The organism is Glaciecola sp. KUL10 (assembly GCF_003203515.1).
In the GTDB taxonomy this organism is placed as follows: domain Bacteria; phylum Pseudomonadota; class Gammaproteobacteria; order Enterobacterales; family Alteromonadaceae; genus Glaciecola.
This window is the reverse complement of sequence record NZ_BGNG01000006.1, coordinates 230,687-321,509: the sequence shown is the minus strand read 5'-3', so window position 1 is coordinate 321,509 and position 90,823 is coordinate 230,687. Positions and strand designations below refer to the sequence as shown.

Annotated in this window: 71 protein-coding genes, 1 pseudogene and 1 CRISPR repeat array (1 of these 73 only partly in view); of the genes and pseudogenes, 26 read left to right on the top strand and 46 right to left on the bottom strand. The window is 41.7% G+C overall.

The annotated features are described in order from the left end of the window. Positions 1-18: 18 nt before the first annotated feature. Positions 19-346: a CRISPR direct-repeat array (repeat unit 28 nt; unit sequence TTTCTAAGCCGCCTATGCGGCGGTGAAC). Positions 347-475: 129 nt separating this feature from the next. The 8 genes from cas6f to KUL10_RS12490 form a co-directional block, all read right to left on the bottom strand. Next, entirely contained in the window at positions 476-1,114 is a 639-nt protein-coding gene (gene cas6f, locus KUL10_RS12525; protein ID WP_110429268.1) for a type I-F CRISPR-associated endoribonuclease Cas6/Csy4, read from the bottom strand. Between the two features lie 5 nt (positions 1,115-1,119). Further along, positions 1,120-2,148 (bottom strand): type I-F CRISPR-associated protein Csy3, encoded by a 1,029-nt coding sequence (gene csy3 / locus KUL10_RS12520; RefSeq protein ID WP_110429267.1) that lies wholly within the window; start codon positions 2,146-2,148, stop codon positions 1,120-1,122. 12 nt (positions 2,149-2,160) lie between these two features. Beyond that, the gene (csy2, locus tag KUL10_RS12515; RefSeq protein ID WP_110429266.1) at positions 2,161-3,057 is read right to left on the bottom strand and encodes a type I-F CRISPR-associated protein Csy2; all 897 of its coding nucleotides are present in this window, start codon (positions 3,055-3,057) and stop codon (positions 2,161-2,163) included. Next, complete coding sequence (csy1, locus tag KUL10_RS12510) at positions 3,054-4,319, bottom strand: type I-F CRISPR-associated protein Csy1 (protein ID WP_110429265.1); 1,266 nt, start codon at positions 4,317-4,319, stop codon at positions 3,054-3,056. The genes csy2 and csy1 overlap by 4 nt, the downstream gene beginning before the upstream one ends. Positions 4,320-4,356: 37 nt before the next feature. Then, the gene (gene cas3f / locus KUL10_RS12505) at positions 4,357-7,746 is read right to left on the bottom strand and encodes a type I-F CRISPR-associated helicase Cas3f (RefSeq protein WP_110429264.1); all 3,390 of its coding nucleotides are present in this window, start codon (positions 7,744-7,746) and stop codon (positions 4,357-4,359) included. 2 nt (positions 7,747-7,748) lie between these two features. Continuing rightward, the gene (gene cas1f, locus KUL10_RS12500; protein ID WP_110429263.1) at positions 7,749-8,759 is read right to left on the bottom strand and encodes a type I-F CRISPR-associated endonuclease Cas1f; all 1,011 of its coding nucleotides are present in this window, start codon (positions 8,757-8,759) and stop codon (positions 7,749-7,751) included. After that, positions 8,760-9,170, bottom strand: a complete 411-nt coding sequence (locus KUL10_RS12495) for an HIRAN domain-containing protein (protein ID WP_110429262.1) — start codon at positions 9,168-9,170, stop codon at positions 8,760-8,762. Positions 9,171-9,335: 165 nt separating this feature from the next. Further along, positions 9,336-10,166, bottom strand: coding sequence for a WYL domain-containing protein (locus KUL10_RS12490; protein WP_110429261.1), 831 nt, complete (start codon positions 10,164-10,166; stop codon positions 9,336-9,338). 175 nt (positions 10,167-10,341) lie between these two features. Between KUL10_RS12490 and KUL10_RS12485 the strand changes: the two genes are divergently transcribed. Then, positions 10,342-11,502 (top strand): methyltransferase, encoded by a 1,161-nt coding sequence (locus KUL10_RS12485; protein ID WP_110429260.1) that lies wholly within the window; start codon positions 10,342-10,344, stop codon positions 11,500-11,502. A 296-nt stretch (positions 11,503-11,798) separates the two neighbouring features. Beyond that, entirely contained in the window at positions 11,799-14,663 is a 2,865-nt protein-coding gene (locus KUL10_RS12480) for a pitrilysin family protein (RefSeq protein WP_110429259.1), read from the top strand. 180 nt (positions 14,664-14,843) lie between these two features. On the opposite strand, the gene KUL10_RS12475 is transcribed toward KUL10_RS12480, so the two are convergent. Both KUL10_RS12475 and yjjG read right to left on the bottom strand, forming a co-directional pair. Then, complete coding sequence (locus KUL10_RS12475; RefSeq protein ID WP_110429258.1) at positions 14,844-15,782, bottom strand: PD40 domain-containing protein; 939 nt, start codon at positions 15,780-15,782, stop codon at positions 14,844-14,846. Positions 15,783-15,944: 162 nt separating this feature from the next. Then, the gene (yjjG, locus tag KUL10_RS12470) at positions 15,945-16,619 is read right to left on the bottom strand and encodes a pyrimidine 5'-nucleotidase (protein WP_110429257.1); all 675 of its coding nucleotides are present in this window, start codon (positions 16,617-16,619) and stop codon (positions 15,945-15,947) included. Positions 16,620-17,009: 390 nt separating this feature from the next. Here yjjG and KUL10_RS12465 point away from each other — a divergent pair, with 390 nt between their 5' ends. The 3 genes from KUL10_RS12465 to KUL10_RS12455 all read left to right on the top strand — a co-directional run bounded on the left by KUL10_RS12465 (position 17,010) and on the right by KUL10_RS12455 (position 20,793). Beyond that, positions 17,010-17,627 carry a peptidylprolyl isomerase gene (locus KUL10_RS12465; protein ID WP_110429256.1) on the top strand — a complete coding sequence of 206 codons (618 nt, stop codon included), beginning with the start codon at positions 17,010-17,012 and terminating at the stop codon, positions 17,625-17,627. Positions 17,628-17,709: 82 nt separating this feature from the next. Then, positions 17,710-19,350, top strand: a complete 1,641-nt coding sequence (locus tag KUL10_RS12460; protein ID WP_110429255.1) for an acetolactate synthase large subunit — start codon at positions 17,710-17,712, stop codon at positions 19,348-19,350. Positions 19,351-19,359: 9 nt separating this feature from the next. Further along, the gene (locus tag KUL10_RS12455) at positions 19,360-20,793 is read left to right on the top strand and encodes an aldehyde dehydrogenase family protein (RefSeq protein ID WP_110429254.1); all 1,434 of its coding nucleotides are present in this window, start codon (positions 19,360-19,362) and stop codon (positions 20,791-20,793) included. Positions 20,794-20,809: 16 nt separating this feature from the next. On the opposite strand, the gene KUL10_RS12450 is transcribed toward KUL10_RS12455, so the two are convergent. The 4 genes from KUL10_RS12450 to efp form a co-directional block, all read right to left on the bottom strand. After that, positions 20,810-21,961 (bottom strand): GGDEF domain-containing protein, encoded by a 1,152-nt coding sequence (locus KUL10_RS12450; protein ID WP_110429253.1) that lies wholly within the window; start codon positions 21,959-21,961, stop codon positions 20,810-20,812. Positions 21,962-22,121: 160 nt separating this feature from the next. Beyond that, positions 22,122-22,856, bottom strand: a complete 735-nt coding sequence (locus KUL10_RS12445) for a peptidylprolyl isomerase (protein ID WP_233499809.1) — start codon at positions 22,854-22,856, stop codon at positions 22,122-22,124. Positions 22,857-23,040: 184 nt separating this feature from the next. Continuing rightward, the gene (gene epmA / locus KUL10_RS12440) at positions 23,041-24,033 is read right to left on the bottom strand and encodes an elongation factor P--(R)-beta-lysine ligase (RefSeq protein WP_110429251.1); all 993 of its coding nucleotides are present in this window, start codon (positions 24,031-24,033) and stop codon (positions 23,041-23,043) included. Positions 24,034-24,113: 80 nt separating this feature from the next. Beyond that, a complete protein-coding gene (efp, locus tag KUL10_RS12435; RefSeq protein WP_110429250.1) occupies positions 24,114-24,683 on the bottom strand; it encodes an elongation factor P in 570 nt (189 codons plus the stop codon). A 34-nt stretch (positions 24,684-24,717) separates the two neighbouring features. On the opposite strand from efp, the pseudogene epmB reads away from it, so the two are divergent. Beyond that, positions 24,718-25,772, top strand: a pseudogene (gene epmB / locus KUL10_RS12430) (EF-P beta-lysylation protein EpmB). Here epmB and KUL10_RS12425 read toward each other — a convergent pair. Further along, positions 25,749-25,928, bottom strand: coding sequence for a hypothetical protein (locus KUL10_RS12425; RefSeq protein WP_110429249.1), 180 nt, complete (start codon positions 25,926-25,928; stop codon positions 25,749-25,751). The pseudogene epmB and the gene KUL10_RS12425 sit on opposite strands and share 24 nt — an antisense overlap. A gap of 113 nt (positions 25,929-26,041) precedes the next feature. On the opposite strand from KUL10_RS12425, the gene KUL10_RS12420 reads away from it, so the two are divergent. Beyond that, the gene (locus KUL10_RS12420) at positions 26,042-26,347 is read left to right on the top strand and encodes a hypothetical protein (protein ID WP_110429248.1); all 306 of its coding nucleotides are present in this window, start codon (positions 26,042-26,044) and stop codon (positions 26,345-26,347) included. Between the two features lie 14 nt (positions 26,348-26,361). Here the strand turns inward: KUL10_RS12420 and KUL10_RS12415 are convergent, their stop codons facing one another. The 7 genes from KUL10_RS12415 to nudF form a co-directional block, all read right to left on the bottom strand. Then, a complete protein-coding gene (locus tag KUL10_RS12415) occupies positions 26,362-27,651 on the bottom strand; it encodes a hypothetical protein (protein ID WP_110429247.1) in 1,290 nt (429 codons plus the stop codon). A gap of 97 nt (positions 27,652-27,748) precedes the next feature. Beyond that, positions 27,749-29,887 carry a S9 family peptidase gene (locus tag KUL10_RS12410; protein WP_110429246.1) on the bottom strand — a complete coding sequence of 713 codons (2,139 nt, stop codon included), beginning with the start codon at positions 29,885-29,887 and terminating at the stop codon, positions 27,749-27,751. Between the two features lie 85 nt (positions 29,888-29,972). Beyond that, a complete protein-coding gene (locus tag KUL10_RS12405; protein ID WP_110429245.1) occupies positions 29,973-30,128 on the bottom strand; it encodes a DUF2283 domain-containing protein in 156 nt (51 codons plus the stop codon). A gap of 260 nt (positions 30,129-30,388) precedes the next feature. Then, positions 30,389-32,281 carry a DNA topoisomerase IV subunit B gene (gene parE / locus KUL10_RS12395; RefSeq protein ID WP_110429244.1) on the bottom strand — a complete coding sequence of 631 codons (1,893 nt, stop codon included), beginning with the start codon at positions 32,279-32,281 and terminating at the stop codon, positions 30,389-30,391. 151 nt (positions 32,282-32,432) lie between these two features. Continuing rightward, positions 32,433-33,008, bottom strand: a complete 576-nt coding sequence (locus tag KUL10_RS12390; protein ID WP_110429243.1) for a YqiA/YcfP family alpha/beta fold hydrolase — start codon at positions 33,006-33,008, stop codon at positions 32,433-32,435. Between the two features lie 17 nt (positions 33,009-33,025). Next, positions 33,026-33,457 (bottom strand): DUF1249 domain-containing protein, encoded by a 432-nt coding sequence (locus tag KUL10_RS12385; RefSeq protein ID WP_233499808.1) that lies wholly within the window; start codon positions 33,455-33,457, stop codon positions 33,026-33,028. Between the two features lie 36 nt (positions 33,458-33,493). Then, the gene (gene nudF, locus KUL10_RS12380) at positions 33,494-34,132 is read right to left on the bottom strand and encodes an ADP-ribose diphosphatase (protein WP_233499807.1); all 639 of its coding nucleotides are present in this window, start codon (positions 34,130-34,132) and stop codon (positions 33,494-33,496) included. Positions 34,133-34,431: 299 nt separating this feature from the next. Here nudF and tolC point away from each other — a divergent pair, with 299 nt between their 5' ends. Then, positions 34,432-35,763 (top strand): outer membrane channel protein TolC, encoded by a 1,332-nt coding sequence (tolC, locus tag KUL10_RS12375; RefSeq protein ID WP_110429241.1) that lies wholly within the window; start codon positions 34,432-34,434, stop codon positions 35,761-35,763. A gap of 220 nt (positions 35,764-35,983) precedes the next feature. Here the strand turns inward: tolC and KUL10_RS12370 are convergent, their stop codons facing one another. The 3 genes from KUL10_RS12370 to prsT form a co-directional block, all read right to left on the bottom strand. Then, the gene (locus KUL10_RS12370; protein ID WP_110429240.1) at positions 35,984-38,581 is read right to left on the bottom strand and encodes a TonB-dependent siderophore receptor; all 2,598 of its coding nucleotides are present in this window, start codon (positions 38,579-38,581) and stop codon (positions 35,984-35,986) included. A 367-nt stretch (positions 38,582-38,948) separates the two neighbouring features. Next, on the bottom strand, positions 38,949-39,758 hold the full coding sequence (locus tag KUL10_RS12365; protein ID WP_110429239.1) for an ion transporter: 810 nt from the start codon (positions 39,756-39,758) through the stop codon (positions 38,949-38,951). A gap of 36 nt (positions 39,759-39,794) precedes the next feature. Further along, positions 39,795-42,608: an XrtA/PEP-CTERM system TPR-repeat protein PrsT gene (prsT, locus tag KUL10_RS12360; protein WP_158525382.1), complete on the bottom strand. Its 2,814-nt coding sequence runs from the start codon at positions 42,606-42,608 to the stop codon at positions 39,795-39,797. A gap of 188 nt (positions 42,609-42,796) precedes the next feature. Here prsT and KUL10_RS12355 point away from each other — a divergent pair, with 188 nt between their 5' ends. The 5 genes from KUL10_RS12355 to KUL10_RS12335 all read left to right on the top strand — a co-directional run bounded on the left by KUL10_RS12355 (position 42,797) and on the right by KUL10_RS12335 (position 51,597). Further along, a complete protein-coding gene (locus KUL10_RS12355; protein ID WP_110429237.1) occupies positions 42,797-44,530 on the top strand; it encodes a DEAD/DEAH box helicase in 1,734 nt (577 codons plus the stop codon). A gap of 194 nt (positions 44,531-44,724) precedes the next feature. Beyond that, a complete protein-coding gene (gene cysG / locus KUL10_RS12350) occupies positions 44,725-46,113 on the top strand; it encodes a siroheme synthase CysG (protein ID WP_110429236.1) in 1,389 nt (462 codons plus the stop codon). Between the two features lie 149 nt (positions 46,114-46,262). Beyond that, positions 46,263-47,141, top strand: coding sequence for a hypothetical protein (locus tag KUL10_RS12345; protein ID WP_146216782.1), 879 nt, complete (start codon positions 46,263-46,265; stop codon positions 47,139-47,141). Positions 47,142-47,350: 209 nt separating this feature from the next. After that, a complete protein-coding gene (locus tag KUL10_RS12340; RefSeq protein ID WP_110429234.1) occupies positions 47,351-50,698 on the top strand; it encodes an amidohydrolase family protein in 3,348 nt (1,115 codons plus the stop codon). Positions 50,699-50,895: 197 nt separating this feature from the next. Then, complete coding sequence (locus KUL10_RS12335) at positions 50,896-51,597, top strand: cupin domain-containing protein (protein ID WP_110429233.1); 702 nt, start codon at positions 50,896-50,898, stop codon at positions 51,595-51,597. Here the strand turns inward: KUL10_RS12335 and KUL10_RS12330 are convergent. Further along, on the bottom strand, positions 51,575-52,117 hold the full coding sequence (locus KUL10_RS12330) for a TetR/AcrR family transcriptional regulator (RefSeq protein WP_110429232.1): 543 nt from the start codon (positions 52,115-52,117) through the stop codon (positions 51,575-51,577). The two genes, KUL10_RS12335 and KUL10_RS12330, sit on opposite strands and share 23 nt — an antisense overlap. 205 nt (positions 52,118-52,322) lie before the next feature. Here KUL10_RS12330 and KUL10_RS12325 point away from each other — a divergent pair, with 205 nt between their 5' ends. From KUL10_RS12325 to KUL10_RS12310, 4 genes are all read left to right on the top strand, one after another. Continuing rightward, positions 52,323-52,700 carry a VOC family protein gene (locus tag KUL10_RS12325; protein WP_110429231.1) on the top strand — a complete coding sequence of 126 codons (378 nt, stop codon included), beginning with the start codon at positions 52,323-52,325 and terminating at the stop codon, positions 52,698-52,700. A 273-nt stretch (positions 52,701-52,973) separates the two neighbouring features. After that, positions 52,974-54,233 carry an HlyD family secretion protein gene (locus KUL10_RS12320; protein WP_110429230.1) on the top strand — a complete coding sequence of 420 codons (1,260 nt, stop codon included), beginning with the start codon at positions 52,974-52,976 and terminating at the stop codon, positions 54,231-54,233. Between the two features lies 1 nt (position 54,234). Continuing rightward, a complete protein-coding gene (locus tag KUL10_RS12315) occupies positions 54,235-56,388 on the top strand; it encodes a peptidase domain-containing ABC transporter (protein ID WP_110429229.1) in 2,154 nt (717 codons plus the stop codon). Between the two features lie 28 nt (positions 56,389-56,416). Continuing rightward, complete coding sequence (locus KUL10_RS12310) at positions 56,417-56,671, top strand: response regulator transcription factor (protein ID WP_110429228.1); 255 nt, start codon at positions 56,417-56,419, stop codon at positions 56,669-56,671. A gap of 91 nt (positions 56,672-56,762) precedes the next feature. Here KUL10_RS12310 and KUL10_RS12305 read toward each other — a convergent pair whose 3' ends face one another. The 4 genes from KUL10_RS12305 to KUL10_RS18640 are packed head-to-tail and all read right to left on the bottom strand — an operon-like array spanning position 56,763 to position 62,432. Continuing rightward, a complete protein-coding gene (locus KUL10_RS12305) occupies positions 56,763-56,903 on the bottom strand; it encodes a DUF2780 domain-containing protein (RefSeq protein WP_255417694.1) in 141 nt (46 codons plus the stop codon). After that, on the bottom strand, positions 56,900-60,670 hold the full coding sequence (locus KUL10_RS12300) for a translocation/assembly module TamB domain-containing protein (RefSeq protein WP_110429226.1): 3,771 nt from the start codon (positions 60,668-60,670) through the stop codon (positions 56,900-56,902). The genes KUL10_RS12305 and KUL10_RS12300 overlap by 4 nt, the downstream gene beginning before the upstream one ends. Then, a complete protein-coding gene (locus KUL10_RS12295; RefSeq protein ID WP_158525381.1) occupies positions 60,667-61,350 on the bottom strand; it encodes an autotransporter assembly complex family protein in 684 nt (227 codons plus the stop codon). The genes KUL10_RS12300 and KUL10_RS12295 overlap by 4 nt, the downstream gene beginning before the upstream one ends. Beyond that, on the bottom strand, positions 61,245-62,432 hold the full coding sequence (locus KUL10_RS18640; protein ID WP_158525380.1) for an autotransporter assembly complex family protein: 1,188 nt from the start codon (positions 62,430-62,432) through the stop codon (positions 61,245-61,247). Before KUL10_RS18640 ends, KUL10_RS12295 begins: the two co-directional genes overlap by 106 nt. Before the next feature lie 287 nt (positions 62,433-62,719). On the opposite strand from KUL10_RS18640, the gene KUL10_RS12290 reads away from it, so the two are divergent. Next, positions 62,720-62,920: a hypothetical protein gene (locus KUL10_RS12290; RefSeq protein WP_110429224.1), complete on the top strand. Its 201-nt coding sequence runs from the start codon at positions 62,720-62,722 to the stop codon at positions 62,918-62,920. A 108-nt stretch (positions 62,921-63,028) separates the two neighbouring features. Further along, entirely contained in the window at positions 63,029-63,961 is a 933-nt protein-coding gene (locus KUL10_RS12285; RefSeq protein WP_110429223.1) for a RimK family alpha-L-glutamate ligase, read from the top strand. Between the two features lie 52 nt (positions 63,962-64,013). Here KUL10_RS12285 and hslU read toward each other — a convergent pair whose 3' ends face one another. From hslU to priA, 4 genes are all read right to left on the bottom strand, one after another. Beyond that, on the bottom strand, positions 64,014-65,342 hold the full coding sequence (gene hslU, locus KUL10_RS12280) for an HslU--HslV peptidase ATPase subunit (RefSeq protein WP_110429222.1): 1,329 nt from the start codon (positions 65,340-65,342) through the stop codon (positions 64,014-64,016). A gap of 46 nt (positions 65,343-65,388) precedes the next feature. Then, positions 65,389-65,913, bottom strand: coding sequence for an ATP-dependent protease subunit HslV (hslV, locus tag KUL10_RS12275; protein ID WP_110429221.1), 525 nt, complete (start codon positions 65,911-65,913; stop codon positions 65,389-65,391). Positions 65,914-66,065: 152 nt separating this feature from the next. After that, positions 66,066-66,587: an SPOR domain-containing protein gene (locus KUL10_RS12270; protein ID WP_233499806.1), complete on the bottom strand. Its 522-nt coding sequence runs from the start codon at positions 66,585-66,587 to the stop codon at positions 66,066-66,068. A gap of 130 nt (positions 66,588-66,717) precedes the next feature. Continuing rightward, complete coding sequence (priA, locus tag KUL10_RS12265; protein ID WP_233499805.1) at positions 66,718-68,910, bottom strand: primosomal protein N'; 2,193 nt, start codon at positions 68,908-68,910, stop codon at positions 66,718-66,720. A gap of 278 nt (positions 68,911-69,188) precedes the next feature. Here priA and rpmE point away from each other — a divergent pair, with 278 nt between their 5' ends. The 3 genes from rpmE to KUL10_RS12250 all read left to right on the top strand — a co-directional run bounded on the left by rpmE (position 69,189) and on the right by KUL10_RS12250 (position 75,427). Then, a complete protein-coding gene (gene rpmE / locus KUL10_RS12260) occupies positions 69,189-69,401 on the top strand; it encodes a 50S ribosomal protein L31 (RefSeq protein ID WP_110429220.1) in 213 nt (70 codons plus the stop codon). Between the two features lie 400 nt (positions 69,402-69,801). Next, on the top strand, positions 69,802-73,767 hold the full coding sequence (locus tag KUL10_RS12255; protein WP_110429219.1) for a S8 family serine peptidase: 3,966 nt from the start codon (positions 69,802-69,804) through the stop codon (positions 73,765-73,767). A gap of 409 nt (positions 73,768-74,176) precedes the next feature. Beyond that, positions 74,177-75,427 carry a malic enzyme-like NAD(P)-binding protein gene (locus tag KUL10_RS12250; protein ID WP_110429218.1) on the top strand — a complete coding sequence of 417 codons (1,251 nt, stop codon included), beginning with the start codon at positions 74,177-74,179 and terminating at the stop codon, positions 75,425-75,427. Between the two features lie 94 nt (positions 75,428-75,521). On the opposite strand, the gene KUL10_RS12245 is transcribed toward KUL10_RS12250, so the two are convergent. The 4 genes from KUL10_RS12245 to KUL10_RS12230 all read right to left on the bottom strand — a co-directional run bounded on the left by KUL10_RS12245 (position 75,522) and on the right by KUL10_RS12230 (position 78,586). Next, a complete protein-coding gene (locus KUL10_RS12245; RefSeq protein WP_233499804.1) occupies positions 75,522-76,307 on the bottom strand; it encodes a GlyGly-CTERM sorting domain-containing protein in 786 nt (261 codons plus the stop codon). 71 nt (positions 76,308-76,378) lie between these two features. Then, the gene (locus tag KUL10_RS12240; protein WP_110429216.1) at positions 76,379-77,731 is read right to left on the bottom strand and encodes a M36 family metallopeptidase; all 1,353 of its coding nucleotides are present in this window, start codon (positions 77,729-77,731) and stop codon (positions 76,379-76,381) included. Between the two features lie 110 nt (positions 77,732-77,841). Beyond that, positions 77,842-78,339 (bottom strand): hypothetical protein, encoded by a 498-nt coding sequence (locus KUL10_RS12235; RefSeq protein WP_110429215.1) that lies wholly within the window; start codon positions 78,337-78,339, stop codon positions 77,842-77,844. A gap of 49 nt (positions 78,340-78,388) precedes the next feature. Continuing rightward, the gene (locus KUL10_RS12230) at positions 78,389-78,586 is read right to left on the bottom strand and encodes a hypothetical protein (RefSeq protein WP_110429214.1); all 198 of its coding nucleotides are present in this window, start codon (positions 78,584-78,586) and stop codon (positions 78,389-78,391) included. 247 nt (positions 78,587-78,833) lie between these two features. Between KUL10_RS12230 and KUL10_RS12225 the strand changes: the two genes are divergently transcribed. Then, entirely contained in the window at positions 78,834-79,379 is a 546-nt protein-coding gene (locus KUL10_RS12225) for a hypothetical protein (protein ID WP_110429213.1), read from the top strand. A 63-nt stretch (positions 79,380-79,442) separates the two neighbouring features. Here KUL10_RS12225 and ahpF read toward each other — a convergent pair whose 3' ends face one another. Together ahpF and ahpC are read right to left on the bottom strand one after the other, a co-directional pair. Further along, positions 79,443-81,047: an alkyl hydroperoxide reductase subunit F gene (gene ahpF, locus KUL10_RS12220; RefSeq protein ID WP_110429212.1), complete on the bottom strand. Its 1,605-nt coding sequence runs from the start codon at positions 81,045-81,047 to the stop codon at positions 79,443-79,445. Between the two features lie 234 nt (positions 81,048-81,281). Then, a complete protein-coding gene (ahpC, locus tag KUL10_RS12215; protein ID WP_110429211.1) occupies positions 81,282-81,845 on the bottom strand; it encodes an alkyl hydroperoxide reductase subunit C in 564 nt (187 codons plus the stop codon). A 433-nt stretch (positions 81,846-82,278) separates the two neighbouring features. Here ahpC and KUL10_RS12210 point away from each other — a divergent pair, with 433 nt between their 5' ends. Then, complete coding sequence (locus KUL10_RS12210) at positions 82,279-84,321, top strand: bifunctional diguanylate cyclase/phosphodiesterase (protein ID WP_158525379.1); 2,043 nt, start codon at positions 82,279-82,281, stop codon at positions 84,319-84,321. Here the strand turns inward: KUL10_RS12210 and KUL10_RS12205 are convergent. From KUL10_RS12205 to KUL10_RS12195, 3 genes are read right to left on the bottom strand one after another with little or no spacing between them, the layout of a single operon-like run. Then, the gene (locus KUL10_RS12205) at positions 84,318-84,872 is read right to left on the bottom strand and encodes a YceI family protein (RefSeq protein WP_110429209.1); all 555 of its coding nucleotides are present in this window, start codon (positions 84,870-84,872) and stop codon (positions 84,318-84,320) included. The two genes, KUL10_RS12210 and KUL10_RS12205, sit on opposite strands and share 4 nt — an antisense overlap. Further along, positions 84,862-85,440: a cytochrome b gene (locus tag KUL10_RS12200; protein WP_110429208.1), complete on the bottom strand. Its 579-nt coding sequence runs from the start codon at positions 85,438-85,440 to the stop codon at positions 84,862-84,864. The genes KUL10_RS12205 and KUL10_RS12200 overlap by 11 nt, the downstream gene beginning before the upstream one ends. Before the next feature lie 41 nt (positions 85,441-85,481). After that, a complete protein-coding gene (locus KUL10_RS12195; protein WP_233499803.1) occupies positions 85,482-86,114 on the bottom strand; it encodes a YceI family protein in 633 nt (210 codons plus the stop codon). 245 nt (positions 86,115-86,359) lie between these two features. Between KUL10_RS12195 and KUL10_RS12190 the strand changes: the two genes are divergently transcribed. Further along, a complete protein-coding gene (locus tag KUL10_RS12190; protein WP_110429207.1) occupies positions 86,360-86,614 on the top strand; it encodes a hypothetical protein in 255 nt (84 codons plus the stop codon). 31 nt (positions 86,615-86,645) lie between these two features. Here KUL10_RS12190 and KUL10_RS12185 read toward each other — a convergent pair whose 3' ends face one another. After that, positions 86,646-88,136: an inorganic triphosphatase gene (locus tag KUL10_RS12185; protein ID WP_110429206.1), complete on the bottom strand. Its 1,491-nt coding sequence runs from the start codon at positions 88,134-88,136 to the stop codon at positions 86,646-86,648. A gap of 148 nt (positions 88,137-88,284) precedes the next feature. On the opposite strand from KUL10_RS12185, the gene KUL10_RS12180 reads away from it, so the two are divergent. Further along, positions 88,285-88,899, top strand: coding sequence for a TIGR04211 family SH3 domain-containing protein (locus KUL10_RS12180; RefSeq protein ID WP_110429205.1), 615 nt, complete (start codon positions 88,285-88,287; stop codon positions 88,897-88,899). A 36-nt stretch (positions 88,900-88,935) separates the two neighbouring features. Here the strand turns inward: KUL10_RS12180 and KUL10_RS12175 are convergent, their stop codons facing one another. Both KUL10_RS12175 and KUL10_RS12170 read right to left on the bottom strand, forming a co-directional pair. Next, positions 88,936-89,622 carry a response regulator transcription factor gene (locus KUL10_RS12175; RefSeq protein WP_110429204.1) on the bottom strand — a complete coding sequence of 229 codons (687 nt, stop codon included), beginning with the start codon at positions 89,620-89,622 and terminating at the stop codon, positions 88,936-88,938. Next, a protein-coding gene (locus KUL10_RS12170) for an ATP-binding protein (RefSeq protein WP_110429203.1) crosses the window boundary here: on the bottom strand, positions 89,619-90,823 show its 3' portion. It continues 511 nt past the right edge of the window; 1,205 of the gene's 1,716 nt are visible here — the last part of the coding sequence; the start codon falls outside the window, past its right edge; it ends in the stop codon at positions 89,619-89,621. Before KUL10_RS12170 ends, KUL10_RS12175 begins: the two co-directional genes overlap by 4 nt.

Genomic DNA, 90,823 nt, shown 5'->3' with positions numbered 1-90,823 from the left:
GGCGTATTGCGTCCAGACTTTCTAAGCCGCCTATGCGGCGGTGAACCCCCGTCAAATGTACCGCCTGTGGGGGTGGCTTTTCTAAGCCGCCTATGCGGCGGTGAACTATCTTACATTAGATACCAAGCTAATAACTTTTTTCTAAGCCGCCTATGCGGCGGTGAACAATCGTTTTAAGGCTCGTGAAGCGCTTGCTAATTTCTAAGCCGCCTATGCGGCGGTGAACGGTATTCAAACAATGAACAAAGGCACTATTAATTTCTAAGCCGCCTATGCGGCGGTGAACGAATCGGCAAGGTGTGACATTTGAAGTCGTTGTTTCTAAGCCGCCTATGCGGCGGTGAACAATACAATAACAAAAATAAAATAAGCTACAACTTGAACTTAGGTCATTTTTATCGAAATAACCTAATTTTTCACAAGTTTTGTAGCTTATTGAAATATTTACTAATTTTTAAAGAACACAAGTATAGGGTTAAAACATGGGTACCGTTGCGTAAGTTCCCTTTGGATTGCGTTTTGCACTTAAACCGTAACAATCAAAAACACCGTTTGATTTCGTTATCTTGGTGATTTGTTCAATAAAAATTGGGAACTTACCGTTTGAGGTATTATCCCGCTTTTTAGTTTCTTGACTGTACATATAAACAAACGGCAATCTTGACGACGCAGTTGGCTTGCTCTTCTCAAGATGCTCTAAAGCTTCGTCAATACCAATTCCAGATTTCGAAGCCCAGAGTCTTGCTTTTTGATGCATCTCTTGTTCAATTCTATGTGCGGTTTTTACATGCTTTCTACTAAAACAAACGTATTCTGAAACTTCTGGAACAACTTGAACAGACTTAATATGCGTGTAATCTGAAAGCTTGTTTAGCCATTTGGAAATATCCAAACAGTCAAGCTTTTCGTGGGAATCCGCAAATAAGCGCAACTTCTTTCCAAGCGGAAACCCTTTCGTAGAGTACTCTGGAAATCCGACCGCAATCTCTGATAAATTTTCATCCGTTTTGTTATCGACGAGCGCAATGTGAACTTGTTGATATACCTTTTGCCATAAAAAACCCAATGAAATGTCACTATCGGGTAAAAGAGTAATTTCTTGATAGTAGTTCATTCTACCTACCCCTTATCACTCTCTCCGAAAACACCACCTCTGACCAAAACTGCCATCACGTAATGCTCGTCTTCTGCTCTATCAAGCAATTCGCCTCTCGCCCATTTGTCAAAGTGTGTATAAAAATCCTGTTTTTCTTTTGGTGTTCGGTAGGCTTTTCCCATATTGGTCACAGCTCCGTAAGGCTCAATCGCAATTGGACCTGTACCTGAAACGGGATCATCAAATTCGGGATACCATGTATCAATTGAGCGAAGTGCATTACCCACTTTTTGTGAGTGCATAGCTGCTTGACCATTAACTTCATAGAGTATTTTACTTTTTTTACCTGCTCCCTTATCAAGGACAAGCTCCTCCGATGGGTAGACTTCTTGTCCCTGCCCAATTAGTGCATAACAGTCTATTGTAAGTAACAAATTCCCGTCTTCACTTGCCAACGTATTGGCTATCAATAAGGTCAATTCATCGATACGAGCATCAGTTGAATCAAAATGTTTTGTACTAAATTCAAAGGCATCAAACGAGAATTTTGAGTCTTTTCCGTCATGTCTTGCCGTTATCTCAACCAGTATTTTTTCCGCTCCAACTCTGTTTCTCCACAAAAAGCGTGCATTCGCAAGATTTAGCGCGTACCTTCTCGCTAACTCGGTAAAAGCATATTTATCGATATAAGTTTGGACCGCCTGCTGATATGTCTGTTTGAAAAGCGCATTGTTGCATGCGGAGGGCTCTGCAATGTTACCTAAAACCTTAAGCGTAAAACTAACACGCAGAGTATCGTGCTCTATTCCCAAAGAGCACGAATCAACCGTTTGAAGGTTAGGTTTTTCTACCTCTGCATTTAACTTTGCCGGATCCTTTTCTAGTGCAGGCTTTAAGCGATTTGAAATCGTTCCCCTAACAGATTTTTCAAACAGTTGTAATTGAGATGAATCATTTTTCTTTTCCCAACTTGTTCCGTAAAACTGCGCATCTGAAGGGACAAGTTTCTTTTCAAACGCCAATACAGACGCGATGTTTTCTTTTTTAGCCATAATTATATGCTCCTATAAACTCTCTACTTTTAAAACGGGCTCACAAATGTACAAATTATCAATTGGTTCAGTTGAATAACGCCATAACACCTTGTCTAATGACTTTACGCGGTGGGCCATCACAAACTCACCGAGCGTAACGATCGACTCAACAAAGCGGTGAGGATATCGCTCATCTCTTTGGTTTTTAGCTTTTCCTAAGTCAGAAACAGCGTGAAAGCCTGTCGAGATAGGAACAATCCAACCTTTGTTCAACTTATTACTTGTCCAATTGACCTCTTCAGTGTCACTGTCTTTGACACACCTATTGTGAATAGCTGTGTTTTCTATCAAAGCATCCAACGCATCTGCACCATCGGCCATCGATTTCTGCATAAGATCTCTTCTTTCAATCAAAAAATACGCTGGCATACATTTTCTGAGCAGTTTTTTAACTTCAAGGTCATCTTCTAAGTCAACATCCAGTAATTCAGGCTTTTCATAGTTCAAAATGTCACCGCCTGCTAATTTAAGTCTTGGTAAAACGTCATCTAAAAGTTCAGCTACGTAATTGTCGTTCAACTGCTCGGTTTCATCTTCTAATTCTATCAATAGCGTTACGGTAAGGTGGCAACGTGCCTCTTCAATAAATGCAGGACGTTTACCATCTTTATCTAAGGGGTTCGCCGTTCCAATTATTGAATTAACGTAGTCGCCGACTCCTCGGTGAACCTGTAGGTCAAACTTGTGATTTGCAACGGCGATGCTATTCAGCAAAATCTTATCGTATCCCTTTGCGTGTATTTTTAACTCGAGCGCACGCATAAAACCTAGCCAACTAGTCATAGCAGGAAAACCGATTGTGAGCGGACTGCTTAGGGCGTTCGCGTTTTGAATTTGGATTCGTGGAATTTTTAGTATTGACGTCATAGGAGAAGCTCCTTGTTCTCATTTACCCATTCGATAACAGCACTTAGTTCAAAATCACTCATCGTGACAGCCTCTTTTGCTAAAACCTTTTTATAACTAGTAAAAAAGTATCGTGCTAATTGCTTTATAACTTCGTCGATTACTGCTTTTTCTAGCTCTGAGTCATCAGTTGTTTTTTGTAACCACTTTTTTTGATTGCTTTCTAGGTTTGAAATATCAAAATTTGGATGTTCCGCTAATGACAGTCTGACTTTCCACATTTGTTCAATAACGAAATCTACAAACTCCGCGACACGTCGTTTTATCGCCGATCGAATAGTTTGATTTGTGTAATCTTGCCGAAACAACTGGTGCAGTTTCAAAAAGCTTTCTTTAAATTGATAAGGATTAATGCACTCTGTAAAAAAGTCGCTTTTGGGAAGGCGCTGCCTTTGTCCACTGAGTGTTGGTGGAATTGATGGCAGTAAATAAGCTTTTCCTGCGAATTTATTATTTAAGGTGCTTATATTTTGAGGCTTTGTACCGCCGTAACCGATCATTGTAAGATTTGGAAGTTCAAGAAAGCTAGTAGCGCTATAAGTATTGTCTTTTTTTGCTTTTCTAGCATCTTTCGATTCATCTGAGTATCTAATATGATCAATACGCTCACGCAGTTTGTAGATGATTCCTGATGGTGTAAGCACCGACAATAAATGGTAGTCATCGTTATCAAGAGAAATAGGAAAATAGACTTGTTTTACTTTTGAACTAGTTATTTGCTGTTCGCTTGTTTCTAGCATTTCTAAAAATTGAGACCTACTATCTTCATAACCAATTTCAGAGTGAGTAAGCAAACTTTTAGCGGCATCAGAGTTACTTTCGATATGCTCAATTAAAGTTCTACCGTCACTCATGCAAAGTGTTAAAAACCGATACACATCTAACGCTGCGGCATTTCCTAGTGCATCCAAATCAACTTCAACATTGCCTGTTCGCACAAAACCATCAGTACCTCTGTTAGCTTTAGCAATTACTGCAGACACCTTTCCATTTTTGTTTTTGTTTGCGCTCGGGTGAGAAAACGTACACGGGTGACTGGATATTTTTATTTGACCTGCACGTTTTGAAGCATTAGGTAACCAGTCTTTCAAGTCAAAAATCTGCTCACACTGAATTTCCAGCGTGCGAATGTCAGATTCATCCATGTTTGGCTTGATTTTACCTTTGAGCCACTTTTCTTTTTGCCCTTCAAAAAAAGCATTAATTTCTGGTTCGTTAAACATTTTTATTTCCACCTTTACTGCTATACAAGCAGCTTAATTAATCTTTAGGTTCTCTAAACAAGCCCAATTGGTCGTTATAAAACAATCGACCACCATTTGAGCTTGAGGGAATAAAACTTACTTCACCAAATTTGATTGAATTTAGCGTTGTTGAATTGTGTTTTAGTTTTTCATTTTTGAGCGTACTTACGTAATCACGCTTCAACCAAAGACGTCGTAGCTCATGTTCGTTCAGTTCTATATGTTGTAGTTGATGAAGTCCCTCGATCGGAATAAGTTGTGATTTATCCAGAGCATCGCAAAAAACTAGATCTCCATCCTGATATCTTAGGTAAATTAGCGTGTTAGCTTGCCCTGTTCGGAAAGACTTAAAGTGCTGAGGTAGCCCTGTTAACAACCAAAAATTGTTAATGTGACCAACTAAACTAGAACTCCAATTATCTGACGAAGCGCGTGACCGCCCTCGCACAGGTCGCTCAGCTGTAGTGACTATTTGTTCAAAAATGTTTAGTTTATCGATACCGAGTGTTTTGCCGATTGAATAGTGTTCCAAATGCACCAAGTTGATTTTGTGCTTTAATTCTTGAACTATTTCTATTCTTGGTGTTGCATCGATTTTTTGCGTTACAAGGCTTTCATCGATTATCTTCGTTAAATCGTGATCGATTAATGTTGTATCTTCATTAACTTCATAGCCCGGTCGACAAAATACTTTTCCTTCTTTGCCCTCGAAACCGAGCCAGTTGTATTGCATTAACGCTATATTTGGCTGTCTAACGGCTTCGTCTCTATGCCGTCTTACACGCCCCGCCATTTGAACTATCGAACGAAATGAAGACGGCTCTATAACCGACCAATCAAAATCGTGATCACGCCCCACTTCTTCAACAGGCGTCGCCACCAAGATGAAAATAAGGTTTGTTTTTTCGCTTTTCCCAATATGATCAGCGATTGTTGATTGCTCAAAGGCTGCGGGTGGCTCACCTACTCCTTCTTTCCTTTTTAAAACAGCGTCGAGGTGCAATTCCTGAATCTGACGAAGCAATAGGGTTTGTTGGCTATGATAAGCCATGCATCTAATGTCAGTTTCACTTGGCAAACAGCAGTTAAGTAAGTATCGAGTCAACTCAACACATATTGAGATATTTGCAACACGCACTACACCAAACGAAATTAACCTGGACTGATACTCAATATTGTTGTCTTTGTGCAAACTGAAACACGCTTCGACCACATTTTCAAAATAGCTTTGCTTATTTCTTGTTACAGCATCTAAAGGCAAATGATGGATCTTTCCTTTTCGCTTGACTACTTGCTTATCAAGTTTTTTGACTCTGTTTTTTAAGAACAAATCTTGTAGTGATATGAACTTCTTCACCCCACTCTCACTTCGTGAAATGTTTTCCACTGGAGATGAAAATTCGTCGATAAATGCCACATTTACGGAGTCTTCTCTGTCTCGGCTTGCAGCGAACAAGGCCCAGCCTTTTTGATATGCGTAAAAGTAACCTTGAGCTAATGACGGTGGAATGGTCGCAGATGAAATCATTACTTTTCGACCTAACATACCGCATAAGTGGACCAAACGTCCTATAGCAATAAGATCGTCTCCACTGAAATCATCTATTTCATCTATGACTAAGTCTGACGATAAAAGTCGTAAAGCGGGCAGTATATATCGACCTCCGCGCTTTGTTTCAGTGGCAGTTATAATGTGCTCGATCGTGCATACAAGTAGTGGAGCGTAAAGCAGTTGTCTATTTTTTTGGTTATGATTTCCTTCGACGGTGCCCAAAATAGTTGAAAGCTCATCGTCTGGAAGCTCTCCTTCCCATTCCACATGATCCATTTCGTCTAAAAGGGGTAAATCAGACTCAGAACCGAATAGTTCACTTTGTTCATCACTTGAGCTAGTAGCACTTTCAATTGAATGAAGCTCGCGCACTGAACTGGAACCCACTAAAACAGCAATATCTTGTTTGCTAAGCGTTAATCGTGACCGATATTCATCACCAGTTTGCAAGGTCAATGACCGCAGCCCTAAGGCAAGAATGTAACGAAGGCTTTGACTGTCATCTGATAAAGCTTGCATAAATTTTGCGTTTGCAAGCGTTTTTCCTTTGCCTGTGCTTGCCATATTTACTATGAAATATCCTTCACTCATTCTTTGATTGGAATGATGAAACTGTTGTAGGGCTTTTGCAGACTTGTCTTGCCATTTAAACTGACTAGGGGTGTTTGCTTTTGGTTGAAGTGCCTTTTGTGCGTCAACCGTGGCTAAGTTTGATTCAATTTCAGGTAGTAAGCGCACGACTTTGTTTGCGTAATTAGCAACACCTACCAAATGTTCATCAAGTTTTTGCTTGAGCTGATTAGTGTTTCGGTCACTGTTTGCAAACAACACACTACCAGATTCCCACGAGGCATTTGCTGGCAACGAGGAATACTTGTGATCACCAAGCATAAGTGATAAGCGCGAATGATGGAGGATAACTTGCCAACTGCCATTTTCGATACACTCATTAAAAGCCGAGAGTTGCTTGATTAGCATGTTTGCCCGTTGTTTGAGCTGATTAGCCCATTGCTTTCGTTCAAACATAAGTCCTTTGCTAAAGCTAAAACATTTGTTTACAAACTTTTCATACTCATCGTATTTGTTTTCATAGCTCCACGATTGATTTATTCGTCGACACAACTGTGCAAAATCAATGTTTCTTTTGGTTCGAAGACCATTGCAATCAATTTCATTGTTTGGGAGTGGTAAGCGATGATGTGAAACGATTAGATACGCAATCATCATTGCAAGCTTCGGAAGGCCATCAAACGGTGTTTCATTTTCGCTAATATGTAGGCCGCTAGAATGTGAGTCCGATAGTTTTGATAGCTCCTCGAGCCAAGAAATATCAGTTACTAGCTCTGTTGTTGCAGCGCTACTTTTTACAAGCTTGCTGAATAGAAGAAGTGAAATCCATTCATGACGAATAGGATCGCCTTTATGTTTAGTTTTTACTGTAGGATTAAGCTTATCTTGAAAAAGTTCTGACGCTTTACCCCAATCATGAAGTAAAGCCGCCATAGTAGTGATCGACTGAATTAAAGGTAAGTATCTCCAATCGTTTTCGAGCTGGTTATTCATTAAGTCCTTTTCTGTCCAGTTTACTGCAACAATCCCTTGCTCGTTAAACTTACGCTTATTTCCAACGATCCACAATAGTTGTGTTCGTGATCTCGAACGAATCCAATGACAACTTACTGCGGTGCTTCTACTTGCGCTTTGCCTGAGCATTTTCTTGACGGTTAGCAGTCCGTCTTCAGTAATGATCGTTTGCCATGTGTTGTCTCCAATCCGATTTGCAAAAGCATCGAGGACACGACGTGTTTTCTTAAGAGCATTTTTTTTACATTGGCTTATAAAAGTGACGATCATGATTATTCACCGTTTTCAATTTTGGCTTTTTCTTCGTCTGAATAGTCTTGCAACGCAATGACTTTTACTTGCTCAAACATAAATCCTAAAGCCTTATGATCGGTGAATTTTTGCAGTATTTGTTGCCTAAACTCTTGCTCTGTTGCATTTTCGCTTGCGCTTACAAATGCCCATGGTAGGACAATCGCATCCTTGATTAAGTCAGCAACATCAAAAACTAATGCACCACGTCTAGTCTTTCCGTGCATCACAGCAAAACCATGTGGAATCCCCAACACCCAAAGCGTTGTTGCGGCCAAGCCATAAGCAAGATAATTCCCATGATTGAGAAAATCATTTGCTTTGGAAATATAGTCTTTTTGTTGTGACTTACTTTTTGAATTATGGTCGCGTTTGAAGTCAGATAAACCTGTTTGAGTTGCGCAGTATTTGTAGAGAGTCTTTGTTAGTTGTGCCTCTGTTAGCAGTAAATCACTTGGTTTACTTGCTTGATTTGTGCGCTCTTCGAAAACCTGAAACGCTTTTTTCAGTAACTCTTCATTTGTATTGAAACCAAATGGTTTCAATTCGTTGTCTTTTCCCCAGATTCTCGTTACATAGTCAAGCCTTGCCTTTTGAAACACTTTTGCCGCGTCAAGTCGTCTATTTTCATCAAACCAAAATCCCATCCAACCTTGAACATATTCAGTTGGGCGATATTCGCTTTGTGGACTTAACCACTCAATCTCACACGCAGAATACAATGGTGTGCTGCCGCCACCGCAAAACCCCACAAGTACGCCCGCTTGAGTGAGCATGCGCATCGCCGCTTGAGTGATAGATGTGCCATTGCCGAGCAGAATTGCCGTAGTATTTGCAATGGGGATGTTGTAATACAAATTCTCTTTGCTGCTTTCAGTCAAATACAACACGCGACCGTCTTTTTGCATTACGCGGCAGTATTCTAGGTAGAATAGATTTGCGCGTTTAGAGTGCAAAATCGCCTTCATATCAGAGGGTGACAACTGTTCCATTTAACCCTCCAGCAAATAAACAGCGAATTTGACTTCTCGATAATAGGTGCTGTTATCAGCATCTATAATAAAAGCGCTGAGTTCGCGTTTGTCATCAAGCAACTTCGCTGATGCAACATTGTTGACTTTGGGCACATAGCCAAGTTTTGTGTTTTTGTAGAAGATCTCTATTGCATTTTTATCGTGTGGATTACTTGCTTCTCGTCTAAGGGAAATTGAAGCTTCGTTTACTAGTTCATCAACAACCTCATTGGATTGATAATAAGGCAAACCTGCAATGTAGCTTTCTAGGATATTGGTTTGTTGCTCAAGCTTTAGCTTGTGGTGTTGCGCTGACTCTGCAAGCGCCTTACCTGTAACCAACCAAGGGAGGCTATTCGCCAAAAGCTTGAGTACTTTTCTTCGTTCCATTTACCACTCCGATTTGATACAAGTGGCACGAAGATCGCCTATTTATCAACCATCAACAATACGGTAAATAACACCAGTGAACTTTGTTTACTGGTATCAACAATAGCTGAGTGACAAAACACCTAGGCTAAACCTATCCGATTTAGTCTCTGTGCTTATTCTCAACTAAAACAACAACGCTTTAACTTCATCATAGTTTTTGAGTATAAGTTGCTGCCCCTCGGGAGACATATGGACGGTATTTGGATTTATCTGCATTTCTTGTAGCACATACTGCACTAATGCTTGGTTTGTTTTTATAATGAGTTGTCCATTTTGCATAGAGTAATCACTTTCAATCACCCTTTTTTTGTCATCTGATAAACGAGAGTCTGGCTCGAAAATCAAAACCTGCTCGGTACACCATCTTTCATCATCACTGGGCGACACTGTTTGTTTGTCCATTAACTCTGGCCTGCCTTTAAACCGACTCAATACAAAGTCACGAAATTCTTGATTCTTCTCATCAAATGCTCTTAGATGCCATCGCACACCGGTTTTTACCATGCACAAAGGTTGAATGACCCTTCCTTCGGTATTTGGATTGGATAGTGAAACGTAGTCAACATCCAAACGCAGTTTCTTTTGAATGGCCGTCACTATTCCTTGTATCACTAAATGAGAAACATCACGTTGTGGAGCATCGACAATATGAGACCGGATTGGCGACTGATGGTTGATAAAAAGAGAATTTGGATGATGAAGCCAATCGAGATATTCATTCGCATTTTTTGATAAATAATTGAGTGAATATGACTGACTAAGCACAAACTTTTTCAACGATGCGTCATATTTGATGTTTTGATTGTGCTTGGATTTGTATTCGCTAATCTTGTCTTTCGCATACTTTGCAGAAATATCAAATTGTCGAACAAGTTCAGTAGAGTTTACACCGCCCTGCCAATAAGCTAATAACTCAATAAATTTAAAGTATAGATTTTGCTTGTCAGTGTCCATTTGCTTTACCTTCCATGATCTAAAGCAGAGCTATTCCAAATGCTCATAGCACCAAACTAGCGACAAAACACACTCAAAGCAAGGTAAAGCTTGAATAGCTTCAAAAAATAACATAGTTTGCACGCGATCATATCAAGAACCAACGCATCGGCGAAGCAAATAACGGGGCAATACCATGAATACAGTTTTAAACCTACTCGATCGAAAACTATATTTAGAGCGCTATCCCGTTAAGCATCAGCACAAAAGCCTGCAAGCTTGGGATGCGGCGGATGAGTATGCGATGAAGTACCTTGACGAGCTTATTTCAAATGATGAAATCAAAGCGCTTGAAGGACGAACCCTAGTTTTAAATGACGACTTTGGTGCTTTAAGTATATGGTTGCATGAATACAAACCCTACAGTCTATCGGATTCTTGGGTGTCACATAAAAGTGCGAAGGTAAATTTAAAACACAACGAATTAAGCATTGATGATGTAACCTTTGTCACGAGTACCGATGAATTAAGCACACTTGTCAATCAGCCTTTGAAGCTAGTGGTGCTCAAGCTGCCACGCTCAATGGCATATTTACAACATCAATTGATTCAACTTCAGCAAGTGATTGACTCGGATACGACCATTATTGCCTGCGGCAAAGTAAAATCAGTGACCAGTTCGGTCATTAAATTATTTGAAAAACACTTGGGCCCAGTAAAAACATCCCTAGCTCAAAAGAAAGCACGACTGATGTTTTGCCAATATCAGGGCTTAAAAGAGTCGCTGCCTGATCCTACGCTTATTGAAGATTCTGCGGTTAGTTTTAAGCTACTCAACCTTGCCAACGTATTCAGTCGAGAGCAAGTTGATGTGGGCGCTCGCTTACTTTTAAAGCAGCTACCAGATTGTAATCAACAACAGGTTATCGATTTAGGGTGTGGTAACGGGATTCTGGGTATTCAGACCTTATTGAACAATCCAGAAGCGCATCTCACTTTTGTCGATGAGTCTTACATGGCGGTAGAATCAGCTCGACAAAATTTAATGAACGCACAAGGCCACACTGATAATGCAAGTTTCGTGGTCAGTAATTGTCTTGATGAAGTGCTAATGAAACAACGAAGCTTTGCTGATCATATTCTTTGCAACCCACCTTTTCATCAGCAAAATGTGATCACTGATCACATTGCATATCAAATGTTTAACGACAGCAAAAAAGCACTAAAACCTGGCGGGCAGGTTCGCATTGTTGCTAACAGACACCTTGATTACCCGCACAAGTTAAATAGACTTTTCGACGGTCACGATGTTTTAGCTAGCAATAGTAAGTTTAGCGTGATGGCTTGTATTAACTAAATTCAAAATTGAGTTTTGGTTTGTAAATTAAGCGGAAGTTGCATATCAAGAAACGAGAATATTTACTTCGAAGAATCGTCATCGTGGCGAACGTCACGACCTCCTTGGAATGTATCAAAACGAGTCATTGGAGTACTTATGCTCGGAAATGAACCCACACACTTTGGTAATTAACAACTACTGCCTAATTTTCGCACTCACCTACACATTCAGTGACATTTTAAACGAGTGCGATTATCGACATAAAGACCGCAATACATTACCTTATTAAATAATCAAATCAAAAGGATCTTTGAATGTTTCCCTTGCGCAAAACCCTTACATTTCCGGTCATTGTTGGTCTGTCTATTTTCGCCCTTGCTTCATGCAGTAAGAATGGTGGCGAATCTGTTACAGAAAAAGTACCTGAACAAGCCCAATCAGCAACACTGCCCTCTTTAGATTTTGAAAAAATAACCTTAGACAACGGCTTAGAAGTGGTGCTTCATATTGACCGTTCTGATCCCTTAGTTGCTATTAATCTCGCGGTTCACGTGGGATCAGGAAGAGAAAATGTTGGCAAAACCGGCTTTGCGCATTTATTCGAACACTTATTGTTTATGGACTCTGAAAATTTGGGTTACGGCGGCCTTGACGAAATGAACACACGTATTGGTGGAGAAGGTACCAACGGCTTTACCACCAACGACATGACACAGTATTTTCAGGCGGTACCCAAAGATGCGCTTGAAAAAGTTATATGGGCTGAGGCTGACAAGCTTGGCTACTTCATCAAAACGGTCAATCAAAACATTATTGACCGTGAAAAGCAGGTGGTTAAAAACGAAAAGCGTCAGCGGGTTGATAACCGTCCTTATGGCCACAATTTTTATGTGATTGGGCAAGCAATTTACCCTGAAGGACATCCCTATCATCATCAAGTCATTGGCTCGCTTGAAGATTTAGAGAATGCCACATTGGAAGATACAAAAGCGTTCTTCAATCAATGGTATCGCCCTGATAATGTCACAGTGACGTTAGCAGGTGATTTTGAATTAGAAGAAGCCAAAACCCTGATTAAAAAGTATTTTGGTGAAATCCCAAGCGGTGAAAAACCGACGCCAGCAACAAAGGCACAGCCAGTTACATTAAGTGAAACTAAGCATTTTGTGCATGAAGATAACTTTGCCACACTACCACAACTCACATTAACTTGGCCGGCGGTACCCGAGTACCACCCAGATTCTTATGCATTGAACGTACTTATGTCCTACTTGGTTGACGGCAAAGAAGCGCCAATGAATCAAGTATTGATAGATGAAAAGCAGCTTACTACAAGTGTTTCAGGCTTTAATTACACCAAAGAACTGGCGGGTGAAGTGTATTTATTCATCAATCCAAAACCAAACGAAGACATTGATAACTTGCTACCCGCTGTATGGGAAGCCTTTGCTCGCTTTGAAAAAGACGGTATTCCAGAAGAAGCCTTAACACGCATTAAAACAGAGTCTGAAGTGGGTATTTTTGACAGTATCCAAAGCGCATTGGGCAAAGCTATTGCCATGGGTGAATACAACATATTCACCGGTGACCCCGGTTTTCTCACCACTGACATTAAAAACTTGCAAGCCGTTAGCGCAGAAGATGTCATGAATGTGTACAACAAATATATCAAAGACCAACATTACGTCTCTACTAGCTTTACACCCAAAGGCCAAAAAGACTTGGCATTAGACGGTGCGCAAATAGCTAAAGTGGTTGAGGAAGTTGTTATTCAAGGCGCAGAGAAAGACGTGCCGTACGACCCGACTGCGCGCGTTTTTGAACCTACTGCTTCGTCATTCGACCGCAGTGTCGAGCCACCTTTCGGAGATTCATTTGTGTTACCAAGCCCGACTCTTTGGGACGCCCAAGGTAGCAACGGTCTGAAAATGCTTGGTATTCAGTCTGATGAAGTGCCATTGATTGAATTCTCATTGGAGTTTGATGCAGGAAAAATGCGTTCACCTCTCGATAAGCCTGGCCTCGCATCAATAACCGGTAATATGCTAACTAAAGGTGCTGGCGACTTGGATGTTGCTGCGTTTGAGAAAGCGCTAGGCGCATTAGGCTCAAGCTTGACGACGCAAACAAGAGACCAATACACGCTTATCCGTGGCAAAACCTTGGCTCGTAACCTTGATGAGACTGTCACGCTGCTACAAACTATGATCAAGGCGCCACGATTTGATGAAAATGAATTCAAGCTCATGCAAGAAAGCTATAGCCAAAATGCGGTTTCTCAGTTGGCGAACCCTGATTTTATCGCCGCGCGTGAAATGGCTAATATTAAATATGCAGAGCCCACGCCATTAGCAACCGCTGGCGCAGGCAGTGAAGCACAAATTAAAGCAATTGAATTGGATGATGTAAAAGCCTTCCATAAGAAGCATTATGCAATTTCATCGGCCAAATTGAATATTGTAGGTAACTTTGATGAAGAGCAAACGCTGAACCTATTCTCTTCACTTGAGGGGCCTGCTAAAGAAGCATTAGCCGCATTATCAGTACCAAAATTAGCCACTGTTGAGCAGACTCAAGTTTACTTCTATGACGTGCCTGAGTCTAAGCAGTCGGTGCTGCAAATGCGTCGCCCTGCATTACCTGTCAACAACGAAGACTTTGCAAAACTAGAGGCGCTTAACTTCCCCCTAGGGAGCATCTATACATCGAAGCTGATGACCGAGCTTCGCGTTAACAAGGGATATACCTATGGTATTCGGTCGTTTGCTACTGGTAACGCTGAACAGGGAGAATTTGGCGTAGGTACGTCAGTAAGGACTAACGTAACCTTAGAAAGCTTAAGTTTAATCAGCGAAATTTTGGGGCGTTACAGCGAAGAAATGACGGAAGCAGAACTGGCGCAAACCAAAGATGCCTTGCTTCGAGGCCAGGCGCTTAAAAACGAAACCTTGAGTGACAAGCTAGGCTTGGTTCAGGAAATTACTCGCTTTAACTTACCCTATGATGCGAAAAGCAAAAACATGGATATTGTTCAAGCGATGACCTTGGAAGAGGCAAAAACAGTCTTAAATAGCCACGTGCGTCCTGATGCCATGAATATTGTCGTGGTGGGAGACGCAGCAACGCAACTAGAGAGGCTTGAAAAGCTCGGTTTTGGAAAGCCTATACGACTCAATTAAGAGTATTAGAGGGATAAACGATACTTACCACGCTGTGATGCTGTAAATTTTGCTCCTACATTGTCCGGGCGATAGAGCGAGTGCAGCAAGCTTACCAATGGAGTCAAGCTGAAACTCGCCTATGCTAAAGGGGAAGTGAATTATGCTTCTCTTAGTAACGCAAGTTTTAGCTCTGACTGCCTAGTTTGTATAAATCGCCTTATCAAACGGTGCTACCCATACTTGTAAAATCCCTTCAGATTGCCCTTTGATAGGCCGATTTGAGGAAAACACAATTTGCGTTTCATCTGGGCTTAATTTAGCGCCAAAATCCGAATAAGGTGAGTTAACCGATGCGCCGACGTTTTTTGGCGTTTGCCACTGTTCGTCAATAAACTGCGAAACAAAAATATCAGCCGAACCCTCACCGCCTCTATTTTCGTAAGTGAGCAACATAAGTGTACTCGTAGGGTTTACCCATACGCCATCATCTCGCTGCGCAGAATTCACTGGCGCATTCAAGGGGAATGCTGTTTGCAAGATTCCGTCTGCGTTAGCAGGTGCTACATATATGTCTCGCTCGCCTATGCCATCTAGGCGCTCAGTCATAAAATAAAGATCACCACTGCTGGTAAAGCTTGGATATCCTTCATTGTGAACATAGCGCAACGTCTTAAACGCGCCGGATCGCGGCCGATTAATATCATTGCCTTGAATGGGAACTGGCTGCGCATTAGCATCTGTTAAATCAAGCGTGTACAAATCAAAATTCTCACGGATATCCAAGTTTTTATAATCGCTTCGCGGCGCCGACCAAGAGAATACCAAGGTATTTCCATCTGGGCTTACCGATGGCCAATCCACTCTCGCATCGATTGGTAGCTCAACTAAGGACGGCGTTGTCCAGCCATCAACAGTGCGTTTTGAGATTTTGAGTCTTTGAGGGCATTGCCATATGGGCGAACATTCAGATTGCGCAAAATAAATAGTATTACCATCTGGTGTAAAACCTGGAGTTAAGGTGATTTTGCCGTCTTGTTGCAATGCTATGGGTGCAAATCGAACCGCTTCTGCAAACGCTACGGGGTGATAGATTACTACTAGACAACAGAATGAAATAATTTTGATTGGGATATTCATGGTCAAATGCTAAATCATTTTTAGTGGTGTTTATTAATAGTCTGGTTAGCGAATAAAAAGACCATTAATTACACAAAGTTAATTGTGTAAGTGCATCTTCTTAAATTGCAGCGTTCTTTTTAAGCTATAGCACCGCGCATCACATTGTAGCGAGGCAGTTGATTATTCCGACAACAAACTTTGCAGTTCATTGAGGTGTGTAATGTTATAAGTCGGCCTAATATTTGGATCAGCACTCACCCCAGGGTGTTGAAGCCAACAGGTGTCGATTCCTGCATTGATTCCGCCTAAGACATCGCTGCTTAGAGTGTCACCAACCATTAAAATTTGGTTTTTTGGAGGCTTGCCGAGCAGTTCAAAGGTATATTCAAAAATGGCAGGGCTGGGTTTCGCTTGCCCAAACTCTTCAGAAATCACTAAACAAGCAAACCGCCCCTCTAGGCCCGTATGTTTAATTCGCTTATGTTGCAATCGAGCTAAGCCGTTGGTAATGATACCAAGGGTTGCCTTGCCTTTAAGTGCATTTAACAATTCGATAGCACCGGGTAGTGGTTCGCATATCGCCGCCATTGCGTCTAAAAATTCATCGTTAAGTGTTTGCGGGCTTACCTTGACTTGTTTTGCGAGTTCAGCAAAGCGCTCGGTTTGCAGATATTGTGCATCAATTTTGTGGTTTTGATATTGCAGCCACAGTTGTTTGTTGTATTTTTGATAAATATCAAAATCGGCTTGGGTAAAGGTTTTTCCATACTTTTGGAGTGCTTTCTTAATACCCGCAAAATTATCAAAGGTGAACAACGTTTCGTCGGCATCAAAGAGGATGGTTTTATACTTCATATAATATGTGGGCACTCAAAAACAAAGGTTGGACAAAGGGATACTTTTAAGCACTTTAAAAGTAGCACCCTAACTAAACGAATCAGCAGTATAAGTCTTAAACTTGAGATAGCGAAACAATAGTGTTGAAAATATAGTTTTACATTGTATGACGAAAACACCCGCATAAACCTACAATTACTCTGCGAACAAACAATACTCCGGATACGCGTTGTGCGAAGCATCAAATTTATATATTAAAACAAAAAGACATTGTGTTAGCGGTGTAAACCATTTTGCATAAAAAAGCGCACACTCAAATTTGCAAATAGTGCCGCTATTTACTAGCCTTAAATGCTCAAAAGTCACAACAATTCAAATAACTAGAAGTGTTAACTTAAAAGGATTCCAATGAAAGCTGTTCTTCCTTCCCTTATTTTCATTTTGTCTTTATCGCTTTTCAGCGGCCTAGCAAACGCGAATAAAAAACCGAGTATGCCGGGCGAAAACATCCAAAAAGACAATTTTTATCCGCGCGTGAAATTTGAAACGACGATGGGAAATATCGTCATCGAACTTGAAAGACGGCGCGCCCCTATCACCGTGAACAACTTCTTAAGTTACGTAGTAAGAGGTGAATACGACAACACCGTTTTTCATCGCATTGTGCCCAATTACATCGTGCAAGGTGGGGGATACGATGCAGATTACAAAGAGCGTAAATCCAAGCGTACCATTTACAACGAGTCGGGCAATGGCCTGAAAAATGATGCCTACACTATTTCAATGGCACGTAAAGGCGACCCGCATTCGGCAATCAGGCAGTTCTTTTTTAATGCAAAAGACAATGATAATTTAAACCCAGGTAGAGATTGGGGGTACACTGTGTTTGGTAGCGTAATTGAGGGCACTGAAGTAATTGATGCCATGTCGATGGTCGAGACTGAATACAAAGCGGTGGTGGGATTTAGAGATGCACCGGTAGAAAACATCATGTTAAAAAAAGCCAGCTTGTTACCAGAAGCTTAATGTTACAAAGAAATCTTGAGGAACGTTTCACTTTAACTAAAAAAATTAACCAATAGAAAATCAACCAAAGAGCAGGAGTGTTATGAAAGCATCAGATTTGATGGTCAAGGCATTAGAAGCAGAAGGCGTGGAGTACATTTTTGGTATTCCTGGTGAAGAGAACTTAGACTTACTCGAATCACTGCGGCATTCCTCAATCAAGTTGATTTTGACCCGTCATGAACAAGGCGCAGGCTTTATGGCCGCCACTTATGGTCGACTCACAGGTAAAGTCGGCGTTTGCCTGTCCACTTTAGGGCCCGGTGCAACTAACTTAGTTACTCCAGCTGCTTACGCTCAACTTGGTGCGATGCCGATGTTGATGATTACTGGGCAAAAACCAATCAAAACCAGTAAGCAAGGGCGTTTTCAGGTGATTGACGTGGTTGATATGATGCGACCTATCACCAAATATACATCTCAAATAGTCAGCGGAGATCGCATTCCTTCGGTTGTTCGCGAAGCCTTTAGACTGGCCTCGGAAGAACGCCCCGGCGCTTCGCATATCGAACTTCCCGAAGATATCGCAGCTGAGAACACCTCTGCCCCACTGATAAAATCCAGCTCAAGTCGAAGACCGATCGCAGAATACAAATCGATCAAAGCAGCTGTTGAAATGATACAGGCAGCCAATTCTCCTATTTTGTTAATCGGAGCGGGCGCGAATCGCAAGCTCACGGCCAAAATGTTAAAGGAGTTTGTTGATAAAACCCAAATTCCTTATGTCACCACCCAAATGGGCAAAGGCGTACTTGATGAGAATGGCGAGTTGTTTATGGGCAACACAGCTTTATCATCTGGCGATTTTGTGCACCGAGCAATTGCTAGAGCCGACTTGATTATAAACGTTGGCCATGACGTCGTCGAAAAGCCACCTTTCTTTATGGAAGACGGCGGTCAACAGGTTATTCATATCAATTTTGAAACAGCCGCGGTTGACCCTGTTTATTTTCCGCAGCTTGAAGTCATCGGTGATATCGCTAACAGTATCTGGCAGATAAAAGAGCAAATCAGCGCCAAAGTTGAATGGCAATCGGGCTTTCATCAAGATGTTCATAATGCTTATATTGAACACAGAGAAGCCTCGGAAGATGATGATCGCTTTCCTATATTACCCGAGCGTTTTGTGCGTGAAATCAGAAAAGCGATGCCCGAAGATGGCATCGTTACGCTTGATAATGGTGTATATAAAATTTGGTTTGCTCGCAATTATCCCGCTTTTCACCCTAACACGCTTTTACTGGACAACGCACTGGCCACAATGGGCGCGGGCTTGCCATCTGCTATGGCTGCAAAACTAGTTTATCCCGAGCGCAAAGTCATTACAGTGTGCGGTGATGGTGGCTTTATGATGAACAGTCAAGAAATAGAAACCGCTGTGCGCCTTAATCTAAACATAGTTGTGATTATTTTACGTGACGATGCCTATGGCATGATCAAGTGGAAGCAAGCGAACATGGAATTTGAAAACTACGGGCTTGATTATTCAAACCCCGATTTTGTGATGTACGCGCAAAGTTATGGTGCTAAGGGTTGGCGTGTCAGTAACAGCGAAGAATTATTGCCGATGGTCGAAAACTGTTTAAATGATCCTGCCGTTCATATCATTGATGTGCCGGTTGATTACAGTTTGAACGACGAAACGCTCAATAAAACTATTCGTGAACTAAGCGCAAAGCTTTAAGGATTGAACATGCTAGCCAAACAATACCCCTATTTTTTAGCGAATGAAGCGGTCTTTGCCAATCAAGACTTAACGGTCACCAATAAATATACTGGCGAAGCAGCCACTCAGGTCGCGCTTGCTGATGCTAAGGTGATTGACCAAGCAATTGCGGCAGCCGAAGCATCTCAACCAACGCTCAACAAAATGCCAGCTTATGAGCGACAAGCGATATTAGAACATTGTGTAAAGCGCTTTAGAGAGCGCTTTGACGAACTCGCATATGCGCTTTGTATCGAAGCGGGCAAACCGATTAAAGATGCAAAAGGTGAAGTCACTCGCCTCATAGATACATTTAAAATAGCGGCTGAAGAATCCGTCAGAATTAACGGCGAGGTGATGAATTTAGAAATCACTGAACGCGCCAAGGGATACCAAGGCATGTATAAAAAGGTACCAATTGGTCCTTGCTCGTTTATCTCACCGTTCAACTTTCCACTGAACCTAGCGGCGCATAAAGTCGCCCCCGCGATTGCAGCAGGTTGTACATTTGTTTTAAAGCCAGCGAGCAGAACACCTATTGGTGCATTGATCATAGGCGAAGTACTAGCCGAAACAAATTTACCAAAAGGTGCATTTTCGATATTGCCCTGTTCTCGCGATGGTGCCGATTTATTTACAACCGATGAGCGTTTTAAATTACTCAGTTTTACGGGTTCGCCTGATGTGGGTTGGCAACTCAAAGCAAAAGCGGGTAAAAAACCCGTCATACTTGAGCTAGGCGGAAACGCAGGCTGTATTGTTGATGCAGACGCTGATATTGAAGACGCAATCGAACGTATTGTATTTGGTGCATATTACCAATCAGGCCAAAGCTGTATAAGCGTTCAACGAATATTTATCCACGATGCCATCTATGACGAGTTCAAAACGAAATACGTTGAAAAAGTCAGTCAACTAGTACATGGCGACCCTCTAAATGAAGACACCTTTATTGGGCCAATGATTTCTGAAAGCGAAGCGAAACGATTGGCTTCTTGGATAGCGTCGGCAGAAAAAGGCGGTGCCGAAATCTTGTGCGGAGGTCAACGAGATGGTGCAATGTTACAAGCCACTATTCTCGAAAACGTCAATGATGAGAGCGAAGTCAATGCTGAAGAAGCATTTGGGCCAGTTTCGATTATTGCTTCGTTTAGCGACTTTGACGATGCATTAACAATGGTCAACGACAGTCAATTCGGCCTTCAAGCAGGCATATTCACACGCGATATCTACAAAGCCCATAAAGCATGGGACGAGTTAGATGTAGGTGGTGTCGTGATTGGCGATGTGCCTAGCTGGCGTGTTGATAATATGCCCTACGGCGGCGTTAAAGAGTCGGGCTTGGGCAGAGAAGGGATTAAGTTTGCCATTGAAGACATGACTGAACTAAGGTTGATGGTATTAAGAACACCGAGCGTGTAAACAGAAGCTCCAAATACTAAGCCAAATAAATAGACTTATCTCTTCCTGTTTGTTTGGCTTGATAAAGTGCTTTGTCAGCTCTATTCAAAACTGACTCCCACGTTGAATCCACAGCTGAACTAGTCGCAACGCCAACACTCACCGTCATTGACAGAGTTCCATTTTCAGTTTCAATTTGCTGCGCTTTGACAAGCAGTCTTATCCGTTCAGCGATTTGTTGGATCGCATGCTCTGAAGTGTCGCTAACCAGTAAAGCAAATTCCTCACCTCCGAGTCTAAACTCGTAATCATACTGACGGTTCACTTCCTCTATTGTTCGACAAAAATGCACTAATGCATTATCACCGGCCTTGTGGCCAAAGTTATCATTAATCTGTTTAAAGTGGTCTATATCTAACAACACAAAACCAAATACATTACTGTTGCGTTTAGCGCGTTCGAATTCTTTTGATGCGTGAATATCTAGCGCTCTGCGATTGCTCCAATTAGTCAAGCTGTCAGTCATTGTGATTTTCTTCAATTTCACTTCTTTCTTCCAATTGACAATGACTGTCATACTCAAGGTAATGAGAAAAATAAAAGCAATCAGTGATAAAGTGCCCGAAAATTTAACTACATCAGGACTTACTAATGGCAATTGAGCGTCAGGGAATAAGGATGCAACGCCTCTTATAAGGTTTTGAATGACGAACAGGCTTATCGCTGCGCCAAGTAAAATGAATGACTTTGAATAATCCAAATGGCGAGCGTCCCATAGTTTTTTAATTACTAATAAATTGAAGAAAGTGATCAGAGGATAAAAAATAAGGATGCGAGCCTGAATCGACTCTTTTAAGACCGGTAAATGTTGAACTAACAAGATCAGAAGAAACAACAATGCAACCATTCGCAGCTTGTGCTTACTCTGCGATAACTTACTAGCACCGGTGTAGAGTAAAGCGTGTGCGCACAAATAAAATGCATTATTCATACTGGGAAATATCAAACTAGAAAGCTCAAAAATTGTCCCGTATAGCCCCAAAAAGCTTGAGATAAAGAAAAAGAAGCTAGCAAGCACCCAATCTAATAAAAAAGACTCTTCTTTACTCGTGACAAATAAAGCACTCATAAATAAGGCCATTATCCCGCTGACTAATGCAGAACAAATTAAGAGGGTGACAACATCCATGGATACACACTATGGTCAAAAAATCGACCGATAGAATACAGTAATGAAGGGAATAAATCTTATACTTAAGTATTATAAAAATACGCTACTTAATCCGATTTAACACTAAAAGGCTGGTTAACCAGCCTTTTAGCATAAGGTAACTTAATGATATGAAGCGCTATTTAGCAATTTTTCTTCTAAACACAATTGCCATCATCACCAACGCAGCAAATCCTAGCGAGCCACCTGAACTACCTTGCTCTGAAGGTGGTGTAGTAGGCGTCGCATCGATTCTTGTATTAGGGACAGGGTTGAGACCTGGGTTGGTCACAACTGCGCTATCAATCACAACAATGTCAGTGATCAACACAACATTATCACGCGTTATTTCCACGCCACTTTGAGCATCTGTAGCTGTATAGTTTTGCAGTGGGATTTCATTAAAAGGACTGGCAAAGCCAAAACGATCAAGGGCAGCTATTTGATTAACGACTGCCATACCATCACCAATAACTTGTCCAAACACCGAAAATCCGCTGTTTGAGGTATCCAAGTTTTGAGAATTATCTGATAGGTTGATAAAAAATTGTGATGTTGCGGAGTCAGGCTGGTTACTTAATTTAGCCATCGCAACGGTAGCAATAACATTTGAAAGCTCTGGCTCATTTTGAACTGGTGATGCTGTGGCAATTGCGTCAGGTGGAAAACTATCATTAAATTGAAAACCACCCATTTGTACGACAAATCCTGGAACCGAACGATGCACAACATTGTTAGCGTAAGCACCGGCGTTTACATACGATAAGAAGTTTTCAACGGTTCTAGGTGTATCTTCATCGAATAAATTAATCTGGAAGTTACCAACATTGGTTCTTACTTCTACCACAGTTGCTGATGCGTGATGGGAAATCATTGCAAGTGCGCAAAGACAAACTGCAAATTTTTGTTTTAAGGTCTTAAAAAACATAATCTCGAATACATAAAATATCTGTTAAAACGCTAGTTTAGCAGGCAAATATCCCAATCTCATCACAAAACTTTATTTCTTGAGTCATTGAGGTCATAAAATTAACGCATTGAAAGCACGCCAACAGTTTTTAAGCATTTTCAATAGAGAAACTGATAACTTTTCGGATATCGGTGAAACCGAGTTTAAGCATGAGCAGACGATCGACTCCTAATGCTACTCCTGAACATTTAGGAAGACCGATCATCAATGCATCTAGAAACAAATCATCTATTGGCTTTTTTTCTCTTCCTATCGCATTACGTATCCGGTTATCTTCTTCCATTCTTTGCTTTTGAATTTGAGCATCTTGCAACTCTTCATACCCATTAGCTAACTCAATACCCTTATAATAAACTTCGAATCTAAGCGCAGTATCTGGAAGCATAGGACATAATTTAGCCAGCGCAGCTTGGCTCTTTGGAAAATGGGAAATTGAAACAGGACTATCACCTACCAACCGAGGCTCAATACAATGGCTAAACAAGAGTTGTAGCATCATATCAACATCTGTTTGTTGATTATTCTCAAGATTGACACTCTCTACTATATTTTCAAAACCATGTTTAATACATTCATGTACAAGCGTGTCAATAGAGAGGCTGAGCGGATCAATTCCCAAATACTCAACAAAGGCTTGCTGATAAGTCATTTGACGCATAGCAGAAGTACCGATTGTTTCCCTTAATAACAAATCGACTTCATCTATTAGCGACTGCATATCAAAACCAACGCGATACCACTCAAGCATGGTAAACTCTGGATTGTGTTTTTTTCCTAGCTCATCATCTCGAATGCTTTTGCAGATTTGATAAATACATCCAGAACCAGCACACAACAAACGCTTCATCGCAAACTCTGGCGAAGTCTGCATCCACAGTTTTGATTGCTTGTTGTCCATCGGGTTGGTGTGTATTGTTGACATTGCTTCTAGGTGCACGTCGGTTACTGTTGAGCGAGCTAGGATTGGCGTCTCAACTTCAAGTACATTACGTACATCAAAAAAATAACGTATGGTTTTAAGTAACTGCGCTCGTTCGCGCAGTGTATTAATAGATGCAGTAGGTCGCCAATTTATTTGCATAAAAAGCCTAGATACTATTCGAGAAAATAAAAAAGGCGCCCATAAGAAGACGCCTGATATGCACGTAAGTACTCAATCGCTTACTTTTGCACGCGAGAAGAATACTCACCAGTACGTGTATCTACTTTAATCACCTCACCAGTTTGCACAAATAATGGAACACGCACTACTGCACCAGTCGATAAGGTGGCTGGTTTGCCGCCTGTACCGGCCGTATCCCCTTTAAGACCGGGGTCAGTCTCAGTGATTTCAAGTTCAACAAAATTTGGTGGAGTTACAACTATCGGTGAGCCATTCCACAAAGTAATGACGCATGTGTCGTTTTCAACTAACCACTTGACCGATTCACCTACTGCTTTTTCGTCGGCGGCGATTTGTTCAAAGGTTTCATTGTTCATAAAGTGCCAAAACTCACCATCGGTATATAAGTAAGCTAGTTCAGTATCCATTACATCCGCGCCTTCGACTGAATCGCCAGATTTAAATGTTTTTTCCAACACTTTGTTAGATAATAGTTTACGAATTTTTACGCGGTTAAATGCTTGACCTTTACCAGGCTTAACATATTCGTTTTCTAAAATGTTACATGGTTCACCGTCAAGCATGATTTTTAAACCGGCTTTGAACTCATTGGTGCTGAAATTAGGCATAATCCCTCTAATAAAATAACGTTGTGAGCAGTTTGTGACGCAAATAATACCTAAAAAACCGATTGCTGTAGAGTCTAAGTGGCAAAAAGAGTTAGCAAATAGTTTTACCACACTAGAATCACTACTAGATTATTTGCAAATCCCACTAGAAAAAGCACTTGAACACAATCCAGCACGAAAGCTATTTCCAATGCGTGTACCTCGTCCCTTTGCTGACTTAATGAAACTTGGCGACTATAATGACCCACTATTAAAACAGGTATTACCTTCAAAAGATGAGTTCGTCGAGCATACCGATTTTGTCATGGACCCTTTGCAAGAGCAGAAGAATCATCAAAAAGGGATCTTACACAAATACCTTAATCGTGCATTGCTCATTGTAAAGAGCGGATGTGCAGTCAATTGCCGTTACTGCTTTCGAAGACACTTCCCGTATCAAGAAAATTCTATAAACAAACAAGAATGGAACTCCGTTCTAGGCTATATAAAAGAACACAAAGACCTAGATGAAATAATATTGTCAGGCGGTGACCCATTAATGGCAAAAGACGAATTTTTGCGATGGCTATGCAACGAAATTGTTAACATAAAGCATATTAAAAGAATTAGGATACATTCACGTTTCCCAGTGGTTATTCCAAGTCGCTTGGATACTGGTTTTTTAATTGGTTTGCAAAATTACCGATTCAATCCATCTTAGTAACGCATATAAATCACGCAAATGAAGTGAGCGCCCACTTGAAATCCAGGCTCTTATCGCTAAAAAGCGAGGGGGTCACCTTATTAAACCAAGCTGTGCTTCTGAGGGGCATAAATGATAGCGTGTCTTCACAAATAGAGTTAAACGAGGTTTTGTTTGATGCTGGTATTTTACCATATTATTTACATCTGTTAGATAAAGTAAAAGGCGCCAGTCACTTTGATGTGGCTAAAGAAGAAGGCATCACCATCATGCGTGAAGTAATGAAACGCCAGCCAGGATTTCTTGTCCCCAAACTCGTACGAGAAATTGGGGGACAACCCGGTAAAACGCCAATCGATCTAGGGCTTGAACCGCAGAATGAGTTACGCGTACGTATTGATAATTGACCCTACACTGCTACTTGACGAGGCGGCGGGCGCTTCAGCTGCTTCAAGTAATTGCAGTGCTGCTTGACCCTCTTGCTCTTGTTGACTTTTCGCCAACTGGGCAGATTTTACTTCTAATGCCTGAGCGACACCTGTACTTGCGCCGGATATTTCCATCAGGATTTCCTTTTTTCGCTTGTTGTTAACGACAAAAGTGGGCAATATTGCGCACCTTAGAAGGTTATCGGCTGATGGCTTTATTTCTTTAATTAATTTGAGTGTGCTAAATCATGTTACAAGTGTTTCAAAAACTCGCCGAAAATATGCAATTAATCTATCGCAAAGCCATTGATGCTGATGCTGCACTTGATGCCCTTCAAAAAAGCGGGAAAGGTAAGTTTGAAACAGTGTTCAGTGAAGAGCATGGCTTCAATGTCTCATCGAAGCGTTTTCTTCCCTATGTTGAAGAACTAGCGTTAGAGATTGCTAAATTATCTGAAGGTGATGAAGAAGCTGCTAAGGCAGCATTGCCCGCTGTAGTGAAGAAGATGGAGTTGTTACTATCAACCTTAGGACAATTTAAAAAGACCTTGTAAGCAACATACAATCACTACTGGCCGCTTATTGGCAGAGAATTAAGCCTTGCTTCGATATCGGCCACTACGGCTTTATATCTTGGACTGTCGACCTCTCCATATTTCGCTTTGAACTGAGCCTTGTTCATTCCTTCTTCCAAACCTTCAACACTGGGAAAAAATAAAGACTCATTAGCACGGTTAGCTAAAACAGCTTGCAAACGCTGTGCATAGTTTGGCTCCATCGCCATCGCTGCAAAATGCGCGCCCGCCATATCAGCGGCTAAATCAACAAAAGAGTATCCAGACCCACCTCTTCGTCTATCCATTAGTTCTTTAAACTCACCCACAGCAATACTGATTCCTTGCTCAGACAATAACTTAATTGCGGCAGAGAAAATAAAATGTAGGCTTAAATCTTCTCTGTCGAACAAAGATGGGCGCTTCTTCGCCTGCGGAATGACATCAAATGAAAAAGAAAAGTCACCTACAAAGTTGGCAAATTGTCGATGCCCCGCAAAAGCAGCTAACGCAAGAATAGCGGCTTCATTTTCTTGTGTTGCAGAGACACCCTCGGCAGTGCTTCTTATTTTAGCCTCCTCCATCAAGCCTTGAATATAATGGCTCAAAGAGGGCGAAGCTTGCTGGCCTGTTGCAGGTGGGATATACATGCCATCAAGTAACCGTATATAGTGCGCGATTCTTATATTTCGGCTGACAGCCTCTTTTTGGTCACCGCCGGTTTCTACCTTTTTAGCTTCATTGAGAAAACTATCCATGGGGTAAAGCGAAATTTGTATATTACGTGAATTCATGTCTATCGTATCGATTTGAGCAATTGCAACCGTTGCGATTTCACTATTCGTGTAGGTATTGGCCGCATATTCGGCAATACCTAGTGCCCACTTACCGGGAATGGTCAATGCGCCCACGCGCACGGTTTCCAATTGCAAACCTTCACCCGGCAGAATAATCGCGGTAAGGTTAATGTATCGATTGAGTAGCCAACTAGGTAATTGGTACGAAAAACTTGCGATTGCTTTCGTATCATCAAAATCAAATTCTGCTTTAATATTCGGCAATGCTCGTTGAACGAAGCCAACTAAACTTTCCGCTTGTTTATGTGAGACCTTGAGTGTTTTAGCTTGATAACGGTATCTAAGTGAAAAACGCAAATCGTGAAATAAGCTAAGCACTTGGTCTGCATTTTCTACTTGCTGACTTCCCTGCGCCTTTACAATTGGATTAGGTTGAACGAACAAAAACCATCCACCAACGAGTAAAATCAACAATAAACCGAGTATTATTTTAAAAAATAAACGCATATATAAACTAATGAGCTTCCTTAGGGCTAGATGATATCATCTTTTTTTAATACATTGAGTTTGGCGTGCTATCCGGATTAATGTCACCGTGCAAGACTTATACTTTGACTCCATGAGCAAGCAATTGAAATGCCATTTCTTGAGCATAGTCTTTTAATCGACCGTATCTTCCGCTGTTTGCGAAATGCCCTGCGCCCATATTCATTCGCATAATCAACAAATTGCCATCTGTTTTTGTTGCACGCATTTTAGCTGTCCATTTTGCGGGTTCCCAATACGTGACACGTGGATCGTTTAGCCCACCGGTCACTAGCATTGGCGGGTATTCTTTTGCTTCTATATTGTCATAAGGTGAGTAAGACTTAATTAGATCAAATGCTTTGGGATCAGTAATGGGATTGCCCCACTCTTCCCATTCGGGCGGCGTCAGTGGAAGTGTTTCATCGAGCATCGTATTGAGTACATCAACAAATGGCACGCCCAATATTACGCTTCGCCAATACTCAGGTGCCCGAGTGACCATCACGCCCATCATTTCACCACCAGCACTTCTTCCACTGATCGATATATTGCCTTTTGAAACATATTTTTGTTCAATCAAATAATCAGCAACATCAATAAAATCGTTAAACGCGTTGTTTCTTTTATCTAATTTACCATCTAGATACCACTGATAGCCCATTTCGTCACCGCCACGAACATGAGCAATCGCAAAACTAAAGCCTCTATTTAACAGACTCAAGTCCATGGTGGAAAAATCAGGCGTCATGCCGATACCATAAGCCCCGTAGGCATACAAATGCATCGGATGAGTCGCGTCTTTGGTAAAGCCCTTTCTATAGACAATTGAAATCGGAATATCTTCGCCATCACGCGACTTAGCCATGAGTCGCTCAGTAATGTACTGAGATTTATCATAACCACTGGGTATCGCTTTTTGTTTTTTAAGCGTTAGTTCAAGCGTATTTAGGTTGAGATCGTAGACAGTACTAGGGGTGACCATCGATTCATAATGCACTCTCACAAAACCTTGTGACATTTCGCTATTGTGGCCAAGCGAGATGCTATACAAGGTTTCAGGAAATAGGGCTTCACTGCTTTTATTCTGACCGTCACTTTGTGTTTCAGTCCCTTTGATAATTCTGAGTCTATCCTGCCCAAGTTCGCTGAGTTGAATCGCAATATGTTCATCAAACAGAGCAAAGTTCTTTAGATATTGAGCATCGCTGCCCGCAATAATTGTTTCCCAGTTTTTAAAGTTTGCATGCTTATCACTCACACTTACAAATCGAGCGTTAACATGCGTATCATTTGCTAAAAAATAGAATTTATTATGGGCATGGTCAGCTGTCACAATCATCTTTTGTTCACGTTTAACTAAGGTAATTGGCTTTGCTGAAACAAGCGATGATGGCAGTGCATGGATTTCATTTGCACTGCTGTTTCCAGAAGAAATAATGATAAATTCTTCACTAGAGGATAAGCCTGCCGCCATAAAGAAACTATCATCAGCTTCTTCGATCACTATGTGTTCTTCAATTTTGTTTGATTCGTCGGGCATAGTTGCCGCTATATCGTTTAGTAGGCAATAAACAATAAACTGAGTTTTCCAGCTATCTTTGTTTAACTTAGCAAACACAATCGCGCTACTTTCATTGTTGAAAATCAAACTACCCGCGACATCGGTAATACAGTTTGGAAGTATAGTATCGGTGACTAGATCTTTGATATAAAGCGTATATCGTTCGTCACCATTGGTATCAATCGCATAAGCTAAAAAACGATTATCTGGACTAATCGTCCAATCACCCAAAACAAAATAGTCGTGGCCTTTAGCCATGCTCTCTTGGTCTAGAAATAAGGTTTCGACATCCGTTTCTAAATGCCTTCGATAATATTGACGATACTCCCCACCTTTGTTGAACGCCCAACGATATTCATATCCCCGATACACAAAAGGCACCGATGACTCGCTTTCCTCTTCGCGCCCTTTAAACTCTTCAAAAAGCGTATCTACCAGCGTTTGGTGAGGTGCTAAAAACGCTTCAAAGTAGCGATTTTCTTGCCTTAAATAATCTAAGATTTCAGGATCGTTGCATTCTGGGTAATTTGGATCGCGCAACCAATGATACTCATCAGATAAGGTCTGATTGTGAAAATCTAGGTTGTGCGGCTTTGCATCAGCCTTGGGCGCGGGAACATTGAGCTGTTCTAGGCGCTTAAATTTTGAATTCATTGTTTAGCACCCACTAGACGAAGATGGATTTAATATATTGACCTTATGCCGCAATGCCACTTAAAGAAATTTGACCTAGGTCTGTTCACTGACTTGCGTGCTCTAGCGTAATTGCAACAATTTCACCAGTAGCATCAAGGTCGAGTGTAGTTCTCTCATCGAGATCTTTGGTTTCAGCTACCTTGGTTGATGAAAACTCTACATATAAAGTATCTGTATCATCAAAATAACTCATTTTCATGGCGTTATTCTCCTGTCGAAAAAAGCATTATGCACCGTGACTCCATCCGCTAGCAATACAACTCTTAAGTATTTACTGTTCATGTCAGTAATCTTGGCCCATCGCCTGATACGCCCATCTGACTAAATAGACTCTAACTCTGGGAATTCAATTACATATTGAATCCATTCTAAACGAATAATAGCTCGATCTGGTCGAGAGCGGGTGGTTTCGAAATACTTAGTAAATTTCATCAAGTCCATTGATTACAATATCCATATTTAATCAACGATCGCTAGATTACCCTTACTCTCCAGCCAAGCTTTACGATCGCCTGCACGCTTTTTAGACAGCAACATGTCCATCAACTCCATCATACGCTCTGCATCTGAGCTTGTAAGCTGTACCAAGCGGCGAGTATTTGGGTCCATCGTGGTTTCGCGAAGTTGCAGAGGATTCATTTCACCCAAACCTTTAAAACGTTGCACGTTCACTTTGCCGCGTTTCTTTTCAGCTTCTATTTTATCTAAAATACTTTGGCGTTCGCTTTCATCGAGTGCGTAGAAAACTTCTTTACCAATATCGATTCTAAAGAGCGGTGGCATCGCGACAAATACATGTCCTTGATCCACGAGGGTTCTAAAATGCTTAACAAAGAGTGCGCACAACAAGGTTGCAATATGCAAACCATCAGAGTCAGCGTCTGCCAAAATACAGATTTTGCCGTAGCGCAAGCCTGACAAATCGTCTGAATCAGGGTCGATACCTAACGCAACTGAGATATCGTGAATCTCTTGAGAAGCAAGTACTTGAGAAGAGTCGACTTCCCAGCTGTTTAAGATTTTACCGCGCAAAGGCATGATGGCTTGAAATTCGCGGTCTCTTGCTTGTTTTGCTGAGCCACCCGCAGAATCACCTTCGACCAAAAACAATTCGCCTTTAGAAGGATCGGCGCCGCTACAATCGGTCAATTTACCCGGTAATGCAGGCCCTTGTGTTATTTTTTTGCGTGCGACTTTTTTGCTTTGACGCAAACGCCTTTGTGCATTTGAAATACACATTTCAGCAAGTAATTCAGCCACATCAGTGTGTTGATTTAGCCATAGACTAAACGAATCTTTTACGCAGTTTGAAACAAAACCGGCAGCCTGTCTGGAAGATAGACGCTCTTTTGTTTGCCCTGCAAATTGTGGATCGTGCATTTTGGTTGATAAAATATACGCACAGCGATCCCAAATATCCTCTGCGCTGATTTTCACTCCGCGAGGCAACAGGTTTCTGAACTCACAAAACTCACGCATTGAATCTAGTAGACCTTGACGTAACCCATTAACGTGCGTTCCGCCTTGTGCAGTAGGTATTAGGTTTACATAACTTTCGGTAACCATGTCGCCGCCCTCGGGTAGCCACATAACTGCCCAATCGGCCGCTTCTCCGTTGCCCGAAAACTGTCCAACAAACGGCGTGTCATCCGGCAAGGTGACGAATTCTTTGACCGATTGATAAAGATAATCCCTGAGCCCATCTTCGTAATACCATTCAGTGCTTTCTTTGGTAATTTTATTGTCGAATTTAATTTTTAAACCCGGACATAACACCGCTTTAGCGCGCAAAACATGTAATAGCTTTGAATTAGAAAACTTGTCGCTATCAAAATAACTAGGGTCAGGCCAAAAATGAACGCGTGTGCCCGTGTTGCGTTTACCGCAAGTATCGACGACTTTTAAATCTTCGACTTTGTCACCATTTTCAAAAGCAATTGCATACACTTCTCCGCCACGTCTAATACTGACTTCAACGCGCTTTGATAATGCATTAACCACTGAAATACCCACGCCGTGCAGACCACCTGAGTACTCGTAATTTTTGTTTGAGAACTTACCGCCAGCATGTAGCTTGGTCATGATCAATTCAACACCTGACATTTTTTCTTCAGGGTGAATATCGACAGGCATACCACGGCCATCATCAATGACTTCTAGTGAATTATCGGTATGCAAGATGACTTTAATGCTTGAAGCATGACCGGCTAGCGCCTCATCCACACTGTTGTCGATGACTTCTTGACTGAGGTGGTTTGGACGAGTCGTATCGGTGTACATACCCGGTCGACGTTTGACGGGTTCGAGGCCATTTAAGACCTCGATAGCATCTGAATTATATTGAGTAGACATACAATGCGCGCTTCATTTTTTGACTGTTATTATATACAGCAGTCTAGCAAGGCTGATGCGCTTGAGCAACGCATTAAATGGGGATTTCACGATTTATATAACGGTAATAATTTAATCCGCAAATGACTCACAAATTATCGCGTTTTTCAGCTTAGTCTTTGCTCAAAAAATCTTTGATGGTAGCCAAATGTTTATCGTAATCGACAAAGCTATGATCACCGCCCTGTTCTATCACCAATTGCGCCCCTTGGTATTTCTCTTCAGCCTGTTTGTAGTCTAACGTTTCATCTTCAGTTTGCAGCAATACCATGTAGCTTTCAGGTGTTTTAATAACGGGCGTGTCTAACGAGCGAAGATATTCAATAGTCGTTTGATTGACTTCAAAGGTCTCTCCAGTATTTGGGTTGACGTGCTCACCTTGATAATCATCTAACAATTCAAAGGGTCTGACGGCTGGATTGACAATAACCGCTTTTCCGCCGTATTTCTCGACAAAATAAGAGGATAAAAACCCGCCCATAGAGCTGCCGATAAAGCGCAAATCTTGATGACCTATATTTTTTATGATTAATTCGACCGTGCTGACCGCTTTGTCTGGATAACCAGGAAGAGTAGGAAAATGCATCTCAAGCTGCGGCATATGCTCTTTAAAATAAGCTTGGGTTTGCTGCGCTTTTACTGAGGCAGGCGAGCTCAAAAAGCCGTGTAAATAAATCAGATGTTTCATGTTGAAAGTCTCAATATCTAGATAGAGCTGGTTTGTTTAACCTGCTGTTGTAAACAGAAATGAAGCCACTCAGCTAAAAAAACATTCACCATTTGTTTTTCATTGCGCTGATGCATTTTTAAGTTTGGATAATCATAAGAGGGTTTAAGTTTAGCCATTCGTTGACTGGCGAGTACTTCTGCCATTTTGGCATCGTGGTATAAACGAATCTCCATTACCGGACACAAAAACTTCGGAGTATTTTTTTGTACTTGCGACATTTCGAGCGTACTGGTGTAGCGCGAAGAATCCAAAATGCTAATTTTGTATTCCAACTCTTCGTTAATCACAAAGCGATAACTGAGATCTTCGGTATCACAATCTGGAAGCAGTTTCATTAAGCACGCGTAGTTATTCTCGCATGTTGCAAGAATACTGGGCAAATGAGGTACGTACTTCTTTTTTATCAAGGAATGACTCTTTATCTAATTTTTGTTTAGTTACTGTTATTCCAACCAATCTTCAATCAGTTTAGACTTGTTCAGCATAAACCATTGAAGCGCAATTATAGCAGCTGCGTTATCAATAGTACCGTCGTGTAACCACTTTATCGCCTGCGCTTCGGGAACTCTTAACACGCGAATATCTTCTGATTCAGATGCTAAACCATGGATCCCTTGAGCGGTCGTTGAGTCTACCTTAGCCAAATAAATATGCAAACGTTCGGTGGTGCCACCTGGGCTTGATAAATAACTCAAGACTTTGGTTAAACACTCCAACTCGATGCCGGCCTCTTCTTTAGCCTCGCGCTTGCATACTTCATCAGGTGTTTGGTCTTTGTCAATCATGCCGGCAATGACTTCGACTAACCACGGAGTTTGACTTGTCGCCATCGCACCAAATCTAAACTGCTCTATTAACACAAACTCTTCTTGAATGGGATCATACGGCAACACCGCAACAGCATGTCCTCTTTCAAAGATTTCTCGCCTAACTGTTTCACTCCATTCACCATTGAATAGTTTGTGTGTAAAGTGATACTCCTGCATTTTGAAAAAGCCGTCGTACACCACTTTCTCTTTTGTGACATTTACATCAGAATTGTCTAACCCACTCAGCGCACTATCTTGACTTTGAAAGCTCAAACTACCCACCCCTTTGCAATTAATTATGTCTAAACGAACGAAGACTTAGAATCAGTCAATATAAAAAACAATAAACCTATCACTTTATAGCATGACACGCATATATTAAAAGAATGTAATTAAAAATCCCGATCCCAAACATTCTGTTACACTTATACTATTGTTGTAACAACCAATTGCTGTGCTTGAGCGCAATTTTTAATCTAAAATAAGCACAACTTAATTTGCGTTTAGTCAGTACTAAACACCTGAAACAAAATGCAAACTATATATCACTCAGAAATTACAAAGGCTCTTTTATGAAGAAAACGTTTCTTTCAATCATGCTTGGTGCTTGCTTATCGACAGCTGCACTTGCAGATGACTTGTCTACTGTCTATCAGCTTGCACTCGAAAACGATCCCGTGGTTAACCGTGCAAAAGCGGAAAAAGAGTTAGCATATAGCGGAATTAAGCTTAGCCGAGCAGCGCTGCTACCCACTATCTCAGGCAGCATTTCATATTCAACCGGTGCTCGCGACAACGTAGATTTTACTGATACGGGTATCAATGTAATTACGACCGACAATGAAAGTACGCGTATGGGACTAAGCTTAAACATGTCGCTTTATGATCATGCAAACTGGATCGGAATGGACCGTGCTGAAAAAGCGGCGCAACAGGGAGATGCCAACCTTGGTGCAGCACTTCAGCAATTAATAGTTAGAAGTACTAATGCCTATCTTGCCGTTTTGCGCGAACAAGACAATGTAGAATTTGTAAAAGCAGAGCTTCGAGCGATTGAGCGTCAATTAGAGCAAACCAAACAACGCTTTGAAGTTGGCCTAACCGCTATTACTGATGTTCACGAAGCACAAGCTAATTTTGATAATACAAATGCGCAGCTAATCCTTGCTGAAAATACGCTTGAACTACGCTTGGAAGAGTTAAGAGAAATCACCGGTCAATATCATGCAGATATCGCTGAACTAGACACTGATTTGTTTTCTGCAACGCAACCTAATCCAGCTAAAGTAGATGAGTGGCTAGAACTAGCAAAAGACTCGAACTTAACTCTGTTAGCACAGCGTTTATCAAAAGACATTGCCAAAGAAGATATAGACGCTGCAACTGCAGGGCACTATCCCACCTTGTCTTTGAATGCTTCAATGGACCAGACTGACAATACGTTTAACGATTTTGACTTGCCAACAACCGATTCAGAATCAATCGGCATCACCTTGAATATTCCAATCTATGAAGGTGGTCGCACACAAACGGGTGTCGAACGCGCGCGCTCAAACTATGTGATTGCTAGCGAAAACCTAGAACTCACCTACCGCCAAACAGTGCGCTCTGTCAGAAGCTCATTTAACGCAGTAAAAGCGTCTATCTCACGTATTCGTGCACTAGAGCAATCAGTTGTTTCAGCTGACAGTGCGTTAAAAGCAACAGAAGCGGGTTTTGATGTTGGTACAAGAACCATTGTGGATGTATTAAACTCAACAAGAAATTTGTTTGATGCACGTCGTAATTTAGCGGATGCACGCTACGGGTTTATCTCTGCAATTGTTAACTTAAAGGCTTCTGCAGGCACGTTGACTGAGCAAGACTTGCAAGATATTAATAGAGTATTGAAGCCAGCAACTTAGCTCTATTCTTACATTACAAAAAGGCAGCTATGGTAATACATAGCTGCCTTTTTTGTATTTCTAGTAGGGTAACATTTGCACAACTAGCAGTAATAACGACTAAAAAAGCTAAGCATAAAAAAACCGATTATTCCCAAAGGAATAAACGGTTTTTTTCAATTAATCAGCGTGTTTAAAGAGTTGCTAACCAACACCTAAATGTTGGCTAGGCAAGCAGCAATTAAAACGTGTAAACACCTTTCAAGTAGTAGAATCCACCATTAATACCGATAGGTGAAGTTGTTGGGTATTGTGAACCCGCCACTTCAGTATCGTATAATGTGTTTTCATCAGGTGTGTTATCAAAGGCATTACGAGCACCGACGGTTAGCGTTAGCGCTTCGGTAACGTTGTAACCTAACTCAACATCAACCGTGTATTCTGCGCTGACTTCTTCAATTGGTAGACCTGCATCAATGTGGTCTTCAAACACTTCGCCAAAGTAGTTCAAACGCACTAACGCACGCAAATCACCGTTTGTGTGGTTAGCCGTTAAGCTGTAACGATACTCTGGTAAGTTGTCTTCAATCATGCGGATACGCGTTGCAGAGATATTCTGAACTTGTTCACCACCAACGTTGAAGGTTTTAACATCATCAACTTCAGTGTCTGTCCAGTTTGCTGCTAATGAGAATAAAGTCTCGCCGCCTAACATTTCAGCACTGTAATTAGCAACCACATCAATACCCTGCGTACTGGTTGCAAAGTCATTGGTAAAGAAGCTTACTTCGCTGAAACTTGAAGCGTCTGTCACGCCTTGCGCTAGCAACGCAGTGATATCAGCATCGGTTAACTGAATACCAGATGTAGTACTGATTCTGTCTTCAACTTCGATATTGAAGTAATCAACCGTTACAAACAGACCATTATCAAACTCACCCACAATACCAAAGCTATAAGAAGTAGATTCTTCAGGCTGAAGCGGTGTCGCTCCTTTTTGAATGGCAATTGGATCAGACGGTGGCAGCGTCGCACGGTCAACAAGACCTGCTGGGCTAAACGCAGTCGTTACGTTACGCACATTTGATTGACCGATTGTAGGTGCTTTAAAGCCTGTGGCAATTGCACCACGAACTGCCAACGTATCGCTCATTTGATAACGTGCAGAGATCTTACCTTTTGTCGTGTTACCAAAATCAGTAAAGTCTTCATAACGAATCGCAGCACCGATCATAAAGTCATCGGTGATATACGCTTCTGAGTCTAAGTACAAGCCCATTGAATTACGGCTATTCTTACCTTGGAAGCGCGCTGCTAAACCTGGGAAACCATTTGAACCGATACCAAAACCTTGTGATGCTAATGGACCCACTTCATATGATTGAGGATCACCTGCGATCGCTTCGAAAGACTCATAGCGATACTCAAAACCACCTGATACATATAAGCTTTCAGCAAAATCGACACTGATTTCTTGACTTAAATCAATATTAAAACTCGCTTCTTCTTGGATATACGTTCCCGGCTTAAAGTCACGTGGCGTATCTGGGCCTAAAGATGGGTTAATCGTGTTTGAAATTGCGTATTCGATCTCGTTTGAACCATAGTAGCTGCTCACGTCGTAAGTCATACCGTTGTCTAGCTCGCCCTTGGTGCCCACCGCTAGTGAAGCATCAGTCACGATACCGCCAAATTTAGGTGTAAAACCACCTGGTAACAGTTCATTGAATGCAAAACAGTCTGGATTGTTTGCCACTTCGTCAAGGTAACGTTGATTAGTTAATACGTTAGCACCCACCGCAATATCTGTTGGGCAGTTGCCGCTCATATCACCAGTAAGATCGCCAACTAAGAGCAACTGTTCGCCCGCGTCGTTTGTTCCACCGTCGTTCACACCACCGCGGTTATGCGGGTTACGGAAGTAAAAACCACCCTCAACTTCACGTTTGGCAAAGTTACCGAATAAGTATGCTTCGCTGCTATCTGATAACTCCAAACCTAAGTTAGCGAAAAACTTAAGGTCACTCTTGATTTCAGGTGAGCCCCAAACTTGTGCAGGGTCGGCAACAAACGTATTGCCTGCAGCAATTAACGCGGCTGCGTCATCACGCTGAACACTGCGCGAAGTTGGATCGCTTTCACGATATTCAACCGAGAAGTTAGCAAACCCTCTTTCAGTAAAAGGAAGACCGATGTTACCCGCGATTTGAGTCGCATCGCCGTCGCCTTCAAAATATTGCCCCGTGTTAAACTCTAAAGAGCCGCCCTCAGAGTCATCTTTAAGTGCAAAGTTAATGACACCCGCAATTGCATCTGAACCGTATTGTGCAGCAGCACCGTCTCGCAACACTTCAACTTGCTTAAGTGCAATAGACGGAATAGTTGAAATATCAGGTCCTTGTGCACCATCAGAGATTTGACCACCTAGAAAGGTAATAACCGCTGAACGATGACGGCGCTTGCCGTTAACCAGTATCAAGGTGTGGTCTGGCGCTAGGCCGCGTAAGTTAGCTGGACGAACCAACGTTGACGCGTCGTTGATTGGTTGGTCATTGACATTAAACGAAGGCACAGCAGCCTGCATCATGGTCGTAATGTCAGTAGAACCTTGGCTCTTGAATTCATCCGCACTGATAATATCAACAGGTACAGCTGAATCACCGATAGAGCGAGGAGCAACACGCGATCCGACAACAGCAATTTTTTCAACTGATGCATCTGCGTTTTGTGATTGACTATCTTGAGCAAGTGCTGGCGCGGACACCATGACACCAGCGGTTGCAGTAGCCGCAATTATCTTGCGAACACTGACCGCTAATTTTGATTGATTAGCTATCATATTTTGACGTTCCCATTATGTTTATTTGTATGTTTATTTTTGTGCGTGCTTTCTTGCACGCTGTGTACATCGAAACATTTCTTCAGTTTTGGTTAGTTAAGCTAACTCTTGTGTGTTTAAAGAAATATTTGTTTCGAGATATCCCTGTTTTTATTACAAACTTGTTATTATGTTATGGCGCTTATGATCAGCGACACTAAGATACTAATACATTTATCATATAATTCACAATAATTAATAAACAATAAATTTCAATGGCTTAGGTAGGTTTTCGTCAATTGTTACAAAAAAAGCGCAGTAATCGGCGCTTCTTGTTTTTGACGAAATTATAAGATTCATAGATAAAACGTTTCTACTTCTAATTAAATCACTTACTTCCTTGGCGTTCATGCTGAGCCTGAAGCTGGCTTAACTGCTCACTCAATTGTGCAATCTGCTGCTGGATGTCAGTTAAACTTGGCTCGACCTTTTCTCGCTCAGCCTTGTTCTCGGACTCCATTACACCCACTACGATACCAATCACCATATTAAGAAACGCAAAGGCTGTTAGGAAAATAAAAGTCAGGTAGTAAATCCAACTCATTTTATAAACCGCCATGGTTTCGTATTGAATGTCTGTCCAATCTTCAAAGGTCATGACCCTAAACAAGGTGAGCATGGAGATTCCAATATCCCCCCACAGCACAGGGTTAATGTCTTTGAATAAAAAGCTTCCGATAGCTGCGTAGATATAAAATATGATAAACAACAGCAGCATTACATAGCCAAGTTGAGGCATTGCTTTTAGCAAGGAGTTTATTAATACCCGTAACTCCGGAATGATCGAGATCATTCTTAATACTCTGAAAATTCTAACCAAACGAGCCAGTAACGCCATTTCAGATTCGTCAATTGGTATTAAGCTGATGATCACAACCAGTGTATCGAAGACATTCCAACCTGATTTAAAAAAGCTCTTTTTGTCCTCTTCCGCAACAAAGCGTATCGTGATTTCAAACAAAAAGAAGAGGGTAATGAATAAATCCATGTACTGTGTAATCAGTAAGCCAATTTCGCCAAGTTCATATGTCTTTGCGCCGATTTCCAGCGCAGAGACAATAATTACAGCGATCACAAAAGCCTCAAACGCTTTGTTTTGTTTTAGCTTGAAAAGGCGCAGACGTAGACTCTCAAACATCTGATATCACTCTAGTAATCAACGGATCTTCCCTTTTTAAATACTGTAGTCACTTCTTAACTTAGCAGCACGCTTGATTGACTCTGGTTGTTTAAACTCTTTGTCATCTAAGCGCCTTGTTGCCATTACTTTGTCATCGTTAAGCAACAAAGCTTCAACATAATTTAGGTATATCTCTTCATTTTCAGTCGTGCTTGTACGTACTTTTTGATAGACCTCTACAGCATCGTCAATTTTGCTTTGCTTGATAAATACTTGTGCAAGTGTGTCGGCAATTGCAACGTTATCCGGTCTAAGTTCGTAAGCTCTGTTTGCGTAAGTAGATGCTTCAGTTAACCTGCCTTTTTCCAGCAGTATGTAAGCTAAGTTATTGAGTACAATGAAGTTGTTCTCGTTAACCGAAAGGGCCTTTTCATAGGTAGCAATAGACGCATCTATGTCGACATCGATTTGCTTTTCGCCTTTTAACATCAGCGCTCGGAGATCATCTGGGTTATTTTGAATGTATTGACCCAAGAAGTCGTATGAGTTTTGGCTCTCACCAGCGAGATCATATGATTGGACAACTAACAACATATTCTTCGAAGATGGGTTCGCTTCGTAGGCAATAATGGCATCCGCTATAGCGTCTTTGGGTCGATTTTCTAAAAGCGCTACGCGTGCAAATACACCTCGCAAAAAGGGTAGCGGTTGAATGTTTTCCTCAAAGCTATTTAGAAGCTCCTTGGCACTATTGGCATCACGTGTCATCGCAAATAAATAAGCCTGCATTATCTTAATCTGAACGTCATCTCTTTCAGTTAAGAAGTCTTTTGTCATATTTAAGGCGTCTTCGAACTTATTTTGAGCATCCAATATAAGCAACTTTCCTAATAAGGCATCACGCTGATTGGGATAAAGCTTTATCCAATTATCATAGTGAGCTTCTGCTTCTTTTAGCTTATTACTTCTTAATAAAAGTGCACCGTTGAGAGGCCAATATGCGAGAGGTGCATCAGCGTTCGGTTCTACTTCTGCTAACACATCAATGGCTTGACCAAATTGTTGCTCGTTTGCATGCACTCTAGCTAGTAGGAGCCTTAAATCTTGGTTTTCTGGAAATTGGCTTTGTGCGTCTGCAATTTTTCGCAAACCACTGTCCGTTTTATCCAACTCTTTGTTGATCCCAAAATTTGCAATTAACGCAGGTACAAAGTCAGGATGTTTTGACAATAGCTCGTTTAAATCGGCTTGAGCTTTAGCAAAATCTTTCGCTCTTATGTCTAAGCCAATCAAGGCTAATTCTGCTCTTGGATTATTGGGCTCAAGTGTTGCAGCTTTCTTAAATGCAACTGCCGCTTTGTCGACACTTCCGTTGCGCAATTCAACTTCACCTTCCAGCATATAAGGCCCAGCACTAAGCGGATCATTTTGCTGCCATTGCTGTGCTAAGCTAGCCGCTTTGTCGAGTTGATTTGTCGCCAGATAAGCGGTTGCTAACGTGGTGTTTGCAGTGACCGATTGCGGAGTTTTGACAACCGCTTTTTCTAAATCAAGAAGTCCTTCGACATTGTTCAAAGATAGTTTAAGTACACCCAAGCGAGTTAAGTCATCCGCTGTTTCGCTTATATTTCCTGCACGCTCAACTAGGGCTTCTGCTGCATTTAAGTCACCTGACTGCAAGAGTTCATAACCCGCCTTAGAAAACAAGGTCGCATCCTGAGCACTGAGATTACCCATACGAGTCAAAACATCTGAAGCCTCATCTGCCTTACCCGTTTGAAGTTGTGCAGCGGCAAGTAAACGCAAGCCGGGATGATTGTCAGGCAATAATGTTGCGATTTGAGAGAGGTGGCGTTCAGTGTCAACGAAGTCACCTTGTTCGAAGGCAGAATAACCCGCGACTAACCTAACGATCGCATCAGTACGACCATTTTGAATAGCAATTTCAGAATGTCTTTGTGCACCCGCAAAATCGTTTTCAGCAGCTCGGATAATCCCCTTAAGCTGATTTAATAATCCATTTTGATCATTTATTTCAAGTAGCTTATCAACATGAGGTTCCGCTTCTTTTGTGCGCCTTTGTTCAACTAACAAATTGGCAAGCGCAAAGCGAGTTTCGATATCTTCAGGAGCCGCTTTTACATATTCTGCATAAACGTCTGCTGCTTTTTCAGTTTGTTGGTTTAATAAGTACAAACGCGCAGTTAAATTTAGCACATCTTTATTTAGCGGGGCTTGTTTTTGCAGTTCGACTGCTTGTGCAAGCGCTGTTTCGTAGTCTTCAGATAGAATAGTATTCATCGCACCGACCAGCCCCTTGTAGACTGACGTGGTATCGATTAATAAGAGCTCAGCAATTAAACTTTCGGCTTCGTCACGCCTCTCTAGTTGAACCAAAGATTGTAGCTTATAAAAGCCAACTTCTATGCGCTCAACGGCAGTCATTGCTTCATCATTGTGGTCGATTTCGATGAGCGCGGCATTAGCACCCGTTTTTTGATAGGCGCGGGATAACAATGGAATAACATCAGAAGAATCATAGCCTAGTTCCAAGGCACGACTAAGTTCTTTCTCTGCCGCTTCATATGCATTTAACGATAAGTAAAGACCGCCAAGCTCAAACCGTGCTTGAGCTGATGAAGGTTCTAGTTGAATCGCATTTTTTAACTCAACGATCGCTGCTTGGTTGTTGCCTTCTTGCACAAAATCTTTAGCAGCCTCAAGGTGATCTTCACTTGTTTGTTGTTGGCAGCCGCTTAAAAGTAATGCTGAGCTAACACCAAGCGCCAACAAGGTTTTCTTTATTGTTTTACTTACCGTTCTTGCTAACTTAGCATTCACTTTTGAAGGTGTAAGGCTTTGATTCATGTTTTCCATACCTATTTTAATTTATCAATCAGCCAAAGCTGACACTTAAACGTAATGAACTCAGATGGTTACAAAGTAATCAAAAGATAGATAGTAACCTTGCTAAATTTCCATTATAATGCCGCCTTTACGAAGGCTCTCGCATCCTCTCTGCTTTGCCCCTTATCATCAGTCTATCAGGATACCCGATGACCGACACAGTCGATGTTACATTTAAAGAACTCAATCTACCAACGCCAATTTTACAGGCATTGGAAAAAGTTGGCTATGAAAAGCCGTCTCCCATTCAAGCTCAAAGTATTCCATTACTTTTAGATGGCCATGATTTATTAGGCCAAGCACAAACAGGTACAGGTAAAACTGCCGCGTTTGCACTCCCAATGTTGGCTAATATTGATCCAGAAGAAAACTTCACTCAATTATTAGTATTAGCACCAACTCGCGAACTTGCCATACAAGTAGCCGAAGCTTTTCAAGTATATGCTAGTTTCTCAAAGAAAATTCGCGTACTCCCCGTTTATGGTGGTCAATCTTACGACAACCAAATTAGACAATTGAAACGAGGCGTGCAAGTAGTCGTAGGTACGCCAGGTCGTATTATTGACCATATCAAACGCAAGACACTTAAACTAGATAAACTAAAGTTTTTAGTGCTAGATGAAGCAGATGAGATGCTTCGCATGGGCTTTATTGACGATGTAGAGCTTATTTTGAGTCACGCACCGGAGCAAAAGCAAACTGCACTTTTCTCTGCGACTATGCCTGAGGCTATCAGAAAAATTACTAAGCGCTATTTGAATGATCCCAAGCACGTTCAAATTAAGTCAAAAGTGAGTACTGCAAGCACTATTAAACAGCGCTATTGCTTAGTCCCAGGACACCACAAATTAGAAGCCCTGACGCGCATCATGGAAGTTGAAGAGTTTGACGGTGTTATCATTTTTGTGAGAACAAAAACAGCAACTGTTGAGCTAGCAGATAAATTGACTGCGCGCGGTTACGATGTAGAGCCCCTCAATGGCGATATACCACAGAATGCCCGCGAAAGAACCGTAGACAAATTAAAGCAAGGTACAATTGATATCTTGGTTGCCACTGACGTGGTCGCGCGTGGACTAGACGTAGAACGCGTGAGTCACGTAATCAACTATGATATTCCATACGATACAGAATCATACGTTCACCGAATCGGTCGTACTGGCCGTGCTGGCAGAAGTGGTGACGCGATACTATTTATTTCTCATCGCGAAAAACGTTTATTGTTTTCAATTGAAAAAGCAACAAAACAGAGCATTGAGTTGATGGAGATACCTTCAATCTCACAACTAAATGAATCCCGTTTAGAGCGTTTCAAAGAAAGCATTAAAGAAGCTATCAAAGATGAATCAATCGAGTCTTATATTCCAATTGTTGAATCTATCATGGAAGAGACCGAAGCATCCCCCGACATCATTATGGCTGCACTCGCCAAGGTTGCACAAGGTGATGAACCTCTATTATTGAAAGAGTCAGACCGCCCTGATCTTCATTCAAAGCCAAATTTTGACCGTGAAAATGGCAGACGCCAAGGTCGAAATGAACGCAATGATCGTGGTCGTGGTGAACGTGGAGATAGAGGTGGTAAACGTGGCCCTCGTCAACGCAGCACGCCTGATGAGAACATGCAACGCTTTAGAATTGAAGTAGGTCATACGCATGGTGCAAAACCAGGAAACATCGTAGGTGCTATCGCTAACGAAGCGAACATCAGTTCCAAGAATATTGGTGCAATTGAGATCTATGACAATTTTACAACTGTTGATTTACCTAAAGGTATGCCAAAAGAAACAAAGGACACTCTTTCGAAAACCAGAGTGGCTGGCCAACGCTTAAATATAAGAGAGTGGTCGGACACGCCTCCTAAACGAAAAAAGCGTGACTAAATAATAATTAAAATTCCCGCTTTCAGCGGGAATTTTTTTGGATAATTTAACCTTATTCATCAACTATTTAGACAAGCTCACATGTTCTCAAATTATTTTCATGCCTTTTAGTTATATAATTTAGAAATAAATTGCTGTAAATGAATAAAACATAGCCGCATAATGCGTCCATAAAGTCCAAAGGTTCAGCAATCATGAAGTACTTCCCAATTTTTGTAGATGCCCAGCACATCCACTGCCTAGTCGTAGGAGCAGGGGAAGTAGCAGCGAGAAAAACAGAGTTACTGCTAAAAACGCCTGCAAAAATTACAATTGTGTCACCTTGGGTGAGTGATACGGTTCAGCGCCTAGCAGATGAATCATCACAAATAACACTGATCAATCGAAAATTCGAAGATACTGATATTACTCACAAACAAATGATATTTGTCGCCACTGATGATGAAAACGTTAACCAACATGTACATGACATCGCACATGCAGCCGGAATTCTTGTAAACGTGGTCGACAACACGCCATTGTGTAAATTCATTACCCCTTCAATTGTAGACCGTTCTCCCATCATTATAGCGATGAGCAGCGGAGGCGTTGCACCGGTGCTCTTGCGCTACATTCGTCAAAAACTTGAAAGTGTGCTGCCTGCCAATCTGAAGCTGCTCGGTAACTTCTCTGAAAGGTTTAGAGACAAGGTAAAACAAGGGTTAAGCTCTGTTACAGATAGAAGATACTTTTGGGAAGAAGTACTTGATGGTGATATCGGTGAAGCCGTACTTAGCGGAAACGATGAGTTAGCCGAGCAGAAGCTAGATAAGTCTCTTATTGCTTATGCAAATGGTGACAAGCCTGCTGGTCAAGTCTACTTAGTTGGTGCTGGACCTGGAGATCCAGATTTACTTACTTTCAAAGCGCTACGCTTAATGCAAAAAGCAGACGTAGTTGTTTATGACAGATTGGTTTCGCCAGAAATTTTGGAGTTAGTCCGCAGAGATGCAGAAAAAATTTATGTTGGTAAAGCAAAAAGTAACCACACTATTCCTCAAGAAGACATCAACGAACTGTTAGCCAATGAAGCCTTAAAAGGAAATCGAGTTGTCAGACTGAAAGGTGGAGACCCATTTATCTTTGGTCGAGGTGGTGAAGAAATAGAAACACTTATTGAACATGGCGTTGATTTTCAAGTCGTACCTGGAATTACCGCGGCTACTGGGGCAGCAAGTTATTCAGGCATTCCATTAACCCATCGTGACCATGCACAATCTGTCACTTTTACGACTGGCCATTTGCGTGACAATACGATTAATCTGAACTGGCCTGCCCTGGTTCAAAACAACCAAACCCTCGTTTTTTATATGGGGTTGACCGGCCTGCCTATTATTTGCGACAAATTGATTGAAAATGGTATGTCTCCTGACATGCCGATTGCGCTTGTCCAAGCAGCTACCAGAGAAGAGCAAAAGGTCCTGACAGGCACACTCGCTAACATTACGCAAGATCCAGAAACATCTAAAATGAAACCACCCACACTTATTATTGTTGGCAGCGTGGTTGAATTACACAAAAAGCTCAATTGGTTTAATCAATAATTCTTACTAACGCAAACGCATAGCGCTACCGATAACCATTAACAACAATCATTTATCTATAATCGACGTTAACTATGCGTTTGCTAAAAGCAACTTTCTATTGCTGCATACTGTATTGCTCATTGACTAACCCCTCGATTGCAAAACAGATGTATTTTTCTCAGCAATCACTGCAAGATAGTCGTCTTTTTAGTTATAAATGGGAAGATAGCAATCAAGATTCGCAAAGTCTTCAATTTGTTCTCAAGAACAATGTCATTCAGGAGATGCCGAGTACTGGTGCTGCTTATCGTCCTCAATTAGCACAACGGGCTATTAAATCTGGTTTACTTACCTATGCAAAAACAGTGGACCCAAGAATTGCCAAGATAGATATCAAGCAGCAGGGGGCGCAAATCAATATTAGTGTAACAGCCAGTAAATCCGGCCTTGCGCAAGAAATAACTGAAAAACTCAGTCACCTGCAAAAGCAAATTCAACAAGATTATTTGGAAAGTAATTTTTATTTGACGTTCAAAAACCACTATGGCCAAGATACGATCAAACATGACCATGGACGATATGCGCAATTATCTATCGAAGGTGCGAAAGTCATTGCGCAAACCATCAAACAAAGCATAGAGAACCCCAGCGATTTTCGTGGTTTCGTTAACTTTACCTTAAGTTGGATTCAAAGCATTCCATACAACACATTGGAAGATAGAGTTTCTTCAAATGGCGCTGGTTTTGCTTCCCCGCGCGAACTAATAATATCTAACAGAGGAGACTGTGATAGTAAGTCGACATTAATGGCCAGTATTATAAAAGCCTACGCACCTAATGCAGAAGTACGGATGATATTTTTACCTCGACACGCTTTATTAGGAATCAAGATGAAGCCAGGCAAAGAAGATAAAACAATAAAAATAGGTAAAAGAGAATTTGTACTATTAGAACCCACTGGTCCAGCGCTTTACGAGCTAGGAAAAATTGCGCCATCTTCTAATAATGCTATTCGCAACAGACAATACACGACTGAAGTAATGTAAACAAAATAACGCCTCTCAAAAGCAGGGCTGCGCTTGCACCGGAGTAAATTAGCCATTATCGTAGGGTGCACTTGACTATCATACTCTATTCAACTTAGTGAATAACGGTGTCCTTTATGGACGCCTAGTCAACAAATACCCCATGGCGAAGCATTCGCCATGCGTGATAATAACTGAACAAAATCAGTCTTAAAATAAGAAGAAACCTAATGACAACAAGTATCCGAAAACTCTCGCGGATAATAACCAGCGCGTTTATCGTTGGTTCATTATTCAGCCATTCAACGCTTACCTTAGCAAATGATGAGCAGCCCCCCACAAAAGAAACAAAGCCATATGAGGAATGGGATGTATTGAACCCGCCTTTTGACCTCAAGACGGTATCTATCGAGACAGACCAAACTACATGGTCTAGCCTTGATATCACGCCTAACGGTAAGCAATTTGTATTTGATATGTTAGGGGATATATTTATCGCCAGCACTAATGGCGGTGAAGCAACTGCATTAACACAAGACTTTGCTTGGAACATTCATCCTGCGGTGAGCCCCAACGGCAAAGAAGTAGCTTTTATTTCTGATAGAGACGGTCTTTCAAATGTTTGGGTGATGAATATCGATGGCACAAATCTTCGCCAAATCACCAAAGAAAAGAAGTATTTAATACACGCGCCAAAATGGTCTCCCGATGGTGAATACTTGCTAGTAACGAAAGGCATTATGTCTAGCCGAAGCATTCCAGCAGGTGAGATTTGGATGTACCATAAAAGCGGCGGCGACGGGCTAGCGATAAAAGAGCGTGTGCACGGTAAACGCGACCAAAACAATATAGCCGATCCTATTTTTTCTGCTGACGGAAAATACATCTATTACACCCAAGACATCACAGGTACTTCAAGATTTAGCTATAACCGCGATCCGCTTAAACAAATCTTCGCAATCACGCGCTTTGATCGCGAAAATGGTGAAGAAGAAAGATACATTTCAGGCACAGGCGGCGCAGTTGTGCCCACCCCTTCCCCAGACGGACAGCACATTGCGTTTATCAGACGCGTGAAAGAAAACACGGGACTGTTCTTAAAAGATGTAAAAACAGGTGATGAAACGGCATTGTTTTTAGGGCTTGAACGAGACATGCAAGAAGGTTTCGGTACCGAAGGATACTTTGCTTACTTTGATTGGACACCTGACTCAAAACAAATCATGTTCTGGACTGGCGGTAAGTTTCATAAAATTGATGTTGATTCAAAAGATATAAGCACGATTGATGTCAGTGTTAAAACTGAAATGAAATACGCTGATGCTTTGCGCTTTCCTGTTGATGTATCGCCTGACGAGTTTGATGTAAAAGCCATTCGGTGGGCACAAAAATCACCAAACGGTAAGCAAATTTTGTTTCAGGCACTTGGCAAACTGTATGTAAAAGACATCAAATCAGGTAAATCAAAGCGCCTGACGAAACAAAATGACCACGATGAATACTATCCGCGTTATTCGAATGACGGCAAAAAAATAGTTTACACCACATGGAATGATCAAACGTTAGGTGACATTCGCGTGATCTCGGCTCGTGGTGGCAAAGGAAAAATAGTCAGTACCAGCAAAGGTCATTATATTGAACCTAGTTTTTCTTCTGATGCTGAGCTAATCGCCTATCGCAAATTTACGGGCGGCTACTTGCTCGACCCAACTAACTCTGTTGAGCCGGGTTTATACGTGCTTGACCTTGATGAAAAGCAAACAACGCGTGTTGCAAAATCTGGTTTTGAACCGCATTTTAGCGGCGATAACACACGTGTCTACTTTACCGAATCAGTCAGTGGTAAGCCCTACCCTGAAACGCAGTTTTCTTCTGTAAACTTGCGAGGCGAAGATAAACGCACACATCTGTATGGCGGCGATAAAGTCAGCGAGTACAGACTTTCTCACGATAAAAAATGGGTCGCTTTTGTTCACCAATACAATACCTTCGTCGCACCGTTTGTTGATAACGGCAAGCAGATAAATATCGGCCCGAAAATGAGTTCACTCCCCGTAAAACAGCTGTCAGCACGCGCGGGTAACTACATGACATGGTCTGCCGAAAATAATTCAGTTGGTTGGTCACATGGCCCAAGATACTTCGAAAGAAGCCTTGATGAAGCATTCGCGTTTTTAGCGGATACAGATGCTGAATTACCTGAACCAACAAACACGGGGATTGATTTAAGCTTTAAGCAAAAATCAGATAAACCTGATCACTTCTTAGCAATCACAGGCGGAAAAGTGGTCACCATGCGCGATGCCGACAACACACAAGAAGTCATCGAAAACGGCGTAGTGATTGTCAAAAACAACCGCATTGAAGCGGTCGGTAAAGCAGGTGAAATCGAAATTCCAAGTGATGCAACAAACATTGATGCAAGCGGTAAAACGATTATCCCTGGGCTAATTGATACTCATGCTCACGGAGCACAAGGTAGAAGCGAGATTATTCCTCAACAAAATTGGAGCCAATACTCAAACCTAGCCTTTGGTGTGACCACAATCCATGATCCCTCTAACGACACGACTGAAATCATGGCGGCTGGCGAACTTCAAAAAGCAGGTAAGCGCGTTGCTCCTCGTATTTATTCAACCGGTACAATTTTATACGGTGCTGAGGCATTGGGTTATAAAGCGATCATTAATGACTATGATGATGCCTACTACCATGTTCAACGTTTAAAAGACCTTGGTGCAATTTCTGTTAAAAGTTACAACCAACCAAGACGTGATCAAAGACAGCAAGTTCTACTAGCGGCGAAAAAACAAGAAATGATGGTAGTGCCAGAAGGCGGCGGTAAATTCCAACAAAACATTTCGATGTTGGTCGATGGCCATACGGGGTTAGAGCATAGCTTACCGATCGAAAGAGGCTACGACGATTTAACGCAATTATGGAAAGCCACGAAGTTTGGCTATACCCCAACATTTGTGGTGTCTTATGGTGGCCTAATGGGCGAAGAGTATTTTTATGACCGTACTGAAGTCTGGAAAAACGAACGGCTCATGCGTTATACCCCACACTTTATTGTCGACCGTCGTTCAATAAGACGTCCTACCGCACCTGATGAACAATACAACCACGTTGCAGTGGCCGAGTATGCAAAAGAACTCAGAGACAATGGTGTTGGTGTGCATATTGGTGCCCACGGTCAGCGCGAAGGCCTGGCCGCACACTGGGAACTATGGATCATGCATCAAGGTGGCTTTAGTGCATTTGAAGCTCTTCGCGGCGGCACTATCGACGGCGCACGTCACTTAGGCATGGACAAAGACCTAGGCAGTATTGAAGTCGGTAAACTAGCTGACATGGTGATTATTGATGGTGATGTGTTAAGCGATATTAAACGCAGTGAGTACGTCAGCCATACTATTATCAATGGACGCGTCTTTGAAGCAGCGACGATGAACGAAGTTGGCAGCAAAGATAAACGTCATCCGTTCTTCTTTGAAAGCGATAACAAACAATTTATGCCTGAGCAAACCAAGCAAGAAATGGAAGCGAAAGCGCATATGTATCATTGGGTGCATTAATCAAACAGTGATTATCACAAGGGCGTATTTTAATACGCCCTTTTTTGTTACCGTTTTCTAGTCAAAATAGCGTTCAAGCGACATACGCAATTAGCAATAGTATCTAGTTCCAGAAATGACATTTGACTTTTCCCCCTACCTAACCAATAATATTACCTATCAGTAGGTAGGTAATATTATGTTATGGCGAAACTAAAATGAAAATTAATTCAGACTTTGATAAACGTGTGATTGTACATAGTGCAGATTTGGATTGGGTATCTTCACCCATGCAAGGAGTCGACCGCAGACCGTTAGACAGAGTGGGTGACGAAGTTGCCAGAGCAACCACTATTGTGAGGTATGCTCCAGGGAGCACTTTTTCTTCGCATGTTCACACCGGTGGTGAAGAATTCGTGGTGATCGAAGGCGTATTTCAGGATGAGCACGGCGATTTCCCGACAGGCTCCTACATACGTAACCCCCCCGGCTCCAGCCACACGCCACGCTCAGATAATGGTTGTGTTATTTTGGTTAAACTTTGGCAATTTGAGCCTGATGACTCTACTCATGTTCGCTTGCGCACGGATCGTATGTTTTCTGTCCCTCTTAAAGATTGGCTGGGAGTATCGATCACACCATTGTACAAAGATGCGATAGAACAAGTATCCATGATAGATTTAGAGGCCGATGCAGTGCTCTCCATGGACGTACCGAACGGGGCAGAATTATATGTTATGGAAGGTGAAATAGAAGAATCAGGTGATGCATTGAGGCAGTCTAGCTGGTTAAGACAACCTATTGATCACCGCATCGAGATGAAAGCCGGAAAAAATGGAGCTCGCGTATGGTGCAAAACCGGCCATATCAGAGAGGTTGAAGCGCAAATTCAACGCGTTAAAAAGCATTCGTTTGGCTAAGAGCAGATTCAAAAACAGATTGATCATCGAGTGTTTTGCTAATCATCAATGCTCCTTCCAAGAGTGATAAGGTATGAATCGCCTTATCAGCTGCTTCTTTATTATTGACGGCACCATTGACGATATGAGCCTGAGTCAACCAATTAATATTGCGCTCAAAAAATCGTTTTGTTTCTGTTTTAACCTTATCCGGTAATCCATCAATTTCTGCACCTAATAAGCCACAAAGACACATCTTTTGATCTTTAATTAAAGCCGTTTTGAATTTTTCCACATAAGCCTTGACCGGATCTATAGCATTTTGGTGCAAGATTTTAGGATCGCCCAACGACTCAAGAAAACTTTCAGTATAATTTTTGGCTAACTCCGCCCCTAAATCGGCCTTAGTTGGAAAGTGGTAGTGTACGCTAGCACTCTTTATTCCAATTTCATCGGCTAACTCTCGAAAACTAAAGTTATTGTATCCGCCGATACGCACTTTTTGCTCAGCAATCTGCAAGAGCGCTAACTTTTTAGACATTTTTGTACCTCTTCCGCTAAAACTTTCGACTCACTAGTTTGGATTACTCGGCAAGCCTATCTACCTATAGATACCTGAGCTCAGAATATATAGCTCCCTTGAATTTGTAAATGTAAAAGAGATAAATACAATTTGACTACCTATCGATAGGTAGATAATATTACCAATAATTGGCTCACAATAAGTTAAACAATGAGGAAATACGATGATTGGCTATTCAACGATTGGTACAAAAAATTTAGACAAAGCGGTTACTTTTTATGATGGACTACTTGCCTTAGTTGGGGGCAAGCAGCTTATGGCGCTAGATAGGATAAAGTTTTATGGCACTGAGAATGGTGGTGCAATGCTTGCTGTTTGTATTCCAGCTAATGAAGGGGAACAAACCTGCGGAAACGGTCAAATGATTGCTATCCCAGGAGGTTCAGCAGAAGGAGCAGCCACTTTATATAAAAAGGCTATTGAATTAGGTGCGAGTGATGCAGGTGAGCCAGGGCAGCGCTTTCCATTTTTTTATGGGGCATATGTATACGATTTAGATGGCAACAAATTATGCTTTTACCACATGACACCAGATACCTAATCAGTTCACCGTAGATATCTATTGAGTTTTTATCCTAACTCAGTTTATGACTTGGAAAGAATAAGCATTCTTTCCGGTCTTTAACAACTTCAAGACCAGCTGACCTTCGGTTCCTGACAAAAAGTACTTTTCTATTTCAACACCTTTCATTTTGTCTCATACAGAAAACCCAGTGTCTCATATAGAAAAGACTCATTTTCATTCCAACACTAGTCTGGATGCATAACTTGAGTGCTGTCATCTCAGCACTTAGCTTTGACAAAAGGATGAAATGTGCAGAGACAACAAACACTGTATCGCAAGGAAGCGATTGACTACCAATCAAGCGATAAACTTGGCACCGCTATTTTGTTACCTAAGCGACAACACATATTGGTGAGCCTAGCACTTTTTTCAATGTTTGGCGCGGGCATGGTTGCACTCGCCAATAGTTCATTTGCCAATAAAGTTAAAGTAAAGGGCTGGATAATCAGCCCAGAAGGTATCCACAGTGTTAATCACTTTGAAGCCAGTGGTTTAGTGTCTGAAGTACTAGTAAAAGACGGTGAGCTAGTTGAGAAAAATCAAGCCCTACTAAAAATCAAACGCACCCAAGCTTTTATGCAAGGAGACGAGCTTCTTCAACAAAACAGAATAACGCTTGAAGCTAGGATAAAAAATGTGGGAATGCTGTTGGCCCGACATGAAGCCAAGACAATAAACGATATTGTTCATCAAAACGCGCATCTAAAGCGATTGTTGAGTGCTGAGGATTTATTGAGAGAGCAACATACTTTACTAACTGAGCAAATTAAAGTAATGAGCCAACAATCCACTAATTATTCAGCACTAGTAAGTGACCGGCTATTAACTCAACAAACGCTCGATACTCACATGCAAAAGCTCGCTGAAATGGAAATGCGCGAGCGTCAAATACAAGTTGAGCTATTAACAACTGCGCAAAACATCAATGCTGTTGAGCAAACCATTGCCCAACTAGAACACACACAAAATAACTTCGAACTTGAACAACAAGCAACGATAAACAACTTAAAACTAGAATTAGCTTCACACTCTCAAAACAATGAATATACCGTTTATGCGCCAAAAGCAGGTAAAGTAAGCGCGTTACAGGTTTACCAAGGAAGTGATTTAAGTAAACACAAAACGCTTTTAAAGATATTGGGCGAGCGCCAGCAGCATCGGGCCAAGCTGTATATTCCATCTGCTTCAATTGGTTTAATCGAACACGATCAAACTGTCACTATTAGGCTAGATGCCTTTCCATACCAACAATACGGCGCGATTGAAGGCCAACTGACTCAAGTCAGCCAAAGCGTATTAATGCCCGATGAGTTACCGGCTAATCCCTTAGGTTATCAACAACCTGTATTTGAAGCCCTTGTCCAACTAAAACAGACCGGCATCAAAGTTGATGGCAGGTCAGTGGGGTTTAAGCACGGCATGACCTTTGAAGCCAGTGTCAAACTAGATGACCGAAACATCATCGAATGGTTGCTCGCTCCGATTTATCGCCTAAAGGGAGCGCTTTGATATGTCATTAGCATCTCTCAATTTTTCGTGGCGCAGGCGAGTCAAATTGGTATTACAAGCCGAAAGCAGTGAGTGTGGATTAGCTTGTTTAACCATGATTGCCAATTTTCATGGTGATGAAAGAAGCCTTGATGAAATCCGCAAGCAGCTGAAACTCAGTAACGACGGGGTGAACTTAAAGCAATTAATGAAACAAGCGCTGGAGATCGGCCTGAGTTCTAGAGCCTTAAAACTCGACATGGATGAACTGAATAAACTCAGCCTTCCTGCCATTATTCATTGGGATTTTAACCACTTTGTTGTATTGACTAGCGTTACGAAAGTTCAAGTGACTATCATCGACCCAGCAATGGGCAAGCGGGATATCGCTTTTGAAGAGCTAAGTAAACACTTTACGGGGATCGCCCTTGAACTGTCACCTAGCCCCGCTTTTGAGAAAATAAAAGCCAGTGAAAAACTGTCCTTATCGCATTTCATCCGAAACGTCACAGGACTAAAACGACACCTCTTATTATTGTTGGGTTTGTCGATTCTATTGCAGGCAAGCTTAATCGCAGGTCCATTTTACATGCAATCGGTCATTGACCTAGTTGTGGTGGACAATGACAAAGCATTGCTAAAAGTCTTAGCCTTAGGCTTTGGATTACTGCTCATATTTGAAATTATCACGCAATATATGCGAGAAAAGATCGGCTTGCACTTTGCCAGTCGATTAAACTTAACACTCTCGTCTGGTGTGTTTGAACATCTGCTTAAACTGCCTACCGCTTACTTTAACCAACGCCACATGGGCGATATTGTCAGTCGTTTTACCTCCTTACAAAGTGTTCGTGAGTTAATTACGTCTGGTATCGTCACCGCATTTATAGATGGTTTGATGGCAATCGTCACGCTGATCGTCATGGCGCTTTACTCAATCAAACTCACATTGATAGTGATTGCAGTTGTGCTTGCCTATGCGCTGATTAGATGGATTTGCTTTACCCCCATGCAACGCCTGAGTAAAGAATCTATTCAGCTATATGCAAATGAAAATGCTTACTTTATGCAGACAGTCAGAGCGATTAAAACCGTTAAACTCAGCGCGAAAGAAGCGCATAGCAGTGCAAAATGGAGTAATCGCTTAACGCTCGCGTTAAACAAAGATATTCGTATCGCTGCTTGGACGATCAATCTCAACTCTGTAAACAAAGCGCTATTTGGTATTGAAAATCTGGTAGTGGTGTTTATCGCGGCACTCTTGGTATTGGACAATGCTCTGACAGTAGGCATGCTGTTTGCGTTTATGAGTTACAAGTCTCGCTTTATCGGAGCATGCGATGGGCTCATCAATATGTTCATACAATTTAAAATGCTAGATGTGCACCTGTCGCGCCTTTCAGATATTGTTAAAACAGCGCCAGAGTTCTCAAGTGAAGAAAAAGTCGCCGAAGACTATTCAAATATTGTCCCCATTCATGCCAATGAACCGCTACTCAAGGTTGAAAACCTAAGCTTCGCATACTCAAGTGAGGCAGCCAATGTATTAGATGAAGTTTCGTTTAGCATTGAACCTGGACAGAGTATTGCATTAGTTGGCAAAAGTGGCTGTGGCAAAAGCACACTGATGCAATGCCTATTAGGGCTTATTCAGCCAAATAGTGGTCAGGTCGCATATTCTGGGCACAGCCTTAAACCGCATAATCGACATACTCACGGCATCGCCGCAGTGCTGCAAGAAGACCAGTTACTCAATGGCAGTATTCTAGAAAACATCAGTGATTTTGACGAAAAGGTCAATATCGAACAAGTCGTCAAAATGGCGCACATAGCTTGTCTTCACGACGATATTATGCAAATGACCATGCAATACGAATCACTAATAGGTGATATGGGGGACAGCTTAAGCGGAGGTCAACGTCAGCGTTTATTACTTGCTCGCGCCCTCTATAAGCAACCCAAGGTTCTCATGCTCGATGAAGCAACAAGTCATTTAGACAGCCCGACAGAGATCCGTATCAACGAGCATTTAAAACAACTTCAAATCAGCAAAATTATTATTGCCCACCGACAAGAGAGTATTCGTCTGGCGGACAAGGTAATCGAAATTAAGCAAGGTAAAGCAATAGAGGTTACCGGCACTTATTTCACTCAACAGCAGGTACAACAACACTAACCACAATACTAAAAGGATGTATTAATATATGGATTTTAAATTAAATTTATTATCAAAACGTGAACAGCAAATTGCTATGAAAATTATCGAGGGATTACCTAATAAACTAATCGCAAACGAATTGTTTATTAGTGAAAGAACCGTGAAATTTCACTGCGCAAATATTTATCGCAAACTGAACTTGCGAAACAGGCATATGCTCATTGCTTGGTACTTTAAAGGGAAATACGAAGCTAGCCCAATGGTCGCTGAGCCAGTAAAAGAGTTTGAGCACCAGTGTTAGGTAGCTAAAAAATACTATGTACAAAAAAAGAAATGGGATGGCGCTTGTATTCGGATTCATCCCATTCATTTATTTTTGGTGCTTTGAGAAACTAAAGACTTAAATTACCAAAAGCCTGTTCAAGCATTTCTTTTGCAGACTGTCCTTCGGGTGTATCTAAATATGCTTTAGCTTGCTCGACATATTGTAAAATCATGTCAGTATCTAAACCAAGCGCATCAAATGGCTTTATTGCCGCTCAATTTCGTAGTACAAATCCAGTGCGTTTTGCATACCGCTGACTGCTTCTAAGTATACATCAGGGAGCAAGTCATAACGTAATTTGATTTCGCTGACCGAATCAAATACACCCAAGCCGTATGAGATTTGAATTTTATCTGACAAGCGACCACTTATTTGCACTTGGGTGTCTTCGCCGACGCCAGCGGCTTGTAAGTTGAGGTTATCGACACCCAGTTTACGCCCGAGTCGCCCGATGCCATTTTCACTTCGACCGACGCCAAAACTCACCAATGTGTTGACCAGTTGAGTATTTGCGTCTTGTGACTCACCAGGTTTATCAAAGTCTTGCCCAGTCAACAAATAGGATAACTGCTTAACTTGATCCATTTCAGGCTCTGAAAACAGTGCGACACTGGGGTTGATACTGGTGCCGGTGACACTAATACCCGCCACCACATCATCTGCAGTATACAAGGGGTTTCTAACCGCTCGTATATCCAAATTGGGGATATCGGGTTGTCCTGTAAAACTAATTTCGCCCTGCTGGATACTTAAAGCCTGACCATACGCTTTATATTCTCCATCTAGCAGATTAACTTTACCGACTAAATTTAAGTCTGAATTTATCATGCGCAGATTCAAGTCACCGTGAAGTGATGTTTTCAGATCAAAGGCTTCTAGTTTGACATCTTTGTTTTTATCACTATCAATCGTGATATTGAGGTTTGCAATCAAGTCTGGCCCAGACGCTAGCGCTACCTCTTCTTGATCGACCACAATGATATCTTTAGATGGGGAAGGCGCACCTTCGGGCAGCGTTTCTATCACGATTTTAGCCATTGGCACATCTATATCCCCAAATAGCTTGATGAGCGATGGAGAAACACTAAATGTTAAATCAGGACTTAAAGTTAGATGATGTTTTTCATATTCAAACTCAAGTCTGTCACCAGATAGTGTGCCATCTAGTAAGAATGCATCGTTAAAATCTACCGAGGCAGTGAGTTTGCCTTTGCCGCCTTTGTTATAAGTACCCAGGTGAAATTCGCCTTGGCTGTCGACTTTCCTACCCTTGAAGTTTATTTCATGTTGCCAATCTGATAATTTGACCGGCATATCCGCTAGTAATAGCTCACCATTTTGTATGCTCATATCGCCAAAAATAGCAGGCTTATCTAAGCTCTCTTTTATTGATAGTTCAGCATTGATTATCCCGTTTACTCGCTCTAATTGTGGAATAAAATTGCTGATTTTGGCTAAGGTAAGATCACTCAAGGTAAGTGAGCCTTGATGCTGACTAAAAGCTGAGGTGTTATCAGCAGGGTGATCAAATATTCGGCCTGCATACGCCAAATTACCGAGGTCGCTACTGGTCATAAGGACTTCGGATGTCAGCCCACCTGACGCTAATTGATTTGTTATTGATAAATTATCTAGCGTCGCCGTTTTCTGATTTTTTGATAACAATATGTTTTGCGCAATTAGGCGATGATTAACGCTTGGCCTTTTACTATCGTTCCAAGTCAGGTCTAAATCACTGTTCAACACGAACTCAGTCGTTGATAGATCTAGGTATTGATTGGCTTGTGCCATTAAATCTGGCTGATTTAACAAGGGTAGTAAAGCCATCACATCTAATTGGGTATCGATTTTTGCAACACCACTTTGACCACTTACCTCCGTCGCTTCTGCACAAAGTGAGATAACTTCGCTTTGTTTCCAACACTTTTTTTCCAAACTAAAAGCTTGGCCTTCAATATCAATTTGAATTGGCGTTACGTCACTACTGACTATGTTTAACGACTCGAAAGAAAGCGAGCTTTGCTGCCAGTTGCCCACCCATTTAGTCGGCAAGCTATCTAGCAGAGTCTCGTTCTGGCCTTGCGGGTAAACAAATTCGCCGACAAAGGATTGTTGCGTTTTCACATCCCCATCAGGTATTGAAATGAGCAAGCTTTGCGTTTTTTCATTTCCATTTAATGAGATACTCATCGTTGGAATATCTATTTCATTAGCATTTAAGCCGCTGACATCCAAACTTAGTTTGCTAGCCCATTTATTGAGTAAATTAACATTACCTTTGGCACCAAGTGATTCAAGCGACACGTTTTCACTTTCAAGCGCGTTAGCAACAAAATCAAAGCTTAATTTAGGTGTTAACAGAGGCGACTCGACTTGTGTATTCAAGTCAATGCTCCCATTTATGTTTGGGACAAAATAATTGATGTCATCAACCTTCACCAAAAGTTTGATGTTTGAAGGCTTATCCGCTGTTAAATGCTTATCAAAGATGTGCCCCGTTCCATTCGCGGAGGCTATGAAATGCTTGGCATTTAGTTCAAAATCATTGGCCTTAATGAGGCCTTCAGCATCGATACTGAAAGCACCTTTAGCAACCACTGCTGCTTGTTTGAATAAAGCGTCGAGCTTGATTTTATCTAGTGTCAGTTGATTCTGTTGCAAACCAATATTGGTGGTGAGTTTATTCAGCTCAAATTCTTTAAGACTAATATTTTTGGTTGATAGGGCTAGCTCATATTGTTCAAGCGACCCCTTTGCGATCATATTTATCTGACTTTCAACTTGTTTGTTGTTAGCAAACGAATTTAAGCTATATGGCAAATCGAAGATGTTGATTTTAAGGTCAAGTGGTAACTGTTTGCTCTCAATATCAACATCGCCTTTGAGTGTGGCAATCACACTATTCGAAGCGCCTTTGCTAGCCTCTAAATCCAAGCGGTTTATATCCATTGAAGCGCTTAAACTGAGCTTGTCGTAACGTTTTGAATCGGCAGAGACTGTCAAACGAGTATCGAAGTTTTCGTCTAAATGGGTCGTCAATACTAGTTTTAAATTAGTCAAATCACTGATGATTTCGCTGCTAATGTTCGGGCTATCATTAGTGGTTTGAACCTCAGTCTGAATAGCACTTAAGCCCAGAGCCATTTCTATTGATTGTTCAAAGTGCTTGGCTTCAAGTTCCACTCCCTGCAAGCACACTTCATCTACATCAACACAGATTGACGTGATGTTGATATTACTTAACTCAAAATGAATAGGTACATAAACGCTAGGTATCCTCAGACCTGGGTATTGATATTCAAGGTTTTTAAGCAGCGCTTTAATCATTGAGGCTGGGTCTTGATCATCTTGCTTAGCACTGGGTGGTTCGGCCGCAGGTGGCGAGTTAATCATCACTAAGTTTTCAAGATTTAATCGGGTAAGAGAAAGTGTTTCATAAAAGCTTAGCGAAACATCAAAGTTATCAATAACGACGCTCGGATCTTCAAGGTTTTGCAAGCGTTTCACTTCTTTGCTATCTAATACTTGCAAAGGAGATTGGTAAACCCTTAGCTTTGAAAACGCTAAATTATCGAGCGAGAAAAGCACTGGGCTTTTGATAAGACTATTAATCGCCTCATTTTTGTCGACCTCTTCTTTTGATGAGGCAATAACCAAATCGATTTGTTTAAAACTTAAATTATCAATACACACTTGCATCGAAAATAAGCATGCAAAAGAGAGCGTCATGTCAACATCGGCTACATCGATAAACGCGCTTTGATCTTTGAAACTTAAACTATCGAGCGCTATGGTTCCCAAAAAACCACCAGACCGATATTCAATATTTAGTGATTCAACTTGATCGTTAGCAATAGAAATTAGAGATTGAGTACCCATTGGCGACAACACGAAACCGATTGCCAACAACACAATCAAGCATAAAGCCAAAAAGGTAAGACCAATCCATTTTGTTAACTTTACAAACACACTCATAAGCCTGGCCCTATGCTGAAATGCACTCGCCAGTTTCTCTCTGTCCCACTGATCCCGCGAGCAAGGTATAAGCGAATCGTGCCAACGGGTGAAAGCCAATGCACGCCTGCGCCAAAACCCTTTGCAATTTCGTCAGCAAATTTTGCGTTTGCACCGCCTGCGTCTGCGAAGATTGCTGCCCGCCATTTATCACTGACAGAATACGCGTATTCGATACTGGCAACGTTTAAATATCGCCCGCCAATCAGCTCAAGTTTGCCATTTTCATTAAGCCTAGTTTGGCCTAACTCATCTAGGCCGAATCCTCGGATACTCTGATCTCCACCAGCAAAAAAGCGCAAAGATGACGGCACTGATTCAAAATCACTTGAGGTCAGCGCACCCACATCAGCTCTTGCGATCCAACGATGTTTGTCAAAGGTTCTAATCCATTTAGTGCTCAGGGTAATCTTTGCCAGATTAATATCAGACAACAACGCATCTGATGCACCTTCAATGGTTGCTAGTTGTCTATCACCATTGGTCACAAAGATATCGTCATTTTTGCGTACGCGATTGAGTGAAAAACCGGGTACTAATAATTCACTTTGTTGCTGCTCAGCAAAGCCTTGCGTGAAGTCTTCGCGCTCGTATTTAATACTGATGACTTTGTTCCAATCGTTTTCTTGCTTAGCACCCAATTGGCGTTGTAGAGCAAGGGTATAAATACGACTTTCGGTTTGGTTTTCACTGATGCGTTTTGCGCCAAATTGAAATTTAAAAAATCATTTAATGGGTTAGCCATTGGCACGGTGTACCCAAGATCGAAGGTCTGCTCCTGTCTTGATAAATACATCGAGCTGCTGACGCTATGACCGCGCAAATTCACCCATGGGCGTTGCCAATTAGTCGTGACCCGTGCCCCAGTGTCAGTTGCGAACCCAACTCCAAATCTAAAAGCATCCTTAGGTTTACTCTTTAGTATCAATTCGATAGGGACTTGAGGCTGATTGTTTACAAAGGTCTTTTTTTCTTTATTTGGCCTAACGATAACACTATCAAAGTATGCCGTTTGACGAACTCGTTGTGTGAACTTGGCTAATTCAGCTTGTGAAAACCAATCGCCAGTTTTGAACTGCTTAACAGATTCAACAAGTTCAGCACCTCGGTCTTCGGCGATGAAGCTTAGTTCACCAAATTGGTAGCGCTTGCCAAATTGAATTTCCCAAATAACAGATGCTTTGGCTTTTTTGGCTTCTACCTGTATTTCATGGTTAACCCAATGGAAGTCAAAATACCCCAAAGAAACCGCTATTGATTGCAAAACAGATTTTTGTGTCTCATAGACATTAGAAACAAGGGGCTTATTGAGTAAGTTACTTTGCGTATTTGACAGCTGATCAATCAACCGTTGAGGTATTGAGATTTTATCCTTAAATTGGCTTGCTAAAGGCTTTTTGAAATCAAAGCCTAGGTCATTTTTGAAGTCAAAATGTTTAATAGTGGCTTGTGGCCCCGCGACTACGTTCAAGTCGATATCATCTGAACGCCACACCGTTAATGAATCTGAAGAATATTCGAAGCGAGGCATAAAATATCCGAATGCGCGAAGCCCTTTGGTTAACGAAGCTTCTAATTCATTCTGATATTTGGTAACGCTGAGTTCGGTAAGGTTTTCATTGTCAGGAAAGCTAATCTGCTTCTTATAAATCTCGAGACTATTCAATAGCTCACCTTCAACGCCTTTGATATGAATATCAGCCCTTACAATGCTATGGCTCATCACAAAGAGGAAAATGCTAAAAAAACGGCAAAAACGAAAAATAAACACTCCTAAATTCATTCGACCCCGCTGTATCAAAGGATAGAAACTTAGCATTTCCACTTGCGCTAGGCTAATGACCAGTTTCATCAAACACAACTTGGGTTATTCTTAATTCATGTGATGCCACATGGATGTTTTAACCAACCAAATACCGTTAACGTCAAGCATCTCATCAAGCGCAGTATTTTAGCATATTAAACACTGCATATAAGTCATTATTGCAAGCTCATTCAAGGAGAAAACGCATGCAAAATCAAAAATTCAAAACACTTACAAACGAACAAGCAACACAAGTCACTGGCGGATGCTTATGGCCAGAAGCCCGTCCTGTTCAAATCGTGCCACCAAGAGAAACGATTACGCCAGACCCGCATAAGAATAAACTACCTGTCGTTATTACACTCGCGCTAGGTGAAGATGGCGGTGATTGGAAACCGTTTATTTAATTGCGAAACTCGATTTAAGCTGTTTTTAGTCTGTTTTAAAAACAGCTTAAATTTTCTGTCTTATCACATAGAAACAACCACTCAAGCCCGTCCCAAAGGAAACAGCTCATGGATAGCCCCATCTTACTGATAGGCAGCTTGCGCTCCGAAAATATTCAGTTACTCGTTAATCACTGCCAGCGAAATCAACAAGCATATATTTGTATGGACGCTCAGGTGTTTTTCGATAACAACGCTATGTTTATAGACAACAAAAACCAGCTTTTGTTAAACGTAGATAATTTTATTTATCCGATAAAACACTTTAAAGGGATTTTTTGGGACAGCATCTCACTTCCGCAAGGCGACAATGTCACTCAATTGAACTTCTCTTCATGGCTTCAAGTGTTTTTTAAACAGCGTCATCCGAATTGGTGTAACTCATGGGATGCATTTCAGTTTCATAAGACCAAGCCTTTGCAATTGGCCTTGGCAAAGCGCTTGGGTGCAAAGGTGCCTGATTCATTTTTTGGCAATGATATTCAAGGTGCCGATGAGTTTTTAAAAGGTCATTCCAAGTGCATTGTAAAACCGATTCACGGTGGTCAACACACCCGTTTAATCGGGCAAAACGATTTAGCTGAAATCGAAAGGGAGTTGCAAAAACAGCCGCTCACTATTCAAGAATATATCGAGGGAACAAATGTTAGAACTTATGTGGTGGGTACTGTTCTTTTTAGCGCAATTGTTGAATCAGATAGTATAGATTTTAGGTTAGACGACACGATAAAACTGATGCCCATTGCGCTTCCTAAACACATTGAAAAACTCGCATTCACGATTATGCAAAGCTTTCATATGCAATGGACTGCGATTGATTGGCGACGAACCACTAGCGGTGAATATGTTTTTTTAGAAGCTAACCCTGCACCGCGTTTTGCTGAATTTGAACGCCTTACCCAATATCCGATAAGTGAGTACCTATTTAAGCTACTGACCAAAACGCCATATCAAGAAACACACAAAAATGCAGAAACAAAAAAGCTACGCGCAATGTCGTAGCTTTTTGTGTCTAACTTCATGTTAAGTAAATACTTACTTTTGTTATTTGGTTTTATAGAATAAAGCGACTCAAGTCTTCGTTATCAGCTAATGCCTCAAGGTGCGCATCGACATAAGCTGCATCAATTTTGATACTGTCGCCCGCGCGATCCGAAGCTTCAAAAGACACATCTTCCATCAATCGTTCCATTACCGTATACAAACGTCTTGCACCGATGTTTTCGGTCTTTTCATTCACCTGCCAAGATACTTCTGCAATGCGGTTAATGCCCGATTCGTCAAAACTAATATCAACGCCTTCAGTTTTCATCAACGCAGTATATTGTTGAGTCAGCGATGCGTTTGGCTCGGTCAGTATCCGAACAAAATCTTCCACTCTAAGCGCGGATAGCTCAACGCGGATCGGCAAGCGACCTTGAAGCTCTGGAATGAGATCAGATGGCTTACTCATCTGAAATGCACCTGAGGTGATAAACAAAATGTGGTCTGTTTTAACCATGCCATGTTTAGTTGATACCGTAGAACCTTCAACTAATGGCAGTAAATCTCGTTGAACGCCCTCTCTAGAGACATCGGCAGATCCCGTTCCTTCGCGCTTACAGATTTTGTCTATTTCATCAATAAACACGATGCCGTTTTGCTCTAAGGACTCAATGGCTTGTTCTTTAAGGTCTTCTTGATTAACGAGTTTTGCAGACTCTTCTTCAACGAGGACTTTAAAGGCATCTTTGATTTTAAGCTTTTTCTTTTTGCTCTTGTCGACACCTAGGTTTTGAAACATGCCTTGAAGCTGGTTAGTCATGTCTTCCATGCCAGGAGGAGCCATGATTTCAACACCCATTTGTGGAAGCGCCACTTCGATTTCAATTTCTTTGTCGTCTAACTGACCTTCGCGCAACTTCTTGCGGAAAACTTGGCGAGTGCCTTTATCTTTGACTTCTTCTGTTTCGCCAAAAGAGTTTTTAGGCGGCGGTAACAAAATATCTAAAATCCGCTCTTCGGCCGCTTCTTCGGCACGATATTTCACTTTTTTTGCGGCTTGCTCTTTAGTCATTTTAACCGCGATATCGGCTAAGTCTCTGATGATCGTTTCGACCTCTTTGCCCACATAACCGACCTCAGTGAATTTTGTGGCCTCAACCTTTATGAACGGAGCATTAGCGAGTTTTGCTAAACGTCGTGCAATCTCTGTCTTACCCACGCCTGTTGGTCCAATCATCAGGATGTTTTTGGGTGTCACTTCCTGCCTTAGTTCAGGCTCAAGTTGCATGCGTCTCCATCGATTTCTTAAAGCAATTGAGACGGCTTTTTTTGCATCACTTTGACCAATTATATGTTTGTCCAAAGCATGCACGATTTCTCTTGGGGTCATTTCAGACATAGTGCTTCCTATCGCTGCAACGGTTCAGGCTACAACGTTGAATTTGTTAATAAGTAATGGTTTCAACCGTTTGGTTTTGATTACTGTAAATACAGATATCACCTGCTATGGATAAGCTTTTGGTGGCGATATCTTGTGCGCTTAATTCAGTGTTATCTAACAGTGCAGTGGCTGCAGCTTGTGCAAAGTTTCCGCCTGAACCTATCGCAAGTAAGTCGTTTTCAGTTTGTACCACATCACCAGTGCCGGTAATGATCAACGACGCAGTATGATCAGCAACAATCAGCATCGCTTCAAGTTTGCGAAGCATGCGATCGGTACGCCAGTCTTTTGCAAGTTCGACTGCTGATTTAAGTAAGTGGCCTTGGTGCATTTCAAGCTTTGACTCAAAACGCTCGAACAAGGTAAAGGCATCGGCGGTGCCACCGGCAAACCCTGCGAGTACTTTGTCGTGGTAAAGGCGACGGACTTTTCTCGCGTTGCCTTTCATGACGGTATTGCCAAATGAAACTTGGCCATCACCCGCGACAACCACTTCGTTATTTCGACGTACTGATACAATGGTAGTCATTTTTTCTCCTAATCAAGCCTGCGGATCGTTGCGCAGATGATAAGGAAATGGGGCAACTTTTGATTATTTCAAGTCAATATTATTTCAAGCCAAACTTCAGCGATGCTATTTGATGGATATGCTTGAGCTTGCCACGATGCCTTCCAAAATCATTAATTCCAGAACCATATTTTACAGTTGTTAATATTAGCTCTGCGCAACTGGTGACGACCTTTTTCTGCTTCGCGTTTACGATCAAATGGGCCCAACACTACTCTATACCAAATACCGTTTTTGCCTTTGCTCTCTAACACTTGCGCTTCCATCCCTTGAAAGGCGATTTCGGCTTTTAGTTTTTCGGCTTGAGCTTCGGTTCTAAACGAACCACACTGCATTAAATAGGGCCGCTGAGATACTTGCTGCTCTTCTATATCAACTTCTACTGAATAGTTGGGCAGGGACTCTATAAACTCCCATTGCTCTTCTTCTAACACTGGCAGCGAGCTTTGGTCTTCTAGTTCATTTGTCTTTGGACTAATAGCTTTAACAGATTCTGGTTTATCAGCAAGCGGCTCAGGCTTTGACGTGTTGGAAGTACTTAAAAACCATAAGCCATAGGCAAACGCCCCAATGATCGCAAGTGCAAGTAAAATCCTAAACCAAGGCAGCGGCTGAGCCACTGCTTTTTTCTTCACTGGACGTTTTTTTGTCCTCGTGACACGTAGTCTTTATGAGCCATATTTGTTTAATGCTTAGCGCGTATTTTTCTTTTTGATTGGTTGGTAATTATAACCGTAATAGCAAAAAGGTTTAGTCTTATTTCAGTTAATTAAAATCTATTGGATTAACATCGACATACCACTTTACTCGTTTAGACTCAGCTTGTTGGTCCAAGAAATTGACCACCTGTGTCATCGCTTTATTGAGATAAGAACGCGAAGCTGATTGAACAATTAACAGCATCCGAAAACGGCCCTGTTTTTTTTCAATAAATGCGGGAAACGGCCCAATCGCTCTTAACTTTTGGAATTGCTCAAATATCGGCAAGCTCATTTTTAAGAATTTTTCAGCTTGGAGTAAGTAAGTTGACTCCACGCGAAGCGCAATTTGGTATTCGTAGGGTGGCAACAGCGCGTGTTTTCGCTCAAGTAAAGCAAAGCGAGCAAAATCGCCATAACCATTGTTTATTAAGTCTTGAAGTAAAGGATGTTGTGGATTGTGCGTTTGCAACCACATCTCGCCCTGTTTATCGCTGCGCCCTGCCCGCCCTGCTAATTGCGTAATCAACTGAGCGAGCTTTTCTGGCGCTCTAAAATCTGCGCTAAATAAAGCGCCGTCCACATTCAGAATCAAGACCATGGTGACATTGGGAAAATGATGGCCCTTAGAGAGAATTTGAGTGCCAATCAACAACTGATACTCGTTATTGTTAATCTGCGTGAGCAATCTTGTTAGCTTTCCCTTGCCTCGAACAGAGTCACTATCAATTCTGATTGATTTATAGTCAGGAAATAGTTGCTCAAGGCCCAGTTGTATTTGCTCAGTGCCGATCCCTTCTGTGACCAACTCCTTATGTCCGCAACGACTGCATTTATTAGGGATATAGCGTGTTGCTGCACAGCGATGGCACTGTAAATTGCGAGCACTCTTATGCACGGTAAAAGGGGTCGCGCAAGGTTCGCAAGATTCTACATGACCGCAGCTGTGACACATAATACTCGGCGCATATCCGCGCCGGTTGACAAACACCATGACTTGATTGCCTTGCTCAAGTTGCACCTTGATCTTTTCCAACATTGAGTCAGCAATCCCGAATTGATGATTTTGATTACGCATATCCATCAACAATTGGGTTGGCATAGTGGCATTGCCAGCTCTTTGCGTGAGTGGTAAATGTCTGAATTTTTTAACGATAGTATTGTGCAGACTTTCCAGTGATGGCGTTGCACTGCCTAGTATCAGAGGAATATCCAACTGTTTAGATCTGTAGGCGGCAACATCTCTAGCATGATAGCGCAGCCCGTCTTGCTGCTTAAATGATTCATCGTGTTCTTCATCGACGATAATCATGCCTGGATTTTTCAAAATCGTAAAAACAGAAGACCGCGTGCCAATGACGATGCCAATTTCACCCTCTTTGGCTTGCTTCCATACCAAGGCACGTTCTTTGTTATTTAGATTTGAATGCAGCACCCCTACTGAAATACCAAATCGAGATTCGAAACGTGACACAGTTTGTGGCGTCAAACCAATTTCTGGTACCAAGATCAAAACTTGTTTACCCGCCAATAACAATGGCTCGATGATTTGTAAGTAAACTTCCGTTTTTCCGCTACCCGTCACGCCCTCGAGCAAAAATGTATTAAAGCCCACGGCTTCATTTATTGTGCTAATAGCAATTGATTGCTCTAAATTGGGTCTGGGCTTTTCAGCTATTCTTAACTGAGCCTGCCAGTCTAGCGCTTGAATTGGCTTACTTTGTTTTTGAACAAGGCCTTTATCAATTAATGCTTTTACTGTCGCTGCACTGTGTGTTTTGCGAATGTCTTTTAAGGCTCTCTCACCTATACCAAGTTGCTTGTATAATGCTAACTGCAATTTTGAGCGCCCTAGTTTTACATCCAAATCTTGAGAATTTGATTCGTCTATACTCAAATATTCGATGTGTGGCCATTCGAGTTTCGCGGACTTACGTAACAGAACCGGTAGCATAGTTGCGATTACTTCTCCCAGCGGATGGAGGTAAAAGTCGCTTAACCAACTAGCAAGTGACAGAAAGGTCGAGTCAAAAATGGCTTCTGAATCCATTAGCTCGATGATAGCTTTGATCTTACTTCGGTCATAATCGACGTCTTGTTGAACATCTACAATCATTCCCACTATTTGCCTTGGGCCAAAAGGAACTGAGACTCTTTTACCCAAGAGAGTAGTCAAATCATCTTGTCCAATTGACTCTATGCGGTAATCAAAAAAACGGAACAAAGGGACTGGAAGCGCAACCTGAATGATGACAGACACTACTTGATCGGCTCCTTATTAAATTCCAAATGATGGGTGAGGTTTGAGATGCTGCAAACGATACTATTAATACAAGCGCACTACTAGTCGTTGATTTTCACATCGACTAAACTTTGCTTGATCGCCAGCCCTCAATCCAGTATAGTTCGCGTCCAAATTTTACGCAGCTACTCAAGGGTATAGTTTAAACCTCGCGAGCGGTTGATTTTTAATTAATTTCGTTTGGTGTGCAACTTCGGGTTGTATAGCGAGACGGCCTATATAATTTAAGGTATCCCATGAAAGACGGTATTCATCCTCAGTACAACGAAATCACAGCTACATGTTCTTGCGGCAACGTTATGAACATTCGCTCTACACTTGCTAAAGACATCAACTTGGACGTATGTTCAGCATGTCACCCTTTCTACACAGGTAAGCAACGTAACGTTGATACTGGTGGTCGTGTTGATCGCTTCAAGAAGCGTTTTGGCGCACTTAGCAAGAAATAAACATTTTCTAAGCGTTATTACAAAAACCCGAGCTGCATGTTCGGGTTTTTTTATTCCCGTCAATTAGTAAACTAAAGATAACGCTCAATAAACCCACAAACACAAAAAAAATAATAAATTTATGACCCAAAGCTATTACAAAAGCTGCAGATTTATGATACTACTGTTCCAGACGGTCAAATAGATGAGCAAACCTCACTAAACGCCGCATAAATTAATAATAATAATAATAATAAATCCACAACAAACACGACAGTTTACATTTCAAGCAGATAATTACATTGCATTACCGAAATTTCTTCGCAAAGCAATGTTATTACATTCTATTTTAAAATAAACACGTGTTTAACATACAAGTTACAACAAACACCGATTTGTTGATGTTTTAACGGGAAGATATATGAAAAAGACTATAGTCAGTATGGTGGTTGCATCAGCCCTATACAGTGCCTCATCTATTGCTTATATAGATAGCGCGCCAATTAAAGGTTACTCTGTCGAACGAACCGATGCAGTAGAAGCGTCATTTGACAAAAAGGCAATTATCAAAGATGCCATTTCGATCAACAACGACCGCGTAAGAGTTATCGTAGAGTTAAATGATTTACCAATGGCCCAGTTCAGTGGTGTAAACCCTGCAGCCAGCGAAAAATTCACACGCTCCGACGCAAAGATTAATTTCAATTCGGCTGCCGCAAAAGAATACAAGTCATTCCTAGAAACTCGGCAAAATGAAGTTAAACGCTCCTTGGCAACCATTGATAAATCATTTAAAGCTGACTTCTCTTACTACGCAACATTTAACGGTTTTGCAGCAGAAGTAAGCATCGATAGCTTAGATTCACTTCTAGCAATGAGCGGTGTTAAGAATGTGTATCCAGATACTGTTCAGCACGCACAGATGGACGCCAGTCTTGATTTAATCAATGCAATTTCTACTTGGGAAAAAGTGGGTGGCAAAGAGCAAGCTGGTGAAGGCATTCGCGTAGCCGTGATTGATAGTGGTATTCGTCCAGAAAACCCACTATTTGCAGGTGATAACTTCGATCCTGTTGCGGCTGATACGCTTCCATCAGATGACTACTGTTCTGTTGAGCCTGATTTCTGTAATAACAAATTGATTGTTGCAAGACATGCTGACGTACCAGATGGTTTTGCAATTGTTGAAGAAGAGCATGACAGTCCTCTGGGCTTTAATGGTCACGGTACTCACGTAGCGGGAACGGCTGTTGGTAATTATGGCGTGATGGCTGAGCGCGGTGGTGCAACTGCTGAAATTTCGGGTGTTGCCCCTGCAGCGCGCTTGATGGTCTATAAAGGCTTGTATGCGACACCAGCAGACCCAGCTAGCTCGTCAGGTTCTAATTCAATGCTACTCTCTATGCTAGAAGCATCCTTACTGGATGGTGCAGACGTAGTAAACAACTCATGGGGTGGTGGCGCCGGTGGCTCACCTGTTGGCTCTCCTTACGAAACCGTATTCAAATCGATGGCGGATGCCGGCGTTGTAACCGTTTTTGCTGCCGGCAACGATGGTCCAAACCCGACAACCATTGGCTGCCCTGGCTGTAGTGACGATGTACTTACAGTAGCGGCGACAACTACCAATCGTCTTTTCGCTAATGAATTAAGTGTCACTGGATCAGACACCCTTACCGGCGTTCCAGCTATTTTGGCAGGTGTTGTACCCATCACTGAACCTTTAACAGCTCCTATCGTTTTTGCGGGTGCATTAGATGAAGCTAATTTCGAAGGTTGTAACGCGTTTGCAGACGCAGCTTTTGACGGCTCAATCGCATTGATTAGCCGCGGAGCATGTGGTTTTGTTGATAAAATTACAAACGCCGAAGCAGCCGGCGCAGTTGGTGTTATCGTTTACAACGCACCAGGCCGCGGTGAAGCTCCGATCCAAATGGGAGGCTTATCACCAGAGCAAGGTATCCCTTCGGTAATGATTCCCGCAACACCTGGTGCGGCGCTAGCCGAACTTGTTGCTGGTTCAGACACACCCGTTGAAGGAACTATTGGTGATGAAGTTGTTCGAACAGCATCTGATAGTTTGGCTGATATCATGGCTGATTTCAGTTCAAGAGGGCCTAACGGGGATCCTTCATTCTTGAAACCAAATATAGCCGCTCCAGGTGTTCGTATCTTCTCAGGTGAATCACCTGAAGCACCGAACCATGTTGGCGAAAACTTCTCATTCAAAAATGGGACGTCAATGGCATCTCCCCACGTTGCCGGTGCCGCAGCTATTCTTAAGCAAATGAAGCCTGAATGGTCTGCGATGCAGATTAAGAGTGCCTTAGTCACTTCATCTATAAGAGATGGTTTATTAAAAGATGACGCGTTAACTCCGACAGATGAGTTTGACGTAGGCGCGGGCCGTTTAGACCTAGCACGCGCTTCAACTGCTGAGTTAACATACAGCGACTTGAGCATGGTGGATGGAAACTGTTACCTTGAGTGTACGTTGTCAATCACAGTGACAAATACAAGCGACGACGCTGTCAGTGTAACGCCTTCAATGATGTTCAGCGATAGTGCTATTGATGCAACGCTAACACCAAGCAATGCTACTTTACCTGCGGGCGCTTCTGCTGAAATTACGCTTCACTTAGACGTTGCAAGCGCGAGCGCTGGACAATGGGCGCTAGGCGGGATCAACTGGGCTGATGATGATGCAGAAACAACTGACTATTACGTGCCAGTTGCTGTGTATCCGGTTTCTTCAGACAATGCAACGCTAATGTCAGCTTCAAGTAGCGCAAGCTCAGCCGCACCAGGTGAGCAAGTGGTTACTGAAATGATTGCTAGCAACCAAGCGATTACGGGGTTAATAAGCGTCAAAGGTCAAGTTGACGAAAAATATAACCTAACGCTATCAACATTATCGGCCACCAAAAACGGTTCTCAAGAACCCGTAACTTGGGATGCTGGTTCTCGTACACTAGAATGGCAAGGGGCTTTAAATACAGCTTCAATGCAAGTTACGCCTGATACATCAATAGGTGATTTGTTGACAGGTTTTGGGCTGCCAGCGTATACACCAATGGCAGCAATTGGCGTTGCGCCAGAAGTTTGTTCAGCAGTATGTGATGATACGACGCTTACTTACAGTCTACCTCAATCGATTTCATATTTGGGTCAAGAATACAGCTCTGTTGTCGTTTCTTCGAATGGTTTTATTAGCTTGGGTACGTCTTCTGGCGGAGTCTCGACTCCTTTCCCACAGATAATGCCTAGCTTAGCTGAGCCAAACAATGTTGTCGCTCCATATTGGACAGACTTAGACCTAAATGGAACCAGTGACTCAGACTCTGGTGCTGGGGATATCTATGTTGCAAGTCTAAATACTGGACATTTTGTTATCGAATGGGCCAATGCTGAGATGTATAACATGCCTGGTTCAAATATCAGCATGCAAATATGGTTAGAGTACGAAACTGGTAAAATTTCGATGGTTTACGGTTCAACAACTGCACCGGATTTAGCTCAAGTGCCTGGGGTTGTTGTGGGCGCGGAAGATTCAACAGGTGGAGTGGGTATTACTGTTGCAGCTGTGACACCTGGAGAGGTTATTGGTGCACTTCCTACTGCAGGAAACGAGTTCCTACTAACTGCAAGCGCAGGTGATTCTCTTGAAATTTCTTATGCAGGGTCGCTAGGTTCGCCAAGAGACTTCATGGATGATAGCGCGACTGTAACCGAAGATACTTCTGTTAACATCAACGTATTGGCGAATGATGATGAAACGACTGTATTGAATACTTTCACTATGGAAACTTTCTCTGGTACGTTCAGATCGTTTGATCCAGTCAGTATTGAAGTTGCAGACTTAGATATGAGTACGCTAATGATTGGTGATGCGCCGGCGAACGGTTCAGCGGCAGTCAACGACGATGGTACTGTTACTTATACACCTAATGCCGATTACTTTGGCATGGATAGCTTTACTTATACTCTGAATGAGGTCAGCGCAGATGATACAGCCGAAGCGGTTGTTGTAACAGCAAGTGTTGATATCTATGTAGAAGGAGTACAAGACGCGCCTGTATTGAACGTAGTCGCTCCACTGAGTGTTGATGAGAAGCAAGACTTCGCAGTAAGCGCTACGGCAACTGACCCTGACGGTGACGCAGTTACTATCACGATCAACGGTGAGATGACCAATGCAATTGCAGTAACAGCACCAGACGTTGGTTCAGATACTACAATGAGCTTTGTTGTCACCGCGAGTGATGGCAACAGTACAGTTTCAGAGACAGTAACGGTTCAAATCAATAATAAAGGCAGTGGTAGCATGGGATGGATTGCCTTGCTCTTAGCCCCTGTTGTTTGGTTAAGAAGAAAAGCGCGCTCGTAACGCATACTTGTTAATTCAATTGATTTGATTAAAAAGCCTTCGTAAGAAGGCTTTTTTATTAATGCGGTAGTTTAATTAACTAAAACTTCCACGCGCTTACGCAATCACTTTTAAGATAACTCTCAAGTATCAAGCTAGCTATTCCCATCTATATTCTATATAAGCAATGGATTATATAGGTTCTAAAACGCATAAATATCTTTTATATTCATAACGTTAAGCATTTTCTGTTTTTGATTCACTAAACCTATACAAACTCGTGTTTATTCAATGAAGTATGTTACATTGTGTTATTAATTAATTATCAAAATGTTTGTGTGCTTTTCAGTTGAACTCGGTAAGCCCGAACGTTGTTAAAAAGTAAAATTATTTAGTCACCGCACTATCATCGCAACCAAGGATTAAAAAGATGTCGGATTTTCGCCAACAAGCACTCGATTATCATGAGTTCCCTAAACCAGGAAAAATTGGAATTGCACTGACAACCGAAGCTGCCACTGTAAATGACTTAGCCTTGGCCTATAGTCCAGGTGTAGCAGAACCCGTCAGAGAAATTGCTGCCGATCCTAACCTTGCATATCGTTATACCGCAAAAGGCAATATGGTTGCTGTCATATCAAATGGTACTGCCATCCTCGGTCTAGGAAACCTTGGCCCATTGGCATCCAAGCCAGTTATGGAAGGCAAGGCGTTACTGTTCAAACGCTTTGCTGGATTGGACTCTATTGATATAGAAGTAAAACACAGGACAACAGAAGAATTTATCAATACCGTTGCCAATATTGCGGATACTTTTGGCGGTATTAACTTAGAAGATATTAAGGCACCAGAATGCTTTGAAATCGAACGCGAGCTAATCAAGCGTTGTAAAATACCTGTATTTCATGACGACCAGCATGGCACAGCAATCGTCACTGCGGCAGGTATGTTAAATGCACTTGAAATTCAAGGCAAAGACATCTCTAAAGCTCGCTTTGTGTGCATGGGGGCGGGTGCCGCCGCTATTGCTTGCATGGAACTTTTAATCAAATGCGGGGCGCAGCGAGAACGCATTTATATGATTGACCGACAAGGGGTTATTCATACGCGAAGAGAAGAGCTAACAGAACACAAGGCTCTATTCGCTAACAACACAGACAAAAGAACACTAGAAGATGTACTAGATGGCGCAGATGCGTTTTTAGGCCTATCAGGCCCAGACGTTCTGCCTCCAGAAGCGCTAAAGTTAATGGCTGACAACCCTGTTGTATTTGCATGCTCGAACCCAGACCCGGAAATAAAACCTGAGCTTGCTCATGAAGTTAGAAAAGACTTAATTATGGCAACCGGACGCTCAGATTACCCTAACCAGGTAAATAATGTATTGTGCTTTCCATTTATATTCAGAGGCGCATTAGACGTTCGCGCAAGTGAAATAAATGACGAAATGAAAGTAGCTGCGGTAGAGGCACTGCGTTCAGTTTCTAAAGAAGAAGTACCTGAAGAAGTATTGATCGCAAGCCAATCAAGCTCTCTTAGTTTTGGCAAGGATTACATCATTCCAAAACCGATGGACCCAAGGCTATGTAAGCGCATAGCAACTGCCGTCGCCAATGCCGCAATTACTTCTGGTGTCGCTAAGCTTGACAGCCTACCGGAAGACTATCTAAACGACTTTTAGTATAAAAAGAGTAAGTAATAAAAAACCCGCTTTTCAGCGGGTTTTTATCTATTGGAGAAGGCTAACGCATTCGATAGCCTTTTACTATGAGCACCTATTTAAAGAAACGTCGTCTTCTAATAAATGCAATCGGTGCTAGCAACAATGCAATCCAGCCCATGCTACCGCTACTTCTTGTAGAAGGAGCCTCAGTTACTGGGTCAGGTAGATTGTTAATGTTCACCGTTGTTGAGGTGCTTACCGCGTCAGTACCATCGCTTACTGTGACCGTAAATCCTAGGGTAGAGTTAGCAGAGACAGAAGGCGCAGCAAAAGACATCGTTGCTGTATCAGCGCCTTGCATCGCAACACTCAGACCCGAGGTTTGCGTCCAAGAATAGCTTAGTACATCGTCAGCATTTCTATCAGCAGCAGACGCTGTCAATGTAGCTGTTGCGCGCTCATCGACAGTCACCGAAGCTACATCAGCCAATCGTGGAAGTGAGTTATCACAGGCAGTTGTTTCACCCGTCACCACTGCTGAGTAAACTGGCGTTGCAACATTAGTGAAGGTCACATTGTCGATAAACCAACCGAAATCACCTACTGCGAAATCGGTAGCGATACGGAAACGGAATTTAACCATATTTCCATTTAGTGCAGAACCAAAATCAATAACCTCTGCGCCACCGTTAGCTGGTGCAAAATTACGTCCGGTGAAAACTGCTCTACCAGCCAAGGCTTGCGCCTCTAAATTAGCATCTAGTACTGCGTTATAGCCTCCAAATTGGAACTGACCGCCAAATTCAGTCACATCACGCCACTCGCTACCATTTACTGATAACTCGACCACACCACCATCGAATCCTGTTTCGAACAAGTATGAATGCCAGAATGACACTGTGAAGTTCTCTGCGTAGCCCACTTCCATTTCGGTTGTTTCATATGCAACATCAGTCTCGAAACCATTGTCTAGTAAATGTGTTCAAACGTGTACGGGTTGACATTCATATCAGTCGTATATGGTGCACGACGAATACCGCGGAAGAAGTCTGTAACAAAGGTACCTACGGCATAACCAAGGCCAAACTCTTCGTTGCCTGGCAGTAACATATCTTCTTCTTTAGTCACAAATAACATGGCATGAACATCAGCCCAGCCTTCACCCATCGCGCGGCCTTGGAAGTTACCTAAACCAACACCATTACCGACCAAGCGATTTTGGATATAGTGACCAAACTCGTGTGCAATGATTGCATTATCAAATGTAGAGTCTTTTAGTGGGAAAGTACTAAACAACTCAGCTTCGACTGTAGTACCTGCATCAATTAGGTCATAAATTGTTTTGCCGTCTTGGAAGCTTAAGCCTTGAGAAGGAATAGTCACAGAAGGGTCAGAGCCACCCATTGGTGCCGGTGTGCCATCATCATTATTATTCACAATTATTGCACCAACTGCACCTGCAGCTTGCGCACTGAGTACCTTAGTTGTAAACGGACATGCTCCACGATCAATAATAACTATTTTTCCGGCCAACGCCTCAGCATTGATAGCGGGTTGACAGCCATCAGTGACGCTACCGGCACCCGCAGCATCATCACCGTCGTCGATACGCACGATTTCGCCTGCAAGGTCTGAATATTGTTGGGGACCAAAAGAAGCTACCTGACTGGTTCCTAACACACCGATCGAATCAGGGTTGGTAATTGTAATACCCCAATCTTCACCCACTACAGCATCGATGTCAGTCCATAAAAACTGTTGCATACGTGGGCTAGCACCGTCTGTCGGCGTAGACATGTTTGCGTTATTTAAACCTGAGTTATCTTGTGCTTCAAGTAACAATGGATCGCCTTCTAGACCACCTCGACCGTAATTTGAAACCTGAGCGTTTCCAGAGGCTTCGTCAAAACCATAATCGTAATAATAGTTGTGTAAGAAGTTGGTCATGTAAAACAGGTTTACGATTGCCGCTTTTCTGTTCCCAAAGGAGTTGGCACGCGCTGATTCGTCAATAACGTAGTCAAAGGTCTTATCAGATGTGACTTCAGCTGTGAAATCACCTAGTGAGAATCCCTGAGGTGCTATCACATCAGCATAAGCAAAAGCATTGTTACCAGAAGTGGTAGTGGCATCTTCAGGCAACCATGGGTCTTGAGTACTCAAGAAAGGCATGGTGTCTAATGAAACCATTGAGGCGTCAAGAATTTCAGTCACGTTTCCTGGCGCTAACGCTGGGATAACATTTCCGTGAGGACCTTGAAGTGGTGTCTTATCTTCTTCTGCATAAGCGCGATAATGGAAGACTGAATCGTCTACCGTCATACTTTGTTGATGTAAAATTTTACCCGTTAAAGCATTTACAACATATGAAAATAGCTCACCACTGACACTGTCAGCTTCAGAGATTTCGACTTCAACGTAATAAGATGGGACTAAGCCATTGTTTCCATCAAAATAAACTTTTTAGCCCTAGGCTTAGAACCCAGCGCAACTGTATCTGATTGCACTGAAGCGTTGAAAACTTGATATTGGCCTTTTTGCTCAAAAGACTCCAATTCAATGTTCATCTGCCCTTCGCTTGCGCTTGCAACAGCAAATTTAATTGCTTGGTTAACATCACCAAAGTTAGTGTCTGGAGCTATTTGCCCTTGTGGAATAAGGTTTCTCGCAAAATAACCAGAAGTTGCAACAAGGCTCATTTCGTCATTTAACATGACATTAAATTCACGATTAAACACTTCTACACCCTGAATTTGCTGATTATACTTAGCTATTCGAGTGCCTTTACCGGTATCGTGGAAAGATCTCATCACTGCCTGGCTCATCGCGCCCTTGTCAGTCCCCATGCCAGTGACTAAGCTCATAAAATGATTAGCCGCCGCTGTGGGACGTTCGCTTGGTGCTACTGATGAAAGGTCAGGTTGGCGCATATTTCTAGGCGCCCACAAAAATGTAGTTTTACCTAACTCTTGGTCAAAGTTAACTTTGCATACCCGTTACGGTAGGCATGGAAGCTAGCTGTTTTTGAACCGCAGCATCAAAGCTAGCGCGTTCTTGATTGAAGCTAACATTATTGGTTTGTTTTTGAATTCTGTCGGTCGGTGCTGCGTCAACCGCGATAGATGCAAGTGCCACTGATATAGTTGCGGCGACAACGGTAGGTTTGAATACCTTCATGCATGTTCCTTTATTATCTTATTGTAAAGTAGTTCTCCCCTTGCTTACCATGGTAAGAAGAGGCCTTGAACACTGGATGTATAAACATTTTTATTATTAGCAGTACTCTGAAATTGGGTACTTGAATACTATCCAAAGTATGTGGAGGTTAATGCGCCTGTTTAGAGGTTTACATTGTCCACTAATAAAAGATACTCTTGTCTTTCAAAATTAACAACATTCTTGAACAAAACAATCTGAGGAAAGCATGAAATTGCAGTTTGGTTCGCATAACAAAAAGCAAATATCTATTATATTTTCAGCAACTTGTATAATAATGTTAGGGGCTTGTTCACAGCCTTCGCCAAAAGAAAGTGAAGCTGAAAACTTTCAGAATGAACTAAAAAGCGCATCAATAGAACAACCAGCAGTAAGCGTTCCGCCATCGATATCAGAAGCAGAGATTGAAGCTCGGTTTCCATCTAAGCCTATTAGCAAAATGATAAATGGTGTCAAAATGACGGCTAAAGTCCTACCAATTACACGCGGCTCCATGGTGTTTGATAATTCAGTAAAACAAAATGCGATGGTGAAGGGTGATATTGTTGTTGTACTCAATGATAATCAAGGTTTGCCTGATGAGCTTAGACAAACTTATAAAATTAAAGAGCTCGTTGAAGGTGTATTTAGTTTAGAAGCTGAAGCAAATGAAGATATGCTTGAACATTATGAAAAACTCAGTAAAAACACTGCTTTTTCTCGTGTAGAACTGGGCTTATTTTATGGACCTGAAGATGGCCCTGAGACAATGTAAAAAGCCCCTCTATACAGAAGGGCTTTTGCAAGTCAACTTAGTTAACGTACATAATATTTTACATTATGCAGCTTGTGAAGCACCTTTATTTTCAGCATTTTCATCTTCACTAGGCTGCATTAGCAAATAATCATATGCAGCTAATGCGGCTTTAGAACCTTCGCCCATCGCCACGACGATTTGTTTGTACGGCACAGTGGTAACATCTCCACAAGCATAAATACCTTCTTCGCTAGTTTCACCTTTTTCATTAATAATCACTTCGCCGTAAGAAGTTAAATCAACAACGTCTTTTAATACTTGGCTGTTTGGCACTAACCCAATTTGAACAAAGATTCCTTGTAAATTCTGTCGTTTAACTTCTTGAGTCTCACGATCGGTGTAGTCAATCGCGACCACTTTCCCGCCTTCTGCGATTACTTCTTTAGTCGCGGCGTTTTTAACGACTGAAATGTTACTGCGTTTTTCAATTTGGTTTATCAGTACTTGGTCAGCTTTAAGCTCTGGCATGAATTCGTACACCGTAACTGATTTGACAATCCCAGCTAAATCTAACGCCGCTTCAACACCACTGTTACCACCACCGATAACGGCAACGTCTTTGCCTTTATAAAAAGGACCATCACAATGCGGACAATACGCTACGCCATTTCCGATGTTTTCATCTTCGCCAGGCACATTTAGCTTTCTCCAATTAGCGCCGGTCGCAACAATCAGCGTGCGCGTATCAATCACTTCGCCTGAAGATAGGGTCAGCGTTTTGACTTTGCCTTTTTGGATATCTGTCACTCTTAAGTGTTCACGCAAATTAACTTCATAGTCATTTAAGTGCGTCATCAAAGAAGTAGTGAGTTCTGGACCCGTAGTTTTTGGCACTGAAATCAAATTCTCGATGCCCATAGTGTCTTTGACTTGCCCACCAAAACGGTCTGCAACAATCGTCACTTTTAAGCCTTTACGTGCGGCGTAAATTGCAGCTGCTACCCCGGCTGGACCGCCACCAATGACTGTTACGTCTTGTAATGGAAGCTTTTCAACTGAATCGTCAGCCTCAAGCATTTCAGGACGCGCATCGGTTAACTTGCTGACCAACTTAGCTGTATCGACTTGGCCACTAGCAAATACTTCACCGTTCATGAAAACAGTGGGTACACCTTGGATTCCGTTTTCTTCGACTAGGTCTGGATAAACACCGCCATCGATCATCTCAACTTCGATATTATCGTTAAGCAATGCGAACTGATTCATTGCCTGAACAACATCAGGGCAGGCATGACACGAAAGACTCACATACACTTGAAACTTAGAAGGAGTTTTTACCTTCGCCACCATTTTTTGAATCGCGTCATCAAGTTTTAGCTTGACGCCACCAGATTGTAAAACAGCTAATATAAATGAATTAAATTCATGACCACCTGGCACGCCTGAAAAGCTGATGCCAGTAGGTTCACCCGCCACTTCCAATTCGAAAGTCACTGGGCTGCGTAGACGAGCATTGTTATCTCGCTCTTCTACAATAATTTTGTCTGAAATCGATGCAAACTGGTTGAGCATCGTCATGAGTTCTTCGCGTTTAGCATGTTCACCTGTTTGCACAACTAAGGTGACAGCTTGCTGCATATCAACTGTGTACTGCTTCAGCGCGTTCAAAATTTCTGGAGTCAACATAATACTGTTTCCTTATAAAGTGTTTGTCATCACTTAAGTCAATTACTTGGTTAGCATGACAACGCATTGTTAAATAATACTATTTTCAAAATTGCTAAATTGCTTTTTTTCAGGTGCATTAACCTAGAGACAGCATCCCTTAAGTCAACTTAACAAATGAAATTAGTGTCTATGCAGGCAGACAACATCTGCCTGCATAGTGGATGTCTTGGATAAGACGCGTCTTAAAAAGACTTAGATTTTACCAACTAGATCTAGGCTTGGAGTAAGTGTTTCTTGACCTTGCTCCCATGCTGCTGGGCAAACTTCACCGTCGTTGTTTGCAACGTACTGTGCAGCCTTAACTTTGCGAAGCATATCTTTTGCAGAACGACCAATACCTAGGTCATGAATTTCAGCAACTTTGATGATACCTTCTGGGTTAGCTAGGAAAGTACCACGAAGTGCACGACCTTCTTCTTCGATAAGTACGTCAAATGCACGAGATAATGCAAACACGTTATCAGAAAGAAGTGGGTAAGTTACTTTACCAATTGCTTCTGAAGTGTCATGCCATGCTTTGTGTACAAAGTGAGAATCAGTTGATACACCGTAAACTTCTACACCTAAGTCTTGAAGTTCACCGTGTATTTTAGCCATATCTTCTAACTCAGTTGGGCATACAAAAGTGAAATCCGCTGGGTAGAATAAAAAGATAGACCACTTACCCTTTACGTCTTCGCTAGTGATAGTTTTGAATTCACCATTGTGGAATGCTTCTACAGAGAAATCAGGGATACTTTTGTTAATTAATGACATTGTATTTTCCTTTTAAGTTAAATAGTTTATTGGTTAACGTTTTACGTTGAGTTAAAGATAACTTCGATTGCCTAACAAATAAATTAAATAAAAACGATTCACCTAAACAAAAAAAACGATTAAAGCCGTTTTTTGCAATTTAAACACTCATTTTTATCCAACCTATATCCGCGAATTAGATACGAAAATAAACATACTTTAGTTTTTATCGAAGCAACTATCTGAAAACAAAAAACTTTGTTTACAGAGAATTGGAATATTGGGGTGAGAACAATATCTGCAAGGGGCTTTGTGATTTTTATTTTCAAGGTGTTAGATGACTAGAAACTAAATTATCTAAAATCGATGAGCAGCCGATAACCACATAATGACGAGTAAAAGCTTAATAGAAAAAGCTAACACGCTGTGAACCCCCTGAAAACCAATGGGCACTATGACATATACTCCAGACCTTTTTAATTCATCACAACAGGATACCGTCGCTCGCTTAAGATTGCTCTACGGCAATGCATTGGGTGGTTTAGTTGTGACTTTTGCTTGTATGTCATTACTTTGTTTTGGCTTTGATAACGCAGAAAACCAATTCCATAAAACACTGATCTGGTCTTTACTATTTGTGTCTCATAGCTTGAGGCTAGCAGACAATTTCTTTTCGCAAAAAAGACTTGCTGACAATAAAGTCGATACGGCTCCTATCATCACACGATTTGCGGTAGGCATCGTCGCAAATAGTTGTATTTGGGCGTCGTACAGTATTTTTGTCATGCCATCTGCTTCTCTGATGGAAATAACACTTAGCGCTATTATTTTATCTGCGCTCGCAGGCGGCACCATAACCATCATGGCCGCGTCGACCGTGCTTTCCGTTTTTTACATGTCAGCACTTTTATTACCTTATTCAATTGTGATTCTGATTGAGCAAATGCAAGACCTGTATTATATAGCTTGGTTAGGGATTGTATTTTGGTTTGTGATGCTAGCTTCAGCCTTCCAAGCCGGTAAATCAATATCAACGACATTTGTATTAAAAAATCAAAATGAAAACCTGCTCAGTCTCATGGCTCTCGAGAAAAAAGAGATTGAGCGCATTAATCAAAAATTGAGTGAAGCTAATATTGAACTGGATAACCATGCCGCGCACTTGGAGTCTGAGGTATTACGTAGAACAGAGGAAATTTACAATTTATCCAATATTGACCCACTTACGAATCTAATGAATAGGTCTGCGTTTACCAAAAACCTGAAAGAGCGACTAAAAACAAGCACCACGAAGCACGAAAATTTTGCGTTACTTTTTATCGATCTAGATGGGTTTAAGGATATTAATGATGGCTTTGGTCACAAAATCGGAGATAGCGTACTATCAGAAATATCGCTTCGCCTAGAAGAAGTGGTTACAAAATGCAATGCGGATGCACTACAAAAATGCCAGTTGTGTAGGTGGGGAGGAGATGAATTTTTAGTGCTGACTCCATTTGCGAGTGTGAAAGCACTCAATGATTTGGTTGAAAACATTCAAGAACGGATTAAAGCTAAAATAAATATAGCCTCCAACCAACTTAACGTTGGCGCCAGTATCGGTATTTCGCTGTATCCCGAACACGGTCAAACCTCTGGCGAACTAATACAGTTTGCTGATATTTCGATGTACCATCATAAGCATCTCAGAAGCGGCAATGCGATTTACTTTACGCCTAGTTTATATAGTGAATTCCAACACGACCAATTCATCAGAGATGGTTTGAAAAATGCACTCAAAAACAATGAATTTCGACTTAACTATCATCCGATTATTGATATTCAATCAAATAAGGTTTGGGCAGTAGAAGCCCTAATTAGATGGAAACACAAAGACATAAACATAACCCCCGATGAGTTTATCTCAATCGCAGAACGTTCAGGCAGAATTATTGAAATCGGCGCTTGGGTGATTAAACAAGCCTGTCTTGACGCGGCTAAATGGGAGTTTTCTGAGGACACGGCCGTATCAATCAACGTATCATCCCTACAACTGCTCGACAGCAAATTTATCAGTCTCATCGATTCTGCATTGAGTGAAAGTGGGTTGGCGGCGAATAGACTACATCTAGAGATAACTGAAAGCGTGATGCTTGAAAATGGAGAATTAGCAAGCGCCCAATTAAATGCACTTGCTGATCGAGGCATCCATATATCTATCGATGACTTTGGTACGGGCTATTCTTCGCTTAACCAACTTCAGACAATGTTCTTTGACGTCATCAAAATTGACCGAAGCTTCCTGCAAACACTTGATAAAAGAGACCTAACAATCATTGCTGCAACTAAGCTAATTGCGGATGAATTCAATGCATCAACAGTAGCCGAAGGCATTGAAACTCTCGAAGAACTGGATGTATTAAAGAGCCTCGATATTCGATACATTCAAGGATATTTTTTCAGCAAACCACTCAACTCTGCTGATCTAGTCAAGTGGATAAGAGCGTTCAATACTTAAATCGCTATTCGTAACTTAATATTAATTTCAGCACTGACCCACTCGGCGTCAGGGTCTGATTCTAGACCAATATTATAAGCTAATCGTTGGACGATAATATCTGCAATCAGTTGTTCGCCAGTATTAATCATTTCAAACGCTACGGGCTTCGAAATGCCTCGAAGCGTTAACTCCCCTTTTACGGCGTAGCGACCTTGTGCGGAAGCTTGAATCTGTGTAGAAACAAAACGACCTTGGGGCGTATTTTCAATGTCAAACCAATCGCCTTCAGGAAGGGTACTATCATATGTTCGATCACCAGTTTTTGCAGATGCAAGGTAGAAGGTCGCGGCTATTTCAGGATTTTGGGCTGGGGGTAACGTTAAGGTAGCATCCCACTTTTCAAATACACCTTCAAATGGCATACCAGCGTGCTCACCACTGAATTTTATAGTACTCTTGGTTTGGTTTGCGCTTAAGCGCTCTATGAGTTGCTGAGCAAACGCCTGCAGCGCGAATACCGCACCAAGTATCATCAACCAATGCTTTAAGTGACTTGTTCTAGTCCGCATGTTTTTTACTCCACCACATCCGCGTGGTTAAATTTATATTATCTTTATATTTGTGCTTGATAACTGCGCCGACATGAACTGAAATCAACGCCAGAAATCCAAGTGCCATGTACCAATGGACATTTCTCGCGATATTTTCTATTTCTTTATTTCTAGCGACGCCCGAAATGTGTGGCCACTCAAACATATCGAAGACGATCGTGGGCAGTCCAAAAGGACTAGCTGAAACCATCAGCCAACCGGATAAGGGCATGAGCAGCATCGCTAAATATAGCCCCAAATGTCCCACCTTTGCATAACGGCGTTCTTTGTAATTAATACATGAAGGTAATTCAGGGCGCAGGGCAAAAAACCTAATCATAACGCGAAACAGGATAGCGATTAATACAAGTACTCCGGCACTTTTATGAATCTGAAAAAGCTTGAATTGATCCGCTTTTGAAATATCAGCATTCACCATATAAAAACCACTTACAAACATAAAAAGCAATCCAATGGCAATCAGCCAGTGCATCAAAATCGCTGTTGAATGGTATCGTTCAATCAGTTTTTTTTCAGGACTTTTCATGCTTGGTATTGCATCTCGTTTTTATCCACTTACAAAATTGATCAATCTTCATGGTGAGCAAACTCACCTTCAATCATCACCGTAACCTCATCACCGATACTCGGCACGTACTTCGACATGCCCCAATCTGAGCGTTTGATGACTGCGGAAGCTGAGAACCCCATCGTTGGCTTACGACTAAATGGCTGCACAGCCATTGCACCATTGAAAACTACATTGAGTTCAACCTGCTTAGTTACACCCAAAAAGTTCAAATCACCCAACATGACAGCCGTCTTTTCACCTGTCATCTTTATAGAAGTGGATTCAAAGTTTATTGATGTATATTTATTTGCGTTGAACCACCCCTTATCTGTCGCCAAAATTTTATCAAAGTTCTTTTCATCTGCATTTGGATAGGCAGTTTGAATCGACATAGGGTTAATCGTCGCTTTTACCTTACTGTTGCGAACATTTATTGGGTCAAAATCGATGCTAGCATCGAAATCTGCAAAACGGGCTACATAGTCAGACAAACCTAAATGAGACACTTTCCACACAATACTTGCGTGACTTAAATCCACTTTGTATTCCCCCCCAGGCATGTCACTGAATGGGCTCTTAGCAAGCACCCAACTCACACAACCAGTAAGTAAAACGGATACCAAAGTAATAACTTTGAACATTGTTCTCATTTCCTCTCCTAACGTCTTAATGGATTGTTTAAAGAAGACCCCTCGCAAAGGTCGTGTATGCAATAAATTACGTCTAGTTCAATTAAAAAGTTGCATGCTTTACAGATTAAGTTAGTCTTTTACAGTGTTTTTTTAAAAATAACTAAAAAAAGTCTAAAGGTTTGACTTATGTTGCCGATAACTAAGCCGAACACGGAAAACTCTTTTAATAGAGTACAAAAAAACTAAGAAAAGGAACGGAAATCGTGATTATCCCATCTTATTTTTTGCCCAACAGAACAACCAAAGTTAGGGCGACGACAAAACCTGCAGTATCTTTAGACAAAGCAGATACGGGCAACGATTCTGCGAAGCAAGAGGGCGTTCAAGTTATTAAAGCTCAAGAGAAACGCCAAGGTGAAGACCGAAGAAAACGACACATTAAGCCTTTGTTAGATACACGCACCGGAAGAGATAGACGATATTCAGCCACTCGCCCATCTATTGATATCAAAGCCTAAGCTAAGTAAACACACAGTTGATAACTAAAGGTTACCAATAGACATCGGCACTCATTGCTACCTTTCGACTTCGCTCCATCACCGTAATGACACTTTTAAGCTTTTCTTTTATCCAGTCGTCTAGGTCTTCCACGTCGTTTACTTCAACTTCTTTGAGTACTTCATTGAGAAACACTAGCGATTTGATTTCTTTTAGGCCCGTCAGTAAATCTAACCATGGCGCTCTAAATTTACCGCGACTTTCAACGAAAAGCTCTGCCAGTAAAAAACCATTGATCAAGGTTGTTCGAAGCAACATTTCCAAGGCAAGGTAGTTGTGATGGTCCATCGCTTGCTTTTTTGGCAGGCTCTGCATAACAGTTTGGTAACCTTGTGATAGCCAACCTTTTGCATGCTCTAGTACGAGTGAATCATAACTCATCACCTGCTGTCTCCAAGGTTTCTCAACGAGAATTCTAGAAGCAGATAATTGCACCAATATACTTTCTCTTGAAGCTAGTAAATTTTCAGGCGATTGAACGGCCAAAAGTCCTTCTCTCCGGCCGTTGAGGTAACTCATTAGCATCTGACTTTTGGGTATCTTTCTGCTAAATGGACCTTTGCGCGACCTTAACTTTCGGATACACACTAAATCTTCTTGCCATCTCCACTGCTCATGTAAAGTCAGTAATTGTTTGTGTAAAAAGAGTAATTCCATACATTGAAGCACAGGCAAATATAACGATACACTTTGCAGTAGTAACTCAATGCTTTCTGCAATGCGATGTAATGCACGCAAGTGTCCAGACTGCAGATACACGTGCTCATGATGCTGCCAGTGCTTTAACGCTGTTTGAATTGCTAAGCAAAGAGCTTCTTCAGTAGTGTGAGTTTCGTTTAGACGTAAAAATTTGGGTAGGTTTTTTGTTTCTGGTAAATTACCTGTAACGAGTTGATAACCGCGAGATGCTTTAGTGGTATTACTCAATCTTACCGCGATAAATTGAGATATTTGATCAGCAATATCAAACAAGGCACTAGGGTCACCTTTCTTAAGCTCGATTTCAATTTCACTGATCGGCAATCGTCCACTCTGATTCTTAACGTCACCCTGATCAAATACTATTTCAATATGATCATCGCCATTAATAAGGTCAAATGTCACGCGCCTGAAATTTGTCGTGAACATTGAAACTAATTGCTGATTAATTGCTTCTACGTCAAAGTCTGGCGCCCAAATATCCGCATCAAATTTTGTTAAATCAGGCTTAGCTTCTTGCAATTCGATATTATACTCTGGACGTTGATGCAAGCCGCCCTCGACACTTCCTTTGGTTTTAACCGTTTGTTCAATTTCTTCGTTTTTGACGCGTATTCGGAAACCAATTTTACGTTGGCCCAAAAGTTGATCCGGTGTATCGAAGTACTCATTAAACAGTTGATGCTCTTCACGCGTTATTTCGCCTTTTAATAAAGGCAAAACGCTGCGTTCAAATATATCTAGCGCATCGTCAGGTGAAGCGAGTTTAAGTTCTATTTCCATGCGTCTTTATTTTTACAAATATTCTCACGATTAGATTGTCAAAAGGGTATAGGAGCATTGCGACTTGCGCAATGCGATTTCTTTCATCCTTGTTAATTTCTGCATTTGCGAATACTCTATATAAAAAAATGAAAACTAATATTCTGCCATGAAACAGTTACTTAGCTTTTTACTTATCTGCCTAATTGTATTTTCAAGTTCAAGCCTCTTCGCTCAACAAAGCGCAGAACCAAACGATGACTCTGCAAATATTAGGTATATTTCCGATGACCTTTTTACATATATGCGCGCAGGTCCTAGTTCAGAGTTTCGGCTCTTAGGCTCGGTATCTGCAGGTACTGAAGTACGTTTACTTCAAGTTGACCGGGCCGCTGGTTATGTTGAGATTATTGATGATCGTCAACGTACTGGGTGGGTTGAAATGAAATTTGTCAGTCGCAACCCTTCGATAAGGCTTGCGCTAAAAGATAAAGAACGAGAAGTAGACGAACTACAAGTCAGAATTGACGAACTGACGGCAGAGATTTCTGCAATTAATGGCAATTTAGCAATCTCAAAAGAGCAAAAGGTAGACCTCAATCGCCAAATCACTGCGCACCTTGAGGAAATAAATGACTTGAAAGTTAGGATATCAGAAAAAGATAAAGCCGATAAAATGGAATGGTTTACGCGAGGAACTATCCTAGCTTTAATATCAGCCAATGTTGGTTTCATCATGGGGTTATTTGGTCGTAAGCGCAGAACCAAAGAGCGTTTAATGTAGAGGTTGTAGCTTCGCAAGGACTAATTGAAGTCAACATTACAAAGGTTGAACAATTGGCGTATATTTGTAACCCGCTCCATAAACACTGACGATAAGTTCATCTTGCTCGGCCATAGAGTTAATCTTTTTTCTGAGTTTGCTTATATGGCTATCTACAGTGCGATCAGACACGATTCGATTATCTTTATAAATGACACTCATCAACTTATCTCTTGAAAAAATACGGTTAGGACTCTCGACCAGTGCACTTAACAATGCAAATTCAACCGTCGTCAATTCAACCTCTTGGTTTCCTAAACGAGCATGCTGAGTCCCAGTATCAAGTGTAAGCGCGTTTTTATTCACCCAATCGCTATTATTCGCTCTTCTCAAGATAGCTTTTACTCGCAACACGAGTTCTGGGGCGCTAAAAGGTTTGCATATATAGTCATCTGCACCAGCGCGCAAACCCTCTAAGCGGTCAGACTCTGAAGTACGGGCAGTCAATAAGATAATCGGAACTTGTGTACTTTGTCTTAACGTTTGACAGATCTGAATACCGTCTCCACCGGGTAACATGATATCCAAGATTATGAGATCAGGTTGGTATCGCGTTACTAATTGCTCTGCTTCTAAACCATTGTTCAGAATTGTGCAATGAAAGCCATCATGGTTTAAAAATCGTTTGATTGCCTCTGCAATCGGTGCTTCGTCTTCGATAATCATGATATGCTGTTGCTTCATTTCTGTGCGTCCTGCCCTTTATTTTGTTTAAGTGGGAAAAAGAGCTCAATTTTCAGCCCTCCTAAATCACTTTGAGATGCCCAAACCCTTCCTTTATGCGCTGTCACATAGGCTTTAACAATACTAAGCCCAATACCTGAACCACCAGATTGGCTACTCCTTGACTTATCTGTTCTGTAGAGCCTTTCGAATAAATGAGGAAGCTCGTGTTCACCAACGCCAGGGGCGCTATCTTCAATGCTAAGTATAATTTGTTCGTCTTGCGTGAAGCACTTAAATACTACCTGCCCCCCTTCATGGGTATATCGACATGAATTACTCATCAGATTCTCGATAACCTGCTTGATGCGATCTAAATCGCACTCAAAAAGAAGCGATTTTTCGATCTCTAGCTGACTTGATAGCTCAAGTTTATGTTCCGCAAGTTGCCTGTGTTGTTGTTGAAGAAACTCTGATAGCCAGTCGCGAAACTCAACTTCATGAATATTGAGTTCTAAATCGCCGGAGTCTGCTTTTGCCAACTGAAATAAATTACTAATCAGATAGTTCAAACTAGCAATTTTACTATGAACCAAGGAGTAGGCCTGCTTGGGGTCCTCGGCAAGTTCATGCTCAAGCATTTCTATTTGAAGTTTAATCGAAGTTAAAGGAGTACGCAGCTCGTGAGAAACATCAGAAAGCATCTTATTCTTTCGCTCTACAAGTTGCCTAGCATTTTGAGCTTGCAGTTCTGACATTTTTCGCCTTTGAAAAAGCAAGACAATGAGCATACTGAAAAGCCCAAGAATAATTAAAAACACAAAGAAATTCGCTTGCCTTGACTGCTTTTCTTCACTGAGGGCCAATTGAGTATTTGCATTGTCCATTTGCAATTCTATTAAGACTCTTTGGCGTTCTTCGATCGCTAACTTAGATTCCAATTTTTGTTGTTCAAGTTGTGCGCTTTGAAGCTCTCTATCTTTTTCAAGGAGCTGAATTTTATGAGCCTTTCTGACGTATTCAGACTCAGCTTGCAACTGAGCAATTCCATCTAGGCGCTTTGCATCCAAAATTCTATCATTGATTTGTTTTTGCTGTTGCAAGGCCTCAAAAGCGCTTTTGTAAGAATTAGCCTTAGCATATACGTCAACCAATAAACCATTGAAAAGTGCTTGTTGTGCCATTTCTTCTGTCTTATTGGCCAAATTAAGACCTAAGGTAA

Excerpts from the sequence above, each read along its gene's own strand:
- KUL10_RS12195 (WP_233499803.1), bottom strand. The coding sequence starts at position 86,114 with ATGAGAACAATGTTCAAAGTTATTACTTTGGTATCCGTTTTACTTACT.
- cas1f (WP_110429263.1), bottom strand. The coding sequence starts at position 8,759 with ATGGAACAGTTGTCACCCTCTGATATGAAGGCGATTTTGCACTCTAAA.
- KUL10_RS12335 (WP_110429233.1), top strand. The coding sequence starts at position 50,896 with ATGAAAATTAATTCAGACTTTGATAAACGTGTGATTGTACATAGTGCA.
- KUL10_RS12225 (WP_110429213.1), top strand. The coding sequence starts at position 78,834 with ATGAAATTGCAGTTTGGTTCGCATAACAAAAAGCAAATATCTATTATA.
- hslV (WP_110429221.1), bottom strand. The coding sequence starts at position 65,913 with ATGACTACCATTGTATCAGTACGTCGAAATAACGAAGTGGTTGTCGCG.
- KUL10_RS12420 (WP_110429248.1), top strand. The coding sequence starts at position 26,042 with ATGTTACAAGTGTTTCAAAAACTCGCCGAAAATATGCAATTAATCTAT.
- cas3f (WP_110429264.1), bottom strand. The coding sequence starts at position 7,746 with ATGATCGTCACTTTTATAAGCCAATGTAAAAAAAATGCTCTTAAGAAA.
- KUL10_RS12480 (WP_110429259.1), top strand. The coding sequence starts at position 11,799 with ATGTTTCCCTTGCGCAAAACCCTTACATTTCCGGTCATTGTTGGTCTG.
- KUL10_RS12205 (WP_110429209.1), bottom strand. The coding sequence starts at position 84,872 with ATGCGGACTAGAACAAGTCACTTAAAGCATTGGTTGATGATACTTGGT.
- efp (WP_110429250.1), bottom strand. The coding sequence starts at position 24,683 with ATGCCTAATTTCAGCACCAATGAGTTCAAAGCCGGTTTAAAAATCATG.
- KUL10_RS12185 (WP_110429206.1), bottom strand. The coding sequence starts at position 88,136 with ATGGAAATAGAACTTAAACTCGCTTCACCTGACGATGCGCTAGATATA.
- yjjG (WP_110429257.1), bottom strand. The coding sequence starts at position 16,619 with ATGAAGTATAAAACCATCCTCTTTGATGCCGACGAAACGTTGTTCACC.
- ahpC (WP_110429211.1), bottom strand. The coding sequence starts at position 81,845 with ATGTCATTAATTAACAAAAGTATCCCTGATTTCTCTGTAGAAGCATTC.
- KUL10_RS12445 (WP_233499809.1), bottom strand. The coding sequence starts at position 22,856 with ATGATTTCCCATCACGCATCAGCAACTGTGGTAGAAGTAAGAACCAAT.
- csy2 (WP_110429266.1), bottom strand. The coding sequence starts at position 3,057 with ATGACGTCAATACTAAAAATTCCACGAATCCAAATTCAAAACGCGAAC.
- epmA (WP_110429251.1), bottom strand. The coding sequence starts at position 24,033 with ATGCAAATAAATTGGCGACCTACTGCATCTATTAATACACTGCGCGAA.
- KUL10_RS12310 (WP_110429228.1), top strand. The coding sequence starts at position 56,417 with ATGGATTTTAAATTAAATTTATTATCAAAACGTGAACAGCAAATTGCT.
- KUL10_RS12200 (WP_110429208.1), bottom strand. The coding sequence starts at position 85,440 with ATGAAAAGTCCTGAAAAAAAACTGATTGAACGATACCATTCAACAGCG.
- KUL10_RS12210 (WP_158525379.1), top strand. The coding sequence starts at position 82,279 with ATGACATATACTCCAGACCTTTTTAATTCATCACAACAGGATACCGTC.
- cas6f (WP_110429268.1), bottom strand. The coding sequence starts at position 1,114 with ATGAACTACTATCAAGAAATTACTCTTTTACCCGATAGTGACATTTCA.
- KUL10_RS12465 (WP_110429256.1), top strand. The coding sequence starts at position 17,010 with ATGAAAGCTGTTCTTCCTTCCCTTATTTTCATTTTGTCTTTATCGCTT.
- tolC (WP_110429241.1), top strand. The coding sequence starts at position 34,432 with ATGAAGAAAACGTTTCTTTCAATCATGCTTGGTGCTTGCTTATCGACA.
- KUL10_RS12345 (WP_146216782.1), top strand. The coding sequence starts at position 46,263 with ATGTATTTTTCTCAGCAATCACTGCAAGATAGTCGTCTTTTTAGTTAT.
- KUL10_RS12495 (WP_110429262.1), bottom strand. The coding sequence starts at position 9,170 with ATGGAACGAAGAAAAGTACTCAAGCTTTTGGCGAATAGCCTCCCTTGG.
- KUL10_RS12240 (WP_110429216.1), bottom strand. The coding sequence starts at position 77,731 with ATGACGGTAGACGATTCAGTCTTCCATTATCGCGCTTATGCAGAAGAA.
- KUL10_RS12330 (WP_110429232.1), bottom strand. The coding sequence starts at position 52,117 with ATGTCTAAAAAGTTAGCGCTCTTGCAGATTGCTGAGCAAAAAGTGCGT.
- rpmE (WP_110429220.1), top strand. The coding sequence starts at position 69,189 with ATGAAAGACGGTATTCATCCTCAGTACAACGAAATCACAGCTACATGT.
- KUL10_RS12455 (WP_110429254.1), top strand. The coding sequence starts at position 19,360 with ATGCTAGCCAAACAATACCCCTATTTTTTAGCGAATGAAGCGGTCTTT.
- csy1 (WP_110429265.1), bottom strand. The coding sequence starts at position 4,319 with ATGTTTAACGAACCAGAAATTAATGCTTTTTTTGAAGGGCAAAAAGAA.
- KUL10_RS12325 (WP_110429231.1), top strand. The coding sequence starts at position 52,323 with ATGATTGGCTATTCAACGATTGGTACAAAAAATTTAGACAAAGCGGTT.
- KUL10_RS12405 (WP_110429245.1), bottom strand. The coding sequence starts at position 30,128 with ATGAAAATGAGTTATTTTGATGATACAGATACTTTATATGTAGAGTTT.
- KUL10_RS12390 (WP_110429243.1), bottom strand. The coding sequence starts at position 33,008 with ATGAAACATCTGATTTATTTACACGGCTTTTTGAGCTCGCCTGCCTCA.
- KUL10_RS12290 (WP_110429224.1), top strand. The coding sequence starts at position 62,720 with ATGCAAAATCAAAAATTCAAAACACTTACAAACGAACAAGCAACACAA.
- KUL10_RS12415 (WP_110429247.1), bottom strand. The coding sequence starts at position 27,651 with ATGCGTTTATTTTTTAAAATAATACTCGGTTTATTGTTGATTTTACTC.
- KUL10_RS12410 (WP_110429246.1), bottom strand. The coding sequence starts at position 29,887 with ATGAATTCAAAATTTAAGCGCCTAGAACAGCTCAATGTTCCCGCGCCC.
- KUL10_RS12255 (WP_110429219.1), top strand. The coding sequence starts at position 69,802 with ATGAAAAAGACTATAGTCAGTATGGTGGTTGCATCAGCCCTATACAGT.
- parE (WP_110429244.1), bottom strand. The coding sequence starts at position 32,281 with ATGTCTACTCAATATAATTCAGATGCTATCGAGGTCTTAAATGGCCTC.
- KUL10_RS12340 (WP_110429234.1), top strand. The coding sequence starts at position 47,351 with ATGACAACAAGTATCCGAAAACTCTCGCGGATAATAACCAGCGCGTTT.
- KUL10_RS12300 (WP_110429226.1), bottom strand. The coding sequence starts at position 60,670 with ATGAGTGTGTTTGTAAAGTTAACAAAATGGATTGGTCTTACCTTTTTG.
- hslU (WP_110429222.1), bottom strand. The coding sequence starts at position 65,342 with ATGTCTGAAATGACCCCAAGAGAAATCGTGCATGCTTTGGACAAACAT.
- KUL10_RS12485 (WP_110429260.1), top strand. The coding sequence starts at position 10,342 with ATGAATACAGTTTTAAACCTACTCGATCGAAAACTATATTTAGAGCGC.
- KUL10_RS12180 (WP_110429205.1), top strand. The coding sequence starts at position 88,285 with ATGAAACAGTTACTTAGCTTTTTACTTATCTGCCTAATTGTATTTTCA.
- KUL10_RS12475 (WP_110429258.1), bottom strand. The coding sequence starts at position 15,782 with ATGAATATCCCAATCAAAATTATTTCATTCTGTTGTCTAGTAGTAATC.
- cysG (WP_110429236.1), top strand. The coding sequence starts at position 44,725 with ATGAAGTACTTCCCAATTTTTGTAGATGCCCAGCACATCCACTGCCTA.
- KUL10_RS12315 (WP_110429229.1), top strand. The coding sequence starts at position 54,235 with ATGTCATTAGCATCTCTCAATTTTTCGTGGCGCAGGCGAGTCAAATTG.
- KUL10_RS12355 (WP_110429237.1), top strand. The coding sequence starts at position 42,797 with ATGACCGACACAGTCGATGTTACATTTAAAGAACTCAATCTACCAACG.
- KUL10_RS12250 (WP_110429218.1), top strand. The coding sequence starts at position 74,177 with ATGTCGGATTTTCGCCAACAAGCACTCGATTATCATGAGTTCCCTAAA.
- KUL10_RS12490 (WP_110429261.1), bottom strand. The coding sequence starts at position 10,166 with ATGGACACTGACAAGCAAAATCTATACTTTAAATTTATTGAGTTATTA.
- prsT (WP_158525382.1), bottom strand. The coding sequence starts at position 42,608 with ATGAATCAAAGCCTTACACCTTCAAAAGTGAATGCTAAGTTAGCAAGA.
- KUL10_RS12370 (WP_110429240.1), bottom strand. The coding sequence starts at position 38,581 with ATGATAGCTAATCAATCAAAATTAGCGGTCAGTGTTCGCAAGATAATT.
- KUL10_RS12460 (WP_110429255.1), top strand. The coding sequence starts at position 17,710 with ATGAAAGCATCAGATTTGATGGTCAAGGCATTAGAAGCAGAAGGCGTG.
- KUL10_RS12425 (WP_110429249.1), bottom strand. The coding sequence starts at position 25,928 with ATGGAAATATCCGGCGCAAGTACAGGTGTCGCTCAGGCATTAGAAGTA.
- KUL10_RS12285 (WP_110429223.1), top strand. The coding sequence starts at position 63,029 with ATGGATAGCCCCATCTTACTGATAGGCAGCTTGCGCTCCGAAAATATT.
- KUL10_RS12230 (WP_110429214.1), bottom strand. The coding sequence starts at position 78,586 with ATGAAGGTATTCAAACCTACCGTTGTCGCCGCAACTATATCAGTGGCA.
- KUL10_RS12450 (WP_110429253.1), bottom strand. The coding sequence starts at position 21,961 with ATGGATGTTGTCACCCTCTTAATTTGTTCTGCATTAGTCAGCGGGATA.
- KUL10_RS12365 (WP_110429239.1), bottom strand. The coding sequence starts at position 39,758 with ATGTTTGAGAGTCTACGTCTGCGCCTTTTCAAGCTAAAACAAAACAAA.
- KUL10_RS18640 (WP_158525380.1), bottom strand. The coding sequence starts at position 62,432 with ATGAGCCATAGCATTGTAAGGGCTGATATTCATATCAAAGGCGTTGAA.
- KUL10_RS12235 (WP_110429215.1), bottom strand. The coding sequence starts at position 78,339 with ATGCGCCAACCTGACCTTTCATCAGTAGCACCAAGCGAACGTCCCACA.
- ahpF (WP_110429212.1), bottom strand. The coding sequence starts at position 81,047 with ATGTTGACTCCAGAAATTTTGAACGCGCTGAAGCAGTACACAGTTGAT.
- KUL10_RS12175 (WP_110429204.1), bottom strand. The coding sequence starts at position 89,622 with ATGAAGCAACAGCATATCATGATTATCGAAGACGAAGCACCGATTGCA.
- csy3 (WP_110429267.1), bottom strand. The coding sequence starts at position 2,148 with ATGGCTAAAAAAGAAAACATCGCGTCTGTATTGGCGTTTGAAAAGAAA.